The following is a 109,790-nucleotide window of genomic DNA, read 5'->3' as shown; positions in this document are numbered from 1 at the left end:
TGGAACGCCAACACCTTCCTGCCGACGGTGGGCAAGCGCGGCGCCGCCATCATCGAGGCGCGCGGCCTGTCCTCCGCGGCCTCCGCCGCGAACGCCGCCATCGACCACATGCGTGACTGGGCCCTGGGCACCAACGGCAAGTGGGTCACCATGGGCATTCCGTCCGACGGCTGGTACGGCATTCCCAAGGACACGATGTTCGGCTTCCCGGTCACCTGCGAAGGCGGCCGCTACAAGGTGGTCGAGGGCCTGGCCATCGACGAGTTCAGCCAGGGCTGCATCAACAAGACCCTGAAGGAACTGCAGGACGAGCAGGCGGGCGTCGCGCACCTGCTGTGATGAGCCATCCCCGCGACATCCTCCTCGGCGCGCAGGCGCGCACCGGCACGCTGACGGTGTGCGACCACTACAGCGGGGTGGAAGTCCGGATGCGCAAGAGCCTGCAGCTGCAGGCCGAGATGGCGGCCGAGTTCGGGGCCTGCGTCTTCGACGTCACCCTCGACTGCGAAGACGGTGCCCCGGTCGGCGGCGAGGCCGACCACGCGGCGCTGGTGGTGGCGCTGGCGCGCGGCGCCGCGCCCGGCGCCCGCGTCGCGGTGCGCGTGCATCCGGTGGACCATCCGGCCTTCGAGGCGGACATCGCCACCATCGCCGGCCAGGCGGGCGACCGCCTGTGCCACATCATGCTGCCGAAGTGCGAGAGCCCGGCCGACGTGGAGCGGGCCGCGCGCGCGCTCGACGCCGCCGGCGCGCCGCAGCTGCCGCTGCAGGCACTCATCGAGTCGCCGGCGGCGGTGCATCGCGCGTTCGACATCGCGGCCCATCCGCGTCTGCAGTCGCTCAGCTTCGGGCTGATGGACTTCGTCTCCGCGCACGGCGGCGCCATTCCGTCGGACGGCATGGGCGTGCAGGGCCAGTTCACGCACCCGCTGGTGGTGCGCGCCAAGCTGGAGATCGCCTCCGCCTGCCACGCGCATGGCAAGGTGCCGTCACACGGCGTGGTCACCGAGTTCAAGGACGCCCAGGCCTTCCTGGGTGCGGCCCGCCGCGCGGCGCGCGAGTTCGGCTTCACCCGCATGTGGAGCATCCACCCGGACCAGATCCGCCCCATCCTGGAGGCCTTCGCCCCGGGCGCGGACGAGATCGAGACCGCCACGCGCATCCTGCTGGCGGCACAGCAGGCCGGCTGGGCGCCGATCAGCTACGCCGGCAAGCTGGAGGACCGCGCCAGCTACCGCTACTACTGGCAGGTGCTGGAGCGTGCCCACCAGACCGGCCGGCACCTGCCGGCCGAAGCGCAGGCCTGGTTCACCGCCGCCTGACGACGACAACGATGCCCGGAGACAAGCCCATGAATCACCTGCTGGCCGGCCTGCTGCTGGCGGTTGCGATGGGGCCTGCGGGCGCCCAGTCCACGTCCAAGCCGCCGGCGAAGGCGGCGGCCAAGCCGGCCGCCAAGCCGGTGGCGAAGCCCGCGCCGGGCCGCAACCCGAACCTGGCGCCGTCAGCGCAGAAGGCGGTGGAAGAGATCACGCCGCTGGAGGAACCGGATCCGTCCATCCACCTGAGCGAGGCGGATCTCGCCGTCGCGCGCCAGGTGTACGTGGGCGACATCCCCTGCGAACTGGGCACCAAGGTGACCTTGCGCCCGCTGCGGCGCGAAGGCTTCTTCCTCGTCACCGCCGGCCGCAACCGCTTCCGCATGCACCCGGTGGAAAGCCGCACCGGCGCCATCCGCCTGGAAGACCCGGTGCGCGGCGCGATGTGGCTGCAGCTGGGCAACAAGTCGATGCTCATGAGCCAGAAGCTCGGGCAGCGCCTGGCCGATGAGTGCCAGAGCCCCGACCAGGCCACGCTGGCCGAGGCCATGAAGAAGTCCGCGCCCACCGGCCTGCTGAGTCCGCAGCAGCCAGGCACGGCCACGCCCACCGAAACCTATGGCGCCGCGCCGCGCGTCACGGCCAGCCCCGCGCCCGAGCAGGCGTCATCCGCGGCAGCCGCCGTGCCGCCGGCGGTGACCACGCCGGTCGCCGCTGGCGCCGTGGTGCAGCCTGGCACGGTCCCTGCTGCGGCCGAGGCGGCCGCGTTGCCTGCGCCGGCTGCCAGCGCCCCCCGATAACCTGATTGAACGAGAGCGAACGGAGAAACCCATGTTGCAAGCCTATCGTGAACACGTCGCCGAGCGCGCTGCCCTCGGCATCCCGCCGCTGCCGCTGTCGGCCAAGCAGACCGCCGAGGTGATCGAGCTGCTGAAGAACCCGCCGGCCGGCGAGCAGGCCTTCCTGCTGGATCTGCTCACCCACCGCGTGCCCCCGGGCGTGGATGACGCCGCCAAGGTGAAGGCCAGCTTCCTGGCCGCCGTGGCCCATGGCGACATCACGGTCGCCGCGAGCTCCAAAGCCAAGGCCACCGAGCTGCTGGGCACCATGGTGGGCGGCTACAACGTGCACCCGCTGATCGAGCTGCTCGACGACCAGGAGGTCGCCCCCGTGGCTGCGGCCGGCCTGAAGAAGACGCTGCTGATGTTCGACTTCTTCAACGACGTGGCCGAGAAGGCCCGCGCCGGCAACGCCTACGCGAAGGAAGTGATCCAGAGCTGGGCCGACGCCGAGTGGTTCACCAGCCGCCCCGAAGTGGCGAAGAAGATCACCGTGACCGTGTTCAAGGTGACGGGCGAGACCAACACCGACGACCTGTCGCCCGCGCCCGATGCCTGGAGCCGCCCGGACATCCCGCTGCACTACCTGGCCATGCTGAAGAACGCCCGTCCCGGCATCACGCCCGAGGAAGACGGCAAGCGCGGCCCGATGAAGTTCATCGAGGAGCTCAAGGCCAAGGGCAACCTGGTGGCCTACGTGGGTGACGTCGTGGGCACCGGCTCCAGCCGCAAGTCGGCCACCAACAGCATCATCTGGGGCTTCGGCGAAGACATCCCCTTCGTGCCCAACAAGCGCTTCGGCGGCGTCACGCTGGGCGGCAAGATCGCCCCGATCTTCTTCAACACGCAGGAAGACTCCGGCGCGCTGCCGATCGAGGTGGACGTGTCGAACCTGCACATGGGCGACGTCATCGACATCTTTCCCTACGACGGCAAGATCGAGAAGGCCGGCCAGACGGTCGCCACCTTCCAGCTGAAGAGCGACGTGCTGTTCGACGAGGTGCGCGCCGGCGGCCGCATCAACCTGATCATCGGCCGCTCGCTCACCGCCAAGGCGCGTGAGTTCCTGGGTCTGGCCGCTTCCACCGTGTTCCGCCTGCCCACGGCCCCGGCCGCCACGAAGGCCGGCTTCACGCTGGCGCAGAAGATGGTGGGCCGCGCCTGCGGCCTGCCGGAAGGCCAGGGCATCCGCCCCGGCACGTACTGCGAACCGAAGATGACGACCGTGGGTTCGCAGGACACCACCGGTCCCATGACGCGCGACGAACTGAAGGACCTGGCCTGCCTGGGCTTCAGCGCCGATCTGGTGATGCAGTCCTTCTGCCACACCGCCGCCTACCCGAAGCCGGTGGACGTGAAGACGCACCGCGAACTGCCCGCCTTCATCAGCAACCGCGGCGGCGTGTCCCTGCGCCCGGGCGACGGCGTGATCCACAGCTGGCTGAACCGCCTGCTGCTGCCCGACACCGTGGGCACCGGCGGTGACTCGCACACCCGCTTCCCGATCGGCATCAGCTTCCCGGCCGGCTCTGGCCTGGTCGCGTTCGGCGCCGCCACCGGCGTGATGCCGCTGGACATGCCCGAGAGCGTGCTGGTGCGCTTCAAGGGCACCATGCAGCCCGGCATCACGCTGCGCGACCTGGTGCACGCCATCCCCTACTACGCCATCAAGCAGGGCCTGCTGACGGTCGCCAAGGCCGGCAAGGTGAACGAGTTCTCCGGCCGCATCCTGGAGATCGAGGGCCTGCCCAACCTGAAGGTGGAACAGGCGTTCGAACTGTCCGACGCCTCCGCCGAGCGTTCCGCCGCCGGCTGCACGATCAAGCTCAACAAGGAGCCGATCATCGAGTACCTGAACTCGAACATCGTGCTCATGAAGAACATGATCGCCGACGGCTACCAGGACAAGCGCACGCTGGAGCGCCGCATCCGCGCGGTAGAGGCCTGGCTGGCCAACCCGCAGCTGCTGGAAGCCGACAAGGATGCCGAGTACGCGCACGTCATCGAGATCAACCTCGATGAGCTCAAGGAGCCGGTGCTGTGCTGCCCGAACGACCCGGACGACGCCAAGCTGCTGTCCGACGTGGCCGGCACCAAGATCGACGAAGCCTTCATCGGCTCGTGCATGACCAACATCGGCCACTTCCGCGCCGCGGCCAAGCTGCTGGGCGGCCAGCGCGACATCCCGGTCAAGCTGTGGGTGGCACCGCCCACCAAGATGGACCAGACCGAGCTGATCAAGGAAGGCCACTACGCCGCCTTCGGCACGGCCGGTGCGCGCACCGAGATGCCGGGTTGCTCGCTGTGCATGGGCAACCAGGCGCAGGTGCGTGAAGGCGCGACGGTGGTCTCCACCTCCACCCGCAACTTCCCCAACCGCCTGGGCAAGAACACCAACGTGTTCCTGGCCTCGGCGGAGCTGGCCGCCATTGCCTCCAAGCTGGGCCGCATCCCGACGCTGGCCGAGTACCACGCCGAGATGGGCGTCATCAACAAGGACGCCGCCAGCGTGTACCGCTACATGAACTTCGACCAGATCGAGGAGTACGCGGAGACGGCGAAGGAAGTGACGGTCTGAGCGGGTTCGCCCTCCTCGCAGGTGGAGGGCGCCCAGCCGCCCTGATGGGCGGTGACGCTAGTCGCGGTACGACCCGTCCGTCCGGTCCAGCCACCGCAGCAGGGCCGGCCAGTCGGTGTCGTACGCGCTGCGCCCGGGGCGGTCCAGCACCTGGGCCACTTTCTCCGCGATCGCTGGGTCGCACTCGATCACTTCCACGCCGCCGGCCAGCGCCTTGACCTGCGCTTCGCAGGCGCGCTCGAGGTAGTACAGCTGCTCGAAAGCGTCGCGGATCGTCGTGCCGGCTGCCAGCAGGCCGTGGTTGCGCAGGATCATCGCCTTGTGACCGCCCAGGTCGCGCACCAGGCGCGCCTGCTCCGCGGGCTCCAGCGCGACGCCTTCGTAGTCGTGGTAGCCGATGCGGTTGTGAAACCGCATGGCGTGCTGCGTCAGGTTCAGAAGGCCGTGCTTCTGCGCCGCCACGGCCAGACCCGATGCGGTGTGGGTGTGCAGCACGCACAGGAAGTCGGGCCGCGCGCGGTGCACGCAGCTGTGGATCAGGAAGCCGGCCGGGTTGATGCCCATGCCGGTGGGGTCCAGGATCACGGTGCCGTCCAGGTCCACCGTCACCAGGCACGAAGCCGTTACTTCCCCGAACAGCACGCCGTACGGGTTGATCAGGAAGTGTTCCGTCCCCGGGATCTTGGCCGTGAAGTGCGTGTAGATCTGATCGGTCCAGCGGTAGTGGTCGGCCAGCCGGAAGGCGGCCGCCAGGTTCACGCGCTGCGCCCATTCGGTGGCGCTGACTCGCGTGTGGACGTCGGGAAAGCAAAGCGGGGTCATGGGAGCGGTTCTTCCTGGTCGGGCGGATCGGCGGGTGGGTCGGAAGGGTCGAGCCGCGCCAGGAACCGGTCCAGCGTGTCGTAGATCTCGCCGGTGAGTTCAGCGCCCAGGTCGGCTTCCAGGCGCTGGTACACGACCTCGATGCGCGGCTTCATCTTGCGGAACATGGTGCGGGCAGCCGGCGTCAGCGACACCCTCACGCGCCGCTGGTCGTGCGCCAGCCGTTCCCGCGCGACCAGGCCCATGGCCTCCATGCGGGCCAGCATGCCGGTCAGGCTGGGGCTGGAGAGGTGGCAGATGGCGCCGATCTGCCGCGGCTCCAGCGGGCCGGAGGCCTCGATGGCACGCAGCACGCGGTACTGCTGTTCGGTGATGCCGGCGGCCTGGAGCACGGGCCGGAAGCGGGCCAGCAGGCGCTCCCGGGTCTGCAGCAGCAGCAGGGGCAGGTTGCGGCGCGCGGGCCGTGTCGCATCGGGCGGGGGCTTCATCGCGGGCACCGGCGAGCCTGCTGTTCAGAGGGGCGACACGCGCGCGTGCAGCACGGCGCTGCGCCCTTCGCGCACGGCTTGCATGCAGCGGGCGATGGCCCCGTCGGCCTGTCCGGGGTCGGACAGGCGCTCGCCGTGCGCACCCGCGGCCTCGGCCACGGCAGCGAAGTCCATGCCGCCGGGCAGGCGCGAGGCAAATTCGTCGGTCTCATGCGCCTTGCCGCGCGGGTACATGCGCAGCACCGACTCCTTCACGGCGGACCAGCCGCTGTTGTCCAGGATCACCGTGAAGACGGGCAGGCGGTACTCGCTGGCCACGGCGTAGAGGGCGCTCGGGTTGTTGAAGTAGAACGTGCCGTCGCCCACCACATGCACCACCTGGCGCTCGGGCCGGGCGAGCTTCATGCCCAGCGCCGTGCCGCCCGAGAAGCCCAGGCCCCCGCCGGGCAGGCCGATCAGCGTGCCGGGTTCGGTGCGCGGGATCTGGTCGAACACGGCCAGCGTGTTGCGGATGCCCTCGTTGATCAGGATGTCATGCGGCGCCATTGCGCGGCCGAGCGCCGCGCAGAGGTGGTGCGGGTTGATGGCGCCCACGGTGCCCGGCTCGGCGGCGGCTTGCGCCACGCGCTGGGTGCGTTGTGCATGCTCCTCGGCCAAGCGCTGCAGGCGCGCTGCCACGCGCTCGTGGAAGGCGGGCGTGGCCAGTGCCTGGACCGCCTCGATCAGCTGCGCCAGCATCAGCACACTGTCGCCTTCCAGCCGCAGGTCGGTGGCGAAGCCCCACATCGGCATCTCGCGCTTGAGGGCGTCGATGTCCATCTGCGCCCACCAGGCCCGCGGGTTCACGCGCGTGGTCTTCGGCACCCAGGGCACGTCCACGTCCAGCATCAGGCCGAAGTCGGCCTGTTCCGCGAACGGGCCGGGCAGGTAGCCGCCGAAGCAGGGTGAGTCGCGGCGGATGTTCAGGTGCACGGTGTTGAACTCGCACACCCGCATGCCGGTCAGCAGGGCCAGTTGTTCCACCAGGGCCGGCGCCGCCGGGTTGCGGCCGGCGTAGGCGGTGACCAGCAAGGGGTCAGCACTGTCGACCAGCTTCTGCGCCACATGGCGGATCTGCCCGGGGTCGGCCTGACCGGCACGCACCGGTGCGTGGCGCGCGGGCGGAAAGTCGGCCAGTTCCTCTGGCGGGCAAGGCGCCGCGAGCACTTCGCGCGGCAGCATCAGGTACACCGGGCCCGGTGGGTCGCTGTGCATCACCGAATGGGCGCGCGAGATCACCTCGCCGGCCGAGGAGGGCCAGGGCAGGGTGTATTCCCACTTCACGTAGGGGCGCACCACGCTGCCCTGGTCAAAGGGTTCCTGCACGAAGTGCACATAGGTGTCGCGTCCGCCCGCCACGCCGCTGAAAGTGGTGGCCGGCGCCCGACCGGCCATCAGCAGCACCGGGATGCGGGCGCGGAAGAGGTTGTGCAGCGCCATGGCCGCGTTGGCGGTACCGGCATCCACATGGACCAGCACCGCCTGGCCACGGCCGGTGGCGGCGGCATAGCCGCCTGCCATGTGGACGGCGACGTTCTCGTGCGGGCACAGCACGACCCGGGGCAGGGGGCGCCCTTCGGTGCGCCACCGCGCCATCTCCTCGATCAGCGGGGCATGGTCCGTGCCCAGGTTGCAGAACAGGACCTCGACCCCGTGGTCCACGAGCGCCTGAAGCAGGTGGTGCGAGGCGCTGCGCACCGCCTGCGGTGCACCGGACTCACTTGGCATTGCTCAGCCCGGCCGCGCGCACGGCGGGCGCAAACGCCTTCTGCTCATTGACGATGCGCTGGCGCACCGCGTCCGGCCCGCCCGTCCCGAGTTCATGGCCGAGCTTGGCGAAGGCTTCCCGTGTCGCCGGCAGCGCCAGGAAGCGGCCCAGCTCAGTGGCCAGGCGCGTCACGATCTCCGGCGGCGTCTTCGCCGGCGCGTACAGACCCAGCCAGACCTCGAATTCGGTGCCAGGGAAGCCGGCCTCCTCCAGCGTGGGCACGTCGGGCTGGAAGCGCGAGCGCTGGCTGGACGCCACGGCCAGCGGGCGCAGCGTGCGGGCCTGCAGCTGGCCGGCGACCGGAGCCAGATCCGCCATGACCATGACCACGCGGCCTGTCACCAGGTCGCTCAGGGCCGGGGCGAAGCCGTTGTAGGGGATGTGGGTCATCTTCGCGCCGGCGGACTGCAGCAGCATTTCGGTGCCCACATGGCCCATCGCGCCGACGCCATTGCTGGCATACGCCATGGCGCCCGGGTTGCCCTTGGCCGCATCCATCAGCTCCTTCACGGTCTTGTACGGCGTGCTGGCCGAGGAGAACAGGAAGAACGGGATGCGCGACACCACGCCCACCGGCGCGAAGTCGGCCAGCGGGTCGAAGGGCAGCTTGCCCGGGTGGGTGAGCGGCAGCAGGCTCATGGTCGATCCGCCGGTCAGCAGCAGCGTGTAGCCGTCGGGGGCCGAGCGGGCGACCATCTCGGTGCCGATGAGGGTGCCGCCGCCGGGCTTGGGTTCGACGATGACGTTCTGGCCCAGCGTGCCGGACAGGTGCTGGGCGACCAGGCGCGCCGCGGCATCGACGCCGCCGCCGGCCGCATACGGCACCACGATCTTCACGGGGCGCGACGGGTAGTCCTGCGCGTGCACGGTGAACGCCGCAGCGAAGAGCGCGGCAAGGGCGAGTCGAAGCAGCTTCATCGGTGTCTCCGGGTCATGGGGGGGAAGGAATTCACTTACATGTGAGCGAATCACCCATGGTAGGGGCGCACCGGGGCTCGGGGACACGCGGAAAACCCCAGTGCGGCGGCACCGGCAGCCTGCCGTGGGGGTGATGCCGGGGCACGCCAGAGCCGTGCTGGCGTTCATCGTAGAGTCGGCCTGCCAGGCGCCGCGGCGGATGCCCTTGCCGCGGCGTTGCCTGGCGCATAGGGTCTGACGCCATGTTCCGTTCCTTCTTCCTCGCCCGCCGCTACCTGCCCTGGTCCATCGCCGGCAGCCTGCTGATCCTCGGTGCCACCTGGTACAAGGTGCAGCTCGACGTGCAGGTCAACGAGTGGTTCGGCAGCTTCTACGACCTGGTGCAGAACGCGCTGGCCAAGCCCGGCTCGGTGAAGCTGGAGGCGTACTGGGGTCAGGTGGTGGCCTTCACCTCGATCGCGATGATCTACGTCACCGTGGCCGTGCTGCTGGAGTTCTTCGTCAAGCACTACATCTTCCGCTGGCGGCAGGCGATGAACGACTACTACATGGCCCACTGGGATCGGCTGCGCGACATCGAGGGGGCCGCCCAGCGCGTGCAGGAGGACACGATGCGCTTCGCCCGCATCATGGAAGGTCTGGGCGTGGAGCTGATGCGCAGCCTGATGACGCTGGCGGCCTTCCTGCCGCTGCTGTGGGTGCTGTCGGACAAGGTGGGCGAGCTGCCGGTGCTGGGCGCGATCCCGCACTCGCTGGTGTGGGTCGCGCTGGTCTGGGCCGTGTTCGGCACCTTGCTGCTGGCCGGCGTGGGCATCCTCCTGCCGGGGCTGGAGTACCAGAACCAGCGGGTGGAGGCGGCCTACCGCAAGGAGCTGGTGTATGGCGAGGACGACGCCTCGCGCGCCGCGCCGCCGGTGGCCACCAGCCTGTTCCAGGCGGTGCGGCGCAACTACTTCCGGCTGTACTTCCACTATCTCTACTTCGACGTCGTGAAGTTCTCGTACCTGCAGGTCAGCCTGCTGGTGCCGCTGATCGCGCTCGGCCCCTCGGTGGTGGGTGCGGCCTTCACGCTCGGCGTGATGCAGCAGATCACGCGCGCCTTCGACAAGGTGACCGAGTCGTTCCAGTACCTCGTCTACAGCTGGGCCACCATCGTGGAGCTGCTGTCGGTGTACAAGCGCCTGCGCGCGTTCGAGGCGCGCATCGACGATCCGGATGCGCCGGGGGTGCCGGTGGGCATCAGGTGACCCGCGTTCCGACGCCTGGCGTGTGTTTCTCGCAGGCTGGGATGGAGCGCAGCGCAATCCCGGCGTTCCCTGCCGCTTCGTGTGGGCGCGTGGAGACCGCTGGGGTTGCACCCCAGCCTACGGATGCCGGGAACCCGCGGCCCCATGCACCGCGGCAATGCCTCGCAGGATCTCGGCCGTCGCGGCATCCGCCGGAAAGAAGGTCTCCAGCGCCATCTCCTGCAGCGTGATGTCCGCTGGCGTGCCGAACACCGTGATGGTGCTCAGCAGCGCCAGCACGCCTGCCTCGGTGCGGAAGAGAAAGGGCATGGCCACGCCCAGCAGTTCGCCCGCGAGCTGCGTGTCCTCCGCGCCGGCGGGCAGCGGGTAGCCGCGCAGCTCCTCATGCAAGGCGGCCAGCGTGGCGTCCCCGGTGGCGTGCACCTGCTGACGCAGCCGCTCCAGCAGGTGGCGGCGCCACTGGCCCAGGTTGACGATGCGTCCGGCCAGGCCTTTGGGGTGGAGACTGATGCGCAGCACATTGACGGGCGGCTTCAGCAGTTCCGCCGCCACGCCCGCCAGCAGCAGCGGAATCATCGCGTTGCCCGCAATCAGGTTCCAGTGCCGGTCCACCGCCAGCGCCGGGTAGGGCTCATGCCCGGTCAGGATGCGCTGCACCGCCTCGCGCGCGGCGGCCAGCGCGGGGTCGTCCAGCGGGCGCTCACGGTACATCGGCGCATAGCCGGCTGCCACGAGCATCGCGTTGCGTTCGCGCAGCGGCACCTCCAGCCGCTCGGCGAGGCGCAGCACCATCTCGCGGCTGGGCGCCGAGCGGCCGGTCTCCACGTAGCTGAGGTGCCGGGTGGAGATGCCGGCCTCGCCAGCGAGATCGAGCTGGCTCATGCGGCGGTGCTGTCGCCAGTGGCGCAGGTGGTCGCCGAAGGCGCGCACGGCTTGGGCGGCGGCGGTGTTCATCGCCCGGATGGTAGGCCCGTCCGGTGTTCCGGACCATGACCTCGCACGTCATGGGGCTGCGCGGGCCGCCGCGGGCGGCTGGCGGCGATCTTGTATGCTGGCTGCCCTCACATCCAGGAGAGCCCAGCCCCATGACCCGCGTCTTCAACTTCAGCCCCGGTCCCGCCACGCTGCCCGAGGCCGTCCTGCGCCAGGCGGCCGACGAGATGCTGGACTGGCATGGCTCCGGCATGTCGGTGATGGAGATGAGCCACCGGGGCAAGGAGTTCATCGCCATCCATGCCGAGGCCGAGGCGCTGCTGCGCGAGCTGATGGGCATCCCCGCGAACTACAAGGTCCTGTTCATGCAGGGCGGTGCCATCGGCGAGAACGCCATCGTGCCCATGAACCTGATCGGACGCACGGGCAAGGCCGACTATGTGCTCACCGGCGACTGGTCCAAGAAGTCCGCCAAGGAGGCGAAGAACTTCGGCACCGTGCGCACGGCCGCCACGGGTGAGGCGAGCGGCTTCACCGCGATTCCGGCGCAGGCCGAGTGGAAGCTGGACGCCGAGGCGGCCTATGTGCACATCTGCTCGAACGAGACGATCGGCGGCGTGCAGTTCCACTGGACGCCCGACACCGGTGCCGTGCCGCTGGTGGCGGACATGTCCTCGGACATCCTCTCGCGGCCCATCGACGTCAGCCGCTACGGCCTCATCTACGCCGGTGCGCAGAAGAACATGGGCCCCTCGGGCCTGACCATCGTGATCGTGCGGGATGACCTGCTGGGTCACGCGCTGCCCGTCACGCCCTCGGCCTTCAACTACCAGCTGCAGGCTGAAGCCGACTCCATGTACAACACGCCGCCCACCTATGCGATCTACATCGCGGGCTTGGTGCTGAAGCACGTGAAGGCGCTGGGCGGTCTGGCCGCGATGGAGGCGCACAACAAGGCCAAGGCGAAGATCCTGTACGACTACCTGGATGCGAGCGCGTTCTATCGCAACCCGGTGAGCCCGGCCGACCGCTCGCTGATGAACGTGCCCTTCAAGCTGAAGGACGATGCGCTCGACGACGCCTTCCTGAAAGGCGCGCAGGCGCGCGGCATGATCCAGCTGAAGGGCCACCGCTCGGTGGGTGGCATGCGCGCCTCCATCTACAACGCGATGCCGGTCGAGGGCGTGCAGGCGCTGGTGGCCTACATGAAGGAATTCGAGGCCCAGCATGGCTGAGGCGGCCGGCCTGCCCCGGCCCGTTCGCGTGCAGGTGCTGAACGCGATCGCGGCGCGCGGGCTGGAGCGCCTGCCCGCCGAGCGCTACCAGGTGGGCGCGGACGCGGCCGAGCCGCACGCGGTGCTCGTGCGGTCCGCCGACATGCACAAGCTGGCGCTGCCGTCCACGCTGCTCGCCGTGGGCCGCGCCGGTGCGGGCACCAACAACATTCCCGTGGCCGCGCTGAGTGCACGTGGCGTGCCGGTGTTCAATGCGCCGGGCGCGAATGCCAACGCGGTGAAGGAGCTGGTGCTGGCCGGCATGCTGCTGGCCGCGCGCAATCTGGCCGGTGCGCAGCGCTTCGTGCAGGGCCTCGATGCCAACGCGGCCGATCTCGACGCCCAGGTGGAGGCCGGCAAGAAGCCCTTCGCGGGCTTCGAGCTGGCTGGCCAGTCGCTCGGTGTCATCGGCCTCGGCCGCGTCGGCTGCCTGGTGGCCGATGCCGCCATCAAGCTGGGCATGCAGGTCTGGGGCTACGACCCCGAGATCACGGTCGATGCCGCCTGGAGCCTGCCCGCCCAGGTGCGCCGCGCCGCCAGCGTGGCCGAGGTGCTGAAGGCCTCGCGCTTCGTCACGCTGCATGTGCCGCTGCTGCCGGCCACGCGGCACATGGTGAGCGCCGACAACATCGGCCTGCTGCGCCCTGGCAGCGTGCTGCTGAACTTCTCGCGCGAGGGTGTGGTCGACGACGCCGCGGCCGTGCGCGCGCTGGAAGCCGGCCGGCTGGCCGCCTACGTGAGCGACTTCCCCAACCCCACCATCCTGGGCCGCGCGGGCGTGATCGCGCTGCCGCACCTGGGCGCTTCCACTGGCGAGGCCGAGGAGAACTGCGCCGTGATGGTGGTGGACCAGCTGCGCGACTACCTGGAGAACGGCAACATCGTGCATGCGGTCAACTTCCCGGCCGTGAGCATGCCGCGGGAGTCCGCCTGGCGCATCGCGGTGGCCAATGCCAACGTGCCCAACATGCTGGGCCAGATGTCCACTGCCATGGCGCAGGCCGGCCTGAACATCCACAACATGGTCAACAAGTCGCGCGGCGAGATGGCCTACACACTGGTGGATGTGGACAGCGTGGTCGACGAATCGCTGCTGGACACGCTGCGGCGCATCGAGGGCGTGCTGGCGGTGCGCTACCTGCCCGCGGGCTGAAGCCCGGCAGCGCATCGGGATTCTTCTCGACCGCCCGTACCGTCGGGCTGATGATGACTGCAAGCAGATTCGCAGGCGGCGTTCTGCGCGTGAAAGCGCCCTCGGGGTCTGGATCCCTTTGTCGCCATGGAGGTCATCATGCAGCTTCGGTTCGTCGCGTCCCTCGTCGGCACCCTCGCCGTCGCCCTCTCGCCTCACGTCGCGCAGGCCCAGGCCGGCGACACGCTCGCCAAGGCCAAGTCCAGCGGGATCATCGTCCTCGGCGTGCGGGAGTCCTCGGGCGCGCTGTCGTATCACCTGGGTGGCGGGCAATATGCCGGCTTCCATGTCGAGATCTGCCAGCGCATCGCGGAAGACATCGAGAAGGCGGCCGGCCGCAAGGTCGAAGTCCGGTACGTCCCGGTCAGCTCGGAAAGCCGCATGGGCGATCTGACTTCCGGCAAGATCGACCTGAGCTGCGGCTCGGCCACGAACACCACGGCCCGCCAGCAGGAGGTGGGCTTCCTGAACACCACCTTCGTGGAAGAAGCCCGCATCGCCGTGAAGGCGAACTCCGGCATCCGCAGCATCACCCAGCTGCACGGCAAGACGCTCGTCACCACGCGCGGCACCACCACGGTGCAGCACCTGCGGCGCCACGAGCGCGGCGCCGGCATCAAGTTCAAGGAGCTGTATGGCAAGGACCATGCCGACAGCTTCAGGCAGCTCGCGTCCGGCAAGGCCGACGCCTTCCTGATGGACCGATCCATCCTGGCCGGCAACATCGCCACGGCGGCGAACCCCGCGGACTTCACCATCGTCGACGAGCCGCTGTCCCTGGAGCCCATCGCCATCATGATCCGCAAGGACGATGCCGGCCTCAGGAAGCTGGGCAACGAGACCATCGCCCGCCTGATCTCCAGCGGCGAGATGGCCAGGCTGTGGGACAAGTGGTTCATGCAGCCCATTCCGCCTGCCAACCGCAGTGTGGGCCTGCCCCTGTCCGAAGCGACCAAGGCGGTCTGGGCCGACCCGAACGACAAGCCGATGGAGCAGTACCGCCGCCGGTAGCCAACCGGCGGGGGAACGCGTGCCGTTCCTCTTGACCACAGCTCGGCTGCACGGGATGATGTTACCGATTGTGTGCAGTCCATCGATGCCAGCCGGTTCATCGACGCTGCGCCTGACGCTCTCACAAAGGCTTAGCGCTTCATGAAGAACCGGTTCCTGGTCGCTCTGCTGGGCCTGCTCACATCGGCCGTCGTGCCGTTTCAAGCGTCGGCCCAGGTGCCCGGCGCCCTCGCCAATGCCAAGGCGACTGGCATCATCACCCTGGGGGTGCGGTCGAACTCGGGCGCGCTCTCCTATGCCCAGGGCGGTGGCAAGTTCGGCGGCTTCCACGTCGACATCTGCCTTCGCATCGTGGAAGACGCCGAGAAGCTTCTCGGCCGCAAGCTGGAGGTCAAGTACCTGCCGGTCAACCTCCAGACCCGCATTCCCGAGCTGAACTCCGGCCGGGCCGACCTCATCTGCGGGTCCGCCACCAACTCGCTCACGCGCCAGAAGGAGGCCGCGTTCCTGAACACGGTGTTCGTCGAGGAGGGGCGCGTGGTGGTCAAGGTCAGCTCCGGCATCACCAACATCGTGCAGCTCAATGGCAAGACCGTGGCCTCGACGACCGGCACCACTGCCGTGGCCCACCTCAAGCGCCATGAGCGCGGCATGGGCGTGCGATTCAAGGAGCTGAACGGCGCTGACCACGACGAGAGCTTCGCGCTGCTGGCGTCTGGCAAGGCCGACGCCTTCCTGATGGACCGGGGGATCCTGGCCGCGCATGTCGCGTCGTCGCCCAACCCGGCGGAGTACCGCATGCTCGACGAGCAGTTGTCCATCGAGCCGATCGGCATCATGGTGCGACGCGACGACCCGTCCATCAAGAAGCTGGGCGACGAGACCATCGCCCGCCTGGTGGCCAGCGGCGAGATCGCCAAGCTCTACGACAAGTGGTTCCTGAAGCCCATCCCGCCGCGCGGGGTGGTCGTGGGCCTGCCGCTGTCCGCAGCGACCAAGGCGGCCTGGGCGAACCTCAACGACAAGCCGATGGAGCATTACAAGCGGTAGGTGACCCTGGGCCCTCCGCGGCTGCTTCGATCAAGCCGCGGCGGCTTCGAATTGGGCGACGGCCACGCTGCGCGACTTGGCCACCGACTTGCGCAAAGCCTTGATTCGCTCTATCTCATGCATGGTCTGGGCGGTGAAATACGACTCGCCGCAATCCGGACAAGACCACATGGGAATTCGCTCGATGACCAGGAGGTCAGGCCCCTTGCCAAAGCTGCGGGTCACATGCTTCAGCTGCACATGGGTGCCCCCGCAAAACGTACATGTCGTCTCAACTGACGTAGACGGTGATGACAATGAGCTTCCCACTGGAGCCGACTTTGGCGACCACTTCGCCTGCGCTCCCGTCGAGCGTGGCCCCCTGGATGACGTACTTGATTTCGCGGGTTGTCCTGTCGCGCTGGCGCTCGACAACTTGGCCCGTGAGGATGATGCTCTCAAGGTCGAGGATGGTGAGGTTGTCATCTTCCAGTTCGTCCGCGGCGTGGGTGGATACGACGTAGCTGAGCGTCCGAACCAGATGGCGAAGCTGGGCAATCGACACCTGGGACATGCGTGAGTGTAGCCATTCAGGGCAACGCACTATCGGCGCAGCATGATTCCAGGATGCAATTCGGCCAGGCACTGCGACTCGGACAAGTCCAGCCGCCAGTGGGTGTAGCCCGCCGGAAAGCGCTTGTTGCACCGCCCCAGCCGAGTGCTCGAAGCCAGCTCCCTTCGCTGATCAAAGCATTGCCCGACAGTGGAAGTCAACAGAACCCGATGGTTGAAACCAGTTACCCCGGGCTCCAAGATGCCGCATTCCACCGGCTGGCCATCGGTCCGGCGTGCGCCCCAGTCGTCATAGATGCGGGAGCAGGTCTCGCCGTCAGCGACGGGAACCGCCGCATTCCCTCGAAAGCACATGTTCCGGGCAAAGAATGCTGGCAATTCAAGGGTCTGGGAAGGTGGTCGCCTAGGCGCCGGGAGCCTCTCGGGCGGCTCCGGCAAGTCCGGCGCGGGGTTCGGTGGTCGACGCGTGGACGGTGTTGGCGCGCCTGGCGTGCACTCGCCGAAGTAGCAAGGCACTGGCGCTTGCGCGATGCTGCTGCCGGGGCCAGTCAGGAGAAGCAAAATGAGGGTCCATTGGCTAGCGGTGACTCGTTCAGCGAAAGTTGAGCAGAACATACTGCCTCCCTTCTGCCGCCGCCTTCCTGAAGGGCGCGCCTTCACGTGCCACCGACATCCCGCGCTCGGCAGCGCGCACGCGCTCCTGGGGCGTGCCATGAAAGTCAGGGTGCGCCGAGTCATAGCTGCCAGACCGGAACAGGAATTCCAGGAAGGTGCGCAGCTCGACGTGGCTTCTTTCCAGCTTCACAGCCGCCACGAAGTACCCGGCCAGGAAATCTGCCTGCAGTTCGACGAGCTTGACGGTCGGATGTGCAGAGCGGAGTGCGTGGAAGTCGCCGGAGAAGTACTGATGAATGTGGCCGAACTCATGGGCACACACCCCCAGCACCGCCATGTCTCCCCCTGTGCCGCGCGTCAACAGGTCGCGCAACAGGCGGATGCCGAACAGTACCGTGCCAGCCGTGCCCGGGACCCGCGTCGCGGAAGACGCCGCCGCATTCATGCCGTTCACGTCGTCCATGTACATGAAGCCAGGGCCGACCGTGAACGACATCGCCAGCTTGACGAGTTGCCTGCCCAGGGCGCGATCGAAGTTCGCGTTGCCGGAGAACGGGATCTCTCGCTCTCCGGCCCTGAACGCCATGACCATTCCATGCTGCCCCGAAGTCAACCGTTTCAGTTCGCCTTCGTCGATGTGGCAGCTTGCACCTTGCACGGGCGCCGACAGCGCCGGCTGCGCGAGCATGTGTGCGCCGCAGAGGCATGTGAAACTTCTGCGCGACAAGTTCGGGCTTGGTGTGAGCATCTTTGACCTCCGTTGATGTGCGGCTGAACGGTGGCTCCTACCAACGAAACCGGAAAGGGCGGTACTCCTCGGTTCCGGCGTAGGCAGTTCGCAGGGTGGCCACCTGCGATTCCAGGATGTCTGCAGCGGTCAACACGCTCCCCCGCCACTTCAGGGTTTGACGCCACTGCTTGTGAAAGGCGACGGCGAGCTTCTGCCTGCAGCCGGTACGCAAGCGCCCTTCTTGATCCAGGTTCAATTCGAGTCCGCGGCCCAGGAGACCCAGGACGACCCTGTCCGCAAAGGCGGCGCGGTATTCTTCGATCAGATCGAAGACCAGACTGCCTTGATCCCGATCTGTGCCATGGATGATCCCGAAGAAGGGGTCGAGCCCCGCTCGGACGACGGCGCGCCAGACCTCGCCGTAGAGAATCGAGTACACGTAGTTGATTGCGCTGTTGACCGGGTCGGTCGCGTTTTGTGTATGCCTTCCCGGGAAGGCTGCGATGGCTGGCACCAGGCTGGCGAAGGCGGCCCAGTACTTGGCCGCTGCGCGCCCTTCGTGGCCCATCCCGATCGCCCGGACGCCAGCGATCTCTGGATCCACTTCTTCCAGCACCTCGGCGATGGCCCGAACTTCGTCGGCGCTGTGTGTCAGCGCTTCGAAAGACGGCCCGTCCGTGCGCTTGCGGTAGCGCGCGAAATACTTGAGCACCGACGCCTGGTTGGCAACCTTGGCGGCCAGTATTCGCAGCCCGGTCTTTAGCATTGCAGGGTCATTTCGCCTCAAGACCTGTTGCTGTCTGAGCCCGCTACGCTGCCCCTGAATGGGCTGGGCGATCGCCATAGGCTTGCCGATGAGCGGCGTGAACACCACCGGCACGCCGCGGTCGCACAGTTGCATGGTCAGATCCGCAGAAAGTGCAAGGCCCTTGCCTTCCAGGTACAGCAGACTCAGCTCTGCCAGAGGTGTGCGCGTGATCTCGCGCTTTCCACGGCGAACCACCAGGTCGTCGCCGCTGACCGTGACGTAGCATCCGCTTTTCATGACATGCAGACGCCCCAGATGAAAATGGACTGCCGGCTCAAGTGAGGCCTGCGTGCCGACGGTAGAGACCTGCGACGCCTCCTGCGCTGGTGGCCCGCGGTTGACACCGTCGCTCCTGGGTTGTGTCTCGGTAACCATGTCCATTGGTGGCCCAACGCGCGTGGACTCATGGGCATACAACCCTGCCAGACCCGATGGACGCTGTTTTCGGGGGCTCTCCTCGGAGTCGGTTTCGATGGCACCTGGCATGAAACTCTCACGCGCGGCCAGCACCGTTCCGGCAAAGGAGTCCGGCGCCACCTTCTCTTTCACCATCTCATCGAGGGCCTTGTCCAGCTTCTTGAGCTGCGAGCGCACGCCGGCGGCGTCGTCAATCAGGAAGTAGTTCCGGAAGCCCCTGACAAACCCGTTCAGCCGTGTGGCTGCCCGCCACTTGTCGCCGTCCGGCATGTCGGGATCCGTCAACGATGTCAGTTGCGCCGCCAGCGCCGCCACTGCGCGGTCGACTCGTTCGGCAGGAATGCGAACGTCGTCCGGGCGGATGTCGAAGCCCAGAAAGGCAATACCCTGGGAAACGTGGGCATGCATGGTCTTGGCGGGCTTCAAGCTCAGCCGCAGCGCGCCAGGAAGAAACTCGCCCATCAGGCGTAGTTGGGCGAGTGCCAGCGCTTCTGTTTCGCAGAGCACCAGATAGTCGTCGGCATAGCGCACGAATCGCGTGCCCTCGCGTTCGAACTCCTTGTCCAGCGGGTCCAGATAGATGTTGGCCAGGAGGGGCGAGATGGATTCGCCTTGCGGCACACCCAGTTCCGACGGAAGCACGTCCATGAAGTCGATGACGTCCGCAGTGAGCCACTGACGCAGCAGGAGCAGGAGTTCTCGGTCTGCCACGACATCGCCGACCAGGCGCAGCAGGATGTCGTGATCAATCGTGTCGAAGCACTTGCGAATGTCCGCGGTGACGGCCCAGCAGTTGCCTAGTCGAATGGCAGACCGCGCGAGCGCCAAGGCATGGTGGGCGCTGCGGCCCGGGCGATAGGCGAAGCTGTGGCTGCTGAACCTGGGCTCGAAGACCGGCTCCAGCAGGTTCAGGCACGCAGCCTGTACAACGCGATCCCGAACGCACGCCACCTTGAGGATCCGCTCGTCCCCATCCGGCTTCGCGATGCGCACCGTGCGCAAAGCGCGGCTCCGATAGCTGCCTTGTGAGAGTTCTCTGGCCAGTTGCGCAAGTTCATGCTCAAGTCGATCCCCGAATGCGCGGATCGTGACGCCATCATTGCCGTGCGAGTCGGCCCTGTGCCCTTTCACCCGAAACCAGCCGGTCATCAGCGTCTCGGTGCGGCACAAGCGCTCATACAGGTCCTGATGCGCAGGCGCTGGTGGCTGGTCGCTCGTTGCGGCGGACGACATCTGCTTGACCGGCGTCAGTCGTCTTCCCTTGGCCGCCTGCAAACGCAGAGCGGGTGCCAAGGCGTCGTCAGTCTCCGGAACACGGGCCAGCACGGTCACCGCCTTGCGATCCAGTCCCGCCCGCACCCAGACTTGGCCGCGCTCCAGCGCCTGGAGGCGGCTGTGTTCGCCTTCGTCAAGCCACCCGCCCTGCTTGTGGCTTGGCAACGCGCCCAACTCTCCTGTCACCCAGCAGTCGGCACTCTGGTCCAGCCACGGCTGCGCGGCGTTCGGAAGCGGATGTCTGGCATCGAAGTCGAACAGACCGACGTGCTTGGCCGCCATGGCAGTGCTCGACACGGGCATGGGCGCCGTGGGCGGGTGCGCATACAGGACGAGGGGCGGAAGACGACGCTCGGATGAAGGGCGAAGCTTGGCGGCTTCCATGGCGGCGGACTGGGTCATGGCGCCGACCACTGCAGCCTCGACCATCCAGCCCATGATGAGCTGCTCGGTCCGTTCCAGGTGGGGCGCGGCGAGCTCCAGCCACAGAACGCTGTTTTCACGCAGCAGCAGGCGGACATCGATCGGATTGTTACCCTCCGACAGGGCCCAGACTCCGGGGAACCGCAGGATCCAGTCCAGCAAGTCAATCAGTTGATCGAGTCCGTCCGTGTCAGTCAGCCTCCGGCGCAGCGGCTGGACAAGTTCAGGGCGCCGCAGGCACTGCAGCATAGCGGCGAGGCCGAGGCTGCCACCATCCGAAACGCGTGCGCACAGGTTGATGGCTGATTCGATGGCTGGCGCGGTGACTTGCGGGGCGAGTTGCAGCGCGCATTGGGAAAGGAAGGCAGACAAGGCAGCGCGCTGGCCTTCACCTGGGCGAAATCGAAACAGTGCGATCGGCCTGGGCGATCCGTCAGATCGCACCAGTGCAATGACTGCCTGGTAAGCCTGCCACGGTCGCGCGTCTTGAGGTGCGCGCCCAGGTCGCCTTGGTAGTCCAGGACACACAGCGATTGATCTTTGTCTTTCGCCCGCAGCAGTCGGCGCACAGCCAGGCTGGACGCCACTGCCCGCTGCCCAGCGATCAGCAGGGGCCGTGGCCTGAGGGGTTCCACGGTGTGGGTCACGGCCTGCCGTCCGGTGTCGGTGCTTCTGCGTCCGCGTCGGCGATTTGCCGTTGCTGCGTCGCCTGCCTGACGCGGGCCCTGTAGTCCGTCCACTTGATGAACAGCTGTGTCTCCGGGTAGGCAGCTGCCAGCGCATCGGCCGCCACCGGGCAGGCGAGCCGGTGCTGCCGGTAAGGGCGAGCCGTTGCTTTGTTGTTGCGCCAGACTGGCCCCTGTCTGGCGGGAACTTCGTCAAGTGGCCCGAACTGGTCAATGATGCGCTGCAGCGCGCCGGCACGCGCCTGAAGCGCTTGGAGCAGGTCAGACGCAGCCCGGCGGTCCAGCACCAGGGCCTGGTCGATCTGTAACTGGACGCCAGTCAGGAAGCAGCGCACCATGACGTTCACTCCAATCGCTCCTGCTCGGACATAGACTTGCCGCTGCGACCTCTGCTTTCGTAAGATGAGGCGGGACACGGAGCAATTTCACCTTCTGAACCGGGTGCATTGCAAAGGCCGGGGCGTCGCGCCTCGGTGCCATGTCCGTCAGTTCGGGTGCCCTCGCACAGCCACTTGGGTGCCAGTTGCATGAAGAGAGGCCCATGGAGAGCGCGAACCCGTTCATCGTCGATGCGGCCGCTGCGTCAGAGCGGGAGATGTCGCAGTTGACCCTGCGGGGCGCGACTGATATTCGCGCTTTCTGCAATGCAGATGAAACCCGGCTGGACTGGAACGAGCGCGGTGCATGCGTGCTGAAGGCCCGTAGAGGGTTTGGCAAGAGCCATCTGCTCATGGCGCGGAGCGCCAATCACCGCGATGGTCCGGCGGCGGGCCGGACGCTGTTCTATCCGTCTGGCGGCCACCCGCGCCTCTTGTTCGACGCGCTGACCAACCTGCATGCCGCTGTTCCTGGCTGGATGAAGGGCAAAGACGCCGTACCGGCTTGGGTGGATGCCTGGCAACTCGCGATTCTGGGTCTGCTGGTCTGGCATTCGCAAGCGCGGTCTGAGGGCCTTCGTGGCTATGACGAGTGGTTTGGCAACCTCAAGCGGCTCGATCAAATTGCCGCAAGGCAGGCACAGCCGCATCAGTCGGACGTCCAAAGCGCTGCGATGCTGGGCTGGTTCATGGGGCGCGTGCTGGAGCAATTGCCCGTGGCCTACCAGGAAGGCCGGGACCAGCTGAAGCGCGGCCTGTACCACGCCGGAAGCGACTGGGCCCTCGCGATCAAGGAGGGCCTGGCGAGCCTTGGCAAGACACGCATCGCGATGTACCTGGACGCCCCGGACGAAATGGTGGACAAGGACCCCGTGAGCCTGTGGCGTGGCGTGCAGCAGGGGCTGCTGCTGGCCATCTGGAAGTTCGCCAAGGCCGCGATGTGGTCCGACACCCTGTTGATCTATGCCACCGTGCGTAGCGAAGCTTTTGGCACGGCGGACGAGCATCCGGACGTGTCGTTGGCCATGGGGTTGGTGCTCTCCCTCCGATACAGCGCGTCAGACCTGCGGGCGATGCTGTTCGACCGTATCCGGCGCGCGGACGCCTCACGTCTGGCGAAGCCGCTCGCCGAGGCGATGGACCCCCTGGAGGCGCTGTGCGGCTTCTCTCAAGTCGTTCACGACGATCGGCAAGCCGTTGAAGGCGGTCCCTATGTGGAGACTGTCTTTGACTCGATTCTTCGACACACACGTCGAGTTCCTCGCGAAGTCATCGGCCTTGCAGCTGCTATCTACGGGATCTCAGACAAGAGAACAGTTGACACTGTGCGAACGGCCGTCAACGCGGAGGCCGGCGTTCAGATCGGCCGGGCCATCGAGCATTCCTTCTTCGGCTGGTCGGACAGCTTGCATCGCCCCCTTGCGCAGGCACTTCGTAGTGAAATGCTGAGTACTGCCGCCATTAGTGAGATTGCCAGTCGTTTCGGGCCGGAAGGCCTGGGGGCCATCAAGTTCTTTGTACGGCACGGGATGCTTGGGACAGCAGAGCCGCAACCGAAAAGACATCAAAACTACTACGTCCAGCGGTTCGCCTACGACGAGGTGCATGGCGGCGAGGATGCCAGCTCGCTGGATCGCGACTACTTCTTCGTGCATCCGGCATTCAAGGAATGGATTCAATCGCCGGCGGGGCAGCTTGGGCGACCGATGACACGCATGGCCGTCGGCGCTGTCGGTGATCAGCTGGGCTTCGAGGCGCGCCCGCCATGGGTGCGGCTGGGGCTCGTGAATGGCGCTGTCTCACTCAATCTGGGCACGGGCTCCAGGCTCTCGGCGACCGCCAGGAACGTCAAGTCTGACCCCTTGAAGTTTCTCTTCGTGACTCTTTGGACTTGCCGGGAGCAGCGGCGCATGCGGGTGAACCTGGCCGAGATCAGGGATGCATGGTGCAGGCTGTTGGAAAGGGACGATCTGCGGCATAGCTTGGTTCCGGGGACGGGCCTGGCGCCCGACCCCGAGGACATGGCTGACCAGGTGCGCGACTGGATCAAGAAGATCAACAACCGGGACTCCCAGGTTCTGCAACTTCGGGCGACCCTGAGTAAATCGCATCGTAAGACTGGCCGGGGCCGAGCGGCCAGGGCAGCAAGATCGGAAAGTCAGTCGCCTTTCATCGCGATGACAGTACGCAGCAGCATCGGCGCCATACCGGAAGTGTACTTTCCGCTGCTCCCTCTGAATGAACTAGATGTGGAACCGCGCCTCTGGAGCATCGTGCAGCCCAATAGGGATTGAACGTGATGCTAGATAGTCAAATTAAACTGCAGCAGGTTGCAACGGGGTACCTTGTACCCGAGGAAGGAATGACATATGGGAATCGTCGAGGCACTGCGTGAAGAAAAGCAACGGTTGATCCAGGCCATGGAATTGTTGAGACAGGAACGCGTGGCGATTGACAAGCGAGTGGCTGAAATCAAAACTCAACTGGATGCCATTGAAGCATACGATCAGGCACGACTTGGAGTGCAAGCTCCAAAAAAGAGAGCTTCTGAGCCTCGTGAACGGATCAAGCTTTCAGACATCAATGAAGTCATATCTTCTTCACCCCAGGGACTGAGTAGGTCTGAAATATTGAAAACGATGGGGGCGAAGGGTGATGCGAGCAAAGAACGCTCAATTTCCAACTCGCTTTCATATATGAAGAAGTCTGGAGCTCTGACGCATGTAGATGGGATCTACAGAACTCAGAAGAAAGCATAAGTACGACTGATGCCTTGGTGCCCCCTTCCTTGTTGAGCCTCATCTTCATCTATCAACATTCACGTGTAAGGCAAGCGTTGAGATCGGCTTGCTTGTTGAAGTTGCCTTGTAAATCAGACTTCAGTCAACACGTCTTATGTAAATCCCTGACTATCAACAACTTTTCATTTCATTAAAATTGGCTGAAGTGAAAATTAATGATTGGAGTCATGAGGTTATATGAATCGCGGGTGGATGTCGAAACTTCGTTTTCGACACGACATCCCCTTCCGGGTTCGACGCGGCTGCATATCCTTGAATCCAAAGGCAAAATGCTGGCTTCAGCATCGGTCATCTGAGGTCGTTGTCGAAAATCCGAGGCCCGATCCGACCGATCTTGTCTTCTGAGGCAGCATCAAGGGACGAGAGTCGAAGGTCATGTCGAAGGCGACCCGGCTGCCAGGTGGGCGGCGAGGCCGTTCGACAACCCCCGACCGCCGCCCGCACCGCGCTGAAAGGCAGCCCCACGGCTTGCTATGGGTGCCGGCTGCGGGTTGTGCTGCACCAGATCCCGGCCAATGGACGGCGGGCGGTGGATCGCTTGACCTTCGATTGCCTCTGCGCATCGGCCGGCCGCACAATGGCCATTCGCCGCCCGCAGGAGCAGATCGCATGGCCCACCCCTTCGCTCACACCCTCCAGTCGTTCAAGGCCGGCACCGTCACCCGCCGGCTGCATTCGTTGCCTGAACTGACCAAGACCTGGCCGCAGGTCGCCCGTCTGCCCGTGTCCCTGCGCATCGTGCTCGAATCGGTGCTGCGCAACTGCGATGGGCAGCGGGTGACCGAAGAGCACGTGCGCCAGCTCGCGCACTGGCAGCCCAACGCCGAGCGCACGGCCGAGATCCCTTTCGTGGTGGCGCGCGTCGTTCTGCAGGACTTCACTGGCGTGCCGCTGCTGGCCGACCTGGCCGCCATGCGGAGTGCCGCGCAGCGTCTGGGCCGCGACCCGCGGCGCGTCGAGCCGCTGGTGCCGGTGGATCTGGTGGTGGACCACTCGGTGATGGTCGACCACTACGGCACGAAGGACGCGCTCGACCTCAACATGAAGCTGGAGTTCCAGCGCAACCGCGAGCGCTACCAGTTCATGAAGTGGGGCATGCAGGCCTTCCAGACCTTCGGCGTCGTGCCGCCCGGCTTCGGCATCGTGCACCAGGTGAACCTGGAGTACCTGGCGCGCGGCATCCACACCGGGGCCGATGGCGTGAGCTACTTCGACTCGCTGGTGGGCACGGACAGCCACACCACCATGATCAATGGCATTGGCGTCGTCGGCTGGGGCGTGGGCGGCATCGAGGGCGAGGCGGCCATGCTGGGTCAGCCGGTGTACTTCCTCACGCCCGATGTGGTGGGCTTCGAACTCACCGGCCGCCTGCGCGAGGGCTGCACCGCCACCGACCTGGTGCTCACGGTCACCGAGATCCTGCGGCGCCACAAGGTGGTCGGCAAGTTCGTGGAGTTCTTTGGCGAGGGCACGGCCAGCCTCTCGGTGCCGGATCGCGCGACCCTGGCGAACATGGCGCCCGAGTACGGTGCCACCATGGGCTTCTTCCCCGTGGACGAGAAGACGGTGGCCTACTTCCAGGGCACGGGCCGCAGCGCCGCCGAGATCGCCGCCTTCGAGGCGTATTTCCGCGCGCAAGGCCTGTTCGGCGTGCCGACCGCGGGCGAGATCGACTACTCGTCGGTGGTGAAGCTGGACCTGGGCACCGTGGCCCCCAGCCTGGCCGGGCCGAAGCGGCCGCAGGACCGCATCGAGATCGGGCACGTGGCCGGGCAGTTCCGCCGCCTGTACGCGGCACCGGTCGCCGACAACGGCTTCGGCCGGCCGGCCGCATCGCTCGCCACGCGCCATGCCCTGCCGGATGGGGTGACGGTGGGCAATGGCGACGTGCTCATCGCCGCCATCACGAGCTGCACCAACACCTCCAACCCCGGCGTGATGCTGGCGGCGGGGCTGCTCGCGAAGAAGGCGGTCGAGCGGGGCCTGAAGGTGAAGCCGCACATCAAGACCTCGCTGGCACCCGGCTCTCGCATCGTGACCGAGTACCTCACGCGCGCCGGCCTGCTGCCCTACCTGGAGCAGCTCGGCTTCGCGCTGGCGGGCTACGGCTGCACCACCTGCATTGGCAACGCGGGCGACCTGGCACCGGCGATCAACGAGGCCATCACCGGCAACGACCTGGTCTGTGCCGCGGTGCTCTCGGGCAACCGCAACTTCGAGGCGCGCATCCATCCGAACCTCAAGGCCAACTTCCTGGCCTCGCCGCCGCTGGTGGTGGCCTATGCGCTGGCGGGCACGGTGCTGCGCGATCTGATGACCGAGCCGGTCGGGCAGGACGCGCAGGGCCGCGACGTGTGGCTGGGCGACATCTGGCCCAGCAGCGACGAGATCCACGCGCTGATGAAGCACGCGATGAGCGGCCGCGCCTACCGGGCCAACTACGGCCAGGTGCGTCAGGCGCCAGGGGCGCTGTGGGAGGGCATCCAGGGCCGCGCGGGGCAGACGTACGACTGGCCGGCCAGCAGCTACATCGCCGAGCCGCCTTTCTTCGAGGGCTTCCGCCTGCAGCCGGACACCGACACCCCGGTCAACGTGCAGGGCGCGCGCATCATGGCGCTGTTCGGCGACTCGATCACCACGGATCACATCTCGCCCGCCGGCTCGATCCAGGCCAGCTCGCCCGCCGGCCGCTTCCTGCAGGCCCAGGGCATCACCAAGGCCGACTTCAACAGCTACGGTGCGCGGCGCGGCCACCATGAGGTGATGATGCGCGGCACCTTCGCCAACGTGCGCATCCGCAACCTGATGCTGCCTGCTGGCGCGGACGGCGCACGTGAGGAGGGCGGCCTCACCCTCTATCGCGACGCGAAGGGCCGCGCGGAGAAGCTGCCGATCTACGACGCCGCCATGAAGTACATCGCCGAAGGGCGGCCGACGGTCATCTTCGCCGGCGAGGAGTACGGCACCGGCTCCTCGCGCGACTGGGCGGCCAAGGGCACGCGGCTGCTGGGCATCCGTGCGGTGGTGGCGCGCAGCTTCGAGCGCATCCACCGCAGCAACCTGGTGGGCATGGGCGTGCTGCCGCTGCAGTTCCGCGAGGGCGACAGCTGGGCCTCGCTCGGCCTCACCGGGGACGAGTGGATCGACATCGAGCCCGATGCAGCCCTGCGTCCGCGCAGCGAGGCGCGCATGGTCATCACGCGCGCGGATGGCTCCCGCTCCGAGGTGAGCCTGACCCTGCGCATCGACACCCCGATCGAGGTGGACTACTACCGGCACGGCGGCATCCTGCCCTTCGTGCTGCGGCAGCTGCTGGCCTGATCCCGCGTCTGCACCAGGACGCTTGACGCGCGTCAAGGCCGAGCGCCGCCCTGCGGCAGCCTGGCGCAGGGCGCGCCTTACGATGCCGCATGGCATCGATGCAGGTACCCACCGAGCCGGACTGGCGCACCTGGGTGCGCATGACCCGCCCGGCCTTTCTCACGCTCACGGCCTGCGGGGTGCTGCTCGGGCTGGCCACCGCCTATGCCTGCGGCTGTGGCTTCCACCCCGCGCGGGCGGCGGCTACCCTGGTCCTGGCCGTCGCCGTGCACGCGGCCGCCAATGCCTGGAACGACTATCACGACGCCCGCAGCGGTGCCGATGCGGCCAACACGAGCGGGCTGTTCCCGTTCACCGGCGGCTCGCGGCTGATCCAGCGCGGTGAAGTCACCGAATCCCAGATGCGGGGCCTGGCGCTGGCCCTGGCGGCCCTGGTCGTGCCCGCCGGCATCTGGCTGGCGGCCGCCGCGGGCGGCGGCCTGCTGGTGATCGGCCTGGCGGGCCTGCTGCTCGCCTGGGCCTATTCCGCGCCGCCGCTGGCCCTGATGCGCCGGGGACTGGGCGAGCTGACCGTGGCGCTGGCCTGGGGCCTGGTGGTGGTGGGCGCCGACTACGTGCAGCGCAGCCGCTTCTTCGCCATCCCCGCCGTGTGTGCCGTGAGCTTCGCGCTGCTGGTCGCCAACATCCTGCTGATCAACGGCGTGCCCGACGCCGAAGCCGACGCACGCGTGGGCAAGCGCACGCTCGCGGTCATTGCCGGGCCCGAGGGCGCCGCGTTCGCCTACCTCGCGCTCACGCTGCTGGCCCACGCCTGGCTGCTGGTGGCCGTGCTGCTGCTCGTGCCGCCGCAGCGGGCGCTGCTCGGCCTGCTGTCCCTGCCGCTGTCGCTGGCCGCAGCCCTGCTGCTGTGGCGCCGCCGGCGCGAGCCCTCGGCCCTGCGGTCGGCCATCGGCCTCACCATCGCGGCGGCACAGGTGCATGCCCTCGCGATGGCGGTTGGCGTGGCGTCCATCCAATGGGTCTGACGCCTGCAGGTCCGGTTGCACCCGGGCCGGGTGCCGCGCGCGCCTAGGCCGGGCCGATGCCTCTGGCCAGCGCCTCGCGCGCCAGGTCGGCGGCATAGGCCGCCGCCGGCGACAGCGGCTTGCCGCGCCGGAACACCAGCGCGAGCTCGGCGTGCTGCTCCGGCGCGTCGCGCAGCACCAGCTCCACCAGGGCGCCGGCCGCCACCTCATCCTGCACCATGCCGGGGGTGGCGACCAGCACGCAGTCGGTGCTGCGCGTGATGGCCTTGAGCACCTGCAGATCATCGCAGTCCACCGCGACCGGCGAGGGGTCGCCGGGCGGCAGCTTCATGCGGTCCAGCATGCGCTGGTGGACCTCGGGCGGCAGGCGACCGGTGGCCAGGCCCCAGACGGCGATGTCGGCCATCACCGGGTCTTCCAGCGCCAGCAGCGGATGGCCGCCCCGCACATAAAGGCCGCCCCGGACGCGGCCGATGGGCTGCACATCGAGCAGCGCATCACCCGCGGCGAAGCGGCCGTCACCGATGAAGAAGTCCAGCTCGCCGCGGCGGGCCGGTTCCAGCATCACCTGCGGATGGCGGACCATGACCTGCACCTGCAGCCGCGGGTGGCGGCGGCGCAGCTGCTCCAGCAGCCCGGGCAGCAGCTGCGCGGCGATAAAGGGGCCGGCGCCGATGGCCAGTTGCCCCGCCGCCCCCTCGCGCAGCTGCCGCAGGTCCCGCTCAAGCGCCTGGCTGCGGCGCAACAGGCTGCGCAGCCTGTCCACGATGAACTCGCCCGCCGGCGTACACCGCACGCCCTCGCTGCCGCGGTCGCCGCGCTCGAAGAGCACCAGGCCCAGCTCCGCCTCCGCCGCCTGGATGCTGCGCGACAGCGCGGGCTGGCTCAGGTGCACCCGCTCGGCGGCACGGCGAAAGTGCCCTTCATCGGCCAGGGCGACGACATGGGCGCAGCGGCGAAGGTCCACGATGAATCTCCTGCATCGAAGGCGCTGTCAGTATGCATTGGACGGATTTGCTTCAGGGTTGAACAATCCGCCCCATGCTGGCTCCCCGCCCCCGACCCGCCCAGACGACCGCCGCTTCCCCTGCGGCCGGCGCCTGCACGCGGGTGGTCTGCGCCAGTGTCTGGATGCCCGCCGGTTCCGCGGTGGAGGCCTTGCTGGCCCTGCGCGCGCCCATCCTCGCGCGCAACCAGGCGAGCGGCCTGCGTTCGGCCTACCTGCATGCCGCCGGCTGGCTGGTGCAGTGGCATGAGGGGCCCGCCGAGGCGGTCCGTGCCGCCTGGGCCGAGACCGAGGCCGACCCGGCCCATCGCCAGGCCCGGGTGCTGCACGCCAGCCACGGCCCCGCCACGCTGGCTGAACCGGTGCAGGTGACCACGCTGCACGCCGGCGACCGGCCCTCGGACGTCGCGCTGCGCCTGCACCGGCTGCGGCGCGAAGGCGAGCAGGGCTGGACGGCCGAGCCGGGGGAGATCTGGCAGGCGCTGTGCGCGCCGTCGCTGCTGGCCGCGCCGGAAGGCGTGGGCCTGCTGGCACGGCGCAACCTGATGACGCTGGCTTCGGAGGACAACGAGTCGGTCGAGGTGCTGCGCGCCCTGGCCCAGCGCTGCGGCGTTCGCCTGGCCTATCAGCGCCACGCCGGTGCCGACCTGCGCCGCGCCGACGTGGGCGCGGCCTACGCCGACCTGCCGGTCAGCCTGTCGGTGGTGACGCGCGTGATGGCGCTGTCGCGGCGCTCGCTCGACCAGGGCCTGGCCTGCCTGGCGACCCTGCAGGTCCAGCAGCTCGTGGTGCTGGTCGGGTCGAGCCAGCGGCGGACGCAGGAACTGCTGCAGGAGCTGGCGGGGTTGCTGCGCCGCCTTCACACCCCGCCGCGCGTGCTGCTGGTCGCCGCCACCGAGGCCGAAGGCCAGGCTGCGCAGGCGGCCCTCACCGCGCTCACCGGCCTGCCGGCGCCGATGGAGGTGTGCCTGACCCGTCAGGCCCAGCGCGAGCTGGTGCTTCGCATGGCGCATGGCCAGGACGCGTCGCCGTTCTTCCAGGCCCTCGCCGACGGGTCCGCGCCTGGCGCGGTCGCGGCCGAGGCCGTGTCGGCCCGCCGCTGACCGCCGGCGGCGCATCAACGCGCCGCCTCCACCGCCGACGCCGCGATCTCCCGCACCAGGTCCGTGGCGACCTGCGCGATGGGCGAGAAGCTTCGCCCGCGCGTGGCCACGATGCCGATGTGCGAGGCCGCCGGCTCGAAGTCGACCGGCCGCAGCAGCCGGGCCTGGCCGCTCGCCAGTTCCGCCGCCAGCTGCGCGGCCGAGCCGTACAGCACGGTGTCCGTCGACAGCATGATCGCCTTCAGGGCCAGCGCGTCGTCGCACTCCACCGCGATGGGCACCGCCTGCGCGCTGCCCAGGCCCAGCGTCACCGCCATGGCCTGCTGCACGTGGCCGGGCAGGGGCCCCGTGGCCAGCCCGTGGGCCATCACCTCCGTCAGCGTCACACCGGTGCGGCCTTGCAGCGGGTGCCCATCGCGCACGTAGAAGTCCACCGCCAGGCGGCCGAGGGGCTCGACCACCACCTCGGCGTCGGGCTGGACGGACCTCGCGTCGGCCAGGTAGAAGTCGACCTCGCCCTGGCGCAGCAGGCCGGCCAGACGCGCCAGGTAAGTCACGTGCGCACGGATGCGGATGCCGGGATAGCGGGCCCGCATGCGCTGCAGCATCGGCGGCAGGAAGGTCGCGGCGGCGAAGCGGCCCATGCCGAACACCAGGTCGCCCATCTGCTTGTCGCGGTAGAGGGCGGCATCACGCTCGAAACGTCGGCTCTCCAGCACCAGCGCGCGGGCACGCGCCACCACGAACTCGCCCGCCGTGGTGCAGCGTACCTGCCCGCCCTGGCGCTCGAACAGGCGCACGCCCAGTTCCGCCTCGGCCGCCTGGATGCTGTGGCTGAGCGCGGACTGCGTCAGGCCCACGCGTGCTGCCGCGCGACCGTAGTGCAGGTCGTCGGCAAGGGCGACGATGTGGCTGTAGCGGCGCAGGTCCATGGGGGCCCGCGGGGCACGGCGCCGCGCGCTGGGCGCAGCCAGTTTACGACGCCATGCCGGGGCGCGGCTTGGGCACAATGGCTCCATGACGCAGCAGCTTCTGATCGTGGGCGGCGGCATCGGCGGCTTCGCGATGGCCGTAGCGGCGCAGCGGGCGGGTTGGCAGGCGCGGCTGTTCGAGCAGGCCCACGCGTTCTCCGAGGTGGGCGCGGGCATCCAGCTCGGCCCCAATGCCACGCGCATCCTGGATGCATGGGGCCTGCTGGAGGCGCCCACCCTGCGCGCGTCCCGGCCCGAGCGGCTGATCGTGCAGGACGGGCTCGATGGCCGGGAGCTGGGCAGCCTGCCACTCGGCGCGCAGGCCGTGGCGCGCTATGGCGCGCCGTACCTCACGGTGCACCGCGCCGACCTGCATGCCACGCTGCAGGCCGCGGCCGAGGCGGCCGGCGCGCGCATCCACCCCGCGCGGCGGGTCGAGGACGTGGTCGAGCGCGAGGCCTCGGTCTCGGTGCGGCTCGATGAAGCCCTGGAGTCCGAGGGCGATGCGCTCGTGGGCGCGGACGGCCTCTGGAGCGCCGTGCGCACGCGTGTCGTCGGCGATGCGTTGCCGGCGCGGTCCGGGCACCTGGCCTATCGCGGGCTGGCACCCATGTCGGCCGTGCCGGCGGCCCTGCGCGGCGCGACCGTGCGCGCCTGGCTGGCGCCCCGCATGCATCTGGCGGCCTACCCCGTGCGCGGTGGTGAATGGCTCAACGTCGTCTGCGTGGTCGAAGGCGAGGCCGGGGGCGACCCGCGCGAGTGGGACCATGCCGCTGCGGTGGCCGACCTGGAGCGGGCGCTGGGCCCTGTCTGCACCGCGGCGCGCGACTGCATCCATGCGGTCCCCACGTGGCGGCTGTGGATGCTGCATGACCGGCCGCCGGTCTCGGGCCCTGACGCCATGGTGCGTGGCCGCATCGCCCTGCTGGGGGATGCGGCTCACCCCATGCGGCCCTACCTGGCGCAAGGCGCGGGCATGGCCATCGAGGATGCCGCCGAGCTCGGCCGGCTGCTGGCCGTGGTGGATGGCAAGGTGCTGGACGTGCCGACCCTGCTGCGCCGCTACGCCCTCAACCGCTGGCGGCGCGTCGCGCAGGTGCAGCGCCGATCGGTGCGCAATGGCGTGGTGTTCCATGCCGACGGCGCACTGCGTGTGGCGCGCAATGCGGCCTTGCGGCTGGCTGCGCCGCGGCTGATGGACCAGCCCTGGCTGTACCAGCCGCGCTGAAGCGCACCCTCAGGCCGGCGGACGGCGCCCGGGTGCCGGGCCAGGCTCGCGCGACAGCGGCATCGGCAGCGTCGGCTTCTGCGACTGCGGCACCGGCGGATCGTGCATCAGGAAGCCCTGCAGCGTGCTCATGCCGCCGTGGTCGGTGGCCTGTGTGATCGCGGTGTCGCCGCTGCGCTCGCGCTGGCGCTGGCGCACCCGGTCGTACAGGTCTTCCAGCGCATGCATTTCCGGTGGTGCCTGGACCACCATCACGTCCAGCAGGATCACCGCGGTGTTGCCGCTTGCGGTGACCTTGACCTGCGGCGGGCGGCCCAGCCGCTGGTGCAGCAGCGCCTCGGCCCGGTCCATCGTCATGCCCGGCATCACCACCGCGAACTCCACCGTGTCGGTGCGCGCCGCGATGCCACCCGGCGGCGTGGCCGCGGCGATGCCCTTCACCGTCTGCTCGAACAGCTTGTTGGCGGTGCGGCGGCCCAGCAGCTCGTTGGCGTCGCGCAGGTCGGCGGCGCGCAGCAGGGCCATGGTGAAGGGCTCGCCCTTGCGTCGCGACGCCGCGAACAGCTCACCGCCGTTGGTGAAGAAGCCGGCCTCGTTGTACAGGTTGGAGCGTTCGTCGAGACGGCTCTGCTCGGCCCTTAGCTCCGAGGCGCGCAGGCTGCGCCCGATGGCCAGGAACAGGGCACCCAGGATGGCAAGCACGCCGAACCAGGCGCCCGCGGCTTGCCAGGCGGGTGGCCGCTCCGGCAGCAGGCAGGCCAGCAGGTAGCCGCCGACGGTGGCCAGCAGGACCGGCACGCCCCACACCAGGGGCAGCAGCAGCGAGTAGGCCAGGGTGGTGCCCAGGGCCCAGGCCACGGCCGGGCCGGTGGGGCCGCCGGAGCCGGGCAGGCCCATGAGCAGGGCGCCGGCTGCGGTGAGAATGAGCGCGCGCAAGGCCATCACCTGCGGCTGCCGGGCCGGGTAGGCCCGTGCCCACCCACCGAGTGCCACGCCCAGCAAGGCCACGAGCTGCGCCGTGAAGCCGGGCGGATTGAAGAAGATCGCGATCCACAGGGCCAGCCCGCCCTGGGCGAAGGCCACGTTGGATTCCAGCCGCTGCAAGCGGAACGACACCTGGATTTCGGGCGCCGAGTTCGCGCGGAGGGCCGGATCGGTGGCCGGCTTCTTGGTTCGGGGGCGTCTGGACATCGGGGACAGGGCGCCCGCTGTGCGGCGGGCTTCGGGCCATTATGCCCATCCGTACCGGCGGCACGGGGCGCCTCGGCGCCGGCGCCTGCCGTGGATCAAAGGTCGGTGCGCAGTTTCCAGATCTCCGGGAACAGCACCACGTCGAGCATCTTGCGCAGGTAGGGCACGCCGCCGGTGCCGCCGGTGCCGCGCTTGAAGCCGATCACCCGCTCCACCGTGGTCACGTGGCGGAAGCGCCAGAGCCGGAAGGCGTCTTCGAGGTCGGTCAGTTCCTCGCCCAGCTGGTACAGGTCCCAGTGGGCCTGCGGGTCGCGATAGACGACCAGCCAGGCCTGCTCCACCCCGTCGCTGGCGGTGTAGGGCTGCGTCCAGTCGCGCTGCAGGTGCGTCGCGGGGATGGGCAGGCCGCGCCGGGCCAGCAGGCGCAGGGCCTCGTCATAGAGCGAGGGCCGCTCGTAGGCCGCGCGCACCTGGGCCAGACGCTCCGCGCTGTGCTGGTGCGGCTTCAGCATGGCGGCGTTCTTGTTGCCCAGGCTGAACTCGATGCAGCGGTACTGCCAGCTCTGGAAGCCGCTGGAGCTGGCCAGGTAGGGGCGGATGGCGCTGTACTCCGCCGGTGTCATGGTGGCCAGCACGTCCCAGGCATGCACCAGCTGCTCCATGATGCGCGAGACGCGGGCCAGCATCTTGAAGGCGGGCGGCAGCTCGTCGCGCGCGATGTGGTCGATGGCCGCGCCCAGCTCGTGCAGCATGAGCTTCATCCACAGTTCGCTCGTCTGGTGCTGCACGATGAACAGCATCTCGTTGTGGTCGGGCGACAGCGGCTTCTGCGCCGACAGCACGGCGTCGAGCTGCAGGTAGTCGCCATAGCTCATGGACTGGCTGAAGTCGAGCTGCGCGCGCTCCTCGCGCACGATGTCCTCGGGCTTGTGATCGGTCGTCATCAGGTCACCGCATGGGTCTGGTTGAACTCGGGCCGGCGCCACTCGCCGGTGTCCATCACCTGGCGCAGGTGCTCCACCGCATCCCACACGTCCTCGAAGCGCAGGTAGAGCGGGGTGAAGCCGAAGCGCAGGATGTCCGGGCGGCCGGCGCGGTAGTCGCCGATCACGCCGCGGGCGATGAGCGCCTGCACGATGGCATACGCCCCCTCGTCGTGCGCCAGGCAGACCTGCGAGCCGCGCCGCGCGTGATCGCGCGGCGTGACGAGCGACAGGCCGTGGCCGGCGCAGCGCGCCTCCACCAGGGTGATGAACAGGTCGGTGAGCGCGAGCGACTTGCGGCGCAGCGCGGCCATGCCGCCAGCGGGCTGGGCCGCAAGCAGCGTGTCCAGCCCGCAGCCGAGCGCGGCCAGGCCCAGCACCGGCTGCGTGCCGCACAGGTAGCGGGCGATGCCGGGGGCCGGCTGGTAGCCGGGCGTGAAGGCGAAGGGCTGTGCATGGCCCCACCAGCCGGACAGCGGCTGCACGAAGCGGTCTGCATGGCGCGGATGCACCCACACGAAGGCCGGCGCGCCCGGGCCGCCGTTCAGGTACTTGTAGCCGCAGCCGATGGCGTAGTCGGCATCGGCGCCGTGCAGGTCCACCTCCACCGCGCCGGCGCTGTGCGCCAGGTCCCAGACCACGAGCGCGCCAGCTGCGTGGGCATGGGCCGTCACGGCGCGCATGTCGTGCATGGCGCCGGTGCGGTAGTTCACGTGCGTGAGCATCAGCACGGCGGTGTCGGCATCGACCGCGGTGGCGATCTCCTCCGGCTCCACCAGCCGCAGGTGCCGGCCGCGCTCGCGGCACAGCGTCTCGGCGATGTACAGGTCGGTGGGGAAGTTGCTGCGTTCGCTCACGACCGTGCGGCGCGCCGGCGCGTCGGCCGCTTGCATGGACAGCGCCGCGCTCAGCACCTTGAACAGGTTGACCGAGGTGGTGTCGGTGGCGACCACCTCGCCGGGTCGCGCGCCGATGAGTGCGCCGATGCGGTCGCCCAGGCGGCCGGGCAGCTCGAACCAGCCGGCCGTGTTCCAGGACCGGATCAGGCCCTGGCCCCATTCCTCGCGCACCACCTGCGCCACGCGCGCCGGCGTGGCGCGTGGCAGCGGGCCGAGCGAATTGCCATCCAGATAGATCACGCCGGGCGGCAGGTCGAACAGGTCGCGCAGCGGCGCGAGCGGGTCTTGCGCGTCGAGCGCGCGGCAGTCGTTCAGGGTGGTCATGGCAGCGGTCGCAGGATGGCGCGCACCGGCGAGGCGTCGGCTTGCACCAGCTTCAGGGGCAGGGCGATGAGTTCGTAGTCGCCCTCGGGCACTTCATCGAGCACCAGGTTCTCCAGCACGCGCAGGCCGCGCTGCCGGATGACCTGGTGGCTGTCGAGCGTCTTGCTCTCCGCCGGGTCGATGCTGGCGGTGTCGATGCCGATCAGCCGCACGCCGGCATCGGCCAGGCGCTCCACCGTGTCGGGGTGGAAGGCGGAGAGTGCGGCATCCCACTGGTCCACCGGCGCGCGGGCGTAGGTGCGTACCAGCACGCGCGGCGGCAGGTCATGGGTTGCATGCGCGATGTGGGCCCATTCCACCAGCGGCCGCACGCCGATCGCGTGAATCACGCGGCAGGGGCCCAGGTAGGGCTCGAGATCGAGCAGGCCGACGGCCGCGCCCTCGGTGTCGTAGTGCAGGGGCGCATCCGCATGCGCGCCCACGTGGGGCGACAGGTGGATGGCGCTCACGTTCACCGGGCAGCCGGGGCCCAGCGTGGCGGACCAGCTTTGGCGGTAGGGCGTGTCGCCGGGGAAGACCGGGGCGCCCGCATGCACCGGTGGCGAGATGTCCCAGAGGCGTGACATGCGGCGGAGTGTGCGGCGCCGCGCGCGGCCGTGGTGTCGCTTGATTCCAACAAGCCGCAAAAATAGTTCAGGCCTCAACTATCGAGGCGAGGGGTGATCGCGGCCGCGCTCAGTTCGCGTCCAGCGGCGGCAGGCCGTGTCGTGCCCGCGCCCGCTCGCAGCCGTCGCTGCCGGGCTCCAGCTCCCGGCAGGGGTTGGGCCGCCACTCGTAGATGCCGCAGGCGGCGCGCACGCCCACTTGCCCGGTCAGCGCGGCGCAGCGCACCGGTTGGTGATCCGTGCCGCGCATGCGCCAGGTGTTGCCGGTCACCTCCACCGCCAGGCCCATGGGCACCTGGCCGCCGTGGTCCTCCATCTCGTAGACGGCGAAGTCCACCCGGTAGGCGGCGCAGCAGGCGCCGCAGGCCAGGCAGGGGTGGGCCACCGGCTCAGGCACGGCCATCCCCCATCCGTGCGACGGACGGCTTGCCGGAACGGGAAAACTGTATATAAATACAGTTCATCGACTTCAACCCAGGAGGACTCATGGAAACGCAGACTGCTCAGCAGATTATCGACACGCTGGCCCAGGGCGTGCACCCCGTCACCGGTGAGGCCATGCCGGAAGACAGCCCCTACCACGCGCCGGCCGTCATCCGCGCGCTGCATGTGGCCAGCCGGGCGCTGCAGTCGCTGCCGCCCGTGGCGGATGCGGCGCGGCCCGGCCGCATCTCGCGTGCGGCGCCGGCCAATGCCGGCAAGCCCTGGACGGAGGAGGATGACGCGGTGCTGTGCGCCGGCTTCGACGCCGGGCAGGAACTGCGGGAACTGGCCGAGCGGCTGGCGCGCACGCGCTTCGGCATCGAACAGCGGCTGGTGAAGCTGGGGCGCCTGCCGGCGGCGCCGGGCGGCGGGCGCTTCGGCGGCGCGCCGATGGGCGGCTCACGCACGGTGCAGGCGGCCGCCCAGCCGGGGGCGTAGGCAGCGGGCCTAGGCAGCGGGCCTAGGCAGCGGGCCTAGGCAGCGGGCCTAGGCAGCGGGCCTAGGCAGCGGGCCGCGCACCGGCGCCGAGCCGCCGGGCGCGGCCGGTGCCGGCGGGCAGGCTGATGGGGGCCCGGCTCAGTCCGTCACGCGGCCGAGCAGCAGGTACTCCATCAGCGCCTTCTGCACGTGCATGCGGTTCTCGGCCTCGTCCCACACCACCGATTGCGGGCCGTCGATCACTTCGGCCTGCACTTCCTCGCCGCGGTGGGCGGGCAGGCAGTGCATGAACAGGGCGTCGGGCCTGGCCACGCGCATCATCTCGGCGTCCACGCACCAGTTGGCAAAGGCCTTGCGGCGCTCCTCGTTCTCGGCCTCGAAGCCCATGCTCGTCCAGACGTCGGTGGTCACCAGGTCGGCACCCTGGCAGGCCTCCATGGGGTCTGCGAATACCTTGTAGCTGTCCGCGCTGCGCAGGCCGGCCACATCCTGGTTCACCTCGTAGCCGCTGGGTGTGCTCAGGTGCACGGTGAAGCCCAGCAGCTCCGCGGCCTGCAGCCAGGTGTTGGCCATGTTGTTGCCGTCGCCCACCCAGGCCACCACGCGGCCTTCCAGTGCGCGCGGGTCGATGCGGCCCTGCGCATCCAGGCCGCGATGCTCCAGGAAGGTGAACAGGTCCGCGAGGATCTGGCAGGGGTGGAACTCGTTGGTGAGGCCATTGATCACCGGCACGCGCGAATGCTCGGCAAAGCGCTCGATCTTGTCCTGCCCGAAGGTGCGGATCATCACCAGATCCACCATGCGGCTGATCACCTTGGCGCTGTCCTCGATCGGCTCCGCCCGGCCGAGCTGGCTGTCGCCGGTGGTCAGGTGCACCACCGAGCCGCCCAGCTGGTACATGCCGGCCTCGAAGCTCACCCGCGTGCGGGTGGAGGCCTTCTCGAAGATCATGGCCAGGGTGCGGTCCGCCAGCGGGTGGTACTTCTCGTAGTTCTTGAACTTGCGCTTGATCTCCGCGGCGCGCTGGAACAGCCAGCGGTGCTCGTCGGCGGTGAAGTCGCTGAACTGCAGGAAGTGGCGGATCGTCATGGCGCTCATTCCGCGAGGAAGGCCTTCACCAGCGGCGCGAGGATCGCGACCACCTGGTCGGCCTCGGCGGCGGTCATGATCAGCGGCGGCAACAGGCGCACCACGTTGTCGGCCGTCACGCTGATCAGCAGGCCGGCCTCGGCCGCGCGCTCGGTGAGCACGCCGCAGGGCCGCGCGAGCTCCATGCCGATCATCAGGCCCTGGCCGCGGATCTCGGTCACGCCCTTCAGGCCGCCCAGTTCGCGCTGCAGGGCGCCGCGCAGGTGCGCGCCCACGCGCGCCGCGTTCTCCAGCAGGCCGTCTTCCTCCATGATGCGCAGCGTCTCCACGCCGGCCCGCATGGCCAGCGGGTTGCCGCCGAAGGTGGTGCCGTGGTTGCCCGGCTGGAAGATGCCCGCGGCCTTGGGGCCGGCCACCACCGCGCCGATGGGCACGCCCGAGCCCAGGCCCTTGGCGAGCGGCATCACGTCGGGCACGATGCCGGCCCACTGGTGGGCGAACCACTTGCCGGTGCGGCCCATGCCGCACTGCACCTCGTCGATCATCAGCAGCCAGTCCTTCTGGTCGCACAGGGCGCGCACCTGCTGCAGGTATTCGACGCGCATCGGGTTGATGCCGCCTTCACCCTGGATGGTCTCGAAGAACACCGCCACCACGTCCGGGTTGCCCTCGGTGGCGGCCTTCAGGGCCTCGATGTCGTTCAGCGGCACCCGGATGAAGCCTTCGACCAGCGGGCCGAAGCCCTTCTGCACCTTCTCGTTGCCGGTGGCCGACAGCGTGGCGATGCTGCGGCCATGGAAGGCCTTCTCGTACACCACGATCTGCGGCCGCTCGATGCCGCGATCATGCCCGTACTTGCGCGCCAGCTTGATCGCGGCCTCGTTGGCCTCCAGCCCGGTGGAGCCGAAGAACACGTTCGTCATGCCCGACAGTTCCACCAGCTTGGCGGCCAGCTTCTCCTGGTTGGGCACGTGGTAGTAGTTGCAGCTGTGGATGATCTTCGCCACCTGGTCCTGCAGGGCCGGCACCAGCTTGGGGTGGTTGTGGCCCAGGGTGTTGACGGCGATGCCGGCCAGCGCGTCGAGGTAGCGCTTGCCGTTCACGTCCCAGAGCCACACGCCCTGCCCGTGCGACAGGGCGATCGGCAGCCGGCCGTAGGTGTTCATGGTGTGGGGCGAAGCCGCCGCAATCGTCGTCATCTCGCTCTTCCTCGGGCTGAAAATGAAATCGGCTCCACAGGCGGGGTGCGCTGGTGAGCCGCTGGGAACCAATTGTAGGCACACGGTTTGCACGGCCTGGTTGAGAATTCCGCATCACAGCGATGACAGGCCGCTGAAAGCGGGGTGTGGTCTGATCGGCCTTCCCAGTCTTCTATAAGATAGAATTTTGTGCGCCGCAGCACGGAGGCGATCCCTCCCGCGTTGGCCCCTTTCCAAGACCTCGAACCGATGGTTTCCAGCACGGCCAAGCAAGTGTTCATCCAGGGTGTCACCCGGGACGGGCGCACGTTTCGGCCCAGCGACTGGGCCGAGCGCCTCGCGGGGGTGATGAGTCCCTTCCGACCGGGCGGCGCGCAGCCCGGTAGCCATCTGAGCTATTCCCCCTGGTGCGTGCCCACGGTGATCAACGGCATCAAGTGCGTGATCGTCGACCGCGAACTGCGCGACGCCGAGCCCATGGCCTGGGATTTCGTCATGAACTTCGCCCTCGACAACGACCTGCAGGTGGGTGAGGCCTGTCTGCTGCCCGAGCGGCCGGCCTCCTGAGGCGCGGGCCCCTTCGTCCCGGGCCCCATCGTCCCGCGCGCCCATGAAAAAACCGCCCGAAGGCGGTTCGTTCATCTGCTGGCAGCGCACCCGATTCAAACGGCGCAGGCTTTCGGCCTGCGGGCGGGCCCGATCCGGGTGGGGATCAGGCGGCGGTCGCCAGGGCCTTGACCTTGGCGGCGAGGCGGCTCTTGTCGCGAGCGGCCTTGTTCTTGTGGAAGATGCCCTTGTCGGCCACCGTGTCCAGCACCGATTGCGCACGGGCAAACAGTTCGGAGGCCTTCGTCTTGTCGCCGGCCACGACGGCCTTCTCGACGTTCTTGACGGCGGTGCGGTACTTGGAACGCAGCGAGGTGTTCGCGGCGTTGAGCTTCACGTCCTGGCGCGCGCGCTTGCGGCCGGAGGCGAGGCGGGGGTTCTTTTTCTTGGGTTTGGCAGAAGCCATGAGATGAGTCCTTCAGTGTCTGAGGATGTTGCCAGCCGAACCCAGGATTCTAACCCACCCCCACTGCCCGCGGGAGGCAGGCCCCTGACGGGCCCGCTTACACTCAAGTCGGTGAGCCTTTTCAAAGCCGCCTCCACCGTCTCCCTGCTGACCCTGCTGTCGCGCATCACCGGCCTGGCCCGTGACCTGCTCATGGCGGCGACCTTCGGCGCCACGGCCCTTACCGACGCCTTCAACGTCGCCTTCCGCATCCCCAACCTGTTCCGCCGGCTGTTCGCCGAAGGCGCGTTCAGCCAGGCCTTCGTGCCCGCGCTCGCCCACAGCAAGGAGCGCGATGGCGATGCCGCCACGCACCGGCTGATCGACAGCGTGGCCACCATCCTGGCCTGGGCGCTGCTGCTGACCTGCGCCGTCGGCGTGGCGGGCGCGCCGATCCTGGTGTGGTCCCTGGCCAGCGGCCTGCGGCAGGATCCGCAGGCCTTCGACGCCGCGGTGCTGATGACGCGCTGGATGTTCCCCTACATCGGCTGCATGTCGATGGTGGCGCTGGCGGCGGGCATCCTGAACACCTGGAAGCACTTCGCGGTGCCGGCGGCCACACCCGTGCTGCTGAACCTGTGCATGATCGCGGCCGCCTGGCTGGGTGCGCCGCGCTTCGCCGCCTGGGGCATCGAGCCCATCTATGCCATGGCGGCGGGCGTCATGGCCGGAGGCGTGCTGCAACTCGCGGTGCAGGTCCCTGCGCTGGCGCGCATGGGGCTCATGCCCCGCATCGCGCTGGGTTGGCAGGGCCTCAAGGCCGCCTGGCAGGACCCCGGCCTGCGGGGCGTGCTGCGCACCATGGCGCCAGCGCTGCTGGGCGTGGGCGTGGCGCAGATCTCCCTGCTCATCAACACGCAGATCGCGTCCTGGCTGCAGCCAGGCAGCGTCACCTGGCTGGGGTACGCGGATCGCCTGATGGAGTTCCCGACCGCGCTGCTGGGCGTTGCGCTGGGCGTGGTGCTGATGCCGCAGTTGGCCGCCGCGCGCGCCGCCGAGGATGCCGATCGCTATTCGGCCATGCTCGACTGGGGCCTGCGCCTCGTCGTGCTGCTCGCGGTGCCCAGCGCGGTGGCGCTGCTGGTGTTCGGCACGCCGCTGGTGGCCACGCTGTTCCACTACGGGGCCTTCCGCAACGACGACGTGCGCCAGGTCGCGCTGGCGCTGGGGGGCTATGGCGTCGGCTTGCTGGGGCTGGTGGCGATCAAGGTGCTGGCGCCCGGCTACTACGCCAGCCGCGACGTGCGCACGCCGGTGCGCATCGCGATCGTCGTGCTGGTGCTTACCCAGCTGATGAACATCGCGCTGGTGCCGTTGCTCAAGCATGCCGGCCTGGCCCTGTCGATCGGCATCGGCGCGCTGATCAATGCCGGCTGGCTGCTGGTCGGCCTGCTGCGACGCGGCAGCTATCGCCCGCGGGCGGGCTGGGGTCTCTTCACGCTGCAGGTGGTGGCCGCCACCGCGCTGCTGTCGGTGTTCCTCATGTGGGGTGCTTCCAGCTTTCCCTGGGTGGCCTGGCGCGCCGAGCCGCTCACGCGCGCGGCTGCCATGGCCGGGCTGCTGGCCGGCTCGGCCGTGATCTATTTCGGCGCGCTCTGGGCGGCGGGGCTGAAGTGGCGGCAGTTTCTGGCACGCTGAGCGCGGCCCGTCGCGGCGCGCCTTGACGCGCGTGTGCACAGCCATTACAAAGGTCACATGCCGCTGCAAATCGGTGCGCCCACCCCGCTGGACTACTTCCGGTCGCTGGTGCAGAGCGACGAGCACTTTCCCTTGCTGGAGGCGGCCGCCAGCCTGGCCCAGGACGAATACCCTGATCTCGACTTGCAGGCCGTCCTCGGTGACGTCGACCAGCTCCTGGCCCGCCTGAAGCGGCGCATCCCTGCCGATGCCGCCGCGCTGCAGCGTCTGCGCACGCTCAACCAGTTCTTCTTCCGCGATCTCAGCTTCGGCGGCAACGTCAACGACTACACCGATCCCGACAACAGCTACCTGCACGTGGTGCTTCGCACCCGGCGCGGCATCCAGATCTCGCTGGCCGTGCTGTGGATCGAGCTGGCGCAGGGCATCGGCCTGCATGCCCGCGGCGTCTGCTTCCCGGGGCACTTCATGGTGAAGGTCAACCTGCCCAAGGGCCAGGTGGTGATCGACCCGTTCAGCGGCCAGTCCCTCTCGCGCGAGGAGCTGTCGGAACGGCTGGAGCCCTACAAGCGCCGCAGCGGCCTGGTGGACGAGTTCGAGGTGCCCCTGGGCCTGTATCTGCAGGCGGCGCCGCCGCGCGACATCCTCGCGCGCATGCTGCGCAACCTGAAGGAGATCCACCGCGCGCAGGAGGACTGGCAGCGCCTCATTGCGGTGCAGAACCGTCTGCTCGTGCTGCTGCCCGATGCCTGGGCGGAATACCGCGACCGCGGGCTGGCCCATGCCGAGCAGGGCCATGCGGCGCTGGCCGTGGACGACCTGGAAACCTATCTCGTGCACGCGCAGGACGCGCTGGACATCGACGCCATCGCCGACCGGGTGGCGGATCTGCGCCGCGCCCGGCATTGAGCGGCGGCCCGGCGCGGGCCCTTCAGCGCTTGAGCAGCAGCCCGCGCTCCTCGAACAGCAGGCCGGAAGGCCGTGCCACAGGCTGCGAACGGACCACGGGCTGCAGCGTGCGCGGCCCCGACAGCACCGATGAGAGCCGCGCGCCCGGGGCGAGCGATTCCTGGGCTGGCTGCAGCCGGGGCGCCAGGGAAGGTGCCAGCCGGCTCGGCGTGGTGGCGCGCACCGGCGGCGCATCCGCCGCGGGCGGCGGTTGCAGCAGGGGCCGCAGCCAGTCGATGACGGGGCCCCACTGGGCGAGGTCGATGTCCGCCTGCGGCGCCGGCAGGTCAAACAGCGTCAGCCCGCGTTCGAGGCAGCGCACGTAGGCCTGCGTTTCGCGCAGCGTGCCCAGCCAGGGCAGGTTGCGCGCCTGCGCCCACTCGCGCAGGGCGTCACCGGCGCGCGTGCGGCTGTCGACGCGCATGCCGATGCCGGCGACCCGGCAGCGCCCGCCGGCCACGCGCGGCAGGGCGGCGAGCTCCTCGTGGGTGGCGGCGGCGGCCTCGCGGTCGAACAGGGAGGGGGAGACGGGGATGACGATGGCGTCGGCGAACATCACCACGCGGGCGAGATCGAAGCCCTGCAGGCCGCCCGGTGTGTCGAGCACCACGTGGGTGATGCCGGTGGGCACGCGCAGCACGTTGCGCTGGTCGATGGTCCACGGGGAGATGGCGGGCAGCTCGGGTGGGCGCTGGCGCAGCCAGGTGCGGCTGGACTGCTGGCGGTCCAGGTCGCCCAGCATGACGGCGTGCCCCTGACGGGCACACCAGGCCGCCACATGGGCGGCAAAGGTGCTCTTGCCGCTACCGCCCTTGCGGTTGACGACGGCGATGACCGGCATGACGTCTCCTCGCGCTTTGCCGCAGTGTGCGCGATGCGGGCCCGCCGCGTCCAGCGAAATCGCATTCTCCTGCTATCAGTTTTGCAGCAATGCAACGCGCGAGGGGGTTCCGGCCAGATGGTGCCGGTGCCAGGCCCGGCGCAGCTGGGTGTCGGAGCTGAAGCCGGCGAGCTCGGCCGCCTGCGTCACCGAGCGGCCGGCGCCCAGCGCGGCCTGGGCCACCGCCAGGCGGATGCGCTGCAGGTACTGCAGGGGCGCGATGCCCGCGTGCGTGATGAACAGCCGCGTCAGGTGCCGGGCCGAGGTGTGGCCGACCTCGGCCATGCGCGGCACCGTCCAGGGGGCCTGCGGCTCGGCACCCACCGCGTCCTGCACCCGGTGCAGCACCGGGTGGATGTGGTGGCGCCACGCGATGAAGGGCGAAAGCTCCGGGTCCTGCGGGCCGCGGCGCAGGGCCACCACCATGGTCTGCGCCACCTCGGCCGCCAGCGCCGGGCCGCAGTCCTGCGCGATCAGGTGCAGGGCGAGGTCGATGCCCGTGGTGATGCCGGCACTGGAGGCGAGCGGGCCATCGATCACGAACACGCGGTTGCCCACCACTTCGCAGCCGGCGCCGCAGGCCCGCAGCTCCTCCAGGTGCTGGTGGTGGGTGGTCGCGCGCCGGCCGCGCAGCAGGCCGGCCTGCCCGGCCAGCACGGCGCCGGCGCAGATGGTCACGATGCGCAGGGTGGCCGAGTCGGGGCGCAGGCGCGCCAGCCAGGCCAGGGCCGCGCGGGCCGCCGGGGTCTGCAGGTCCAGCCGGTCACCGGGCTGGCCGACCAGCACCAGCCAGCTCGGCGCGGGCAGGGCGGCCGGCAGCGGCTCAACCCCCGCGATGGGCACGCCGACCGAGCTGGCGGGCTGGGCCTGCGGGCCGATGAAGCGCAGCCGGTAGCGGGGCGGCTTGCCGCGCTGCGCGAGCTGGGCATTGGCGATGCGCAGCGCTTCGGCCGGGCCGGCCCAGTCCAGGATCAGCGAGCCCGGCAGCAGCAGGAACCAGACGTCGACGGGCGGCTGTGCGTCCATGGGGCGTGACTCAGCGGCCCGAGGCCAGATCGTCGGCGATCTGGCCGACGGTGCGGATGCGGGCGAAGCGGTCGCGCAGAACGGTCTCGGTGCGCTGGCGGATGTCGGCGGCGGCGAACACGCTGCCGTCGGCGTGGCGCATGTCGAAGGTCAGCGTCGCCTCGCTCGCGAAGTCGACCTGCCAGCCGAGATCGGAGGCATGCCGCGTCGTCGTCTCGCAGCACTGCTCGGTGCGGATGCCGCTCACGATCAGGCGGCGGATGCCCTGGCGCACCAGCCACACGTCGAGCCCGGTGCCTACCAGGGCGCTGTGGCGGTTCTTGTGAAAGGTGGCCGCGGGCGTGAAGTCGGCCAGGCCCTCCAGCGGGCGGACATGGCCCGACTCGAGCGCGAACGGGTTGTCGGCGCGGGCGGGCTCGTCCACGTGCAGGATGCGCACGATGGGTGTGCCGGTCGCCTGGCAGGCGGCGATCAGCGCGTTCTGCGCCGCCAGGTAGGCCGGCAGCGTGTCGGCGCGCCAGTAGGGGCGATGGCGAAACGATTCCTGCACATCGATCACAAGCAGACAGTGGGTCATGGGGTGGCTCCGGGTCGGTTGAAGGTTGCGAAGGCCTTGATTCTTCTGGCACCAGGCCATCCTCGCCATGCCCGTCACGGACGCATGCCGATCAGTTTAGGACATCATGCCGGCCACGTCGCCGGCTGCCGGTGGCGGGCCGCGATCCCGCCTTCATGCGCCGGACAGCCCGGCCACCTCCGCCGCACCGGTGATAATTTGCAGATGAATTCGCCAGCCGCGGGCCAGCCCGCGACGCTCAGCTATGACCAGGCGGGCGTCAACTACGACCTGATCGACCCGCTCAAGGTCGCCGCGCAACGCGCCGCCGCGGCCACGGCCGGCCATCTGGCGGGCCACGGCTTCCGCGAGGTGCAGGCCTCGCGTGGCGAGTCCGCCTACGTGGTGGACGTGGGGCCGTTCTACCTGGCTTCCATCGTCGAATGCCTGGGCTCCAAGGCGCTGGTGGCCGACGAGATGCAGCGCCTCACCGGCCGCAGCTGGTACGCCGGCATCGCGCAGGACACCATCGCCATGGCCATCAACGACCTCATCACCGTGGGCGCCACGCCGCTGGTGGTGCAGGCCTACTGGGCGGCGGGCGGGTCCGACTGGTTCGGCGACGCCGAGCGGGCCCAGGCCCTGGTGGCTGGCTGGAAGCAGGCCTGCGACACCTGCGGCGTGGCCTGGGGCGGCGGCGAGACGCCGGCGCTGGCCGGCATCGTGGAGGGCGGGCGCATCGACCTGGCCGCCTCGTGCACCGGCATCATCAACCCGCGCGAGCGCCTGTCGGTCGGTGACCGCCTCGCGGCCGGCGACGCCATCGTGCTGCTCGCCTCCAGCGGCATCCACGCCAACGGCCTGAGCCTGGCGCGCAAGCTGGTGGAGCGCCTGCCGCAGGGCTACCTGACGCCGCTGGAAGATGGCACCACGTATGGCGAGGCCCTGCTGGCCCCCACGGTGCTGTACTCGCCGGTGACCGAGGCGCTGTACAAGGCCGGCATCACGCCGCGCTACTGCGCCAACATCACCGGCCACGGCTGGCGCAAGCTGCTGCGCCACCCGGCCACGCTCACGTACCGCATCCACACGGTGCCGCCAGTGCCGCCCGTGCTGCGCTTCATCCAGCAGCAGGCGCATCAGGACGACCGCGAGGCCTACAGCACGCTCAACATGGGCGCCGGCTTCGCGCTCTTCGTGCGGGCCGAGGACGCCGAGCGCACCGTGGAAGTGGCACGCGCGCAAGGCGTGGCCGCCTGGGTGGCCGGCCGCGTGGAGGCCGGGCCCAAGCAACTGGTGATCGAGCCGCTGGGCATCCGCTTCGGCGACGAAGACCTGCAACTGCGCTGAGCCGCATGCAATTCACCACCACCCAGAAGCACGTTGCCGCCTGGACCGGCATCGCCGCGCTGGCCGTGCTGGTGCTGTGGCTGCTGGGGCCGGTGCTCACGCCGTTCGCGGTGGCGGGCGTGTTCGCCTACGCGCTCACGCCGCTGGTGGACCGGCTGGATGCCATGGGCAACGGCCGCATGCCGCGCGTGCTGGCGGTGCTGATCGTGGAGCTGGTGTTCCTGCTCGCGGTGCTCGCGCTGATGCTGCTGGTGGTGCCGGTGCTGGTCAAGGAGATCCCGCTGCTGCGCCAGCAACTGCCGGTGCTGCTGGACCACACCCAGAGCACCCTGGGCCCCTGGCTCGCGCAGTTCGGCATCCACGTCAACCTGGATCTCTCCACCGTGCGCGAGCAGCTGAAGACCTACCTGAACGAGAACTGGAGCGACAGCTTCGCCTCGCTGTGGTCCAGCTTCAAGATCGGCGGCAGCTTCGCCATGGCGCTCGTCGGCAATGCCATGCTGATCCCGGTGGCGCTGTTCTACCTGCTGATGGACTGGAAGAACGTGGTGGCCCGTGTGCTGGAGCTGGTGCCGCCGCGCGCGCGCCGTGCCGTGGACGCCTTCACGGGCGAGGCCGACGAGGTGCTGGGCCAGTACCTGCGCGGCCAGCTGCTCGTGATGGTGACGATGGCGGTGTTCTACAGCGTCGGCCTGGCCCTCTTCGGGCTGGATCTGGCGCTGCCCATCGGCGTGTTCACCGGTCTGGCGATGTTCGTGCCCTACGTGGGCTTCGGCATCGGCCTGGTGCTGGCGCTGCTGGCCGGCCTGCTGGAGTTCGCCTCCATCAAGGCCCTGGTGATGGTCGGCGTCGTCTATGGTGCGGGCCAGGTGTTCGAGAGCCTCTATCTCACGCCGCGCATGGTGGGCGAGCGCATCGGCCTGCATCCGCTGGCGGTGATCTTCGCGCTGCTGGCCTTCGGCCAGCTGCTGGGCTTCGTCGGCGTGCTGGTGGCGCTGCCGGCCAGCGCGGTGCTGCTGGTGGCGATCCGCCGCGTGCGCGCGGGCTACCTGGCCAGCGCGCTCTACAAGGGCTAGCCCGGTGAAGCAGCTGGCGCTGGACATTGGCCTGGCGCGGCCGCCGTCCCTGGCGGGGTTTCTCGCCGGCCCCAATGAAGCTGCATGGCGCCACCTGCGCCTGTGGACCGAAAGCCCCACCCGCTCCCCCGTGCCCACCTACCTGTGGGGCCCCAGCGGCTGCGGCAAGACGCACCTGCTGCGCGCCGTGCAGGAGGCGCTGCGCGAGCAGGGCGCCCGCTGCGGCTGGCTCGACCCTTCGCTTGCCGAGCCACCGCCCTTCGACGAGCGCTGGTCGGTGGTGCTGATGGATGACGTGCAGGCCTACAGCGCAGTACAGCAGCATGCGGCTTTCGCCTGGTTCGTGCAGGCGCAGACCCTGCAGCGCGGCGTGCTGGCCGCCGGCAGCCTGCCCCCTGCGGACCTGGCCCTGCGCGAAGATCTGCGCACCCGCCTCGGCTGGGGCCATGTCTTCCAGCTTCACGTGCCGAGCGAGCCCGAGCGCCGCGCCGTGCTGCGCCAGGCCGCCGACGACCGCGGCATCTTCCTCACCGACGAGGTGATGGACTTCATCCTCACCCGCTTCTCGCGCGATCTCGCCAGCCTGATGCAGCTGCTCGACGAACTGGACGCTTACGCCCTGCGGGCCCAGCGCGCCATCACCATCCCCCTGATCAAGTCCATGCTGGAGAGCGAGTGACCAAGCCGCAAGTCACGCTGTTCGACCTCGACCACACGCTGCTGCCCATCGACTCCGACCATTCCTGGGGCGAGTTCACCCAGCAGATCGGCTGGACGGATCCGGCGGCCTTCAAGGCCCGCAACGACGAGTTCTACGCCCACTACATCGCCGGCACGCTGGACGTGCACGACTACGTGCGCTTCGCGGTGGAGGCGATCCGCGTGCGCGACGCCGCGCAGTACCAGGCCGCGCACGAGCGCTTCATGCGCGACTGGATCCGCCCGGCGCTGCGCGAGCCCGCGCTGTCGCTGGTGCGCCGGCACCAGCAGGCCGGCGACCGCGTGGCCATCGTCACCGCCACCAACGAATTCGTCACGCGGCCGATCGCGCACGCCTTCGGCGTGGAGCACCTGATCGCGGTGGAGCTTGAGCGCGACGCCACCGGCTGGATCACGGGCGAGATCGCCGGCGTGCCCTCCATGCGCGAGGGCAAGGTAGTGCGCGTGGGCCAGTGGCTGGCCGCGCAGGGCCTGGACTGGCTGGACGTGGAGACCACGTTCTACTCCGACTCCACCAACGATCTGCCCCTGCTGGAGCAGGTGGATCACCCCGTGGCCACCAACCCTGACCCCCGCCTGCGCACCCTGGCGCTGGAGCGGGGTTGGCGCATACTCGACCTCTTCGAGCGGGCCTGAGCCGCCGGCCGCCCCCTCTGACACCGATTCCATGATCAAGAAATTCATCGACAAGCTCCTGGGCAACCACAAGCCGAAGTTCGGCAAGCGCCAGGAGGTCGGCCCGGAGGTGCATGGCATCGACCCGGCCCTGGTGGACGAGCGCGCGCTGTCCGTCGTGCACACCTTGAAGGACGCCGGCTACGAGGCCTACATCGTGGGCGGCGCCGTGCGGGACCTGCTGCTGGGCTTGCGCCCGAAAGATTTCGACGTGGCCACCAACGCCACGCCCGAGCAGGTGAAGGGCCTGTTCCGCCGCGCCTTCATCATCGGCCGGCGCTTCCGCATCGTTCACGTGGTGTACGGGCGGGGCCGCGAGCATGAGGTGATCGAGGTCTCCACCTTCCGTGCCTACCTCGACGCCGCCGCGGCCGAGGCGGTGCGCGGCAACGAGCGCACCAGCAAGGGTGAACTGGCGGGCATGAAGCACGCCGTGGATGCCTCGGGCCGCGTGCTGCGCGACAACGTGTGGGGCCCGCAGGAGGAAGACGCCGCGCGGCGCGACTTCACCATCAACGCCATGTACTACGACCCGGAGCGCCGGGTGGTGGTGGACTATCACGGCGGCATCGCGGATGCGAAGAAGCGGCTGCTGCGCATGATCGGCGACCCGGCCACGCGCTACCGCGAAGACCCGGTGCGCATCATCCGCGCGGTGCGCTTCGCGGCCAAGCTCGCGGCCCTGGGCTTCAAGCTGGAGGCCAAGACGCTGGCGCCGGTGAAGCCCAGCCTGGCGCTGCTGGCCGAGGTGCCGCAGAGTCGCCTGTTCGACGAGATGCTCAAGCTGCTGCAGACCGGCCACGCGGTGGCCACGGTGGAACAGCTCAAGGCACTGGGCCTGGCCAAGGGCATCTACCCGCTGCTGGATTTGATCGTGGAACGCGCGGAACAGCCCTTCGTGCGGGCCGCTTTGCAAGACACCGACCGCCGCGTGGGCGAGGGCAAGCCGGTGGCGCCCAGCTTCTTGCTGGCCTGCGTGTTGTGGGCCGACGTGCGCGACGGCTGGAACCAGCGCCTCGCGCAGCGGCAGCACCCCTTCCCCGCGCTGCAGGACGCCATCGACCAGGTGTTCGATTCACGCATCGGCGATGTGTCGGGCCGCGGCAAGCTGGGCGCCGACATGCGCGAGATCTGGATGATGCAGCCGCGCTTCGAGAAGCGCACCGGCAGCACGCCCTTCAGCCTGGTGGAGCAGCCGCGCTTTCGCGCCGCGTTCGACTTCATGCGCCTGCGGGCCGACGCGGGCGAGGTGGACGTGGTGCTCGCCGACTGGTGGCAGGAGTTCAGCCAGGCCAGCGACGCCGTGCGCGAGGACCTGGTGGCGCAGCTGCGCGAGGAGCTGCACAAGCCGCGGCGCGTGCGCACGGTGCGGCGCGAGGGGCCGGCGGATGGCGCCCCTTCTGCAGGTGGTTCCGAGCCTGGGCGTCCCCTGCCTGAGCGTCGCCCTGGCCCGGCCTCGCCCGTAGTCGACCGTGCGGGCACGCGAGCCGATGCGGACGCGGGTGACGATGCTGCGGGTGCGGAGCCGGCCGGAGAGGCCGATGCACCGCGCAAGCGCCGCCGGCGGCGTCGCCGCTCCGGCGGGGGGGGTGGCGGCGGCGGCGCGGCCGGTGAGTCAGCCGGCGGCGATGCGTGAACCCGTCATCGCCTGCATCGCCCTGGGTGCGAACCTGGGTGACGCGAAGCAGGCGGTGACCGACGCGATGGCGGCCATCCACCGCCTGCCCGCCACCCGCGTGCAGGCCCGATCCCGCCTGTGGCGCAGCGCCCCGGTGGAGGCACAGGGGCCGGACTTCATCAACGCCGTCGTCCGCGTGGAGACGCGCCTCGACGCCATGGCCCTGCTGGCGGCCCTGCAAGGCATCGAACAGGCGGCCGGCCGCGAGCGGCCCTACGTGAACGCGCCCCGCACGCTGGATCTGGATCTGCTGCTGTATGGCGATGGGTGCATCGCGAGCCCCAAGCTGACCGTGCCGCATCCGCGGATGATGGGGCGGGCGTTCGTGCTGCGGCCGCTGGCGGAGGTGGCGCCGGGAAGGGTGGGGACGGCGCAGTTGGAGGCGGTGGCGGGGCAGGTGATCGAGGCGATGTAGGGCACAGCTGCAGCAGCCGGATGGGCGAGTTCGGAACCCTGCTTCTGGATAGAAGTCATTCACTCCGTGTAGATCTTTCAGGCTAGCTTCGGCACAATCCCGCGCGAAGTAGGCCGGCGGTGGAGCGACAGCGAAACCCCAGCGTCGCTCTTTTGGCGACCACCACGCCCAGCATACAAATCGACGGCGTGGACACCCGCCACTACAGCGCCAATGAGCTGCGCGCCACCTTCGGCGTGGTGCCGCAGGAGACGAATCTCTTCAGCGGCACGATCCTGGCGAACCTGCAGGCGGGCAACCCGAACGCGCGGTTCGAGCAGGTGGTGGAGGCCTGCCGCATGGCGGGTATCCATGAGGTGGGGGAGGCGCTGCCGCAGGGGTATCAGACGGAGGTCGGTGAGCGCGGTGTCGGGCTCTCAGGCGGGCAGAAGCAGCGGCTGGCGATCGCGCGGGCGCTGTTGAAGAAGCCCAAGGTGCTGATCTTTGATGAGGCGACGAGTGCGCTGGATGCGGAGACGGCGGAGGGGTTTGCGGTGACGGTGAATCAGTTGAAGGGGAAGGTGACGATGTTGTTCATCACCCATGCAGCGCCGAAGGCGCTGGGGTTTGACCGAGTGGTGCGGTTAGGGGCGGCGCTTGTCATGCCGGCAAAGGAAGGTTCGCCTGCCGGAACCGTTCGACTCGGGCACCACCGTGAGCAGCCCCAAGACAAGCCTCAGGCGGGAGGCGTCGATGCGTGACTACTGGCTGACCCAGGACCTGCTACAGGCGGCGGGAATGGGCTATCTGCTGATTGTGCTGGGTGCGCTCGCCGCCGTCTTGTGGTTTGCACGCGGAAAGGCCATGAAGGCGCTGGGCGCGGCTGTCGTGCTTGGCCTTGGATCCATTCTGCCTTGGAAGTCCTATCAGGAGGGCGTGAAGGTTCAACAACAAGTCAGCGAGTTTCAACGACGGCAGGCCGCAGCAAGGGCCGTGTTTGATGAGAGGTGCAAGACGGCCGGGGAGAAGATCTACAAGACTGTCGAAGACGTCGAGGGAGTCTATCTTCCGCGTGTCCGCGAGCGCACTGGTCGGGCAGACGATCCCATGACACCTGAGGCGGCGGCATGGAATGAGCATTCAGGAAACGGGTACATCATTGGATTGTTGCTATTCGCAGAACCTGCAAACAACAACCCTTATAGGAAGTCGATCGTTGAGTCGCGCACCCGCTTCCCTGGATTCAAGTTCGTAGAGGTGTCGGATAAAGCCACAGGTGTTCGGCATAGGTACACCTGGACACCGGAGCAGCGTCTTCAAAAGATCGTCTCGCCAGCCGAGCGTCCACCGAGATATGCCATCGAGCATGAAGACATCGTCAATGCAGAAGACAGGCAGTCTTGGGTCGCTGGTGCCAAGCTGAAGATCGTCGATACGATCGACCAGTCTCTTCTGGCTGAACTCACCTACTTCAAGTTCGAGTCCGGACTAGGGAGTCGCTCGGGCCACCGTGACCCATGGGCGTTTGCGTTGGCATGTCCGAACGTACCGGTTATCAGACCCATGCATCGATACTTTGCAGATGCAGTTCTTCGAACCAATCAGAAAGTTCAGCCATGACTACTAACGCGGCGCAATTGCTAGCGTTCGCCAATCTGCAGATGGGAGCTGAGGCTCTGTTCAGCTTTGGCGCGACTGAACCGGACTTCGGGAAAAAATTGGGGTCGGATTACAGTTTTGCGGCGCGACGTAGGGCTTGAGCGGGTCAGCGCAGGGCAGTGCGGAAACCTTGTGCTCTTGCAGGCCAAATGTTGGTGCCCGTTAAAGCCTTGGCGTGTTGACGGGGGGCATCGCTGGGGTTTCGCTGTCGCTCCACCACCAGCCTACGAGGGGAGGTCTTGCCTCGTGCTTCGTGAGGAGGATGAGTCTGGCCGCCATAACCTCCCACGTCATCGACGCGCTCCCGCTGCCAGCGCACCATGCAGGCATCGCAACCCCAAGGAGCTTCACATGACCGACACCGGACTCATTGCCGTCGCCTGCGGCCTCATCATCGGGCTGGGAGCCATTGGCGCCTGCCTGGGCATCGGCACCATGGGCGGGCGCTTCATCGATGGCGCGGTGCGGCAGCCGGAGATGATGGAACCGCTGCAGACCAAGATGTTCCTCCTGGCCGGGCTCATCGATGCCAACTTCCTGATTGGGGTGGGTGTGGCGATGATGTTCGTGTTCGCCAACCCGTTCGCGCGCTGAGTGCTCCTGGGCCCCCGCCTGCGCGGGGGCGACGGGGAGATGCTCGCCGTCAGAACCAGCCGACCAGCCCGGACTGCTCGGCGTTCTGGGGATTGGATCCGGCGGCGCGCACGCGGGCCAGCGCTTCATCGGTGGGCAGGCCCAGTGACTTGAGCACGCAGGCCGCCGCGCTGCCGGTTCGGCCGATGCCGGCGGCGCAATGCAGCAGCACGGCGTCACCCGCGTGCAGGGCCGCGGTGACCTCGGCCATGTCCCGGCGAAAGGCGGCGCTGTCTTCCGGCAGGCCGAAGTTGCGCATGGGTGTGTGCAGCCAGCGGAAGCCCAGGCCCGGCCCCGCTACCGCGCGGTGGTAGGCCGGCGAGAGTTGCGCCAATTCATCGCGTGGCGTCAGGCACACCACCAGGCCGAGTCGCGCATGCTCTGCATCCGCCATGAAGGCGGACCAGGGCTCGAAGCGGCCCGGCATCGGGCCCAGCCACAGTTGGCCGGGCACTTCATCGGGCAGCCGCACGGATCGAAAAGGCATGGGTGGATTGTGCCGTCGCGCCCGGTGCATCGGTGGCAAACTGGGGCAGCAGGATCCGCGCCGTAGCCCGGACACGGCGCGTCAGCGCACGCTGCTGCGCTGCTGCGTCACCTCCAGCTCCGACACGGCCGACGCGCGATGGCCCCAGGCACTGCGGATGTAGGTCAGCAGCGCGGCCACTTCCGCATCTTTCAGCTCCATCGCGAAGGGCGGCATGCCGTGCGGACGGGGATGGCCGGCGGTAGCGGGCGCGAAGGCGCCGTGCAGCACCACCTGCACCAGGTTTGTGGTCACGGGCAGGGTGACGGCGCGGTTGCCGGCCAGCGCGGGCCAGACGCCGGCCACGCCTTCGCCCTTTGCGCCGTGGCAGTCGGCGCAGTGGCGTTCGTACAGGCGCGCACCCAGATCGCGCTGCGTGGAGGGTGCTGCGGGTGTGGAAGCATCCGTGGCGTTGGCGGTGGCTGGCGTCGCAGGCAGGGCCTGCAGGAACACCGCCATCGCCCGCAGGTCCGCCGGGCTCAGGTGCTGCGTGCTGTGCAGCACCACCTCCGCCATCGGCCCCAGGGTCGATGCACGTGGCGAGTGGCCGGTCGCCAGCAGTTGCACCACGTCTTGCAGCGGCCAGCCCGCCACGCCGGCCTCGGCCGGGTCGGCCAGTGAAGGGGCGTACCAGTTCTGCATCGGGATCAGGCCGCCGGAGAGATCCAGCACGTCGCGCTGCGCACCCAACGCGTTGCGCGTGCCATGGCAGGCACTGCAGTGGGCCAGGCCGCGCACGAGGTAGGCGCCGCGGTTCCACTCCGCCGTCTGCGCGGGCTCGTCGTGATGCGCCATCGGGCGGAAGTACAGCGCGCGCCACGCCGCCAGCGCGGTCTGGGTGCTGTAGGGCCATCGCAGTTCGTGCGGCCGGTTCGCCTGCTTCACGGGCGGCAGGCTGCGCAGGTAGGCGAACAGTGCGTCGGCATCGGCCGGCGTCACCAGCGTGGTGTGCGTGTAGGGGAACGCGGGGTAGAGCAGCCGGCCATCGCGTGAGCGGCCCTCGTGCAGCGCGCGGCGGAACTGCGCGGCCGACCAGCGGCCGATGCCCGTGGCCGCATCGGGCGTGAGGTTGCCGGCGTAGACGATGCCGAACGGCGTCTCGATGCCGCGGCCGCCCGCGTAGGGCGCGCCGCCGCGCGCGGTGTGGCAGGTCATGCAGTTGCCGGCGCGGGCGAGGTAGGCGCCGCGCGTCACTTGCTCCGCTGCCGGCGGGCCGGAGGCAGGCGCATCGCCGGCCAGCGGGTCCGGGCGCAGGCCGGGCACCTCCAGCGTGATGACGATGGCGGCCAGCACCACCCCGACAAGGGCGCTCCCCAGTGCGAACCAGCGGCGCGCCGTCATGGCCGCGCCTCGCCGGCCGGCATCACGGCGCTGCCGCAACGGGGCACGCTGCGGGTACCCTGCGCCCGCTCGGCAACGGCCTTCGCATTCGCTGGCACCGGCTGCGCCGCGAGGTAGGCGGTCACCGCGGACAGGTCTTCCGCCGACAAGGCACGCGCGATGTCGGCCATGCAATCCGGCGCATGGGATTGGCGCTGGCCGTTGCGCCAGGCGCCCAGTTGCGCGTTGAGGTAGTCGCGCGGCAGGCCCAGCAGGCCGGGCACCAGCGGCTCGACGCCGGTGAGCGCCGCGCCATGGCAGCTGGCGCAGGCCGGCAGCCGCTTGGCCGGGTCACCGTTGACCGTGAGCTGGCGCCCCCGCTCCAGTGTGGCGGCGGGTGCCGTGGCCGGTTGCGGCGGCGGGTAGGGCGCCTCCTGCGCGGCGAAGTGCCGGGCGATGTCGGCCAGGTACGCATCGGACAACGGGTCCAGCAGGCCGGCCATCAGCCCGTAGTGCCGGCGACCCTCGCGAAAGTGCAGGAGCTGGTTGTACAGGTAGCCCGCCGGCTTGCCGGCGATGCGCGGGTAGTAGCCGTCCGGGCCGGCGCGCCCTTGCGGCCCGTGGCACAGCGTGCACGCCTGGGTGCGGGCGGCCATGCTGTCAGGGGAGATGGGTGGGGCGGCCCAGGCCGCGGCGCCGGCCAGGGCGGCCAGCAGGGCGAACACGCGAAGCATGCACCGCACTATGCCACCGGCGCGGCCCCCAGCCTTGCGCTCAGATGACCACGTCCGACAGCGGATGCGCCACGCAGGGCAGCACCCAGCGGCCGTCACGCTCTTCGGGCAGCAGGCCGGGCCACGGCACGGCGTAGCGCACCGTGCCCGACTGCAGCGGGCGCAGGCAGGTGCGGCAGGTACCGTTGCGGCACGAACTCGGCAGCGCGATGCCGGCCTGCTCCGCCGATTGCAGCAGGGTCTGGGCCGCCGGTGCGTCGAAAGTCTCGCCCGTGGCCGCCATGTGTACCTGAAAGTTCGGCTCGGAGGGCATGGCCCATGATAATCAGCGCCTTTCCCCACCCGGAGCCCCGATGGCCACCAGCCTGCTCGCCCTGCTCGACGACATCGCCACCCTGCTCGACGACGTGTCGGTCATGACCAAGGTCGCCGCCAAGAAGACGGCCGGCGTGCTGGGGGATGACCTCGCGCTCAACGCCCAGCAGGTCACGGGCGTGCACTCGGACCGTGAATTGCCGGTGGTCTGGGCGGTGGCCAAGGGCTCGATGATCAACAAGGCCATCCTCGTGCCGGCGGCATTGGCCATCAGTGCCTTTGCCTCGTGGCTGGTCACGCCGCTGCTCATGCTGGGTGGCGCCTTCCTGTGCTTCGAGGGCTTCGAGAAGGTGGCACACAAGCTGCTGCACAAGCCCGAGGAAGACGAGGCGCATGCGCGCGAGCTGGCAGCCGCGCTCGACAAGCCGCCGCAGGACCTGATGGCGCTGGAGAAGGACAAGATCAAGGGCGCGGTGCGTACCGACTTCATCCTCTCGGCCGAGATCATCGTCATCTCGCTGGGGGCCGTGGCCACGGCGAGTTTCGCCACGCGGGTGGGTGTGCTGGTGGGTATCTCGATCCTGATGACGGTAGGCGTGTATGGCCTGGTGGCCGGCATCGTGAAGCTGGACGATCTGGGCCTGCACCTCAGCCAGCGCGCCAGCGCGGGTGCGCAGGCGCTGGGCCGCGGCATCCTGAAGGCGGCGCCGTGGCTGATGAAGTTCCTCTCGGTCGCCGGCACCGCGGCCATGTTCCTCGTCGGCGGCAGCATCCTCGCGCACGGCATCCCGCCGCTGCATCATGCGGTGGAGGGGTTTGCGCAGGGCCTGGGTGCGATGGGCAGCGTGGTCACCATGCTGGCCGATGCCATTGTCGGCATCGTGGCCGGTGGCCTGGTGCTGGCCGTGGTGACGGCGGTGCAGAAGGCGCGGGGGAAGTAGCGCGCGTCACTCCGGCAGCAGCGCCCGCAACCCACCCTCCGGCTCGAAGCGCCCATTGCGCCAGAAGAGCCGCGTAGGCCCGTGCCACGCGCGCTCGGCCACGCTGTGCGCCGGATCGCCGGGGTAGCACACGCCCCGCTCGGGCGAGTCGGGTAACTGCTCGGGCTGGATCAGCGGCGGTGGGCGCTCGCGCGCGGCGGCCAGGGCCGAGGCGGTGTCCTTGTGACGAGCCAGCTCCGTCAGGCCCATGATCTGCGGCGGCGCCAGCGTCATGCCGCCTTCCCAATAGCGTCGCAGGGCCTCCCGCGGGGACAGCCACACGCTGTCCACCGCCTCATGCTCGTCGTGGCTCGCCTCCTGGCCGGGGGGCGGCGCGCCGATGAAGAAGCGGGTGTCGAAGCGCTTGCGCACCACGCCGCCCACCAGCGGCGTGATCCAGCGTGACCACGGCTGCAGCGCGCTCGCGGCCAGGCGCAGGCCGCTGCCTTCGAAGAGTTCACCGAAGCGCGGGCCCTGGCGCAGCGCGGCCCAGGCCGAGCGCACCGCGTCAGGCGGCAGGCCGGCGAACAGCACGCCCGTTTCCTCGAACACCTCGCGCACGGCCGCCACATACAAGGCGGCGGCCTCGGCCTCCTGCAGCGTCGGCTCGCCCAGGCGGTGATGCAGCAGCGCCGGCTCCACATCCAGCCGGTCGATCCACTCGGCATCTTCCGTGTCCACCTTGCCGCCGGGGAACACGAACGCGCCGCCCAGCACGTCGGCGTTGCCATGCCGCTCCATCATCAGGACCTGCAGGCCCTGCGGGTCATCGCGGATCAGCGCCACCGAGGCCGAGGGGGCCGGCGGGCGATCCGAGCGGGCAGTGAGCCATTCCATGGCGCAAGGCTATCAGAGCGCAGGGCCTGGCGGGATCACCTGCGCGACGCGGCTGGACGATGCGGCTGCGCGGGCGACCCCGTCGCGCTATCCTGCTGCCCATGCCGAATGACACCCGCTTCGACGCCGCCATCGCCTTCGCCCAGGCGCATGAGGTGCCCTGGCCGCGCGACCCCGCCGCGGACCCGGCGCGCTGGGGCGTGCATCACGACGACCCGCCGCCGTGGAACCGCCTGCGCGGGCCGGTGCATCCGCGCGGCGGTGTGTCGGGCGTGATCCGGCAGGCGGGTCGCGAGGTGGCAGCCTGGGGCGAGCCGGATCGCGCGGATCAGACCTTCAGCGTCGCCAAGACGGCACTCGCGCTGCTCGCCGGGCTCGCGCACGGCCGCGGCCTGCTGCCCGACCCCGATGCGCCCGTGGTCGAACGCCTGCCCGGCATCGGCTTCGACAACGCGCACAACCGCCCGATCACCTGGATGCACCTGCTCACGCAGACCAGCGAGTGGCAGGGCGAATGCCTGGGCATGCCGGATCAGGTGGAGCACTACCGCCCGGTCGCGCATGACCCCAAGCCGCCGCAGGGCCGCAAGGGCGATGCGCGGCCGCTGCAGGCGCCGGGCACGTACTGGGAATACAACGACGTGCGCATCAACCAGCTCTCGCTGGCGCTGCTGCACCTGTGGGGCGAACCGCTGGCAGAAGTGTTCCGGCGCGAGATCCTGGCACCGCTTGGGGGTGGCGAGGGCTTCGCCTGGGAGCCGTATGACGACGGCTGGGTCGAGGTGCGTGGCCGTCGCCTGCCCACCGTGCCGGGCGGCACGCATTGGGGCGGCGGCATGCGCGTCAGCGCGCGGGATCTGGCGCGGCTGGGTCAGCTGGTGCTCGACGAGGGTCGGCATGCCGGTCAGGCCCTGCTGCCAGCGGGCTGGCTGCAGCGCATGCGCACGCCGGTGGCCGTGGCCCCGTTCTACGGGGGCCTGCTGTGGCTGAACACCGCAGGCGGCCTGTTCGCCGATGCCTCGACGGAAAGCGTGTTCATGATCGGCGCCGGCGGCCACTACGTCTGGGTGGATCCGGCGCATGCGGCCGTGGTGGTCGCGCGCTGGCTGGACCCGGCGCGCTCACCCGGCTTCGTGAGCCGTGTGTCGCGGGCGCTGGCGGCGTAGAACTTTCGACGAGGCGGGGCAGGGCCGCATTCGCCGTTGGCGAAGCCCCGCATGCCCACCGGTCATGGCGAGCCGATGCCGGCTTGCCTAGACTGTCGTCACCATGGAAAACCTGCAACTGTCTCCCGGCGCGCTGGCCGGCCTGCGCGTCATCGAGATGGGCCAGCTCATCGCGGGCCCCTTCGTCGGCAAGACGCTCGGCGACTTCGGCGCCGACGTGATCAAGATCGAGCCGCCCGGCGCCGGCGATCCGCTGCGCAACTGGCGGCTCATCCAGGACGGCACCTCGGTCTGGTGGCAGGTGCAGTCGCGCAACAAACGCTCCCTCGCGCTGGATCTGCGCAGCCCCGAGGGCCAGGACATCGCCCGCCGCCTGATCACCCAGGCCGACGTGCTGGTGGAGAACTTCCGCCCCGGCACGCTGGAGGGCTGGGGCCTGTCGTACGAGTCGCTCGCCAAGGACAACCCGGGCCTGGTGATGCTGCGCATCTCCGGCTACGGCCAGACCGGCCCGTACCGCGACCTGCCGGGCTTCGGCGCCATCGGTGAGGCCATGGGCGGCCTGCGGCACATCACGGGGGAGCCCGGCCGCGTGCCGGTGCGCTGCGGCATCTCCATCGGTGACACGCTCGCGGCGCTGCACGGCACCATCGGCGTGCTCACGGCGCTCTACCACCGCAAGGTCAACGGCGGGCAGGGCCAGGTGATCGACGTGGCGCTGAGCGAGGCCGTGCTGAACGTGACGGAGAGCCTGGTGCCCGAGTACAGCGCCTTCGGTGTCGTGCGCGAGCCCGCGGGTTCCGCGCTGCCGGGCATCGCGCCTTCCAACGCCTACCGCTGCACCGACGGCGTGGTGCTGATCGCGGGCAACGGCGACAGCATCTTCCGGCGCCTGATGCAGGCCATCGGCCGTGACGACCTGGCACGCGATCCCGCGCTGGCCGACAACACCGGCCGAGTGGCGCGCGTGGAAGAGATCGACCAGGCCATCGAGGCCTGGACGCAGACCCGCGATGTGGTCGAGGTGCTGCGCGTGCTGGGCGAGGCCAAGGTGCCGGCCGGCCGTGTGTACACCGCGCGCGACATCGTGGAGGACCCGCATTTCCGCGCTCGCGACATGATCCTCAAGCAGCGCACGCGAGATGGCCATGAGGTGGAAGTGCCCGGCGTGGTGCCCAAGCTGATGGGCACGCCGGGCAGCGTGCGCATCAGCGCGCCGAAGCTCGGCGACGACACCGACGCCGTGCTGGCCGAACTGAAGCTGTCGGCCGAAGAGATCGCGGCGCTGCGCGCGCGCAAGGTGGTGGCATGACCGCCCGCCCCTGGCACGGCGAGGGTCGCCGTGTGTACCTGCAGGAAGTGGGCACGCGAGACGGCCTGCAGGGCGAGGCGCAGTTCGTGCCGACGCCCGACAAGATCGCCCTCGTCGACGCGCTGACGGACGCCGGGTTGGCGAAGATCGAGGTCACCTCGTTCGTGTCGCCCAAGGCCATCCCGCAGATGCGCGATGCCGAGCAGGTGCTGCGCGAGATCCGCCGCGCGCCGGGGGTTGTCTACAGCGCGCTGGTGCCCAACGTGCGCGGCGCCGAGCGCGCCATCGACGCGCGGGCAGATGAACTCAACCTGGTGATGTCCGCCAGCGAAAGCCACAACCTCGCCAACCTGCGCATGACGCGCGAGCAGTCGTTCACGGCGCTGGCCGAGGTGGCCGCGCTGGCCCGGGGCGCCGGCGTGCCGGTCAACGTGTCACTGTCCTGCAGCTTCGGCTGCCCGATGGAAGGCGAGGTGCCGGCCGACGAGGTGATGGCCTGGTGCGAGCGGCTGCTGGAGACGATGGGCGCGCACGGCATCACGCTCTGCGACACCACGGGCATGGCCTGGCCAGGCCAGGTGCATGCGCTCACCACAGCCTTCCGCGAGCGCTGGCCGCAGACCGAGTTGACGCTGCACTTCCACAACACGCGCGGCATGGGGCTGGCCAACGTGCTGGCCGCGCTGGATGCCGGCGCGGACCGCTTCGATGCCTCCTTCGGCGGCATCGGCGGCTGCCCCTACGCACCGGGTGCCTCCGGCAACGTGAGCACCGAAGAGGTGGCCCATGCGCTGGAGCTGATGGGCTACGACACCGGCGTGGATGTGCCGCGGCTGCTGGCCGCGGTGGCGAAGCTGCCGGGGCTGATCGGCCACGACGTGCCGGGCCAGATCCTGAGGGCCGGGCGACGGCTGGACCTGCATCCGCTGCCCGCGGATTTCGAGGCGATCCGCGCGCGCGCCGAAGCGCGCACCTGAGTCGCGCGGCGCCGCTACTCGTCGTCGCCGCCGCCGAGCAACCCGCCCAGCAGGCCGCCCGCGGCCACGCCGGTGAGCACCGAGCCCTCTTCGCGCGAGCCGCCGCGCTGCGGCGCGGCCGCGAACACGCGCGAGGCCAGGCGCGAGAACGGCAGGCTCTGCAGCCAGACCGTGCCTGGGCCGGTCATCTTCGCGAAGAACAGGCCCTCGCCGCCGAACAGGGCGGTCTTGATCTTGCCCACGTACTGGATCTCGAAGTTCACCGTGGGCGTGTAGGCGACCACGCAGCCGGTGTCGATCATCAGCACCTGGCCGGCAGCCAGCTCGCGCTTGACGACCGTGCCGCCCGCATGCACGAAGGCCAGGCCATCGCCTTCGAGCTTCTGCATGATGAAGCCTTCGCCGCCGAAGAAGCCCACGCCCAGCTTCTGCTGCAGGGCGATGCCGAGCGAGACGCCACGCGCGGCGCACAGGAAGGCGTCCTTCTGGCAGATCAGCGTGCCGCCCAGCTGCCGCAAGTCCATGGGGAGGATCTTGCCGGGGTAGGGCGCGGCGAAAGCGACGCGCTGCTTGGCCTGCGCCTGGTTGGTGTAGATGGTGGTGAACAGCGACTCGCCCGTCACCAGGCGCTTGCCGGCGCCCAGCAGCTTGCCGAAGAAGCCGCCCTGCTGCGCGCTGCCGTCACCAAACACGGTGTCCATGGTGATGCCGCCGTCCATGAACATCAGGCTGCCCGCTTCGCCGATGGCGGCCTCGCCGGGGTCGAGCTCCACCTCCACGAACTGCATCTCCGCGCCGCGGATGTCATAGTCGATCACGTCCATTGCCATGGGGCCTCCTTCGGGAAACGGCTGCAAAGGGGCGAATGGTAGCCAATGCGCGTGAAGGGAAGGACAACCCGCTTCAGGCCGACCCCGCCGTTGGCGGCACCTCAGGGGCTGCGTCGTCGGCGGGCGGTGCGTGGTCCTCCCCCAGCAGCCGCTGGCTGTCTTCATCGGCCAGCGGCAGCGGCGTGGCGCGCGCCAGCGCCATCCACACGCCGAAGGGCAGGCCGGTCCGCGCACGCCGCTGCGCGGACCGTGCCACCTGCAGGCGCTCACCACTGAGGACGAGCACGCCGCATTCGGGCGGAATCTCCTCCGGCTCCGCAATCGCGCGGCCCCGCGCGTCCTGCCCCAGCACGTACCAGCACTCGCCCAGGTGCTGATAGGCGGCGCGCTTGCCGGGCTGGCGCAGGTCGCCCAGCAGGTCGGCTCGCCGCACCTTCACCTCGTGCACGATGGGTTCCACGTACGCCTCCACCGAGGTCTGGCGGATGGAGAACACGTCCGGCCGGGCGATGCACCAGCGCAGCGCCTGCGTGTCGTCTTCGGCTGGGATCTGCGCTCGCAGGCTCAGGCCGCGCCAGGCCAGGCGGCCGGCGCGCGTCATCTCGCGCGCCACGCGTTCCACCAGCGCCTCATGCGCGGACAGCGCCGCGCGGTTGCGGGCCAGCACCGTGGCCATCCAGCGCAGGCCCTCGTCGGTGACACGCAGGGTCTCGTGGCCCGTGGGCGCCTGCACGCGCTGCAGAAGGCCCGCGGCCAGCAGGTCGATCTCCAGCGGGTCCTGGCTGGGCCAGCCGGCGGAGCGGTAGATGTCGCGCAGCCGCCGCGCGTGTGCGCGTACTAGCGGGGCGAGGGGGGCCGGGGCGGGGTCAGCGGACATGGTCGCAGCGACGTTCGTCCGCCAGTGTGGCGCAAACCCGGCGTGCGTGGCATGCTGGCGGCACGCCGGCCCGCCGTGCGCGAGCCAGATGCTGCCCATGCCCCCTCTGCCGCCGCCCCAGTTCCTGTACGTGCACGTCAACAAGCGCTGCAACCTGCGCTGCGGCCATTGCGACTTCTGGCAGCAGGACGACGCGGACAGCGAGCGCTATGTCCAGGGCGAGCGCATGCGCGAGCTGCTGGCGGAGTTCGCGAGCCTCAACCCGCGCGGCCGCGTGGTGATCTGCGGCGGCGAGTCGATGCTCGACCTCGACCGCTACTTCCACATCACCACCACCTGCCGCGCGCTCGGCCTGCGTGCGCTGAGCGTCGTGAACGGCACACGCATCCGTGACGAGGCCATGGCCGAGCGCATGGTGCGTGAAGGGCCGCATGAAGTGTCGGTGTCGCTGAACAGCCACCGGGCCGAACTGCACGACCGCACACGGGGCGTCGAGGGCTCGTTCGACAAGGCGGTGGAGGCCTTGCGCCTGCTGCTGGCCGCGCGCCGGCGCCAGGGCGCCGACGACGTGCGCATCCATGTCATGGCCCTGGTCTTCGACGAGAACTATCGGGAGCTGGAGCCGTTCTACGACTTCGTGCTGAACGACGTGGGCGCCGACAAGATGAAGCTGAACATCCTGCAGCCGAGCTTCGGTCATGGCGGCGACATGGATGCCTTCTTCGTGCAGCACCACCGGGTGGATGCCGACCGGCTGGCCGAGGTGATCGATCGCTGCGACCAGCGCTTTGGCCTGGGCCTGAACCCGGCCTTCAAGGCCCAGGCGGCGATGTACTTCCGCTCGCTGCAGGGCGTGCCGGATCTCGCGCGTGGCTGGGGCGCCTCGGCCCGCACGACCGAGCACATCTGCAACACCTACGAGCGCAACATCATGGTGGACCACTACGGCGTGGCGCGGTTGTGCTTTGCGACGATCTTTCCTGGCATGCCGTTGCGACAGCCAGGTGACCTGACGCGCTTCTGGCAGCTGGCGCAGCCGGTGCGCGAGGCCATGCGCAGCTGCAATCGCCTGTGCGGCATCAGCCACAGCGTGCGGCGCGAGACGTCGACCGTCGCGTCATGGCGCCATGCTCAGGCGTTGCGCGCCACCGGCAGCCTGAGCAGTCCGGTCGAAAGCGCGGTGCCCAGCACGATGACGGCGCCGCACAGGATCATCCAGCTCGTCACGGCCTCCGACAGGAACAGCGCGCCATAGATCACCGCGAACACCGGCACCACGAAGGTGACCGCCAGCGAGCGCGAGGGCCCCAGCTTCTCGATCAGGCGGAAGTACAAGACATAGGCGACACCGGTGCACAGCACGCCGACCACGGTGACCGCCAGCCAGGCCTGCGTGCCGGGCATCTGCGCTGGCCACAGCCACAGCGCGGGCAGTGCCAGCCCCAGCGTGGCGCCGAGCTGGCTGCCGGCGGCCAGCACCAGCGGCGGCACGCCGGTGAGATAGCGCTTGGTGGCGCTGGCCGCAATGCCGTAGCAGGCCGTGGCCGCCAGGCAGGCGAGCACCGCCCACGCCGGTGCGATGCCGGACGGCCCGGGCGTGAAGCTCGCCTTCTCGCCGGCGAGCAGGGCGACCCCGGCGAACCCGATGACCAGGCCCAGCACGCGCGAGCCATTGGGCCGGTCCTCCAGCCACAGCCACGCGACCAGGGCGCCGAACAGCGGCACGGTGGCGTTCAGGATCGCCGACAGGCCGGTGCTGATGGACAGCAGCGCAAAGGCGAACAGCGCGAACGGGATGCCGGAATTGATGACGCCCACCAGGCACACCGCGCGGCCGTGCTGCCGGAACGCCGCGCCCAGCCCGCGCCACCACACCAGCGGCAGCAGGAACAGCGCGGCGATCGCCACCCGCACAAAGGCGGTGGGCAGCGCGCCGAAATCCCCCACCGCATAGCGCATGAAGAGGAAGGACGATCCCCAGATGGCGGCCAGCAGGATGAAGTCGATTCGGGACGAGACAGGCATGGGTTGCGAGTGTGGGGGCGCGGCCGCCGCGGGATGTCAGGGGCATTGATGAAAGATGGGGCGGGCATTGATCCCGCCGGCACATCAATGCAGCGCGCCCTCGAGCCGCAGCAGGGCCGTCTTGCGGTCCAGCCCGCCGGCGTAACCAGTGAGCGAGCCGTCCGAGCCCGTCACCCGGTGGCAGGGCACGACGATGCTCCAGGGGTTGCGGCCCACCGCCGCCCCCACGGCGCGCGCGGCTTCGGGGCGCCCGATGGCGCGGCCGAGCGCGGCATAGCTGAGGGTCTGGCCGCGCGGAATGGCACGCAGGGCCTGCCACACGCTGCGCTGGAAGTCCGTGCCGCGCCGGGTGTCCAGCGGCAGGTCGAAATCGCGGAGCCGGCTGGCGAAGTAGGCCGCGAGCTGCGAGGCTGCTTCATGCAGCACCGGATGCCGCGCGTCTTCCGGCCACGTGTGGCGCAGCGGCCCATGGCGCTGGCCGACGAACCACACGCCGGCCAGGCCGTCCTCGGTGGCTGCCAGCAGCATGGGGCCGAGCGGGCTGGTGGTGCGAAGGCTGGCCGTGGGGGCGTGGGGGTCGTGGGCGGGCATGGTGGCAGGGGCAAGGGCGTGCGGGTGGCGGGTTGGAGCGGGCTGCGTGAACAAGGTCGCCTCCGGGTCAGTGCGTGGGGGTTGTGGAACGAGCGCCTGGGGCAGGGCGCTGGGGCGCCGTGGCAGCGTTGGCAGCGGGCAGCGCCGGTGCGGGTGCGCCGAGCCCATGCCACGCACGGATCACGGCGTAGCTGCGCCAGGGCCGCCAGGCCTGCGAGGCCGCCTCGGCCGCACGGGCGGGCTGGCGCTCCTGCTGCACGCCCAGCGCCTTGTGCAGGGCCACGTCGCCCGCCGGAAAGGCATCCGGCCAGCGCAGCGCGCGCATCGCGATGTACTGCGCCGTCCAGTCGCCGATGCCGGGCAGGGCCTTCAGGGCCTCGATCGTGGCGGGCACGTCGGCACCGGCATGCAGCTGCAGCGTGCCATCCGCCGTGGCGCGGGCCAGGGCGACGATTGCGGCTTGCCGCTGGCGCACGATACCCAGCTCACCGAGCGCGTTGCCCTCTGCATCCGCCAGCACCTGCGGGGCGGGGAAGAGGCGATGCAGGCCGGGCACCGGCGTCTCCAGCGGGGCGCCGAACCGATCCACCAGCCGGCGGGCCAGCGTGCGTGCGGCCGCCACCGTGATCTGCTGGCCCAGCACGGCGCGCACGGCCAGCTCCCAGCCGTTCAGCGTGCCCGGCACGCGCAGGCCCGCCGTGCCGGGGAAGTGCGATTCCAGCCGGGCCTGGATGACGGCCGGGTCCGCGTCCAGGTCCAGCGTGGCACGCAGACGGCGGATCACCAGCGGCAGCACCTCCCGCAGGCCGTCGCCTACTTCCAGCGTCACCACCGGCTGGCTGTCGTCGAAGCGCGCCACCAGCCAGCCGGCGCAGGTGCGCCCGCCGTTCGTGATCGCCAGGGTCCTGGCCAGGCTGCGCCCTTCCACCTGTTCCATGCCTTCGATGGCCCGCGTGCCGAAGAAGCCGAGCATCGCGTCCACGTCGTAGGGCGGCCGATAGCCCAGCCGCACGGTCACCCGGCCCTGAGCCGGCCGCGCGCCCTCGCGCCGCACCTGCGTCGGGCTCAGCCCGTAGTGCTGGGCGAAGGCCGCGTTGAAGCGGCGCACGCTCGCGAATCCGCTGGCCAGCGCCACCTGCGTGACGGGCAGGTCGGAATCGGCCAGCAACTGCTTGGCGGTGAGCAGGCGGCGCGTCTGCAGGTACTGCAGCGGCGAGACGCCCAGCCGCGCCTCGAACAGGCGGCGCAGGTGGCGGTCGCTCACGCCGAGGCGGGCCGCGAGTTGCTCCACCGTCGGCAGGCCGTCGGGCCAGGCGTCGGGCTCGTCCAGCAGGCGCGCGGCCTGGCTCGCCAGCGTGTCGCTTGCGTCCTGGATGGACCAGGCCTGCGCCTGGGGCGCCAGCTCCGGCCGGCAGCGCAGGCAGGGGCGGAAGCCGGCGCCTTCGGCCTGTGCCGGCAGGGTGAAGAAGCGGCAGTTCTCGCGCCGTGGCGTGCGCACGCGGCACACCGGCCGGCAGTAGATGCCGGTGCTGGTGACACCGGTGAAGAACACGCCGTCGAAGCGCGCATCACGCGCCTGCAGCGCCTGGTAGCAGGCGTCCGGGTTCAGGGTCGGCGACGCGGTGGACATGCAGGCATGATACGGAGCGGGCGGGCGGCGGCTGGCCGTTTTCGGACATGTCGCTGGCGGTGCCTGATCGGATGTGGATCCTGTCTCCCAGCCCAGGGGCGGGGAAGGGACATAGAATGAGCCATGAACACTGCGCTTTCCCCCATCGAGTCAGAGTTCAGCACGGTGGATGAAGCCCAGGCGCATGACGTCTGGTTCCGTTCGCAGGTGCAGGCGAGTCTGGATGATCAGCGGCCCTGCATGGCGCACGATGCGGTCATGGCCGAGATGGACCGGATCATTGCCCAGGCAGAGCAGGACAAGTCCTTCAAGGCCGACTGAGGGATGCTGCCGATCGTCTGGCGAGCCCGGGCGCGCGAAAACCTCGCGGAGATCATTCGGTACATTGCGCGGCACGATCCCGCCGCGGCACGCCGCATCAAGACGTTGATCGAACAAGCGGTCGTCCCCCTCGCGGAGCACCCCTATCTTTTCCGGTCAGGTCGGGTGGCTGGCACGCGTGAGGTGGTGGCGCATCCCAACTACATCGTGGTCTATCAGGTTGCCACCGACCGGATCGAAGTGGTTCAGGGGCTCCACGCCAGGCAGCGCTATCCCTGACGCTACGCCCTTCCTCGTTGAGCGCAGCGCGCAGGGATCTGGTGCCACAGGACGACGCAGGTCCGGCGGCCTGTCCACGGGCCTGTCGCCTCCTAGAATGTGAGTCGGCTATTTTTCCCCTCACCGCAGCAGGACCCATGCAGCTCAGCCCCAGCATCTTCAAGGCCTACGACATCCGCGGCATCGTGCCGAGCACGCTCGACGAGCAGGTGGCCGAGGCGCTGGGACGCGCCTTCGGCACCGTGGCCCGCCGTGAGGGGGAGACCGCGGTCGCCGTCGGCAGGGATGGTCGCCTCTCCGGCCCGTCGCTCTCGGCCGCCCTGGTGCGCGGCCTGGTGGCCAGCGGCGTGGACGTGATCGATGTCGGGATGGTCACCACGCCCATGCTGTACTTCGCGGCCAGCACGCTGTGCACCAGCGGCATCCAGGTGACCGGCAGCCACAACCCCAGGGACTACAACGGCTTCAAGATGGTGATGGCCGGCCGCGCCATCCACGGCGAGGAGATCCAGGCCCTGCGCCGCATGATGGAGACAGCCGGCTGGGATCAGCCCGCGCGCCCGGGCGGCATCCGCAACGTGAATGTGCTGGGCCCCTACCGCGACCGCATCGCGAGCGACGTGAAGCTCGCCCGACCGCTGAAGATCGTGGTGGATTCGGGCAATGGCATCGCCGGTGCCTCGGCGCCCGACATCTTCCGCCGCCTCGGGTGCGAGGTGATCGAGCTGTACAGCGAGGTGGACGGCAACTTCCCCAACCACCACCCGGACCCGAGCAAGCCCGAGAACCTGCGCGACCTGATCGCGAAGCTGAAGGAGACGGGTGCCGAGCTGGGGCTGGCCTTCGACGGCGACGGTGACCGCCTGGGCATCATCACCCGCGACGGCAACAACATCTACCCCGACCGGCAGATGATGCTGTTCGCGCAGGACGTGCTCTCGCGCGTGCCCGGCGCGCCCATCCTGTTCGACGTGAAGTGCTCGCAGCGCCTGGCGCCGGCCATTGCCGCGGCGGGCGGCCAGCCGGTGATGTTCAAGACCGGCCACTCGCTGATCAAGGCCCGCATGAAGGAGCTGCAGGCGCCGCTGGGCGGCGAGATGAGCGGCCACATCTTCTTCAAGGAGCGCTGGTTCGGCTTCGACGACGGCACCTATGCCGGCGCGCGGCTGCTGGAGATTCTCTCGCGCTCGCCCGACCCGAGTGCGGTGCTCGACGCGCTGCCCACGAGCCACTCCACCCCCGAGCTGAACGTGAAGTGCGCCGAGGGCGAGCCGCACCGCGTGGTGGACGAACTGGTGAAGAAGGCGCACTTTCCCGCGGCGCAGGTGGCCACCATCGACGGCCTGCGGGTCGACTGGCCGGATGGCTTCGGCCTCGTGCGCGCCTCCAACACCACGCCGGTGCTGGTGTTGCGCTTCGAGGGCCACACGCCCGAGGCCCTGCACCGCATCGAGGGCGAGATGCTCGCGCTGCTGCGCAGCGTGAAGCCCGACGCCGCCATCGGCGAGGCGGCGCACTGAGCGCTGCCGCGAACGGCGACGCGGACAGCGCCGCTCCGCGCGCATGAAGATCCTGATCGTCAAGCTCTCTTCGCTCGGCGACGTGGTGCATGCCATGCCGGCGGTGCAGGACATCCTGGCGGCCGTTCCCGATGCGCAGGTGGATTGGGTGGTGGAGCGCGGCTTCGCGCCGCTGGTGGCGCGCTGCCGCGGCGTGCATCGCGTGGTGCCCTGCGAGCTGCGGCGCTGGCGGCGCGAGCCGCTCTCGGCCGATACGCGCGCGGCCTGGCGCGCCTTCCGCGCGGACCTGCGGCAAGAGGCCTACGACGCGGTGATCGATCTGCAGGGGCTGGCCAAGTCGGCGCTGGTGGCGCGCCTGGCGCGGCTGGCGCCGGGCGGGCGCCGCTTCGCGATGGCCAATCGCACCGAGGGCTCCAGCTACGAGGCGCCCACGCGTTGGGTGGCGGATGTGGCCATCCCGCTGGCACCGCGCGTGCATGCGGTGCAGCGCTCGCGGCTGCTGTGCGCGGCGGCGCTGGGGTACGAGGTGCCGGCGGTGTTGCGGCAGGGCCTGGCGGGTTCCGGTGATGGCGCGGTCGTCGATCCGCGACCCTGCGTGGCCTTCGTGCATGGCACCTCGCGCGACGACAAGTGCTGGCCCGAGCCGCACTGGATCGAGCTGGGTCGCCGCCTGTTGGCCGCCGGCTTCACCCTCGGCCTGCCGCAGGGCGGCCCGACGGAGCGCGAGCGGGCCGAGCGGCTCGCCGCCGCACTGGGGCCGCTGTGCGAGGTGTGGGCTTCGATGGCCCTCGATGCCTTGACCGAACGGCTGGCCCGCTGCGCCGGCGTGATCGGGGTGGACAGCGGCCTCAGCCATATCGCGGTGGCGCTCGACCTGCCGCACGTGCAGATCTACAACTTCGACACGGACTGGCGCACCGGGCCGCAGGGCGCGGCCCATCAGTGCAGCGTGCGGGGAGATCCGACTCCCACTGTTGATGCGGTGTGGTCGGCGTGGCAGGCCGTGCAGGCGGCGGCAGGCGACTCACCACGGACCGGCGCCTCGTCATGATGCGCGCCCTGTACTCGCTGGCCCTGCGCGCCGCGCAGCCCTTGCTGCGTCGCAAGCTGCGTCGGCGCGGGCGCGCCGAGCCGGGCTATCTGGTGGCCATCGAGGAGCGCTTCGGTCGCTACGAGGCCCCCACCGGGCCGGGCCGGCTCTGGATCCACGCGGTGTCGCTCGGCGAGACCCGCGCCGCTGCCATCCTGCTGCACGCCGTGCGTCAGCGCCAACCCAGCCTGCGCGTGCTGCTCACCCACGGCACGGCCACCGGCCGCGCCGAGGGCGCGAAGCTGCTGCGTGAAGGCGATGCGCAGGCCTGGCTGCCCTGGGACACGCCCGAAGCCGTGGCGGCGTTCCTGGATCACTTCTGCCCCTGCGGCGGCGTGCTGATGGAAACCGAGGTGTGGCCCAACCTCACCGCCGCCTGCCAGGCGCGCGGTATCCCGCTCATGCTGGCGAATGCGCGCCTGTCCGAGAAGTCGATGCGGCAAGCGCTGCGCCTGGCCAGCCTGGCGCGGCCGGCCTATGGCGCTCTGGCCGCCGTGTGGGCGCAGACCGAGGCCGACGCCGAGCGCCTGCGCACCTTGGGCGCCACCGTGCAGGGTGTGTTCGGCAACCTCAAGTTCGACGCCACGCCCGATGCGGTGCAGCTCGCCCGCGGCCAGGCCTGGCGCGCGGCCGCCGGCCGGCCGGTGGTGGCCTTCGCCAGTTCCCGCGAGGGCGAGGAGGCCGAGTTCCTGCGCGCGGTGCGTGCCCATGCGGATGTGCAGTGGCTGCTGGTGCCGCGTCATCCGCAGCGCTTCGACGAGGTGGCTCGGCTCGCAGCGGACGCAGGCTTCAGCGTCGCGCGCCGCAGCGCCTGGGGTGACGGGCCGCCGCCCGCGGCGCAGGTCTGGATCGGCGACTCACTGGGCGAGATGGCGCAGTACTACGGCCTGGCCCACGTCGCGCTGCTGGGCGGCAGCTTCGCGCCGCTGGGCGGGCAGAACCTGATCGAGGCGGCGGCCTGCGGCTGCCCGGTGGTGATGGGGCCGCACACGTTCAACTTTGCCGAGGCGGCGGCGCTGGCGCAGGCCGCGGGGGCGGCGCAGCGGGTCGGCAGCATGGAGGAGGGGGTGCGGGTGGCCGTTGCGCTCGCGGGCGATGCCGTGGGCCGTGAGCGCGCTGCAGAAGCGGGCCTGGCGTTCGCAGCTGCGCATCGGGGGGCAGCGATGCGCACGGCGGAGGCGGTGCGGGGGATGGTCGGGCGAGGGTGAGGCGTGGGAACGCTGGGGTTGCGCTGCGCTCCACCCCAGCCTACCCAAAGACCTGTCGCTGGCTGCGTTCCGTAGGCTGGGGTGGAGCGCCAGCGCAACCCCAGCGTTCCTGGGCGCTACTTCCCCACCAGCTTGTTCAACTGCGTCAGATCGTCGGCCTGCAGCGTGCCGTTCGCCTGGCGCAGGCGCAGGCCGCCCAGCAGCACGTTGTAGCGGGCCACGGCGAGATCGCGCTTGGTCTGGAACAGCTGGCTCTGGGCATTGAGCACGTCGATGTTGATGCGCACGCCCACCTGGTAGCCCAGCCGGTTGGCATCCAGCGCGCTCTGGCTCGACGCCTCGGCGGCCTCCAGCGCGCGCACCTGGCCCTGGCCGGACAGCACGCCGAAGTAGGCCGTGCGGACCGCCTGGCTGACGGTGCGGCGCGCGGCTTCCAGGTCCGCGCGGGCCTTCTCTTCCAGGGAGAGCGTCTCGCGGACCCGGTTCTGTACCGCGAAGCCGGCGAACAGCGGCAGGTTCAGCACCACGCCCAGGCTGGCGTTCTTCGGTCGCGACTCCGCCGCCGAGGTGGTGCTGCCGCTGCTGCGGGTGAGGCTGTAGCTGGCGTTCAAATCCACCGTGGGCTTGTGGCCGGCCTTGGCCTTCACCGTCTCCAGCTCGGCCACCTCGACCGCCGTGCGTGCGCTCAGGATCGCCGGGCTCGCGGCTTCCGCGGCCTGCACCCACGCCTCGGCGTCGGCCGGCTGCGGCGGCTGCACGTTCAGCGGCGTCACCAGCGGGTTGGGCTGTACGTCGCGCTTGCCCACCAGGTTGTCCAGCGCGAGCTTCTTCACCCGCAGGTCGTTCTCGGCCGCGATCTCCTGCGCCACGACGAGGTCGAAGCGGGCCTGCGCCTCGCGCGTGTCCGTGATGGTGGAGGTGCCGACCTCGAAGTTGCGCTTGGCCGCGGCCAGCTGCTCGGCGTTGGCGGCCTTCTGCGCGCGCACGAAGGTCAGCGTGTCCTGCGCGGCCAGCACGTCGAAGTAGGCCTGGCTCACGCGGAGGATGAGGTCCTGGCTGGCGGTGGTCAGCGTGTACTCGGCCAGGCGGAGCTGCCGGTCGCCCTGTTCCGCGGTGGCCGTGTTGGCCGGCCGGTACAGCGGCTGCGAGGCGCTGATCGCCGCGCTCTTGGTGGTGTAGCTGCGCTCCACCACCGGGTTGTCGTTCTCGAACCGGTTGCGCGTGGCGCTTGCCTGCAGGCCAGCGGTGGGCCAGAGGCCGGCCTTGGCCTGCTCGGCGCGGGCGAGGTTGGCCTCGTACTGCGCGCGCGCGCCCTGCCAGGTGGCGTCGTAGGCCTTCGCCATCTCATACAGCTCCAGCAGGCTTTGCGCCTGGGCGGGTGCGCCCCAGGCCAGCAACACGGCCACGGAGAGGGGGGCTAGCCTTGCCAGTTTCATGAGTTCGTCCTTCTGAAGTTCGATGGGGTGGGCGCCGGCGCTCAGGAGCGGTCAATAGCGCGGCACGGCCGGATCACGTTCGCGCGCCCAGGCCTCGATGCCGCCGGTGATGTTGGCCACGCGGCCGAAGCCTTGTCGGGCCAGGAACATCGCCACCTGCTGGCTGCGGCCGCCGTGGTGGCAGAGGCAGGCAATGGCCGCATCGGCGGGCAGCTCGGCGAGGCGCGCCGGGATGCTGGCCATGGGCATGGCGACCAGCTCGAAGCCGTCGGGCTTCACGCTGGCAGTCTGCAGTTCCCACGGCTCGCGCACGTCGAGCACCAGCGCGCGCGGCGCGGCCTGCGCGGCGAGCCACTCATTCACCTGGTTGGGTCGCACCTGGTCGATCATCGCGCGGCTGCCTGTCTGTCAGAAGTGGAAACGTGAAGGCTGTGCAAAGTTCGCCAGCCGCGGCGCCACCGTGTCCCAGGGCTGGGTCGTCGCGAAGGTGGCCTCACCCGTGCGGCGCACGAAGGTGGCGCGCATCACCGGCTCGTCACCGACGATGGCGGCCAGCCGGCCCCCCACCTTGAGCTGGTCCAGCAGCGCCTGCGGGACCTCATGCACCGAGCCGGAGAGCAGGATCACGTCGAACGGGCCATGGGCGGCCATGCCCTTGCTGCCATCGGCCTGCCGCACCTCCGCGTTGCGGATGCCGGCGCGCTGCAGGTTGTCGCGCGCGAGCTGCGCGAGCGCGGGGTCGATCTCCAGCGTGAACACGCGCTGCGCGCGGCTGGCCAGCAGCGCGGCCATGTAGCCGGAACCGGCGCCGATCTCCAGCACGGTCTCATGGGCCTGCGGGGCCAGATCCTGCAGCAGCCGGGCCTCGACCTTGGGCGCCAGCATGCACTGGCCGCGGCGCATCGCCTCCTCGGAGGGGCTCGCCAGCGGGATCTCCATGTCCACGAAGGCCAGCGCGCGGTGGGCAGCGGGCACGAAGTCCTCGCGCTTCACGCGCTCCAGCAGGGCCAGCACCTCCAGATCCAGCACCTCCCAGGGGCGGATCTGCTGTTCGATCATGTTGAAGCGGGCGCGTTGCAGGTCAAGCGGGGCGTTCATGGCGGTCTCGGGTTTCAGCGGTCAGGACAAACCATCCATTTTAGAAGCGGGCACAGCCTGCGCGCCGCCACCGCCCGCGGCGGGCCGGCGGCCGCGGCGCAGCCAGGCGGCGAAGTCGTCCAGATAACAGTAGACCACCGGCACCACCACCAGTGTCAGCAGCGACGAGGTGATCACCCCGCCGATCACCGCCTGGCCCATGGGCGCGCGCTGCTCCGAGCCCTCGGTCAGCGCGAAGGCGAGCGGCACCATGCCGAAGATCATGGCCAGCGTGGTCATCAGGATCGGGCGCAGCCGCACCTTGGCGGCCAGCAGCAGGGCGGCCGCGCGCTCCATGCCCTGCTCCCGCGCGCGGATGGCGAAGTCCACCAGCAGGATGGCGTTCTTGGTCACCAGGCCCATCAGCATGACGATGCCGATGACGGAGAACATCGACAGCGTGGAGCGGAACAGCATGAGCGCCAGCACCACGCCGATCAGCGTGAGCGGCAGCGAGGTCATCAGCGCCAGCGGCTGCAGGAAGCTCCTGAACTGGCTGGCCAGGATCATGTAGATGAAGATCACGGCCATCGCCAGCGCCGACACGGCATAGCCGAACGACTCGCGCATGTTCTTGGTGGAGCCCCCGAACTGGTAGCGGTAGCCGGGCGGGAAGGCGACCTCGTCCAGCGCGGTGCGGATGTCGGCCGACACATCGCCGGCGGCGCGGCCGTAGGCGTTGGCGTTGATGGCCACCTCGCGCGTGAGGTCGCGGCGGTTGATCTGGTTCGGGCCGGTCCCCTCGGTGAGCGTGGCCACCTGGTTCAGGCGCACCACGCGCGGCGAGCCGTCGGCGTTCAGCCCGGTGGCGAAGGGCAGGCGCTCCAGGTCGGCCGGGGCCGTGCGCGCATCGGGCGCGAGGCGCACGTTCACGTCATAGGTCTGGTCGTCGGGGGCGCGCCAGTTGCCCACCGTCTGGCCAGCCACCAGCGTGCGCATGGAGCCGGCGATCTGCGCCACCGACAGGCCCAGGTCCGAGGCGGCGTCGCGGCGGATCTCGATCTCCACCGTGGGCTTGTCGGGCTTGACGCTGGAATCCAGGTCCACCAGGCCGGGGATGGGGCGGATCTTCTCCATCACCAGGCGCGACAGGCGCTCCAGCTCGCGCAGGTCGGGCCCCTGCAGCGAGAACTCGATCTGCTTGTTGCCGCCCACGGCGTCCAGCAGGCCGGCATGGGTGACGGTGATGCCGGGCACCTGCCGCAAGCGCTCGCGCAGCACGCCCGCCATCTGGTCGGCGTTGACCTGGCGGTCCTTGCGGTCCACCAGGCGGATGTAGATGTTCGCGTAGATCTTGCCCGCGGCGTTGCCGGTGTTGATGGTGGCCACCGTGTAGCGCACCTCCTTGAACTCGCGGATGATCGCTTCCACCTGCCGCGCCTTGGATTCGGTCAGCTCCAGCGAGGAGCCCACCGGGGTGTGGAAGGTGACCGTGGTCTCCGAGAAGTCGGCCTTGGGCACGAACTCGGTGCCCAGCAGCGGCACCATCACCAGGCTCGTCACGAAGATGAGGAACGAGCCAATCACGGTGGTGAGGCGATGCGCGAGCGACCAGCGCAGCACGCCCTGGTACCACTCGGCCAGGCTGTCGGTGGCGCGGTCGAACCAGCCGGTCACGCGGCCGATGGACTTGTCGTACCAGTCCCACTGCTCGCGCGGCTTGGTGTGCCCGTGCGCCTCGGCCTCGGGGTCGTGCCACACCGAGGAGAGCATGGGGTCGAGCGTGAAGCTGACGAACATCGAGATCAGCACCGCCGCCACAATGGTGACGCCGAACTCGTGGAAGAACTTGCCGATGATGCCGCCCATGAAGCCGATGGGCAGGAACACCGCGACGATGGAGAAGGTGGTGGCCAGCACGGCCAGCCCGATCTCCTGCGTGCCGTCCAATGAGGCCTGGTAGGGGGGCTTGCCCATCTGCACGTGCCGCACGATGTTCTCGCGCACCACGATCGCGTCGTCGATCAGCAGGCCCACGCACAGCGACAGCGCCATCAGCGTGATCATGTTGATCGAGAAGCCGAAGGCGTACATGAACAGGAAGGTGCCGATCAGCGCGATCGGCAACGTGAGCCCGGTGATGACGGTGGAGCGCCAGGAGTTCAGGAACAGGAAGACGATTAACACGGTGAGCACCGCGCCCTCGATCAGCGTGCGCTGCACGTTGGCCACCGACACGCGGATCGGCCGCGACGAATCGGTCACCGGCTCCAGCCGCACGCCGGGCGGCAGCTGCGCCTTCATCTCGGCCAGCGTGGCCTGCAGGCCGTCGATGACGGCGATGGTGTTCTCGTCCTGCGACTTCTGCACCGTGAGCAGCAGCGTGCGCTGGCCGTTGTAGAGCGCCAGGCTGTCGATCTCCTGCGCGCCGTCGGCCACGCGCGCGACCTGTTCCACGCGCACCGGCACCCCGTTGCGGCGGGTGATGATGATCTTGCCGAAGTCCTCGGGCCGCTGCATGCGCGCGTCGATCTGCACCACGCGCTCCTGCGCGAGCGAGCGCACCGCGCCCACCGGCAGATCCTGGTTCTCGCTGCGCACGGCGGCGGCCACCTGGTCCGCGGTCACGCCCAGGGCTTCCAGGGCCGGCGGATCCAGGTAGATGTTGATCTCGCGCTTGGTGCCGCCGACCAGCGTGACGGAGCCCACGCCGCGCACGTTCTCCAGCCGCTTCTTCAGCACCTGGTCGGCCCAGTTGGTGAGTTCCACCGCGGTCGGCGCGCGGGCGCCCGCGGCGGCCTCGGGCAGCACCGCCAGCGACCAGATGGCGCGGCTGGAGGGGTCGAACCGCAGCACGCGCGGCTCCTTCACCTCGGTGCGGAAGGTGGGCCGTACCGAGGCGATCTTCTCCCGCACGTCCTCGGCCGCCTTGCGCCCGTCGATGTGGAGCTGGAACTCGATGATGACGACGGCCTGGTTCTCGTAGCTGCGCGAGGTGAGGGCGTTGATGCCGGCGATGGAGTTCACCGCCTCCTCGATCTTCTTGGTGACCTCGCTCTCCACGATCTCGGGCGAGGCGCCGGGGTATTCGGCCGTGACCACCACCACCGGGAAGTCGATGTTGGGGAACTGGTCGACCTTCAGGCGCTGGTAGGAGAACAGGCCCAGCACCACGATGGCGAGCATCACCATCGTGGCGAACACGGGATTCTTCAGGCTGACGCGGGTGAACCACATGGCCGCTGCGCGCTCAGGGCTTGGGGGTGCGGACGGCCGAGGCCGCCGGCGTGGCCGCCACGCCGCCCGTGAAGCGAACCAGCGTGCCCGGCCGCAGCGTGCCCACGTGGCCGCGGATCACCTGTGCGCCGGCCGGCACACCCTCCACCGCCACCCAGGTCTCGCGACCCGATTCGCCGCGCGCGCCAGGCTGCACCGTGCGGTGCGCCACGCGGCCGGCTTCCACCACCTGCACATAGGGGGAGGGCTTGTCGGTACGCACCGCGGCCAGCGGCACGGCCAGCGAAGAGACCTGCCCGGTCGCCAGCGTGCCCTGCGCGAACAGGCCCTGGCGCAGGCCCGTCGTCTCCGAGAGAGTCAGGTAGGTCGGCACGCTGCGGCTGGCCGCCTGTGCACTGGGGTTGATGCGCACCACGCGCGCCGTCACCGGGGCGGTGCGGCCTTCCACCGTGAGCAGGGCTTCCTGGCCGACCCGCACGTCGATGGAGTCGGCCGCGCCCAGCGTGGCTTCGAGTTCCAGCCGCGAGACATCCACGATCTCCAGCACCCGCACGTCGATCGCCACGCGCTCGCCGGGCTGCGCGAGCCGCTGCGAGATGACGCCGGCGATGGGGGCCTTCAGCACCGTGTCATCCAGCGACTTGCGCGCCACGTCCACCGCGGCCAGCGCCGCCTTGTGGTTGGCCTCGGCCGCGACGAAGTTGTTCCAGGAGGTGTCGAGCGCCGTGCGCGAGATGAAGCCCTGGTCCACCAGGGCCTTGTTGTTGTTCCACTGCCGCTGCGCGATGTCGATCTGCGCGCGCGCCGCGTCGGCCTGCTCCTGCGCCTGCTTCAGCCGCGCCTGTGCCTCGGTGGGGTCGATGCGGGCCACCACCTGGCCGGCCTGCACCGCGTCACCCTCGCGCAGCGTCAGGTCACGCAGCTCGCCGGCCACGCGCGCCTTGACGAAGGCGGAGTTCACCGCGCGCAGCGAGCCGGAGACGGGCAGGCCGCGGGTGAGGTTGCGCGTCTCGGCCAGCACCACGTCGGTCGCGGCCAGCTCCACTGCCGCCTCGGCCTTGGCCGAGGCCGTGGCCTGGGCGGCCGCCTGCTGGGCCTTGCGGGCATTCAGCGCGCGCAGGCCGCCGCCGATGACCAGCAGCAGCACCAGCGCGGCGACGATCCACTTCCAGGGCAGGCGCTTCATCGGGCGTTCTCCGCGCCAGGACGGATCAGGCCGTGCAGGAGGATGTCGGCGTGCAACTGCACGTAGCGCTCGGGGTCCAGCGCATAGTCCTGCGGCATGCAGGCGGCCAGGGAGTGTTTCATCATGATCAGGTGGATCATCGGCGAGACGATGGCGTAGACGGCGTAGTCCACGTCCATGGGACGGAACTCGCCGCGGTCGATGCCGCGCTGCAGGATGCGGCGGATCAGCTCGGTGCCGGGGCGCACGACCTCCTGCTGGTAGAAGGCCGCGATGTCGGGGAAGTTGCGGGCCTCGCTGATGATCAGCTTGGTCAGGCCCGAGGCCCGGGTGGCGCCCACGCGCTCCCACCAGGCCCGCATGCAGTAGTGCACCAGTTCGGCCGATGTGCCCTCGAACGCATCGAACTCCTGGTTCCATTCCTTGAAGCGGCCAGCCAGGTTCTCGCGCACGACGGCCTTGAACAGTTCTTCCTTGCTGGGGAAGTACAGGAACAGCGTGCCCTTGGAGACACCTGCGCGCGCGGCCACCTCCTCGGCGCGGGTGGCGGCGAAGCCCTTCTCGACGAACAGGTCGAGCGCGGCCTCCAGCAGCTCGCCGGGGCGGGCTTCCTTGCGGCGCTCGCGCCGGGCCGTGCCTTCATCCGGCCGGTCGCCGATCAACTTTCCAAGTACGGGAGACATGAGCGGGCGCAACCACCGGCGCAGGCGCACCAGAAGCAGCGATTTCTTAATGACTGACTGGTTAGTAATGTAGCGGTGCAGGCCGGCAGGCGTCAAGTCAAGGGGCGGTAAAGCCTGCACCACCCCGGTGCCTCAGCGGCCGGCTGTCGTCGTGAACCGCAGGCCCAGCCATTCGCGCAGCACCTGCCGCGAAAGCGTGAGGCCGTGCGTGGAGGGCAGCCACTCCAGCAGCTGGCGCTCAAGCGGCGCGGGGAACTGCGTGGGCGCCGGCACCACCTCCAGGCCCACGCCGCGGAAGTGCGCCTCGGCGCGCTGCAGGTGCCAGGCGTCGGACACCAGCGCGATGCGGCGCACGCCGTCGGGCCGCAGCAGCGCCGCGATCCGCTCCGCGTTCTCGCGGGTGTCGCGCGAACGGTCGTCCAGCCAGCGCAGGGGCAGGCCGTAATCCTCCTGCAGCACGCGGCGTGCCGCCGTGCCCTCCACGCTGTCGGTGCCGGTGGCTGCCCAGCCGATGCCGCCGGCAAAGGCCAGCGGCTTGCCGCTGCGACGCGCCAGCCAGGCGCCATAGCGCAGGCGGGCCAGGGTGTGCTCGGACGGCTGGGCCCAGCCGTACTCGGGCGCATGGGGCCGCATGCCCCCACCGAGGACCACGATGGCCTGCACGCGTGCGAGCGCCGCATCGCTCACCGGGGGCGGCAAGTCCACCAGGTGCCGGGTCAGGAACACGGCCACCCCATTCAGACTCAGAGCCAGGGTGACGACGACACCGGCCGCGGCGAGGACGATGCCCGTTCGCCGCCAGCGCCATGCGAGCGCCAGCCCCAGCAGCGCCAGCAGCAGCGGCCCGGCGGGCGGCAGCGCCAGCGCGGTGAGGATGGGCTTCAGGGCACCGGGTTCCATGGCCCGCGCATCGTAAGCGCCCCGGCCCCACGAAAGATCCGGCTCACGCGACCGACTACATTATTTGATCCTGGAGATGATCATGGCGGAAGAGCAAACCATCGTGCTGGGCGGCGGCTGCTTCTGGTGCACCGAGGCGGTGTTCAAGGAGGTGCGGGGCATCACCGACGTCGAGTCGGGCTACTGCAACGGGCAGGTCGAGCGCCCCAGCTACGAGGCCGTGTGCACCGGCCAGACCGGCCACGCGGAGGTGGTCCGGCTCCGATTCGACCCGGCGCAGATCAGCCTGCGCCAGATCCTGGAGATCTTCTTCGTCGTGCACGACCCCACCCAGCTCAATCGGCAGGGCAACGACGTCGGCACCCAGTACCGCAGCGGCATCTACTTCACCACGCCGGCCCAGGAGGCCGAGGCCCGCGCCTTCCTGGCGGAGCTGGCCGCGCAGAAGACCTTTCCCCGGCCGGTGGTGACCGAGCTGCAACCGCTCTCGAACTACTGGCCCGCCGAGGACTACCACCAGGATTTCTTCGAGAAGAACCCCTACCAGGGCTACTGCATGGCGGTGGCGGCCCCCAAGGTGGCCAAGTTCCGCAAGACCTTCGCCGAACTGCAGCGCCCCTGATTCGCAAGTGATTCGCTCCCGCGGCCTGCACTACCTCTATCCGCAAGGGCCCGACCTGGCGTTTCCCGACGTCGACGTGCCGCAGGGCGGCCTGCTGCTGGTGCAGGGGCGATCCGGCGCGGGCAAGTCCACCTGGCTGGCGCTGGCGGCGGGCCTGCTGGCACCCGCCGGTGAGCTCACCGTCGCCGGGCAGGACCTCGCCGCCCTGCCGCGGTCGGCGCGCGACACGTGGCGCGGCCGCTCGGTGGGCTTCCTGCCGCAGCGCCTGCACCTGAGCGATGCGCTCGACGTGGCGGGCAACCTGGCCCTCGCCTACTTCGCGGCCGGCCTGCCGCGGGACGATGGCGCCATCCGCGCCGCGCTGGCCGCGCTGCAGGTGGAGGCGCTGGCCCATCGGCGCCCCAGCCAGCTCTCGGGCGGGCAGGCGCAACGCGTCGCGCTGGCGCGCGCCGTGCTGCAGAAGCCGCGGGTCCTGCTCGCCGATGAGCCCACGGCCAGCCTGGACGATGAATCCGCCGCCGCTGCGCTGGATCTGCTGCGCCAGACGGCGTCGGCTTGCGGGGCGACGCTGGTGGTGGCCACACACGATGCCCGCGCCCGCACCGCGCTGGCGCAGGCGAGTGTGCTGCAACTGGCCTCGGCCGGAGGCGTGCCATGAGCATTCCGGCCCTGGCCTGGCGCTACCTGTGGTCGCGGCCGCTCGCCGCGCTGCTGAACCTGCTGCTGCTGACGCTGGGGCTGGGGTCCATCACCTTCGTGCTGCTCGTGGGGCATCAGGTCGAGCGCTCCTTCCAGCGTGACCTGGCGGGCATCGACCTGGTGGTGGGCGCCAAGGGCAGCCCGCTGCAGCTGATCCTGGCCGGCGTGTTCCATATCGACGTGCCCACCGGCAACATCCCGCTGGCGGAGGCGCGCAGCCTGGCGGCGCGCAGCGAGGTGGCGCAGATGATTCCGCTCAGCCTGGGCGACAGCTACCAGGGCTTCCGCATTGTCGGGACCACCACGGACTACCTGCGCCACTACGAGGCGCGGCTGGCCCAGGGCGCCGAGTGGCGCGCGCCGCTGCAGGCCGTGGCGGGCGCGCAGGCCGCGGCGCGGGCGGGCCTGGCCGTGGGCAGCCGCTTTGTCGGCAGCCACGGTCTGGGCGGCGGCGGGCATGCGCACGGCGACACGCCCTACGAGGTGAGCGGCGTGCTCGCGCCCTGCGGCTGCGTGCTGGACCGGCTGATCCTGACCAGCAGCGAATCGGTCTGGCGCGTGCACGACAAGGCGCTTGCCGTGGAGGAGGAGGACCGCCAGGCCGTCGAAGAGTCCCGCGAGATCACCGTCGCCCTGATCCGCTACCGCACGCCGCTGGCCGCGGTGAGCTTTCCGCGCTGGGTGAACACGCACACCGAGATGCAGGCCGCGGCGCCCGCCATCGAGGTCACGCGCCTGCTGCGCCTGCTGGGCGTGGGCAGCGAGGTGTTGCAGGGCGTGGGGGCGGTGCTGCTGCTCACCGCGGCGCTGTCGGTCTTCATCGCCCTGTGGACGGCGGTGCGGGAGCGCCGGGCCGATCTCGCCATGCTGCGCATGCTGGGGGCCCCGCCCATGCGGGTGGCGGCCCTGCTCAGCGCCGAGGCGCTTTGGCTGGGCGTGATCGCCTCGGTGCTGGGGCTGTTCGTGGGCCATGGCTTGACAGGTTTGATAGGCTCGATCCTGGAACAGCGGCAATCCCTGCCCTTGACCGGCTGGCTCTGGGTGCCAGCCGAGGCGCTGGTGCCGCTGGCCGCGCTGGCCACCGCCGTGGTGGCCGCGCTGGTGCCCGTGCTGGGCGCCTACCGCCTGGATGTGACCGAACTGCTGAACGCGAGGTGATGCGATGCAGAGACTGTGGATCGTGCTGCTGCTGGCTCCCCTGGCCGCCTGGGCGCAAGGCCAGCACACGGCCGCCGAGATCAGGAAGGACGCCGAGCGGCACCGCCAGATGGCGGCGGCCCATGCCGAGGCGGCGAAGTGCCTGGAGTCGGGCCAGAAGCCCGACCAGTGCATGAAGGCTTTGCAGGCCGCTTGCAAGGGCCTGGCCATCGGCAAATACTGCGGGATGAAGCACGAGCATTGAGCGTGGTCCGCGCGGACCCGATAGGAGTCGACATGAAGTTTTCTGCCCTCGTCCTGGCTGGCCTGCTGGCTGCCGCGCCCGCCTGGGCCCAGTTGTCGTCGCCCCTGCCGGCCGGGCAGGGTGCCGGCGTGCACAGCCCCGAAAGCCCCATCGCGCCGCTGCCCCAGCGCAAGGACGTGGTGCCGTGGTCCATGCTGACCACCATCGCGACCAAGGTCGAGAAGAACCGCGTGCTGCCCGTCTTCAACAAGGACCAGCTCGCGCTGAACCAGAAGCCGCAGCGCGTGCAGGGCTTCATGATGCCGCTGGAGCCGGGCGAGAAGCAGACCCACTTCCTCCTCAGCTCGGTGCCGCTCACCTGCTCGTTCTGCGTGCCCGGCGGGCCCGAGAGCATGATCGAGGTGAAGACGAAGCAGCCGGTGCGCTACACGATGGAGCCGGTGGTGGTGGAAGGCCGCTTCGCCACGCTGAGCGATGATCCGTACGGTCTGTACTACCGCGTGACGGACGCGGTGGCGGTGAAGTAGGCCGGCTGGCTTGCGCACCCCTTCGGTCAGGGCTCGATGGCGCGGGTGGCTGCTGCCGCTGGCGCTGGCCGTGCTGGCGGCCCAGTGGCTGGGTCTGGTGCACGGGGTCGTGCACGGCCCGGGCAGTGGCGTCGCGCAGGTGCAGGCGCCGTCCCGGGGGCCGGTGGCGCACGGCGATGCCCACGCCGAACTCGGTGATCTGTTCGCCGGCCACGACGAGGTGGCCTGCCGCCTGGCCGATGCCATCGGCCATGATGCCGCGCCGCTGATCGCGGCGCCGCTGCTCCCCCTGCTGCCACCGGCCGCCGCGCTCCCGCGGCTGGCCCACGGTGAAGCGTGCGCCCGCTGGGCCGCGCTGTTCGACGCCCGCGCGCCGCCCGCCGCGGTTTCCTGATCCGTCTCCCCTGCCTGTGCCCGCTGGCGCTGCCTGCGCCTGCGGGCCGGGCGCGTCCGTCTTTCCTTCAGGAACCGCAACCATCATGTTCTTCCGCATCGACCGCCGCGCGGCGGGTGCGGCGCTGGCGCTCGCCTCCGGGCTGGCCGGCGCGCAAACCGGCGCCACGCTCCCCGCCGTCACCATCACCGGCAATCCGCTGGGCCGTGACGACCTGCTCACGCCTGCCAGCCGCCTGTCTGGCGACGACCTGCGGCTGCGCAGGCAGCCCTCGCTGGGCGAGACCCTGGGCACGCAGCCCGGCATCGCCAGCACCTACTACGGCCCGCAGGCCAGCCGGCCCGTCATTCGCGGGCTGGATGGCGACCGCATCCGCATCCTCTCCAACGGCACCGCGCTGCTCGACGCTTCGGGGCTGAGCTACGACCACGCCGTCTCCGCCGATCCGCTGGCCGCCGAGGCGGTGGAGGTGCTGCGCGGGCCGGGCGCGCTGCTGCACGGCGGCACGGCCATCGGGGGCGTGGTCAACGTGCTGGACAACCGCATTCCGCGCGAACCGGTGCAGGGCGTGACCGGGCGCGCGGAGGCCAGCTACGCCACCGGGGCCCGCGAGCGGGCCGGCGCCGCGCTGCTGGAGGCGGGCGGTGCCCGCGCAGCTGTGCACGTGGATGTGTTCGACCGCGACTCGGGCGATGCCAGGGTGCCGCTCTCGCTGGCGTGCGGGCGCGGCGGCGTGACGGTGGTGCGGTCGCGGCTGTGCAACGCCGACTCGCGCAGCCGGGGCGGCGCCGCGGGTGGCACCCTGTTCTTCGACCGCGGCTACCTCGGCGCGTCGGTGCAGGAAACGCGCAATGCGTACGGCGCCGTGGCAGAGGACGACGTGCGCATCGACATGGTGTCGCGCCGCGCCGCGATCGACGGCGAGTGGCGGCCCGCGCAATCGGTGTGGCAGTCGGTTCGCCTGCAGGCCGCACACACCGACTACCGCCATGCGGAGATCGAAGGCGGCGCCACCGGCACGGTGTTCCAGCTGCGCGGCGACGAGTTCCGGCTGCAGGCGCGCCATGCGCGCGTGGGGCCGCTGGAGGGCGTGATCGGCCTGCAGGCCGACAGCAGCCGCCTCTCGGCCGACGGCGAAGAGGCTTTCGCGCCACCGAGCCGCACGCGCCAGCAGGCGCTCTTTGCCTACGAGGAGCTGGGACAGCCCTGGGGCCGCGTCAGCTTCGGCGTGCGGGCCGAGCAGGTTCGCGTCCGCACCGCGGGCGACGCCGCGCAGGCGCGCTTCGCACCGGGCGAGCGGCGCTTCACGCCCGGCAGCGTGGCCCTGGGGGCGCTGTGGAAGCTGCCCGCCGGCTGGCAGCTCACCGGCAACCTGGCCCGCAGCGAGCGCGCGCCGGCCCACTACGAGCTGTTCGCCGATGGGCCGCACGTGGCCACCGGCGCCTACGAAGTGGGCAACCGGCAACTGGGCACGGAGCGGGCCACGCAGGTGGACGCCGGCCTGCAGTGGCGCCAGCAGGATCATCAGGTCACGCTCACGGCGTTTGCCTCTCGCTTCGGCAACTACATCGCGCTGCTGCCCACGGGCGCCGAGCAGGACCTGGATGGCGAGGCGCTGCCGGTCTATGCCTACACCGCCGTGCCCGCGCGGCTGCAGGGCCTGGAGGCGACGGCCCGCCTGCGCCTGCGCGATGCGCCGGTGCGGATCAACCTGGAGACCCGTGCCGACACCGTGCGCGCCTGGCGCACCGACACCGGCGAGCCGCTGCCCCGCATGGCACCGATGCGCGTGGGCGCGACGCTGGTGGCATCGCAAGGCCCGTGGTCGGCACGCGTCGGCTTCGATCACTCGGCCCGTCAGGACCGGGTGCCCCAGGGGGAGCGCGCGACCGATGCCGCGACGCTGTGGCACGCGTCGCTTGACTGGCGCATGCAGGCCGGCACCGTGCAATGGCTCTGGTTCATACGCGGCGAGAACCTCGGCAACCGGCTGGCCTACAGCGCCACCTCCATCCTGACGCAGACGGCGCCCGGCCGTGTGCCCCTGCCAGGGCGCAGCGTCAAGGTGGGTCTTCAGGCGACGTACTGATCACGTGGCGGGGGCCCGCCTACACTGGCGGGCCTCATGAACCATCCCGTTCTCTCCGCGCTCGTGCCGGTGGCGCTGCTGATCGCCATCGGCGTGTTCGCCGGCCGGCGCCGCTGGATCGGGCCGGCCTCGGTGAAGGATCTCGCCAACCTGGTCTTCCTCGTGCTGTCGCCGGCGCTGCTGTTCCGCACCATGAGCACGGTGGATCCGCGCAACGTGGCGCTGCAGCCGCTGGCGGCGTACTTCGGCGCGGCCTTCATCCTGTTCTTCGGCATCCTGGCTGTGCGCGGCTTCCACCGCGAGGCGGCGGTGATCGGCCTGGCCGCCACCTTCAGCAACACCTTCATGATCGGCGTACCCCTGGTCAGCCTGGCCTGGGGCCAGGCCGGGCTGGTGCAGCTCTTTCCGTTGATTTCCGTGCATGCGCTGGTGCTGCTCACCATGGCCACGCTGGTGCTGGAGCTGGCGGTTCAGCGCGAGGCGCAGGCCGCCGGCGGTGCGCCGCCGCGCGCACTGGCCCGCACCGTGCTGCAGGCGGTGCGCAACGCCGTGCTGCATCCGGTGCCGCTGCCCATCCTGGCGGGCCTGGCCTTCGGCCAGACCGGGTGGACGCTGCCGGCCGTCATCGACAAGCCGCTGCAGCTGCTGGGCCAGGCCCTGGGCCCGGTGGCGCTGCTGATGGTGGGTGTGTCGCTGGCGCAGACGTCCATCGGCCAGCAATGGAAGCCCGCGCTGGGCGTGGCCGCGCTGAAGACGGCGCTGCATCCGCTGCTGGTGCTGGCCATCGGCTGGGCGCTGGGCCTGTCGGGCGTGCCCTTCGCGGTGATGGTGGTGGCCGCCGCGCTGCCCATCGGCGCCAACGTGTTCCTGTTCTCCCAGCGCTATGGCGTGGCGCAGGATCTGGTCACCGCCAGCGTGGGGCTGTCGACCCTGCTGGCCATGGCCACGCTGTCGATCGCGCTGGCTTTCTTCGGCACGGGCGGATGACGACCCTTCACGTCATGCAGACACACTCGGGAGTGCACAGATGGCTTGGCTGATTCTCTTCGTCGCCGGCTTGTTCGAGGTGGTGTGGGCCATCGGCCTGAAGTACACCGAGGGCTTCACCAGGCCGCTGGCCTCCACGATCACCATTGCCGCCATGGTCGCCAGCGTGGTGCTGCTCGGCTGGGCGATGAAGACGCTGCCAGTGGGCACGGCCTACGCGGTCTGGACGGGCATCGGCGCGGTGGGCACCGTGGCGTTGGGCATCGTGCTGTTCAACGAGCCAGCGACCGCCGCCCGCCTGCTGTGCGTGACGATGATCGTGGGCGGCATCGTGGGCTTGAAGATGACGCACGCGTGAGCGCCTCGTCATGCCCGCGCAGGTGGGCATCCAGGATCTTCACGGCGCCAGCCGTTCCCGCACCCATCCACCACCTTCCGCCGGCCGATAGCGCAGCCGGTCATGCAGGCGGCTCTTGCGGCCCTGCCAGAACTCCCAGCGGTCCGGCACCAGGCGGAATCCGCCCCAGTGCGGCGGCCGCGGCGGGCTCAGCATGAACTGCGCGCCGTACTTGGCGGCATTGGCCACCAGCACGCCGCGGTGGCTGATCACCTGGCTCTGCGGGCTGGCCCACGCGCCGATGCGTGAATCGAGCGGTCGGCTGGCGAAGTAGGCATCGCTCTCCTCGGCCGACGTGCGCTGCACCCGGCCTTCGATACGCACCACGCGCTCCAGCTCGACCCAGTGGAACTGCAGCGCCGCATACGGGTTGCCCGCCAGCTCCTGGCCCTTGCGGCTTTCGTAGTTGGTGTACCAGACGATGCCGCGCTCGTCGTAGCCCTTGATCAGCACCACGCGCGTGCTGGGCCGCATGTCGCTGGCAACGGTGGCCACCGTCATCGCGTTCGGCTCCGGCACCTCGGCGGCGATGGCCTCCTGCAGCCATTGCTCGAACTGGCGCAGCGGATCCGCGTGCGAGGCGTCCTCGTTCAGCTCGGCCTTCTCGTAGCTCTTGCGCAGGTTCGCGATGTCGGATGCGGGCGTGCTCATGAGGCGGATTCTGGCAGAGCGGCCCTTCCGTGCGGCCGGCACCTGCGGCGCTACAGTGGCGGCATGAACGATCCCACTGTGCTGGTGCTGGCCTCCGGCCGCGGCGAACGCTTCCGCGCCTCGGGCGGTGCCGGCTCCAAGCTGCAGGCGCTGCTGGCGGGCCGGCCCGTGCTGGCCCACACGCTGGAAGCGGTGCGGGCCAGCGGCCTGCCTTTCCATGTGGAGGACGCGGGGCATCCTGGCATGGGTGACTCCATCGCCGCGGCCGTGCGCGCCACGAGCGACGCCACCGGCTGGCTGGTGCTGCCGGGGGATCTGCCGCTGGTGCGGCCGGAAAGCCTGCGCGCCGTGGCAGCTGCACTTGCGACCCACTCGGTGGTGCTGCCCGTGCACGAGGGCGTGCGCGGCCATCCGGTGGGCTTCGGCGCCGTGTGCCGCGATGCGCTGCTGGCGCTGGCGGGCGCCGAGGGCGCCGCGTCGGTGGTGAAGGCGCAGCGCGCGGCCGGCGGCGTGATCGAGCTGCCGCTGGCGGACGAGGGCATCGTCACGGATGTGGACACGGTGGCGGATCTGGCGCGCATCGAGCAGCGGCTGGCGTCCGCCCCTGTGCCACGCCACTAGACGGGCCGAGCATGGTCCCCGGTGGGGGCGACCTCACTCCGTGTCGTGCTGCAGCTTCCTCAGCAGCCGCTCCAGATTCCGATCCCGGATGTCATGCCGTCGCAGCTCCTCCAGCGTCAGATGCGCGTACTCGTGCGTGGTGCCATAGCGCCCGCGCGCCTGCGCAAAGATGGCCCGGTACTCGTCCAGACTCAGCTCGCCGGTGTGATTCGGGCTGGCGCGCGACAGGGTGAAGGCCAGCGCGCGCACCGGGCCTTGCGGCGTGTGGGCGTTCAGCCAGCGGGCGTCATAGACGGCGGTGATCATCTCGCGCCGCCAGAGCTGGCGCAGCGCTTCCTCACTGGCCTCCCGCGGGATGCGGAACACCATGCCGCGGCAGCAGCCGCCGGAGAGCAGGGCGAACACCAGGCCGGGGCGCTCGGGCGTGCCGCGGTTGATGCGGCTCCACATCTTCAGCGCGCGGTGCCAGCCGTTCACGCGGGCCGGGCGTCGCTCGGCGTAATCGAAATCCGGTCGCCAGATCAGCGAGCCGTAGGCAAAGACCCACAGGTCCTCCCCGCCACCCCACTCGGCCAATGCCTGCTCCAGCAGCGCCTGCGGGTCGCGCAGCGGCTTCAACACCTCGGACATGCCGCCACTCTACCGAAAGCCCGGCGGGCGGGCAGCGCACCGCGCAGATTGGTAACCCGCCGGTAACCATCGGCGCGTCGGGGAGCCGGCCCGCGGGGTAGGATCCGGCCACCATGACGCTTCATCCCGCCCTGCAAGCGGTCACCGCGCGCATCCGCGAGCGCAGCGCGGCTTCGCGTGCCGACTACCTGGCGCGGCTCGACGCCGCGGCCGCGCGAGACCGCGGGGCAGACCGCCTGGGCTGCGCCAACGTGGCGCATGCCTTCGCGGCGATGCCGGCGGACGAGCGCCTGCGCGTCGTTGCCCAGCGCGCGCCCAACCTGGCCGTGGTCAGCGCCTACAACGACATGTTGTCCGCGCACGCGCCGTATGCCGGTTATCCCGCCATCCTCCGCGACGAGGCGCGGCGCCACGGTGCCACGGTGCAGGTGGCCGCCGGCGTGCCGGCCATGTGCGACGGCGTGACGCAGGGCACGGCCGGCATGGAGCTGAGCCTGTTCTCGCGCGACGTCATCGCCATGGCCACGGCGGTGGGCCTGAGCCACGACGTGTTCGATGGCGCGCTGCTGCTGGGCGTGTGCGACAAGATCGTGCCCGGCCTCCTGATCGGCGCGCTGCACTTCGGCCACCTGCCCATGGTGTTCGTGCCGGCCGGGCCCATGCCCAGCGGCCTGTCCAACAGCGCCAAGGCGCGCGTGCGCGAGCAGGCGGCGCAGGGCCTGGTGGGCCGCGACGCGCTGCTCGATGCCGAGTCGCGCGCCTATCACTCGCAGGGCACCTGCACCTTCTACGGCACCGCCAACAGCAACCAGATGCTGCTGGAGGCGATGGGCCTGCATGTGCCCGGCGCTGCCTTCGTGCAGCCGCAGGAAGGCCTGCGCGAGCCGCTGACGCGCGAGGCGGTGCGCATGTTGCTGGGCCTGCTGCCCGGCCGCCATCAGGCGCCCATCGGCCGGGTGGTGGATGAGCGCTGCATCGTCAATGCGATGGTGGCGCTGCTGGCCACGGGCGGCTCCACCAATCACCTGATCCACTGGGTGGCGGTGGCCCGCGCGGCGGGCCTCGTGATCGACTGGGACGACTTCAGCGTGCTGTCGGCGGCGGTGCCGCTGCTGGCACGCGTCTATCCGAACGGCGAGGCGGACGTGAACCAGTTCCAGGCGGCGGGCGGCCCCGGCTTCGTGCTGCGCGAGCTGCTCGATGCCGGCCTGCTGCATGGCGACGTGCTCACCGTGCACCCCGGCGGGCTGCGCGCGCACACGCGGCGGCCGGTGGCTGCCGTCGAGGCCGACATCACCTGGCAGGACACGGGCGCGAGCGGCGACACGACGGTGCTGCGACCGGCGACGGATCCGTTCAGCGCCACCGGTGGCCTGCGCCTGCTCACCGGCAACCTCGGCCGCGCGGTCATCAAGGTCTCGGCCGTGCCGGAGGACCGACATGTGATCGAGGCGCCGGCCCGCCTCTTCGACAGCCAGGAGGCGCTGCAGGCGGCCTTCCAGGCTGGCGAGCTGACGCAGGACGTGGTGTGCGTCGTGCGCTGGCAAGGCCCGCGCGCCAACGGCATGCCGGAGCTGCACAAGCTCACGCCGCCGCTCGCCGTGCTGCAGGGCCGCGGCCTGCGCGTGGCATTGGTCACCGACGGCCGCATGAGCGGCGCCTCGGGCAAGGTGCCGGCGGCCATCCACGTGTCGCCCGAGGCGGCGGCGGGCGGGCCGCTGGCGAAGCTGCGCGATGGCGATGTGGTGCGGCTCGACGCGGTGGCCGGCACCCTGCAGGCGCTGGTGCCCGAGCCGGAATGGAACGCGCGCCCCGTCGCGCAGCCGCCCCAGGCGCTGGTGCAGGCGGGTGCGCACGGCATGGGCCGCGAGCTGTTCGCGGGCCTGCGCCGGCTGGCGCTGCCGGCAGAAGAAGGAGCCTGCACATGGCTGTGAGCCTGTCCCCCCGCGAGGTGATGGAGGACGCGCCGGTGATCCCGGTGATCGTGCTGCACGAGGTCGCACACGCGGTGCCACTCGCCCGCGCACTGGTGGCCGGCGGCATCCGCATGCTGGAGGTGACCTTGCGCACGCCGGTGGCGCTGGCCTGCATCGAGGCCATCGCGCGGGACGTGCCCGACGCCGTGGTGGGCGCCGGCACCGTGCGCAGCGCCGCCGACGCGCAGGCCGCGGCCATGGCGGGTGCCTGCTTCGCCGTCAGTCCCGGCTACACCCACGCCGTGGGCAAGGCCTGCCATGACCTGGGCCTGCCCCTGCTGCCCGGCGTGGCCACCGGCAGCGAGATCATGGCGGCGCAGGAAGACGGCCACCTGGCGCTGAAGTTCTTCCCGGCGCTGCAAGCCGGCGGCGCGGCGATGCTGAAGGCCTGGCAGGGCCCGTTCGGCGACGTGGTGTTCTGCCCCACAGGCGGCGTGACCCCTGCGAACGCACCGGAGCTGCTGGCGCTGCCCAACGTCGCCTGCGTGGGGGGCTCCTGGCTCACGCCGGCGGATGCGGTGGCGCGCGGCGACTGGGCCCACATCACCGCGCTGGCGCAGCAGGCGGCGGCGCTGCCCCGATGATTGCCATGCACCTGATCCATCGCTTTTGTCCGCACGCGCCGTTGGCGGGCGCGCGGATGGGCAAGCTCTGGCGAGCCCGGCTCACGGCCTGGGTGGCCGCGGCCAGTTGCGCCAGCGCGCTGGCCGCCGGCCCCGCCACGACGGGCAGCCCGCCAGCCGCTGCTTCCGTGCCCGCCAGCGCCACCGCAGCGGCGCAGGGGCCCCGCGTGCTGCGCAACCTGGCCTACGGCACCGAGGCCCGCCAGCAGCTCGACGCCTACGTGCCCGCGCGGCCTGCGGGCCCGGTGCTGGTCATGGTGCATGGCGGCGCCTGGGTGCTGGGTGACAAGGCCGAGCCCGGGATGATCCAGCCCAAGGCCGCCTACTGGACGCAGCAGGGCTACGTGGTCGTCTCGGTCAACTACCGCCTGGTGCCGAAGGTGCGCCCGCACGAGCAGGCCGAAGACGTGGCGCGGGCCCTGGCCTTCGTGCAGCGCGAGGCCGCTTCATGGGGCGCCGACGGCCGCCGCGTGGTGCTGATGGGGCATTCGGCCGGCGGTCACCTGGTAGCGCTGCTGCATGCCAACCCGGCCGAGGCGCAGCGCGTGGGCGCACATCCCTGGAAGGGCACCGTCGTACTCGACAGCGCCGCGCTGGACCTGGTGAGCCTGATGCGCGCGCCGCACCCGCGCCTGTACGACCGCGCCTTCGGCACCGACCCCGCCTACTGGGAACGCGTCTCGCCCTTCCACGCGATGCAGCCCAAGGGGCCGCCGCCGGTGCTCTTCATCTGCTCGCAGCAGCGGCCGGATGCCTGTCCGCAGGCCGACGCCTATGAGCGCAAGGCCTCGGAGTTCAAGCACCGCGTGACGATCTGGATGCAGGACAAGGACCACATGCAGATCAACCGCCAGCTCGGCCAGCCCGGCATCTACACCGATTCGGTGGCGCGCTGGATCAGCTCGATCTTGTAGCCGTCGGGGTCGGTGACGAACGCGATGACGGTGCTGCCGCCCTTCACCGGCCCGGGTTCGCGCGTGATGTTGCCGCCGGCCGCGCGGATGCGGTCGCAGGCGGCGTACACGTCGGGCACGCCGATGGCCAGGTGGCCGAACGCCGTGCCCAGCTCATAGGAATCCACGCCGTGGTTGTACGTGAGCTCCAGCTCCGCGTGGTCCGGGTTCTTGCCGTAGCCGACAAAGGCGAGCGAGTACTTCTGCTCCGGCCGTTCGGTCGTGCGCAGCAGGGTCATGCCCAGCACCTGGGTGTAGAAGTCGATGGCGCGCTGCAGGTTGCCCACGCGCAGCATGGTGTGGAGGAGTCTCATGCGCGGAATTATGGCCACGGCCGCCGGCTGCGTGCGGCGCTGCGGGCGATGGCCGTGTCGGCGTTGCTGCTGTTCGCCGGCGCGGCGCGGGCCGAGGGGCCGGCCTTCGATCTGGTGGTGCAGGCGCCGCAGCCGCTGCGCGAGCTGCTCGACCGCCACCTGGAGCTGGGCCGCTTCCGCGCGGTGGCCGACCTGGACGAGGCCGAGCTCGCCCGTCTGATCACGCTGGCCGACCGTGATGCGCGCGAGCTGCTGGCCACGCAGGGCCACTTCGCGCCGAAGATCACCATCACGCGCGAGCCGGCTGGCGCGGCCACGCCCCGGCCGCGTCTGCTGGTGCGGGTGGAGCCGGGCGAGCCGGCCCGCGTGACCGACGTCCGCATCACGTTCGAGGGCGACCTTGCCCAGTCTGCCGAGGCCGATGCCATCGCGCAGCGTGAGGCGGTGGTGGCGGGCTGGGCCCTGCCGGCCGGCCGCGTGTTCACCCAGGCCGCATGGGACGATGCCAAGATGCAGGCGCTGCAGGCCGTTCTGGCCCGGCGCTACCCGGCCGCCCGCATCGCTGCGACCGAGGCCGATGTGGACGCCGCCGCCGGCACTGCGCGCCTGGCCGTGCGCATCGACTCCGGCCCGCTCTACCGGCTGGGTCCGGTGCGCGTGGCTGGCATGTCGCTGTACGACCCCCAGCTCGTGGAGCGGCTGTCGCGCCTGCCGCCCGGCAGCCCGTTCGACCGTGCGCGGCTGCTCGACGCGCAGGCGCGCCTGGCGGCCAGCGGCTGGTTCGACTCCGCCTTCCTGCACGTGGATCCGCAGACCGATCCCGAGGCCGCCGTGGTGCAGGCCACCGTGCGCGAGTCCCCATTGCGCAAGTGGGTGCTGGGCATCGGCTTCACCACCGACGGCGGGCCGCGCCTGTCGGCCGAGCACACGCACAACCGCGTGCCCTGGCTGGGCTGGCGAGCGATCACGCGCGCGCAGGCGGAGCGGCGCAATCCCTTCCTGCAGGCGGATCTGACCGCGCCGCCGGAGGCCAATGGCTGGCACTGGACGCTGCTCGGGCGCACCGAGAAGCTGGACGATGGCGAGCGCATCACCCAGGCCCAGCGCCTGCGCCTCGGCCGCGCGCGCGCCGAGGACCGCTTCGACCGCGGCTTCTTCGTCCAGCTGGATCGCGCCAGCAGCCGTGAGCCCGCCGCGCTGCGCTTGACCGACGTGGAGACGGGCGATGGATCAGCCGTGTTCGCCGGCGTCACCTGGACGGGCCGCTGGTTCGATGACCTGCAGGCGCCCACGCGCGGCTGGGGCCTGGGCGCGGAGGTCGGCGCCGGCCTCACCTTCGGATCGCGCCGCGAGCCTTTCCAGCGCACGCTGGTGCGCGGACTGGCCTATCAACCGCTGGCGGAGGGCCGCATCCAGTGGCGCGGCGAGGCGGCCGCGGTGTTCGCGCGCAGCGAGGCGCGCATCCCGGCCACGCAGCTCTTTCGCACCGGTGGCGCCACCTCGGTACGCGGCTACGCCTACCAGGACATCGGCGTGCCGCTGGCCGGTGGGCAGGTCGGTCCCGGCCGTCTGATGATGGTGGGCAGCGCCGAGTGGCAGCGCCCGCTGCGGCGCGAGGGCCTGCCCACGGCGCTGGAGAGCGCCCTGTTCGTGGACGTCGGTGCGGTGGGCGACGAGCCCGGTGACCTGCGGGCGAAGGTGGGCGTGGGGGGCGGCGTGCGCTGGAAAAGCCCGGTGGGCCTGCTGGAGGTGGCGCTGGCCTGGGGCGTGCAGCCGAGGCGCGTGCGCCTGCACTTCAATGCGGGGTTCGTGTTCTGATGATCGACGTGCCGCCTGTCGCCGAGCCCGCGCGCGGGCGCCCGATGCTGCGCCGTGTGCTGCGCGGCCTCGCGTGGGCCGCCGCCGGTGGGCTCTTGCTCGTGGCGCTCGCGCTGGGCGCGCTGTGGGTGTGGTCCGGCCAGGAAGGATCGCTCGCCTGGGCCCTGCAGCGTGCTGCGCAGGGGCAGCCCTTGCCGGTGCAGGGCGTGAGCGGCTCGCTGCGCGAAGGGGGGCGTGTGGAGCGGCTCGTGTGGTCGCGCGACGGACTGTCCGTCCAGGCCAGGGCTGTGCAATGGCGCTGGCAGCCGTTGGCGCTGCTGCAGGGCCAGCTGGTGGTGACGGATCTGCGCCTCGCCGATCTGCAGGTGCGCGATACGAGCCCGCCCACGCCCGGCCCACTGCGAGCGCCGGACACGCTGGCCTTGCCGGTGCAGGTGCGGGTGGACCGGCTGGCGATCGACGCCCTGCGCGTGCAAGGGCCGGCAGACGTGCAGGCCAGCGCCTTCGTGGCCCGCTATGCCTATGACGGCGTGGCTCATGCGCTGGACCTGCAGTCGCTCTCGATTGCCGCGGGCCGGTACCAGGGCGAGGCGCGCATCGAGGCCGCGGGCACGCAGACGCTCACGGCGCAGCTGCGTGGCGAGTGGCAGGCGCCGTTGCCGGGGGAGGGCGCGAGCGCGGCACGCCGGATGCCGATGGCCCTGCAGGTACAGGCGCGCGGTACGCTGCGCGCCATCGAGATCGACGCGTCGCTGACCAGCGTGGAGGCGTCCGGCCCACGCGCCACGCTCACCGCGCGTGTCACGCCCTTCGAGGCCCAGCCTCTGCCTGCCGCATCGGCGAGGCTGCGCGCGGTGAACCTCGCGCTACTCTGGCCCTCGGCGCCCACGACAGCACTGGAAGGCGAAGTCTCGGTGCAGCCTACTGCGGACGGTGCCTGGGCGCTGGATACGCAGCTGCGCAATACCGCGCCCGGCCCCTGGGACACGCGGCGGCTGCCGCTGGACAGCCTGCGCCTGCAGGCCGATTGGCGGGACGGCCGCGCCCTGGTGCGCACGCTGGATGCGCGGCTCGGCGCCGGCCAGGTCACCGGCACGGGCGACTGGCAGGCCCAAGGCGGCTGGTCCTTTGACGGCCGAGTGCAGACGATCGATCCGGCGGGTCTTCACGGCGCGCTGGCATCGAGCCCGGTGGATGGCCGCGTGGCCTTGCGAGGGCTGAAGGAGGGCATCGGTTTCGACATCGACCTGACCGCACCCGCGGCGCCGGATGCGCGCGGCCGGCTCGCGCTGCGCGCCGCGCAGGCCCGCGGCCAGTGGGCCGCCGATACCGCGACGCTGCAGTCGCTGCGGCTGCAGGCCACCGATGCGCTGCTGGAGGGCCAGTTGACGGTGCGGGTGGCGCAGGCGGCAGGCGAGGGCCGGCTGCGCATGACCGTGCCGGGCCTGCAGGCCCAGGCGGACGGCGCCCTGGCGCGTGAGCAGGGCGGTGGGCGCCTGACGTTGCAGGCGAGCGATCTGGCCCGGGCCCAGGCCTGGGCAGCGCGGCTGCCCGTGATCGACGCCGCGGTGTCGGCCTGGGCGGTGCAGGGGCGTGGCGAGGCGGCGTTCCACTGGCGCGGTGGCTGGCAGGACCCCCGCGTGGAGGGTGAGGCGCGGGTGAACGGCTTGACGGTCCGCGCGGCGAAGGCGGCCGGCGACCCATCCTCGCCGCCGTGGCGGCTGGAGACGGCGCAACTGAAGCTGGACGGCCGCCTGGCCGATGTGCAAGTGGCCTTGCAGGCCGGCGCATCGCGCGGGGCGGCCCAGGCGAGCGGTGCAGTCCGAGGCCAGGTCGGCATCCGCCTGGTGAACAACGCCTGGTCGGCGCAGGGCCGCATCGACGAACTGCGGCTGCAGACCCGCGAGAGTGAGGCGGCGGGCTGGTGGCGTCTCGCCATGGCCAGCGCGGTGGCGTGGCGCGCGGCGCCCGACGACTTCACCTTCGAGGCGGGAGAAGCCACGTTAGGCGCGCCGACCCGCGCCCGGGCGCCTGCGGGGGACTCGGATGCGCGCATCACGTGGGCACCCCTGCGTGTGGCTCGTGGCGAGGTGCAGACCCAGGGCCGCATCACCGGTCTGCCCCTCGCCTGGCTCGAAAGCCTGGGGGCGGCCGCCGGCAGTGGCCTTGGCGTGAGTGGCGACCTGGTGTTCGACGCGCGCTGGGACGCGCGCTTCGGCCGCGAGCTGCGCCTGCAGGCCGAGCTGGAACGCGCACGGGGTGACCTGAACTTGCAGGCCGATGCCGGGGAGGGTGCTGCCACGCGCGTGGCCGCCGGGCTGCGAACGGCGCGCCTGTCCCTCACCGCGCAGGCCCAGCAGGTGGAGCTGGCGGTGCTGTGGGACAGCGAGCGTGCCGGCCGCGTTGAAGGCCGCGTGCGCACGCAGCTGCAGCGTGACGAGCACGGCGAGTGGTCGTGGCCCGCGCAGGCCGCGCTGGACGGCCGCGCCCAGGCGCGGCTGCCACGCCTGGGTGTGTGGTCGGTGCTGGCGCCACCTGGCTGGCGGCTGCGCGGCAGCGCCGAAGCCGATCTCACCGTGAGTGGCACGCGAGCCGAGCCCCAGGTCGCCGGCACCTTGAATGCCGATGCCCTGTCACTGCGCTCGGTGGTGGATGGCGTGGAGCTGCGCCATGGCCTCCTGCGGGCGTCGTTCGCCGGGCGGCGGCTGGTGGTGAGCGAGTTCGTGCTGCGTGGCGCGGGCGAGGAAGGCGGCCTGGTGCGCGCGCAAGGCGAGGCCGGCTGGACGCCGCAAGGCCTGCGGCTCGCCGCCACGGCGAGCGCCCAGCGGCTGCGGGCCAGCCTGCGCGAGGACCGGCAGCTCACCGTGTCCGGCCCGCTGACGGCCGTGCTGGATCGCGAAGGCCTGCGTCTGGACGGCGCGCTGGTGGTGGACCGCGCACGCATCGCGCTGCCCGACGAGGCCGCGCCGCGCCTGGGCGAAGACGTGATCGTGCGCGGCGCGCCGGGCCTGCCGGCCACGCTGGCGCAACGGCGCGCGCGTCCACCGCCAGAAGAGGGCGGCCTGGCGACGCGCCTGGCGGTAACCGTGGACCTGGGGCCGGACTTCCGCGTGGCCGGGCATGGCCTGGACACACGGCTGGCCGGCCAGCTGAAGGTGGAGGGCCGCTCGCTCGCGCAGCCGCGCGTGACGGGCGAGGTGCGCACCGAGGGCGGCACCTACCTGGGCTATGGCCAGCGCATGACGATCCAGCGTGGCGAGCTGCGCTTCGAGGGGCAGGCCGACAACCCGGCGCTGGACGTGCTGGCGATCCGCCCGCACATCGACCAGCGCGTGGGCGTGCGTATCACCGGCTGGGCGCAGGCGCCGCGCGTGGCGCTGTACTCGGAAGGCGGCCTGTCGGATGCCGAGACGCTCTCGTGGCTGGTGCTGGGCCGCTCGTCCGCCGGCGGCGGCGCCGAGGCCGCGCTGCTGCAGCGGGCCGCCGCGGCGCTGCTGGCCGGGCGCGGTGGCGGCCGCGGCCTGGCCGGCGCGCTGGGCATCGACGATCTGTCGGTGGGCGGCGAAGGCGCGGGCGGCACGGTGGTGCGCGTGGGCAAGCGTTTCGCCGACAACTTCTATGCGGCGTACGAGAGCAGCCTCAATGGCGCCACCGGCACGCTGCGCGTGTTCTATGACCTCACGCGCCGCATCACGTTGCGCGGCGAGGCGGGCGAGCGATCCGGCGTGGACCTGATCTTTACCTTCACCGATTGAAGACTGCCCGCGCGGGGCGAGGCCTCAACCGCGCAGCTCGAACACCAGGCAGGTGGTGGTGGCGTGGGCGAACAGCGTGCCGTCGGGCCCGTACAGGCGCGCGTCGGCGGTGGCGAGCTGGCGGCCGCAGTGGATGACCTTGCCTTCGGCCCGCACGCGCGCCAGGTTCAGCGGGATGGCGCGCACGAGGTTCACGCTCAGTTCGGCCGTGGTGTAGGCACGGCCGACAGGCATGCAGGTGTGCACCGCGCAGCCGAGCGCGGAATCGAGCAGGGTGGCGTACCAGCCGCCATGCACCGTGCCCAGCGGGTTGAGGTGGCCCGGGCCGGGTGTGCCCTGGAACAGCGCGCGGCCCTTCTCGACCTCGATGAGCTGGAAGTCCAGCGTGCGCGCGATGGGGGCGTAGGGCAGCTCGCCCCGCAGCATGGCCTGCATCACCTCCAGGCCGCTCATGCCGGCCACCTGCTCGCGCCGGGCGACACCGGGGCCGGCGCCGCCCGTGAGCCTTGCGGTCACCTCGCGCTCGGCGGCCAGCCAGGCCTGCAGCGGGTCGGCGTCTGCCGGGTTGGCGGCTTTCGTTTCGATCATCGTGTTCATGACGGGTTCGTTCGACGGGGTCATTGAGGGTTGCATATGCAATGATTGCAGATACAATAATCGGAATGGACACCGCTGTCAAGCCGCAGGGCTGCACCAACCTCAAGCTGCGCCAGCTCATGCGCCGCGTGGCGCAGCTCTACGACGCCGAGGTCGGCAAGACCGGCCTGCGCGGCACGCAGTACTCGCTGCTCTCCTACGTGGCGAAGCTCGGGCCCATCCGGCCGGTGGACCTGGCGCGGGCGATGAAGGTGGAGCCCTCCACGCTCACCCGCAACCTGCGGCCGCTCATCGAGGCCGGCCTGCTGCAGCAGGATGCAGGCCCCGATGCGCGCAGCCGCCTCGTCACGGTCACCGAGGCCGGCCGCGAGAAGCGGCAGGAGGCGCAGCGCCGCTGGCGCGTGGCTCAGGAGGCCCTGAATGCCCGCCTGGGGCCGGCCCGCGTGGTCGCGCTGCATGCGCTGCTGGACGAATGCCAGGACTTGCTGGCGGACCTGCCCGATGGAGAACTGCATGACTGAACCCGCCCGCGTCGACGCACGCCCCCTCTTCTGGCTGGTCGTGCTGGCCGCGGGCGGGGCCTTTGCCCTCACCATGGGCAGCCGCCAGTCCATGGGCCTGTTCGTCTCGCCGCTGAACACCGCCACCGGCCTGGGCGTCTCGGCCATCAGTCTCGCCTTCGCCTTCGGGCAACTCTGGTGGGGGCTCACGCAGCCGTTTGCCGGCATGCTGGCCGACCGCGTGGGCGCCGGCCGCGTGCTGGTGACCGGTATCGTGCTGGTCGCCATCGGCACCTTCATCACGCCCTACATGACCACGACCTGGGGGCTGGTACTGGCCATCGGGGTGCTCGCCGCGGGCGGGGCCGGCATGGCGGGCCCCGCGGTGCTGATGGCGGCGGCGAACCGCATGGTCGCGCCCGAGCGCCGCGGCCTGGCGGCCGGCATCGTCAACGCGGGCGGATCCTTCGGCCAGTTCATCACTGCGCCCATCGCCGCAGCCCTGATCGTGGGCATAGGCTGGGCCTCCGCCTTGCAGGTGCTGGCGGTGCTCGTGCTGCTGGCCTTGCCGGCCGCCTGGGTGCTGCGCGGCAATTCGCTCGCGGCCGCCGCCGCCGCGGCACCGGCCGGACAGAAGCCCATGGGCACGCGCGCCGCCATCCGGCAGGCACTGGGTCACCGCAGCTACCTGCTGCTGGGCGCGGGCTTCTTCGTCTGCGGCTTCCACGTCGCATTCCTCGCCACGCACCTGCCCGGCGTGGTGGCGGCCTGCGGCCTGCCGACGCAATGGTCCGGCTGGGCCATCGCGGTGCTGGGCCTGTTCAACATCATCGGCAGCGTGGCGATGGGCTGGGCCGTGGGCCGCTGGCGCATGAAGTCGCTGCTGTCGCTGGTGTACGCGGCGCGCGCGGTGGCCGTGCTGCTGTTCCTGGCGGCGCCCAAGACCGGGCCGGTGGTGCTGGTGTTCGCCGCCTTCATGGGGCTGACCTTCCTCTCCACCGTGCCGCCGACGGCCGGCCTGGTGGCCCGCTTCTTCGGCCCCGCCCACATGGCCACGCTGTTCGGCCTGGTGATGCTCTCGCACCAGGTGGGCGGCTTCCTCGGCGCGTGGCTCGGTGGCCGCGTGTTCGAGGCCACCGGCAGCTTCGACTGGGTCTGGTACATCGACGTGGTGCTGGCCGTGGCCGCCGCCCTGATCCACCTGCCCATCCGCGAGCCGCTGCTGCGGCCGGCGACGGCCTGACGGGCGCGATACCGCCCCACGGTCGGGCTGCGTATACTGGCCGCAAACCGACGGGCGAGCCCGTCTGCGCGGCTGCCGGATCGGCTGGCGCCGCCTCAACGGGAGGGCACTGCATGCGATCGGCCTATCTGGTGCTGGGGGTGCCCGGCAATGCCAGTCCGGAAGACATCGAGATCGCGTTCGAGAGGGCCCAGCTGCTGTATCCCAAGGAGCGGCTGGTCAAGGATGAGAGCGCCCTGGCCCGGTTCACCGAGGTCCGCGAAGCCTACCGCGTGCTGCGCGATCCGGAGATGCGTGCCGCGCATGATCGCAAGCTGGCTTCCGCCACGGCGGTGACGCGCATCGACCCCGCCATCAGCGGCCGCACGGTCCCCGTGGTGGTGGTGGAGCGTGAACCGATGGAAGGACTGTCCCGCCACGCGAAGCCGATCGCCGCGGGCGCCATGGTCCTGGCGCTGGTGCTGGGCGCGGGCCTCTGGGTCAGCTCACGCAATGCCGAGGCCCGGCGCGAGATGGCCGCGCAGGAGGCGATGATGCGCCAGCAGGAGGCCGCTGAGGCCGAGCGGCGCCGGCAGGAGGAAGCGGCGCAGGCCAGCCGCGAAGACCGCGAACGCGCCCAGGCGGAGGCGGCGGAGCGGCGTGCCGCCTACGAGAGCCGGCAGGCCGCGGCGCGCGTCACCTACGAGACGCGGCAGATCGAGAGCCAGCGTGCCGCTGACGAGCGCCGCAAGCTGCTGGCCGAAGAGTCCGCGCAACGCCAGAAGCAGTATGCCGAGCAGCGCGCGCAGGCCCAGCGTGAGGCCGACGAGCGTCGCGCAGCGATGGAGGCGCGCATGCGCCTGGAGGCGGACAAGCGCCGCCTGCGCGAGATCTGCATGCAGCAGTACGGCCGGCCTGATTGCTGATGCCCGCGCCGCGCGGCTGAACTACACCGGCATGGTGTAGTTCAGCGTCATCCGTCCGCCGTCCACCACCACGATCTCACCGGTCACGTAGCTGGCGGCGTCACTGGCGAGCCAGGCCACGGCGTCGGCCACCTCGCCGGGCTCGCCCAGGCGCTTCATGGGCGTGCGGCTCATGATGCGCAGCTTGGCCTCTTCGCTGGTGAGCACCGCCTTGGCGGCCAGCTCGGTGGCGATGGTGCCGGGCGCCACGGCATTCACGCGGATGCCCTTCTCGGCCAGCGCCAGTGCCATCACCCGCGTGAGCTGGTTGATGCCGCCCTTGCTGACGTTGTAGCTGGCAATGGTGGGAATGGCGAGCGTGCCGTTGACCGAGCTCATGTTGACGATGGCACCACGGCCCGCGCGCGCCATCTCGCGGGCCACGGCCTGGCCCGTGAGGAAGGCGCCCTTGAGGTTGACGCGCAGCACGGCGTCGAAGTCAGCCTCGGTCACCTCCAGGAAGTCCGCCGCGCGGAAGATGCCGGCGTTGTTCACCAGCACGTCGATGCGGCCGTGGCGCTGCAGCGTGGCGGCCACCAGCGCCTCCACCTGGGCCCTGTCGCCCACGTCGCAGCGCACGAACAGGCCGCCCAGTTCCTGGGCCAGGGCCTGGCCGCGCGCTTCGTCGAGGTCGGCGATGACGACCTGCGCGTCGTCGCGCGCGAAGCGGCGGGCGCAGGCTTCGCCGATGCCTTGCGCGCCACCGGTGACGATGCAAACGCGGCCGGCGAGGCCGAAGGAGATGGGGGCGGATGCGGGGGTTCGTTGGGCAGGATGGCTCATGCACGGATCGTACCCGCCCACGCCTGGGCGAAGGCACGGGCCTGCACGGCCACTTCGGCCGCGGCGCGCCCCGGCTTGTACAGGGCGGAGCCGATGCCGAAGCCGCTGGCGCCGGCGGCGCGATAGGCGGCCATGTTGTCCGTGCCGATACCGCCTACGGGCAGCAGCGCCGCATCCCTGGGCAGCACCGCGCGCAGGGCCTTCACGGCAGCGGGCGGGATCATCTCGGCCGGGAACAGCTTGAGCGCAGTGGCGCCGGCGTCGAGCGCGGCAAAAGCCTCGGTCGGCGTGGCCACGCCCGGTACCGAGACCAGGCCGAGGCGAACCGTCTCGCGCACGATCACGAGGTCGGCATGCGGCGACACAATGAGCCGGCCGCCCGCAGCTTGCACCGCCCGCACCTCATCGACGGTGCGGACGGTGCCCGCGCCCACCAGGGCCTGCGGAAAGGCCCGGGCGAGCCGGGCGATGCTTTCCATCGGCTGCGGCGAGTTCAGCGGCACCTCGATCAGCGACCAGCCGGCTGCCACCAGCGCGGCGCCCACGGGCTCGGCCTCGTCCGGCGTCAGGCCGCGCAGGATGGCGACGAGCGGAAGTTGGCGCAGCGCGGCGCGCCAGGCATCGGCGGGGGCGGAGAGAAGGGGAGTCGTCATGTCATCAAGGGGGTTGCAGCGAGCGGGCCAGGGCCCACAGGCCGCGCCACGTGGCCTCGGCACCGAAGCAGCGTGTGGCGATGCCGCAGTCGGCCAGGGCCAGGGCGTAGCGTTCGGTGAGCGCGGCGCTGCCGACCAGCGTGACCGGCAAGCCGGCGTGGGCGTGCACCCGCAGTTCCTCACCGATCACCAGTCCGGAGAGATAGCTGGGTTGCGCCGCGGCGGGCACGGCATCGAACAGGGCCAGCGTGCGGACGCTGAAGGCGCTGGCGAGCAGGCTGCCGGCAGTGCGCGCGTGGCGCACGCCGCGCAGGAAGGCATCGGCATCGAGCGCGCCGTCGTCTGCGGGCAGGGTGCGAGAGAGGATGGAATGCGTGCGCAGCAGGGCGTAGAACTCTCCGGACATGCAGGTGGCGAAGGTGGTCACGCGGCCGCCTTGCACGCGCACCCACTTGCTGTGCGTGCCGGGCAGCACGAACAGGCCTTCGGACGCGCCTTGCAGCGCGAGGGCACCGAAGACCTGCACCTCTTCGCCGCGCATCACGTCGGGCACGCCGTCGTGCTCGCAGGAGAGGCCGGGCACGAGCGCCACGCGGCCCGGGTCCACCCAGGTCAAGGCGCGCGCGATCTCGTCGAAGCCGGCCGGGCAGGGCGCGTACGGCGCCTCCTGCCAGCCTTGCCGGCTGCCGGCCATGCCGCTCACCAGGCACAGGGCCTCCGGCGCCGCCAGCCAGTCTCCCGCGATCTGCGCCAGCACAGCGGGAAAGCCACCCGGCGGCACCGTGAGGATGCCGCGGTCGCTGGTGCGTTCCTCGATCACCGATCCATCCGCCGCGAGGCGTGCCGCGCGCAGCGAGGAGGTCCCCCAGTCGATGGCGATGAGGGGTTTCATGGAACACCCCCCGTCATGCCCGCGCAGGCGGGCATCCAGGAGATGGCGGCGAGCCTCATAGCAGCGCCCGCACGGCATCGGGCCGCGGCAGGGGCGCGACGGCGCCATAGCCTTGCACGGCCAGCGACGCGGCGGCATTGGCATAGCGCGCGGCGGCCAGCAGCTCATCGCCGGCCACGAGACGCGCCAGCAAGTTGCCGGCGAAGCAGTCGCCGGCGCCGGTGGCATCCACCACGGTGGCGGGCAGAGCATCGAGCCGATGCCGTTGGTTCCCGTCGCTCACGAGTGCGCCGCGGTCGCCCAGCTTCACCACCACCTGGCGGGCGCCGCGCGCGTGCGCCCAGTTGGCGACGGCCTCCGCGTCGGTGAGGCCGCACAGGGCCGTCATGTCGTCCAGGCTGGGCAGAAACAGGTCGGTGAATGGCAAGGCCTGGTCATACGCCGCTGCCGCCTCCTCGCGTGACCACAGCTTGAGCCGCAGGTTGGAGTCGAAGGCGACCTGCACGCCCGCCTCGCGCGCCGCGCGCATCGCGGCCAGCGTGGTCTGGCAGGCCGAGGGGGAGATGGCCATGGAGATGCCGGAGACATGCAGCCAGCGGCTGGCTCGCAGCATCGCCAGGGGCGCGCCGGCCAGCCACGCCGGCGTCATGCGTGCCGCGGCGGAGCCGGCGCGGCGGTAGCTGAAGGCGTGGCCGTCGGGGCCATGGCTCACGAAGTAGAGACCGGTCTCGCCGCCGGCCACCCCCTCCACGGCCGTGGTGTCCACGCTTTCGCGCGCCCACAGGTCCAGCAGCATGCGGCCGAACGAGTCGTCGCCGACGCGCGTGAGGTAGGCGGTGCGGGCGCCCGCACGCGCGGCGGCGATCACCGCGTTGCTGGTGTCGCCGCCGAAGCCCTGCAGCCAGGTGGCCTCTCCAGGGCGGACCTGGTTGAACTCCACCATGGCTTCACCCAGGGCGACGATGTCGATTCGTGGGGGCATGACACCCTCAATGATTGTCCTTCGGCACGAAGGCCCCGCGCTGCCCGACCAGGAAGTCGAGGTCCGCGCCCTCGTCGGCCTGCAGCACGTGGTCGATGTACAGCTTCCAGTAGCCGGACGACAGCGCGGGCGGCGGCGCCTTCCACTCGGCCATGCGGACCTTCAATTCCTCGTCGCTGATGAGCAGCTGCAGGCGGCGCGCCGGCACATCCAGTTCGATCATGTCGCCATTCTTCACGATGGCCAGCGGCCCGCCGGCCGCCGCCTCCGGCGCGGTGTGCAGCACCACCGTGCCATAGGCCGTGCCGCTCATGCGCGCATCGCTGATGCGCACCATGTCCGTGATGCCCTTGCGCAGCACCTTGGGCGGCAGCGGCATGTTGCCCACCTCCGCCATGCCCGGGTAGCCCTTGGGGCCGCAGTTCTTGAGCACCAGGATGCAGGTCTCGTCCACGTCCAGGTTCTCGTCGTCGATGCGGCGGTGGAAGTCGTTGCTGTCCTCGAACACCACGGCGCGGCCGGTGTGCACCATCAGTTCCGGCGTGGCCGCGCTCGGTTTGATCACCGCGCCGCGCGGCGCCAGGTTGCCGCGCAGGATGGCGATGCCCGCCTTCTCCTTGAAGGGCGCGTCGAACGACTTGATGACGCGCGGGTCGAAGTTCTGCGCGTCGGCGATGTTCTCCGCCACGGTCTTGCCGCTCACGGTGACGATGTCCCGGTGCAGCAGATGCTGGATCTCCTTCATGACCACCGGCAGGCCGCCGGCGTAGCAGAAGTCCTCCATCAGGTGCTGGCCCGAAGGCTGCAGGTTCACCAGGCAGGGCATCTCGCTGCCCAGGCGCTCGAAGTCGTCCACCGTGAGCTTCAGGCCCAGGCGGCCGGCGATGGCGATGAGGTGGATCACCGCGTTGGTGCTGCCGCCGATGGCGGCCAGCGTGCGGATCGCGTTCTCGAAGGCTTCACGCGTGAGCACCTTCGTGATGGTCTGGTCGGTGTGCACCATCTCCACGATGCGCCGGCCGGCGCTGCGCGCCAGCACGTTGCGGCGGCCATCGACGGCGGGGTAGGCGGCGTTGCCCGGCAGGCCGATACCCAGCGCTTCCACCATCGACGCCATCGTGGAGGCGGTTCCCATGGTCATGCAGTGGCCGTGGCTGCGGTGCATGCAGCTCTCGGCCTCGAAGAAATCCTGCAGCTTCAGCGTGCCGGCGCGCACCTGCTCGCTCATGCTCCACACGCCGGTGCCGCTGCCCAGCTCCTGGCCGCGCCACTTGCCATTGAGCATGGGCCCGCCCGAGACGCCGATGGTGGGCAGGCCCGCACTGGACGCGCCCATCAGCAGCGAGGGCGTGGTCTTGTCGCAGCCCATGAGCAGTACCACGCCGTCGATGGGGTTGCCGCGGATCGACTCCTCCACGTCCATCGACGCGAGGTTGCGGTACAGCATGGCGGTGGGGCGCAGCAGCGTCTCGCCCAGCGACATCACCGGGAACTCGAGCGGGAAGCCGCCGGCCTCGTACACGCCGATCTTCACCTGCTCGGCCAGGGTGCGGAAGTGCGAGTTGCAGGGCGTGAGCTCGCTGAAGGTGTTGCAGATGCCGATGACGGGGCGGCCGTCGAACTGATCGTGCGGCACGCCCTTGCCCTTGACCCAGCTGCGGTAGGCGAAGCCATCGCGGTCCTGGCGGCCGAACCACTGCTGAGATCGAAGGTCCTCGGGTTTCTTGCGGGGCGGGGTCATAGGGTTAATCCGGAAAGTTGCTTTCATATTATCGTCATACCATTGCCGCCGCCCCTTCGGTAGAAACCATGACCATCAAGAACGTCCACGGCAACACGCTCGACCTGCTCGGCGCGGCCATCGTGGGCGGCCGCTGGCCGGCTGGCAGCAGCATCCCGCCCGAGCCCGCGCTGTGCGACGAGCTGGGCGTGAGCCGCACCGTCGTGCGCGAGGCGGTGAAGTCGCTGGTCGCCAAGGGGCTGATCTCCACCGGCCCCAAGGTGGGCACTCGCGTGCTGCCCGCCGAGCAGTGGAACTGGTTCGACCCCGATGTGATCGTGTGGCAGTCCAAGGTCGGTCTCACGCGCGAGTTCCTGCGTGACCTGCAGGAACTGCGCCGCGTGGTCGAGCCCGCCGCCGTGCGCATGGCCGCGGAGCGCGCCACCGCGGCCGACATCGCCGGCATCGAGGAGGCCTTCGCCGGCATGAAGCAGGCAGTGGAGCACGGCGGTGACTACGTGAAGCACGACCTGCGCTTCCACCAGGGCCTGCTGGGCGCCAGCCACAACCGCATGGTGGTGCAGATGAGCAAGGCGCTCTCGGCGCTGCTGCGCACCAGCTTCGAGATCTCCACCACCCGCAAGGACGGCCCGAAGAACTCGCTGCCCCTGCACCGTGCGGTGCTCGACGCCGTGATCGCGAAGGAGCCCACCCGCGCCGAGCGTGCCATCCTGGTGCTGATCGACGGTGCCCGCGAAGACATCGAGACGGTGCTCGCCAGCCGCCGCCGCCTGCCCAACCTGGATACGCCCGCGCCGCTGCTGCGGGCTGCCTGAGAACCCTGCATGAGACCCACCGTGCCCATGCCGGCTCCCGTCGTCCCCGCGAAGGCGGGGACCCAGGAGGTTTTTGCTGGCGACCACCTCCTGGATTCCCGCCTGTGCGGGAATGACGGGGCGAGGAATTCCCGCCTGCGCGGGAATGACGGGGTGAGGGATTCCCGCCTGCGCGGGAATGACGGGGGGATGGCATGAACCGCGCCATCGACTGGTTCTTCAAGGGGCTGGAGTTCCTGGTGGTCGCCTGCCTGGTGGCCATGGTGTTCATGGTGTTCGGCAACGTGGTGCTGCGCTACGGGTTCAACAGCGGCATCCTGATTTCCGAGGAGATGTCGCGCTACTGCTTCATCTGGCTCACCTACATCGGCGCGATGATCGCCATGCGCGAGCGCGGGCACCTGGGCGTGGACACGCTGGTCAAGCACCTGCCGCGCGTGGGCAAGCAGGCCTGCCTGTTCCTGAGCGAGTCGCTCATGCTGTTCGTGAACGTGCTGTTCCTGGTCGGCACCTGGAAGATGCATGGCCTGCAGGTCACCAACGTCTCGCCGGTGGTGGGCATCTCCATGATCTGGGTCTACGGCATCGGCTACGTGGTGGCGGTGGTGATGGCGCTGTTCAACCTCTCGGTGCTGTGGCGCCTGTGCACCGGCCAGCTCTCGGAAGACGAACTGGTGCAGGTCGTCGAATCCGAGGATCTGCCGCATGAGGCCGCCGGCCAGGGAGCGCGCCCGTGACCGTGACCGTGTTCGTG

Annotated in this window: 106 protein-coding genes and 1 pseudogene (1 of these 107 running past the window's edge); 58 read left to right on the top strand and 49 right to left on the bottom strand. The window is 70.4% G+C overall.

Annotated elements, in window-relative coordinates:
- The 4 genes in view from ACE3T5_RS01765 to acnB are tightly spaced (at most 31 nt apart) and all read left to right on the top strand, a layout consistent with a single transcriptional unit that may run on beyond the window.
- Positions 1–339, top strand: partial view of a malate dehydrogenase gene (locus ACE3T5_RS01765; RefSeq protein WP_374663797.1) — the end only. Its footprint begins 648 nt before the window's first position; only the last 339 of its 987 coding nucleotides appear in the window; the start codon falls outside the window, past its left edge; the stop codon is at positions 337–339.
- On the top strand, positions 339–1,322 hold the full coding sequence (locus ACE3T5_RS01760) for a CoA ester lyase (RefSeq protein WP_374663795.1): 984 nt from the start codon (positions 339–341) through the stop codon (positions 1,320–1,322). The genes ACE3T5_RS01765 and ACE3T5_RS01760 overlap by 1 nt, the downstream gene beginning before the upstream one ends.
- 29 nt (positions 1,323–1,351) lie before the next feature.
- Complete coding sequence (locus ACE3T5_RS01755; protein ID WP_374663793.1) at positions 1,352–2,119, top strand: hypothetical protein; 768 nt, start codon at positions 1,352–1,354, stop codon at positions 2,117–2,119.
- Positions 2,120–2,150: 31 nt separating this feature from the next.
- The gene (acnB, locus tag ACE3T5_RS01750; protein WP_374663791.1) at positions 2,151–4,736 is read left to right on the top strand and encodes a bifunctional aconitate hydratase 2/2-methylisocitrate dehydratase; all 2,586 of its coding nucleotides are present in this window, start codon (positions 2,151–2,153) and stop codon (positions 4,734–4,736) included.
- Between the two features lie 57 nt (positions 4,737–4,793).
- On the opposite strand, the gene ACE3T5_RS01745 is transcribed toward acnB, so the two are convergent.
- From ACE3T5_RS01745 to ACE3T5_RS01730, 4 genes are read right to left on the bottom strand one after another with little or no spacing between them, the layout of a single operon-like run.
- Complete coding sequence (locus ACE3T5_RS01745) at positions 4,794–5,558, bottom strand: class II aldolase/adducin family protein (protein WP_374663789.1); 765 nt, start codon at positions 5,556–5,558, stop codon at positions 4,794–4,796.
- Complete coding sequence (gene hpaR / locus ACE3T5_RS01740; RefSeq protein ID WP_374663787.1) at positions 5,555–6,046, bottom strand: homoprotocatechuate degradation operon regulator HpaR; 492 nt, start codon at positions 6,044–6,046, stop codon at positions 5,555–5,557. The genes ACE3T5_RS01745 and hpaR overlap by 4 nt, the downstream gene beginning before the upstream one ends.
- Before the next feature lie 24 nt (positions 6,047–6,070).
- Positions 6,071–7,813, bottom strand: coding sequence for a thiamine pyrophosphate-requiring protein (locus tag ACE3T5_RS01735; protein ID WP_374663785.1), 1,743 nt, complete (start codon positions 7,811–7,813; stop codon positions 6,071–6,073).
- Entirely contained in the window at positions 7,803–8,771 is a 969-nt protein-coding gene (locus ACE3T5_RS01730; protein ID WP_374663783.1) for a Bug family tripartite tricarboxylate transporter substrate binding protein, read from the bottom strand. Before ACE3T5_RS01730 ends, ACE3T5_RS01735 begins: the two co-directional genes overlap by 11 nt.
- Positions 8,772–9,013: 242 nt before the next feature.
- Between ACE3T5_RS01730 and sbmA the strand changes: the two genes are divergently transcribed.
- Positions 9,014–10,018, top strand: a complete 1,005-nt coding sequence (gene sbmA, locus ACE3T5_RS01725; RefSeq protein ID WP_374663781.1) for a peptide antibiotic transporter SbmA — start codon at positions 9,014–9,016, stop codon at positions 10,016–10,018.
- A 117-nt stretch (positions 10,019–10,135) separates the two neighbouring features.
- Here the strand turns inward: sbmA and ACE3T5_RS01720 are convergent, their stop codons facing one another.
- Positions 10,136–10,972: a helix-turn-helix domain-containing protein gene (locus ACE3T5_RS01720; protein ID WP_374663779.1), complete on the bottom strand. Its 837-nt coding sequence runs from the start codon at positions 10,970–10,972 to the stop codon at positions 10,136–10,138.
- A gap of 131 nt (positions 10,973–11,103) precedes the next feature.
- Between ACE3T5_RS01720 and serC the strand changes: the two genes are divergently transcribed.
- The 4 genes from serC to ACE3T5_RS01700 all read left to right on the top strand — a co-directional run bounded on the left by serC (position 11,104) and on the right by ACE3T5_RS01700 (position 15,478).
- Complete coding sequence (gene serC / locus ACE3T5_RS01715) at positions 11,104–12,186, top strand: 3-phosphoserine/phosphohydroxythreonine transaminase (RefSeq protein ID WP_374663777.1); 1,083 nt, start codon at positions 11,104–11,106, stop codon at positions 12,184–12,186.
- Positions 12,179–13,378, top strand: a complete 1,200-nt coding sequence (locus ACE3T5_RS01710) for a phosphoglycerate dehydrogenase (RefSeq protein ID WP_374663775.1) — start codon at positions 12,179–12,181, stop codon at positions 13,376–13,378. The genes serC and ACE3T5_RS01710 overlap by 8 nt, the downstream gene beginning before the upstream one ends.
- 138 nt (positions 13,379–13,516) lie before the next feature.
- Positions 13,517–14,428, top strand: a complete 912-nt coding sequence (locus ACE3T5_RS01705; RefSeq protein WP_374663773.1) for a transporter substrate-binding domain-containing protein — start codon at positions 13,517–13,519, stop codon at positions 14,426–14,428.
- A 141-nt stretch (positions 14,429–14,569) separates the two neighbouring features.
- On the top strand, positions 14,570–15,478 hold the full coding sequence (locus ACE3T5_RS01700) for an amino acid ABC transporter substrate-binding protein (protein ID WP_374663771.1): 909 nt from the start codon (positions 14,570–14,572) through the stop codon (positions 15,476–15,478).
- A 30-nt stretch (positions 15,479–15,508) separates the two neighbouring features.
- Here ACE3T5_RS01700 and ACE3T5_RS01695 read toward each other — a convergent pair whose 3' ends face one another.
- The 5 genes from ACE3T5_RS01695 to ACE3T5_RS01675 form a co-directional block, all read right to left on the bottom strand.
- Positions 15,509–15,787 (bottom strand): type II toxin-antitoxin system MqsA family antitoxin, encoded by a 279-nt coding sequence (locus tag ACE3T5_RS01695; RefSeq protein WP_374663769.1) that lies wholly within the window; start codon positions 15,785–15,787, stop codon positions 15,509–15,511.
- The gene (locus tag ACE3T5_RS01690; protein WP_374663767.1) at positions 15,750–16,031 is read right to left on the bottom strand and encodes a DUF4258 domain-containing protein; all 282 of its coding nucleotides are present in this window, start codon (positions 16,029–16,031) and stop codon (positions 15,750–15,752) included. Before ACE3T5_RS01690 ends, ACE3T5_RS01695 begins: the two co-directional genes overlap by 38 nt.
- 591 nt (positions 16,032–16,622) lie before the next feature.
- Entirely contained in the window at positions 16,623–17,333 is a 711-nt protein-coding gene (locus ACE3T5_RS01685; RefSeq protein ID WP_374663765.1) for a hypothetical protein, read from the bottom strand.
- Positions 17,334–17,430: 97 nt separating this feature from the next.
- Positions 17,431–20,670: a CRISPR-associated endonuclease Cas1 gene (gene cas1, locus ACE3T5_RS01680; protein WP_374663763.1), complete on the bottom strand. Its 3,240-nt coding sequence runs from the start codon at positions 20,668–20,670 to the stop codon at positions 17,431–17,433.
- A gap of 271 nt (positions 20,671–20,941) precedes the next feature.
- Positions 20,942–21,331, bottom strand: coding sequence for a hypothetical protein (locus ACE3T5_RS01675; protein WP_374663761.1), 390 nt, complete (start codon positions 21,329–21,331; stop codon positions 20,942–20,944).
- Between the two features lie 194 nt (positions 21,332–21,525).
- Between ACE3T5_RS01675 and ACE3T5_RS01670 the strand changes: the two genes are divergently transcribed.
- The 4 genes from ACE3T5_RS01670 to ACE3T5_RS01655 all read left to right on the top strand — a co-directional run bounded on the left by ACE3T5_RS01670 (position 21,526) and on the right by ACE3T5_RS01655 (position 28,508).
- The gene (locus ACE3T5_RS01670) at positions 21,526–23,655 is read left to right on the top strand and encodes a hypothetical protein (RefSeq protein ID WP_374663759.1); all 2,130 of its coding nucleotides are present in this window, start codon (positions 21,526–21,528) and stop codon (positions 23,653–23,655) included.
- A gap of 75 nt (positions 23,656–23,730) precedes the next feature.
- Complete coding sequence (locus ACE3T5_RS01665) at positions 23,731–24,120, top strand: hypothetical protein (protein WP_374663757.1); 390 nt, start codon at positions 23,731–23,733, stop codon at positions 24,118–24,120.
- Positions 24,121–24,771: 651 nt separating this feature from the next.
- Entirely contained in the window at positions 24,772–27,483 is a 2,712-nt protein-coding gene (gene acnA, locus ACE3T5_RS01660) for an aconitate hydratase AcnA (RefSeq protein WP_374663755.1), read from the top strand.
- Positions 27,484–27,572: 89 nt separating this feature from the next.
- Positions 27,573–28,508, top strand: a complete 936-nt coding sequence (locus tag ACE3T5_RS01655) for a prenyltransferase (protein ID WP_374663753.1) — start codon at positions 27,573–27,575, stop codon at positions 28,506–28,508.
- 43 nt (positions 28,509–28,551) lie between these two features.
- Here the strand turns inward: ACE3T5_RS01655 and ACE3T5_RS01650 are convergent, their stop codons facing one another.
- On the bottom strand, positions 28,552–29,475 hold the full coding sequence (locus ACE3T5_RS01650; protein ID WP_374663751.1) for a LysR family transcriptional regulator: 924 nt from the start codon (positions 29,473–29,475) through the stop codon (positions 28,552–28,554).
- Positions 29,476–29,549: 74 nt separating this feature from the next.
- Here ACE3T5_RS01650 and ACE3T5_RS01645 point away from each other — a divergent pair, with 74 nt between their 5' ends.
- On the top strand, positions 29,550–30,617 hold the full coding sequence (locus ACE3T5_RS01645; RefSeq protein ID WP_374663749.1) for a hypothetical protein: 1,068 nt from the start codon (positions 29,550–29,552) through the stop codon (positions 30,615–30,617).
- A gap of 14 nt (positions 30,618–30,631) precedes the next feature.
- Here ACE3T5_RS01645 and ACE3T5_RS01640 read toward each other — a convergent pair whose 3' ends face one another.
- Positions 30,632–31,549, bottom strand: a complete 918-nt coding sequence (locus tag ACE3T5_RS01640; RefSeq protein WP_374663747.1) for a LysR family transcriptional regulator — start codon at positions 31,547–31,549, stop codon at positions 30,632–30,634.
- 85 nt (positions 31,550–31,634) lie between these two features.
- Here ACE3T5_RS01640 and ACE3T5_RS01635 point away from each other — a divergent pair, with 85 nt between their 5' ends.
- Positions 31,635–32,816: an FAD-dependent monooxygenase gene (locus tag ACE3T5_RS01635; RefSeq protein ID WP_374663745.1), complete on the top strand. Its 1,182-nt coding sequence runs from the start codon at positions 31,635–31,637 to the stop codon at positions 32,814–32,816.
- A gap of 9 nt (positions 32,817–32,825) precedes the next feature.
- Here the strand turns inward: ACE3T5_RS01635 and ACE3T5_RS01630 are convergent, their stop codons facing one another.
- From ACE3T5_RS01630 to ACE3T5_RS01610, 5 genes are all read right to left on the bottom strand, one after another.
- Positions 32,826–34,007 (bottom strand): GGDEF domain-containing protein, encoded by a 1,182-nt coding sequence (locus ACE3T5_RS01630; protein ID WP_374663743.1) that lies wholly within the window; start codon positions 34,005–34,007, stop codon positions 32,826–32,828.
- Positions 34,008–34,102: 95 nt separating this feature from the next.
- Positions 34,103–34,951 (bottom strand): tryptophan 2,3-dioxygenase, encoded by an 849-nt coding sequence (gene kynA / locus ACE3T5_RS01625; RefSeq protein WP_374663741.1) that lies wholly within the window; start codon positions 34,949–34,951, stop codon positions 34,103–34,105.
- Positions 34,951–36,213 (bottom strand): kynureninase, encoded by a 1,263-nt coding sequence (gene kynU / locus ACE3T5_RS01620; RefSeq protein ID WP_374663739.1) that lies wholly within the window; start codon positions 36,211–36,213, stop codon positions 34,951–34,953. The genes kynA and kynU overlap by 1 nt, the downstream gene beginning before the upstream one ends.
- Entirely contained in the window at positions 36,210–36,839 is a 630-nt protein-coding gene (gene kynB, locus ACE3T5_RS01615) for an arylformamidase (protein ID WP_374663737.1), read from the bottom strand. Before kynB ends, kynU begins: the two co-directional genes overlap by 4 nt.
- Positions 36,840–36,948: 109 nt before the next feature.
- Positions 36,949–37,281, bottom strand: coding sequence for a YkgJ family cysteine cluster protein (locus ACE3T5_RS01610; RefSeq protein ID WP_374663735.1), 333 nt, complete (start codon positions 37,279–37,281; stop codon positions 36,949–36,951).
- Between the two features lie 83 nt (positions 37,282–37,364).
- On the opposite strand from ACE3T5_RS01610, the gene ACE3T5_RS01605 reads away from it, so the two are divergent.
- The gene (locus tag ACE3T5_RS01605) at positions 37,365–37,799 is read left to right on the top strand and encodes a hypothetical protein (RefSeq protein ID WP_374663733.1); all 435 of its coding nucleotides are present in this window, start codon (positions 37,365–37,367) and stop codon (positions 37,797–37,799) included.
- A 138-nt stretch (positions 37,800–37,937) separates the two neighbouring features.
- On the opposite strand, the gene argF is transcribed toward ACE3T5_RS01605, so the two are convergent.
- The gene (gene argF / locus ACE3T5_RS01600) at positions 37,938–38,888 is read right to left on the bottom strand and encodes an ornithine carbamoyltransferase (RefSeq protein WP_374663731.1); all 951 of its coding nucleotides are present in this window, start codon (positions 38,886–38,888) and stop codon (positions 37,938–37,940) included.
- A 5-nt stretch (positions 38,889–38,893) separates the two neighbouring features.
- Positions 38,894–40,087 carry an aspartate aminotransferase family protein gene (locus ACE3T5_RS01595; RefSeq protein WP_374663729.1) on the bottom strand — a complete coding sequence of 398 codons (1,194 nt, stop codon included), beginning with the start codon at positions 40,085–40,087 and terminating at the stop codon, positions 38,894–38,896.
- A 249-nt stretch (positions 40,088–40,336) separates the two neighbouring features.
- Here ACE3T5_RS01595 and ACE3T5_RS01590 point away from each other — a divergent pair, with 249 nt between their 5' ends.
- Complete coding sequence (locus tag ACE3T5_RS01590) at positions 40,337–40,654, top strand: DUF3579 domain-containing protein (RefSeq protein ID WP_374663727.1); 318 nt, start codon at positions 40,337–40,339, stop codon at positions 40,652–40,654.
- Positions 40,655–40,799: 145 nt separating this feature from the next.
- Here ACE3T5_RS01590 and rpsT read toward each other — a convergent pair whose 3' ends face one another.
- Positions 40,800–41,099 (bottom strand): 30S ribosomal protein S20, encoded by a 300-nt coding sequence (gene rpsT / locus ACE3T5_RS01585; protein ID WP_374663725.1) that lies wholly within the window; start codon positions 41,097–41,099, stop codon positions 40,800–40,802.
- A 111-nt stretch (positions 41,100–41,210) separates the two neighbouring features.
- Between rpsT and murJ the strand changes: the two genes are divergently transcribed.
- Positions 41,211–42,776, top strand: a complete 1,566-nt coding sequence (gene murJ / locus ACE3T5_RS01580) for a murein biosynthesis integral membrane protein MurJ (protein WP_374663723.1) — start codon at positions 41,211–41,213, stop codon at positions 42,774–42,776.
- 57 nt (positions 42,777–42,833) lie between these two features.
- The gene (locus tag ACE3T5_RS01575) at positions 42,834–43,685 is read left to right on the top strand and encodes a SirB1 family protein (RefSeq protein WP_374663721.1); all 852 of its coding nucleotides are present in this window, start codon (positions 42,834–42,836) and stop codon (positions 43,683–43,685) included.
- A gap of 22 nt (positions 43,686–43,707) precedes the next feature.
- On the opposite strand, the gene ACE3T5_RS01570 is transcribed toward ACE3T5_RS01575, so the two are convergent.
- The 3 genes from ACE3T5_RS01570 to ACE3T5_RS01560 all read right to left on the bottom strand — a co-directional run bounded on the left by ACE3T5_RS01570 (position 43,708) and on the right by ACE3T5_RS01560 (position 46,207).
- Positions 43,708–44,565, bottom strand: coding sequence for a ParA family protein (locus tag ACE3T5_RS01570; protein ID WP_374663719.1), 858 nt, complete (start codon positions 44,563–44,565; stop codon positions 43,708–43,710).
- A gap of 75 nt (positions 44,566–44,640) precedes the next feature.
- Entirely contained in the window at positions 44,641–45,630 is a 990-nt protein-coding gene (locus tag ACE3T5_RS01565; protein ID WP_374663717.1) for a GlxA family transcriptional regulator, read from the bottom strand.
- A gap of 10 nt (positions 45,631–45,640) precedes the next feature.
- Positions 45,641–46,207 carry a cysteine hydrolase family protein gene (locus ACE3T5_RS01560; protein WP_374663715.1) on the bottom strand — a complete coding sequence of 189 codons (567 nt, stop codon included), beginning with the start codon at positions 46,205–46,207 and terminating at the stop codon, positions 45,641–45,643.
- 204 nt (positions 46,208–46,411) lie between these two features.
- Here ACE3T5_RS01560 and ACE3T5_RS01555 point away from each other — a divergent pair, with 204 nt between their 5' ends.
- From ACE3T5_RS01555 to atpE, 9 genes are all read left to right on the top strand, one after another.
- A complete protein-coding gene (locus ACE3T5_RS01555) occupies positions 46,412–47,536 on the top strand; it encodes an AIR synthase-related protein (RefSeq protein ID WP_374663713.1) in 1,125 nt (374 codons plus the stop codon).
- 5 nt (positions 47,537–47,541) lie between these two features.
- The gene (locus tag ACE3T5_RS01550) at positions 47,542–48,612 is read left to right on the top strand and encodes an AI-2E family transporter (RefSeq protein ID WP_374663711.1); all 1,071 of its coding nucleotides are present in this window, start codon (positions 47,542–47,544) and stop codon (positions 48,610–48,612) included.
- Between the two features lie 4 nt (positions 48,613–48,616).
- Complete coding sequence (gene hda / locus ACE3T5_RS01545) at positions 48,617–49,291, top strand: DnaA regulatory inactivator Hda (RefSeq protein ID WP_374663709.1); 675 nt, start codon at positions 48,617–48,619, stop codon at positions 49,289–49,291.
- Positions 49,288–49,968, top strand: coding sequence for an HAD family hydrolase (locus ACE3T5_RS01540; RefSeq protein ID WP_374663707.1), 681 nt, complete (start codon positions 49,288–49,290; stop codon positions 49,966–49,968). Before hda ends, ACE3T5_RS01540 begins: the two co-directional genes overlap by 4 nt.
- A 31-nt stretch (positions 49,969–49,999) precedes the next feature.
- Positions 50,000–51,643, top strand: a complete 1,644-nt coding sequence (gene pcnB, locus ACE3T5_RS01535) for a polynucleotide adenylyltransferase PcnB (protein WP_374663705.1) — start codon at positions 50,000–50,002, stop codon at positions 51,641–51,643.
- A complete protein-coding gene (folK, locus tag ACE3T5_RS01530; protein ID WP_374663703.1) occupies positions 51,636–52,100 on the top strand; it encodes a 2-amino-4-hydroxy-6-hydroxymethyldihydropteridine diphosphokinase in 465 nt (154 codons plus the stop codon). The genes pcnB and folK overlap by 8 nt, the downstream gene beginning before the upstream one ends.
- A gap of 188 nt (positions 52,101–52,288) precedes the next feature.
- Positions 52,289–52,840 carry an ATP-binding cassette domain-containing protein gene (locus ACE3T5_RS01525; RefSeq protein ID WP_374663701.1) on the top strand — a complete coding sequence of 184 codons (552 nt, stop codon included), beginning with the start codon at positions 52,289–52,291 and terminating at the stop codon, positions 52,838–52,840.
- A complete protein-coding gene (locus ACE3T5_RS01520; RefSeq protein WP_374663699.1) occupies positions 52,833–53,699 on the top strand; it encodes a hypothetical protein in 867 nt (288 codons plus the stop codon). The genes ACE3T5_RS01525 and ACE3T5_RS01520 overlap by 8 nt, the downstream gene beginning before the upstream one ends.
- Positions 53,700–54,089: 390 nt before the next feature.
- Positions 54,090–54,332, top strand: coding sequence for a F0F1 ATP synthase subunit C (gene atpE, locus ACE3T5_RS01515; protein ID WP_374663697.1), 243 nt, complete (start codon positions 54,090–54,092; stop codon positions 54,330–54,332).
- 49 nt (positions 54,333–54,381) lie between these two features.
- Here the strand turns inward: atpE and ACE3T5_RS01510 are convergent, their stop codons facing one another.
- The 4 genes from ACE3T5_RS01510 to ACE3T5_RS01495 all read right to left on the bottom strand — a co-directional run bounded on the left by ACE3T5_RS01510 (position 54,382) and on the right by ACE3T5_RS01495 (position 57,264).
- Entirely contained in the window at positions 54,382–54,858 is a 477-nt protein-coding gene (locus ACE3T5_RS01510) for a tyrosine-protein phosphatase (protein ID WP_374663695.1), read from the bottom strand.
- Between the two features lie 81 nt (positions 54,859–54,939).
- Complete coding sequence (locus tag ACE3T5_RS01505) at positions 54,940–56,238, bottom strand: c-type cytochrome (protein ID WP_374663693.1); 1,299 nt, start codon at positions 56,236–56,238, stop codon at positions 54,940–54,942.
- Positions 56,235–56,951 carry a cytochrome c gene (locus ACE3T5_RS01500; RefSeq protein ID WP_374663691.1) on the bottom strand — a complete coding sequence of 239 codons (717 nt, stop codon included), beginning with the start codon at positions 56,949–56,951 and terminating at the stop codon, positions 56,235–56,237. The genes ACE3T5_RS01505 and ACE3T5_RS01500 overlap by 4 nt, the downstream gene beginning before the upstream one ends.
- A gap of 40 nt (positions 56,952–56,991) precedes the next feature.
- On the bottom strand, positions 56,992–57,264 hold the full coding sequence (locus ACE3T5_RS01495) for a 2Fe-2S iron-sulfur cluster-binding protein (protein WP_374663689.1): 273 nt from the start codon (positions 57,262–57,264) through the stop codon (positions 56,992–56,994).
- A 40-nt stretch (positions 57,265–57,304) separates the two neighbouring features.
- Between ACE3T5_RS01495 and ACE3T5_RS01490 the strand changes: the two genes are divergently transcribed.
- Positions 57,305–58,207 (top strand): DUF808 domain-containing protein, encoded by a 903-nt coding sequence (locus tag ACE3T5_RS01490; RefSeq protein WP_374663687.1) that lies wholly within the window; start codon positions 57,305–57,307, stop codon positions 58,205–58,207.
- Positions 58,208–58,213: 6 nt separating this feature from the next.
- On the opposite strand, the gene ACE3T5_RS01485 is transcribed toward ACE3T5_RS01490, so the two are convergent.
- Complete coding sequence (locus ACE3T5_RS01485; RefSeq protein WP_374663685.1) at positions 58,214–59,083, bottom strand: NUDIX hydrolase; 870 nt, start codon at positions 59,081–59,083, stop codon at positions 58,214–58,216.
- A gap of 101 nt (positions 59,084–59,184) precedes the next feature.
- On the opposite strand from ACE3T5_RS01485, the gene ACE3T5_RS01480 reads away from it, so the two are divergent.
- The 3 genes from ACE3T5_RS01480 (at position 59,185) to ACE3T5_RS01470 (ending at position 62,538) form a co-directional block, all read left to right on the top strand.
- Entirely contained in the window at positions 59,185–60,249 is a 1,065-nt protein-coding gene (locus ACE3T5_RS01480) for a serine hydrolase domain-containing protein (RefSeq protein WP_374663683.1), read from the top strand.
- Between the two features lie 103 nt (positions 60,250–60,352).
- A complete protein-coding gene (locus ACE3T5_RS01475; protein ID WP_374663681.1) occupies positions 60,353–61,561 on the top strand; it encodes a CaiB/BaiF CoA transferase family protein in 1,209 nt (402 codons plus the stop codon).
- Positions 61,558–62,538, top strand: coding sequence for a hydroxymethylglutaryl-CoA lyase (locus tag ACE3T5_RS01470; RefSeq protein WP_374663679.1), 981 nt, complete (start codon positions 61,558–61,560; stop codon positions 62,536–62,538). Before ACE3T5_RS01475 ends, ACE3T5_RS01470 begins: the two co-directional genes overlap by 4 nt.
- 14 nt (positions 62,539–62,552) lie before the next feature.
- Here the strand turns inward: ACE3T5_RS01470 and ACE3T5_RS01465 are convergent, their stop codons facing one another.
- Positions 62,553–63,368: a TIGR00266 family protein gene (locus ACE3T5_RS01465; protein WP_374663677.1), complete on the bottom strand. Its 816-nt coding sequence runs from the start codon at positions 63,366–63,368 to the stop codon at positions 62,553–62,555.
- Between the two features lie 73 nt (positions 63,369–63,441).
- On the bottom strand, positions 63,442–64,245 hold the full coding sequence (locus ACE3T5_RS01460) for a hypothetical protein (RefSeq protein ID WP_374663675.1): 804 nt from the start codon (positions 64,243–64,245) through the stop codon (positions 63,442–63,444).
- Here ACE3T5_RS01460 and ACE3T5_RS01455 point away from each other — a divergent pair.
- Positions 64,175–64,873: pseudogene (locus ACE3T5_RS01455) on the top strand (radical SAM protein); the annotation flags it as partial. The gene ACE3T5_RS01460 and the pseudogene ACE3T5_RS01455 sit on opposite strands and share 71 nt — an antisense overlap.
- A gap of 503 nt (positions 64,874–65,376) precedes the next feature.
- Here ACE3T5_RS01455 and ACE3T5_RS01450 read toward each other — a convergent pair.
- The 3 genes from ACE3T5_RS01450 to ACE3T5_RS01440 all read right to left on the bottom strand — a co-directional run bounded on the left by ACE3T5_RS01450 (position 65,377) and on the right by ACE3T5_RS01440 (position 68,491).
- Complete coding sequence (locus ACE3T5_RS01450) at positions 65,377–66,270, bottom strand: DMT family transporter (protein WP_374663673.1); 894 nt, start codon at positions 66,268–66,270, stop codon at positions 65,377–65,379.
- A gap of 84 nt (positions 66,271–66,354) precedes the next feature.
- Positions 66,355–66,861, bottom strand: a complete 507-nt coding sequence (locus tag ACE3T5_RS01445) for a methylated-DNA--[protein]-cysteine S-methyltransferase (RefSeq protein ID WP_374663671.1) — start codon at positions 66,859–66,861, stop codon at positions 66,355–66,357.
- A 67-nt stretch (positions 66,862–66,928) separates the two neighbouring features.
- Positions 66,929–68,491, bottom strand: coding sequence for an Ada metal-binding domain-containing protein (locus ACE3T5_RS01440; RefSeq protein ID WP_374663669.1), 1,563 nt, complete (start codon positions 68,489–68,491; stop codon positions 66,929–66,931).
- Between the two features lie 123 nt (positions 68,492–68,614).
- Between ACE3T5_RS01440 and ACE3T5_RS01435 the strand changes: the two genes are divergently transcribed.
- The 5 genes from ACE3T5_RS01435 to ACE3T5_RS01415 all read left to right on the top strand — a co-directional run bounded on the left by ACE3T5_RS01435 (position 68,615) and on the right by ACE3T5_RS01415 (position 72,909).
- Positions 68,615–68,812, top strand: coding sequence for a stability determinant (locus ACE3T5_RS01435; RefSeq protein WP_374663667.1), 198 nt, complete (start codon positions 68,615–68,617; stop codon positions 68,810–68,812).
- A 3-nt stretch (positions 68,813–68,815) separates the two neighbouring features.
- Positions 68,816–69,091: a type II toxin-antitoxin system RelE/ParE family toxin gene (locus tag ACE3T5_RS01430; RefSeq protein WP_374663665.1), complete on the top strand. Its 276-nt coding sequence runs from the start codon at positions 68,816–68,818 to the stop codon at positions 69,089–69,091.
- A gap of 137 nt (positions 69,092–69,228) precedes the next feature.
- On the top strand, positions 69,229–70,611 hold the full coding sequence (locus tag ACE3T5_RS01425; RefSeq protein WP_374663663.1) for a phosphomannomutase/phosphoglucomutase: 1,383 nt from the start codon (positions 69,229–69,231) through the stop codon (positions 70,609–70,611).
- 43 nt (positions 70,612–70,654) lie between these two features.
- Entirely contained in the window at positions 70,655–71,662 is a 1,008-nt protein-coding gene (waaC, locus tag ACE3T5_RS01420) for a lipopolysaccharide heptosyltransferase I (protein WP_374663661.1), read from the top strand.
- Entirely contained in the window at positions 71,659–72,909 is a 1,251-nt protein-coding gene (locus tag ACE3T5_RS01415) for a 3-deoxy-D-manno-octulosonic acid transferase (RefSeq protein ID WP_374663659.1), read from the top strand. The genes waaC and ACE3T5_RS01415 overlap by 4 nt, the downstream gene beginning before the upstream one ends.
- Positions 72,910–73,025: 116 nt before the next feature.
- Here the strand turns inward: ACE3T5_RS01415 and ACE3T5_RS01410 are convergent, their stop codons facing one another.
- The 7 genes from ACE3T5_RS01410 to ACE3T5_RS01380 form a co-directional block, all read right to left on the bottom strand.
- Complete coding sequence (locus ACE3T5_RS01410; protein WP_374663657.1) at positions 73,026–74,345, bottom strand: TolC family outer membrane protein; 1,320 nt, start codon at positions 74,343–74,345, stop codon at positions 73,026–73,028.
- A 51-nt stretch (positions 74,346–74,396) separates the two neighbouring features.
- A complete protein-coding gene (locus ACE3T5_RS01405; RefSeq protein WP_374663655.1) occupies positions 74,397–74,735 on the bottom strand; it encodes a rhodanese-like domain-containing protein in 339 nt (112 codons plus the stop codon).
- 18 nt (positions 74,736–74,753) lie between these two features.
- Positions 74,754–75,443 (bottom strand): protein-L-isoaspartate O-methyltransferase, encoded by a 690-nt coding sequence (locus ACE3T5_RS01400; protein ID WP_374663653.1) that lies wholly within the window; start codon positions 75,441–75,443, stop codon positions 74,754–74,756.
- Between the two features lie 21 nt (positions 75,444–75,464).
- Complete coding sequence (locus tag ACE3T5_RS01395) at positions 75,465–78,659, bottom strand: efflux RND transporter permease subunit (RefSeq protein ID WP_374663651.1); 3,195 nt, start codon at positions 78,657–78,659, stop codon at positions 75,465–75,467.
- A 13-nt stretch (positions 78,660–78,672) separates the two neighbouring features.
- Complete coding sequence (locus tag ACE3T5_RS01390; protein ID WP_374663650.1) at positions 78,673–79,845, bottom strand: efflux RND transporter periplasmic adaptor subunit; 1,173 nt, start codon at positions 79,843–79,845, stop codon at positions 78,673–78,675.
- Positions 79,842–80,528: a TetR family transcriptional regulator gene (locus ACE3T5_RS01385; protein ID WP_374663648.1), complete on the bottom strand. Its 687-nt coding sequence runs from the start codon at positions 80,526–80,528 to the stop codon at positions 79,842–79,844. Before ACE3T5_RS01385 ends, ACE3T5_RS01390 begins: the two co-directional genes overlap by 4 nt.
- Before the next feature lie 132 nt (positions 80,529–80,660).
- On the bottom strand, positions 80,661–81,428 hold the full coding sequence (locus ACE3T5_RS01380; RefSeq protein WP_374663646.1) for a YdcF family protein: 768 nt from the start codon (positions 81,426–81,428) through the stop codon (positions 80,661–80,663).
- Positions 81,429–81,510: 82 nt separating this feature from the next.
- On the opposite strand from ACE3T5_RS01380, the gene msrA reads away from it, so the two are divergent.
- The 9 genes from msrA to sugE all read left to right on the top strand — a co-directional run bounded on the left by msrA (position 81,511) and on the right by sugE (position 88,506).
- Positions 81,511–82,050, top strand: coding sequence for a peptide-methionine (S)-S-oxide reductase MsrA (msrA, locus tag ACE3T5_RS01375; RefSeq protein WP_374663644.1), 540 nt, complete (start codon positions 81,511–81,513; stop codon positions 82,048–82,050).
- A 7-nt stretch (positions 82,051–82,057) separates the two neighbouring features.
- On the top strand, positions 82,058–82,708 hold the full coding sequence (locus ACE3T5_RS01370; protein WP_374663642.1) for an ABC transporter ATP-binding protein: 651 nt from the start codon (positions 82,058–82,060) through the stop codon (positions 82,706–82,708).
- Positions 82,705–83,907 (top strand): FtsX-like permease family protein, encoded by a 1,203-nt coding sequence (locus ACE3T5_RS01365; RefSeq protein WP_374663640.1) that lies wholly within the window; start codon positions 82,705–82,707, stop codon positions 83,905–83,907. Before ACE3T5_RS01370 ends, ACE3T5_RS01365 begins: the two co-directional genes overlap by 4 nt.
- A gap of 4 nt (positions 83,908–83,911) precedes the next feature.
- Complete coding sequence (locus ACE3T5_RS01360; protein WP_374663637.1) at positions 83,912–84,151, top strand: hypothetical protein; 240 nt, start codon at positions 83,912–83,914, stop codon at positions 84,149–84,151.
- A gap of 32 nt (positions 84,152–84,183) precedes the next feature.
- The gene (locus ACE3T5_RS01355) at positions 84,184–84,678 is read left to right on the top strand and encodes a DUF3299 domain-containing protein (protein ID WP_374663635.1); all 495 of its coding nucleotides are present in this window, start codon (positions 84,184–84,186) and stop codon (positions 84,676–84,678) included.
- A 10-nt stretch (positions 84,679–84,688) separates the two neighbouring features.
- On the top strand, positions 84,689–85,072 hold the full coding sequence (locus ACE3T5_RS01350; protein WP_374663633.1) for a hypothetical protein: 384 nt from the start codon (positions 84,689–84,691) through the stop codon (positions 85,070–85,072).
- 85 nt (positions 85,073–85,157) lie between these two features.
- Positions 85,158–87,161, top strand: a complete 2,004-nt coding sequence (locus tag ACE3T5_RS01345) for a TonB-dependent receptor (protein WP_374663631.1) — start codon at positions 85,158–85,160, stop codon at positions 87,159–87,161.
- A gap of 36 nt (positions 87,162–87,197) precedes the next feature.
- Positions 87,198–88,148, top strand: coding sequence for an AEC family transporter (locus ACE3T5_RS01340; protein WP_374663629.1), 951 nt, complete (start codon positions 87,198–87,200; stop codon positions 88,146–88,148).
- 40 nt (positions 88,149–88,188) lie between these two features.
- On the top strand, positions 88,189–88,506 hold the full coding sequence (gene sugE / locus ACE3T5_RS01335) for a quaternary ammonium compound efflux SMR transporter SugE (protein WP_374663627.1): 318 nt from the start codon (positions 88,189–88,191) through the stop codon (positions 88,504–88,506).
- A 39-nt stretch (positions 88,507–88,545) separates the two neighbouring features.
- On the opposite strand, the gene pdxH is transcribed toward sugE, so the two are convergent.
- Positions 88,546–89,196: a pyridoxamine 5'-phosphate oxidase gene (gene pdxH / locus ACE3T5_RS01330; protein ID WP_374663625.1), complete on the bottom strand. Its 651-nt coding sequence runs from the start codon at positions 89,194–89,196 to the stop codon at positions 88,546–88,548.
- 63 nt (positions 89,197–89,259) lie between these two features.
- Here pdxH and ACE3T5_RS01325 point away from each other — a divergent pair, with 63 nt between their 5' ends.
- The gene (locus ACE3T5_RS01325) at positions 89,260–89,817 is read left to right on the top strand and encodes an NTP transferase domain-containing protein (RefSeq protein WP_374663623.1); all 558 of its coding nucleotides are present in this window, start codon (positions 89,260–89,262) and stop codon (positions 89,815–89,817) included.
- A gap of 33 nt (positions 89,818–89,850) precedes the next feature.
- On the opposite strand, the gene ACE3T5_RS01320 is transcribed toward ACE3T5_RS01325, so the two are convergent.
- Positions 89,851–90,447 (bottom strand): gamma-glutamylcyclotransferase, encoded by a 597-nt coding sequence (locus tag ACE3T5_RS01320; RefSeq protein ID WP_374663621.1) that lies wholly within the window; start codon positions 90,445–90,447, stop codon positions 89,851–89,853.
- 113 nt (positions 90,448–90,560) lie between these two features.
- Between ACE3T5_RS01320 and edd the strand changes: the two genes are divergently transcribed.
- From edd to ACE3T5_RS01305, 3 genes are read left to right on the top strand one after another with little or no spacing between them, the layout of a single operon-like run.
- Positions 90,561–92,381, top strand: coding sequence for a phosphogluconate dehydratase (gene edd / locus ACE3T5_RS01315; protein WP_374663619.1), 1,821 nt, complete (start codon positions 90,561–90,563; stop codon positions 92,379–92,381).
- Positions 92,372–93,007 (top strand): bifunctional 4-hydroxy-2-oxoglutarate aldolase/2-dehydro-3-deoxy-phosphogluconate aldolase, encoded by a 636-nt coding sequence (gene eda, locus ACE3T5_RS01310; protein WP_374663616.1) that lies wholly within the window; start codon positions 92,372–92,374, stop codon positions 93,005–93,007. Before edd ends, eda begins: the two co-directional genes overlap by 10 nt.
- A 5-nt stretch (positions 93,008–93,012) precedes the next feature.
- Positions 93,013–93,960: an alpha/beta hydrolase gene (locus tag ACE3T5_RS01305; RefSeq protein WP_374663614.1), complete on the top strand. Its 948-nt coding sequence runs from the start codon at positions 93,013–93,015 to the stop codon at positions 93,958–93,960.
- Here ACE3T5_RS01305 and gloA read toward each other — a convergent pair.
- Positions 93,918–94,313 (bottom strand): lactoylglutathione lyase, encoded by a 396-nt coding sequence (gloA, locus tag ACE3T5_RS01300; protein ID WP_374663612.1) that lies wholly within the window; start codon positions 94,311–94,313, stop codon positions 93,918–93,920. The genes ACE3T5_RS01305 and gloA overlap by 43 nt on opposite strands.
- Before the next feature lie 48 nt (positions 94,314–94,361).
- Between gloA and ACE3T5_RS01295 the strand changes: the two genes are divergently transcribed.
- Positions 94,362–96,131: an autotransporter assembly complex family protein gene (locus tag ACE3T5_RS01295; protein ID WP_374663610.1), complete on the top strand. Its 1,770-nt coding sequence runs from the start codon at positions 94,362–94,364 to the stop codon at positions 96,129–96,131.
- On the top strand, positions 96,131–99,886 hold the full coding sequence (locus ACE3T5_RS01290) for a translocation/assembly module TamB domain-containing protein (protein WP_374663607.1): 3,756 nt from the start codon (positions 96,131–96,133) through the stop codon (positions 99,884–99,886). Before ACE3T5_RS01295 ends, ACE3T5_RS01290 begins: the two co-directional genes overlap by 1 nt.
- A gap of 24 nt (positions 99,887–99,910) precedes the next feature.
- Here the strand turns inward: ACE3T5_RS01290 and ACE3T5_RS01285 are convergent, their stop codons facing one another.
- On the bottom strand, positions 99,911–100,474 hold the full coding sequence (locus tag ACE3T5_RS01285) for a PaaI family thioesterase (RefSeq protein WP_374663605.1): 564 nt from the start codon (positions 100,472–100,474) through the stop codon (positions 99,911–99,913).
- 74 nt (positions 100,475–100,548) lie between these two features.
- Here ACE3T5_RS01285 and ACE3T5_RS01280 point away from each other — a divergent pair, with 74 nt between their 5' ends.
- From ACE3T5_RS01280 to ACE3T5_RS01270, 3 genes are all read left to right on the top strand, one after another.
- Positions 100,549–101,004, top strand: a complete 456-nt coding sequence (locus tag ACE3T5_RS01280) for a MarR family winged helix-turn-helix transcriptional regulator (protein ID WP_374663602.1) — start codon at positions 100,549–100,551, stop codon at positions 101,002–101,004.
- On the top strand, positions 100,997–102,226 hold the full coding sequence (locus tag ACE3T5_RS01275) for an MFS transporter (RefSeq protein WP_374663600.1): 1,230 nt from the start codon (positions 100,997–100,999) through the stop codon (positions 102,224–102,226). Before ACE3T5_RS01280 ends, ACE3T5_RS01275 begins: the two co-directional genes overlap by 8 nt.
- A 113-nt stretch (positions 102,227–102,339) precedes the next feature.
- Positions 102,340–103,131, top strand: a complete 792-nt coding sequence (locus ACE3T5_RS01270; RefSeq protein WP_374663598.1) for a DnaJ domain-containing protein — start codon at positions 102,340–102,342, stop codon at positions 103,129–103,131.
- Between the two features lie 21 nt (positions 103,132–103,152).
- Here the strand turns inward: ACE3T5_RS01270 and ACE3T5_RS01265 are convergent, their stop codons facing one another.
- The 5 genes from ACE3T5_RS01265 to ACE3T5_RS01245 are packed head-to-tail and all read right to left on the bottom strand — an operon-like array spanning position 103,153 to position 108,221.
- A complete protein-coding gene (locus tag ACE3T5_RS01265; RefSeq protein WP_374663596.1) occupies positions 103,153–103,953 on the bottom strand; it encodes an SDR family NAD(P)-dependent oxidoreductase in 801 nt (266 codons plus the stop codon).
- Positions 103,950–104,606 (bottom strand): 2-dehydro-3-deoxy-6-phosphogalactonate aldolase, encoded by a 657-nt coding sequence (locus tag ACE3T5_RS01260; protein ID WP_374663594.1) that lies wholly within the window; start codon positions 104,604–104,606, stop codon positions 103,950–103,952. The genes ACE3T5_RS01265 and ACE3T5_RS01260 overlap by 4 nt, the downstream gene beginning before the upstream one ends.
- 4 nt (positions 104,607–104,610) lie before the next feature.
- Positions 104,611–105,498 carry a 2-dehydro-3-deoxygalactonokinase gene (locus ACE3T5_RS01255; RefSeq protein ID WP_374663592.1) on the bottom strand — a complete coding sequence of 296 codons (888 nt, stop codon included), beginning with the start codon at positions 105,496–105,498 and terminating at the stop codon, positions 104,611–104,613.
- A 55-nt stretch (positions 105,499–105,553) separates the two neighbouring features.
- Positions 105,554–106,480 (bottom strand): sugar kinase, encoded by a 927-nt coding sequence (locus ACE3T5_RS01250; protein WP_374663590.1) that lies wholly within the window; start codon positions 106,478–106,480, stop codon positions 105,554–105,556.
- Positions 106,481–106,487: 7 nt separating this feature from the next.
- Entirely contained in the window at positions 106,488–108,221 is a 1,734-nt protein-coding gene (locus ACE3T5_RS01245) for an IlvD/Edd family dehydratase (protein WP_374663588.1), read from the bottom strand.
- Between the two features lie 68 nt (positions 108,222–108,289).
- Between ACE3T5_RS01245 and ACE3T5_RS01240 the strand changes: the two genes are divergently transcribed.
- Complete coding sequence (locus tag ACE3T5_RS01240; RefSeq protein WP_374663586.1) at positions 108,290–109,036, top strand: FadR/GntR family transcriptional regulator; 747 nt, start codon at positions 108,290–108,292, stop codon at positions 109,034–109,036.
- 194 nt (positions 109,037–109,230) lie between these two features.
- Positions 109,231–109,773 carry a TRAP transporter small permease gene (locus ACE3T5_RS01235; protein ID WP_374663584.1) on the top strand — a complete coding sequence of 181 codons (543 nt, stop codon included), beginning with the start codon at positions 109,231–109,233 and terminating at the stop codon, positions 109,771–109,773.
- The last annotated feature ends 17 nt before the right edge of the window (positions 109,774–109,790 follow it).

Source organism: Ramlibacter sp. (assembly GCF_041916345.1).
Classification (GTDB): Bacteria; Pseudomonadota; Gammaproteobacteria; order Burkholderiales; family Burkholderiaceae_C; genus Ramlibacter.
This window is presented reverse-complemented; position numbering and strand designations above follow the sequence as displayed.

Excerpts from the sequence above, each read along its gene's own strand:
- ACE3T5_RS01385 (WP_374663648.1), bottom strand. The coding sequence starts at position 80,528 with ATGTCTCCCGTACTTGGAAAGTTGATCGGCGACCGGCCGGATGAAGGC.
- ACE3T5_RS01365 (WP_374663640.1), top strand. The coding sequence starts at position 82,705 with ATGAGCATTCCGGCCCTGGCCTGGCGCTACCTGTGGTCGCGGCCGCTC.
- ACE3T5_RS01670 (WP_374663759.1), top strand. The coding sequence starts at position 21,526 with ATGGAGAGCGCGAACCCGTTCATCGTCGATGCGGCCGCTGCGTCAGAG.
- ACE3T5_RS01505 (WP_374663693.1), bottom strand. The coding sequence starts at position 56,238 with ATGACGGCGCGCCGCTGGTTCGCACTGGGGAGCGCCCTTGTCGGGGTG.
- ACE3T5_RS01340 (WP_374663629.1), top strand. The coding sequence starts at position 87,198 with ATGAACCATCCCGTTCTCTCCGCGCTCGTGCCGGTGGCGCTGCTGATC.
- ACE3T5_RS01645 (WP_374663749.1), top strand. The coding sequence starts at position 29,550 with ATGCTGGCTCCCCGCCCCCGACCCGCCCAGACGACCGCCGCTTCCCCT.
- ACE3T5_RS01565 (WP_374663717.1), bottom strand. The coding sequence starts at position 45,630 with ATGGACGCACAGCCGCCCGTCGACGTCTGGTTCCTGCTGCTGCCGGGC.
- ACE3T5_RS01635 (WP_374663745.1), top strand. The coding sequence starts at position 31,635 with ATGACGCAGCAGCTTCTGATCGTGGGCGGCGGCATCGGCGGCTTCGCG.
- ACE3T5_RS01560 (WP_374663715.1), bottom strand. The coding sequence starts at position 46,207 with ATGACCCACTGTCTGCTTGTGATCGATGTGCAGGAATCGTTTCGCCAT.
- ACE3T5_RS01610 (WP_374663735.1), bottom strand. The coding sequence starts at position 37,281 with ATGGCCGTGCCTGAGCCGGTGGCCCACCCCTGCCTGGCCTGCGGCGCC.
- ACE3T5_RS01550 (WP_374663711.1), top strand. The coding sequence starts at position 47,542 with ATGCAATTCACCACCACCCAGAAGCACGTTGCCGCCTGGACCGGCATC.
- ACE3T5_RS01295 (WP_374663610.1), top strand. The coding sequence starts at position 94,362 with ATGGCCGTGTCGGCGTTGCTGCTGTTCGCCGGCGCGGCGCGGGCCGAG.
- ACE3T5_RS01415 (WP_374663659.1), top strand. The coding sequence starts at position 71,659 with ATGATGCGCGCCCTGTACTCGCTGGCCCTGCGCGCCGCGCAGCCCTTG.
- ACE3T5_RS01235 (WP_374663584.1), top strand. The coding sequence starts at position 109,231 with ATGAACCGCGCCATCGACTGGTTCTTCAAGGGGCTGGAGTTCCTGGTG.
- waaC (WP_374663661.1), top strand. The coding sequence starts at position 70,655 with ATGAAGATCCTGATCGTCAAGCTCTCTTCGCTCGGCGACGTGGTGCAT.
- sugE (WP_374663627.1), top strand. The coding sequence starts at position 88,189 with ATGGCTTGGCTGATTCTCTTCGTCGCCGGCTTGTTCGAGGTGGTGTGG.
- gloA (WP_374663612.1), bottom strand. The coding sequence starts at position 94,313 with ATGAGACTCCTCCACACCATGCTGCGCGTGGGCAACCTGCAGCGCGCC.
- ACE3T5_RS01735 (WP_374663785.1), bottom strand. The coding sequence starts at position 7,813 with ATGCCAAGTGAGTCCGGTGCACCGCAGGCGGTGCGCAGCGCCTCGCAC.
- ACE3T5_RS01575 (WP_374663721.1), top strand. The coding sequence starts at position 42,834 with ATGCCGCTGCAAATCGGTGCGCCCACCCCGCTGGACTACTTCCGGTCG.
- ACE3T5_RS01485 (WP_374663685.1), bottom strand. The coding sequence starts at position 59,083 with ATGGAATGGCTCACTGCCCGCTCGGATCGCCCGCCGGCCCCCTCGGCC.
- ACE3T5_RS01630 (WP_374663743.1), bottom strand. The coding sequence starts at position 34,007 with ATGTCCAGACGCCCCCGAACCAAGAAGCCGGCCACCGATCCGGCCCTC.
- rpsT (WP_374663725.1), bottom strand. The coding sequence starts at position 41,099 with ATGGCTTCTGCCAAACCCAAGAAAAAGAACCCCCGCCTCGCCTCCGGC.
- ACE3T5_RS01480 (WP_374663683.1), top strand. The coding sequence starts at position 59,185 with ATGCCGAATGACACCCGCTTCGACGCCGCCATCGCCTTCGCCCAGGCG.
- ACE3T5_RS01250 (WP_374663590.1), bottom strand. The coding sequence starts at position 106,480 with ATGCCCCCACGAATCGACATCGTCGCCCTGGGTGAAGCCATGGTGGAG.
- ACE3T5_RS01570 (WP_374663719.1), bottom strand. The coding sequence starts at position 44,565 with ATGCCGGTCATCGCCGTCGTCAACCGCAAGGGCGGTAGCGGCAAGAGC.
- ACE3T5_RS01700 (WP_374663771.1), top strand. The coding sequence starts at position 14,570 with ATGAAGAACCGGTTCCTGGTCGCTCTGCTGGGCCTGCTCACATCGGCC.
- ACE3T5_RS01510 (WP_374663695.1), bottom strand. The coding sequence starts at position 54,858 with ATGCCTTTTCGATCCGTGCGGCTGCCCGATGAAGTGCCCGGCCAACTG.
- pcnB (WP_374663705.1), top strand. The coding sequence starts at position 50,000 with ATGATCAAGAAATTCATCGACAAGCTCCTGGGCAACCACAAGCCGAAG.
- ACE3T5_RS01360 (WP_374663637.1), top strand. The coding sequence starts at position 83,912 with ATGCAGAGACTGTGGATCGTGCTGCTGCTGGCTCCCCTGGCCGCCTGG.
- ACE3T5_RS01440 (WP_374663669.1), bottom strand. The coding sequence starts at position 68,491 with ATGTCCACCGCGTCGCCGACCCTGAACCCGGACGCCTGCTACCAGGCG.
- ACE3T5_RS01400 (WP_374663653.1), bottom strand. The coding sequence starts at position 75,443 with ATGAACGCCCCGCTTGACCTGCAACGCGCCCGCTTCAACATGATCGAA.
- ACE3T5_RS01245 (WP_374663588.1), bottom strand. The coding sequence starts at position 108,221 with ATGACCCCGCCCCGCAAGAAACCCGAGGACCTTCGATCTCAGCAGTGG.
- ACE3T5_RS01430 (WP_374663665.1), top strand. The coding sequence starts at position 68,816 with ATGCTGCCGATCGTCTGGCGAGCCCGGGCGCGCGAAAACCTCGCGGAG.
- ACE3T5_RS01495 (WP_374663689.1), bottom strand. The coding sequence starts at position 57,264 with ATGCCCTCCGAGCCGAACTTTCAGGTACACATGGCGGCCACGGGCGAG.
- ACE3T5_RS01685 (WP_374663765.1), bottom strand. The coding sequence starts at position 17,333 with ATGCTCGCGCAGCCGGCGCTGTCGGCGCCCGTGCAAGGTGCAAGCTGC.
- ACE3T5_RS01290 (WP_374663607.1), top strand. The coding sequence starts at position 96,131 with ATGATCGACGTGCCGCCTGTCGCCGAGCCCGCGCGCGGGCGCCCGATG.
- ACE3T5_RS01260 (WP_374663594.1), bottom strand. The coding sequence starts at position 104,606 with ATGACGACTCCCCTTCTCTCCGCCCCCGCCGATGCCTGGCGCGCCGCG.
- ACE3T5_RS01605 (WP_374663733.1), top strand. The coding sequence starts at position 37,365 with ATGGAAACGCAGACTGCTCAGCAGATTATCGACACGCTGGCCCAGGGC.
- ACE3T5_RS01390 (WP_374663650.1), bottom strand. The coding sequence starts at position 79,845 with ATGAAGCGCCTGCCCTGGAAGTGGATCGTCGCCGCGCTGGTGCTGCTG.
- ACE3T5_RS01665 (WP_374663757.1), top strand. The coding sequence starts at position 23,731 with ATGGGAATCGTCGAGGCACTGCGTGAAGAAAAGCAACGGTTGATCCAG.
- ACE3T5_RS01745 (WP_374663789.1), bottom strand. The coding sequence starts at position 5,558 with ATGACCCCGCTTTGCTTTCCCGACGTCCACACGCGAGTCAGCGCCACC.
- atpE (WP_374663697.1), top strand. The coding sequence starts at position 54,090 with ATGACCGACACCGGACTCATTGCCGTCGCCTGCGGCCTCATCATCGGG.
- ACE3T5_RS01690 (WP_374663767.1), bottom strand. The coding sequence starts at position 16,031 with ATGTCCCAGGTGTCGATTGCCCAGCTTCGCCATCTGGTTCGGACGCTC.
- ACE3T5_RS01730 (WP_374663783.1), bottom strand. The coding sequence starts at position 8,771 with ATGAAGCTGCTTCGACTCGCCCTTGCCGCGCTCTTCGCTGCGGCGTTC.
- ACE3T5_RS01460 (WP_374663675.1), bottom strand. The coding sequence starts at position 64,245 with ATGTCCGCTGACCCCGCCCCGGCCCCCCTCGCCCCGCTAGTACGCGCA.
- eda (WP_374663616.1), top strand. The coding sequence starts at position 92,372 with ATGGCTGTGAGCCTGTCCCCCCGCGAGGTGATGGAGGACGCGCCGGTG.
- sbmA (WP_374663781.1), top strand. The coding sequence starts at position 9,014 with ATGTTCCGTTCCTTCTTCCTCGCCCGCCGCTACCTGCCCTGGTCCATC.
- ACE3T5_RS01285 (WP_374663605.1), bottom strand. The coding sequence starts at position 100,474 with ATGATCGAAACGAAAGCCGCCAACCCGGCAGACGCCGACCCGCTGCAG.
- acnA (WP_374663755.1), top strand. The coding sequence starts at position 24,772 with ATGGCCCACCCCTTCGCTCACACCCTCCAGTCGTTCAAGGCCGGCACC.
- ACE3T5_RS01520 (WP_374663699.1), top strand. The coding sequence starts at position 52,833 with ATGCGTGACTACTGGCTGACCCAGGACCTGCTACAGGCGGCGGGAATG.
- ACE3T5_RS01425 (WP_374663663.1), top strand. The coding sequence starts at position 69,229 with ATGCAGCTCAGCCCCAGCATCTTCAAGGCCTACGACATCCGCGGCATC.
- ACE3T5_RS01705 (WP_374663773.1), top strand. The coding sequence starts at position 13,517 with ATGCAGCTTCGGTTCGTCGCGTCCCTCGTCGGCACCCTCGCCGTCGCC.
- pdxH (WP_374663625.1), bottom strand. The coding sequence starts at position 89,196 with ATGAGCACGCCCGCATCCGACATCGCGAACCTGCGCAAGAGCTACGAG.
- ACE3T5_RS01755 (WP_374663793.1), top strand. The coding sequence starts at position 1,352 with ATGAATCACCTGCTGGCCGGCCTGCTGCTGGCGGTTGCGATGGGGCCT.
- ACE3T5_RS01265 (WP_374663596.1), bottom strand. The coding sequence starts at position 103,953 with ATGAGCCATCCTGCCCAACGAACCCCCGCATCCGCCCCCATCTCCTTC.
- ACE3T5_RS01445 (WP_374663671.1), bottom strand. The coding sequence starts at position 66,861 with ATGCCCGCCCACGACCCCCACGCCCCCACGGCCAGCCTTCGCACCACC.
- kynU (WP_374663739.1), bottom strand. The coding sequence starts at position 36,213 with ATGACCACCCTGAACGACTGCCGCGCGCTCGACGCGCAAGACCCGCTC.
- folK (WP_374663703.1), top strand. The coding sequence starts at position 51,636 with ATGCGTGAACCCGTCATCGCCTGCATCGCCCTGGGTGCGAACCTGGGT.
- ACE3T5_RS01240 (WP_374663586.1), top strand. The coding sequence starts at position 108,290 with ATGACCATCAAGAACGTCCACGGCAACACGCTCGACCTGCTCGGCGCG.
- msrA (WP_374663644.1), top strand. The coding sequence starts at position 81,511 with ATGGCGGAAGAGCAAACCATCGTGCTGGGCGGCGGCTGCTTCTGGTGC.
- ACE3T5_RS01450 (WP_374663673.1), bottom strand. The coding sequence starts at position 66,270 with ATGCCTGTCTCGTCCCGAATCGACTTCATCCTGCTGGCCGCCATCTGG.
- ACE3T5_RS01720 (WP_374663779.1), bottom strand. The coding sequence starts at position 10,972 with ATGAACACCGCCGCCGCCCAAGCCGTGCGCGCCTTCGGCGACCACCTG.
- ACE3T5_RS01435 (WP_374663667.1), top strand. The coding sequence starts at position 68,615 with ATGAACACTGCGCTTTCCCCCATCGAGTCAGAGTTCAGCACGGTGGAT.
- ACE3T5_RS01405 (WP_374663655.1), bottom strand. The coding sequence starts at position 74,735 with ATGATCGACCAGGTGCGACCCAACCAGGTGAATGAGTGGCTCGCCGCG.
- ACE3T5_RS01410 (WP_374663657.1), bottom strand. The coding sequence starts at position 74,345 with ATGAAACTGGCAAGGCTAGCCCCCCTCTCCGTGGCCGTGTTGCTGGCC.
- ACE3T5_RS01475 (WP_374663681.1), top strand. The coding sequence starts at position 60,353 with ATGGAAAACCTGCAACTGTCTCCCGGCGCGCTGGCCGGCCTGCGCGTC.
- ACE3T5_RS01380 (WP_374663646.1), bottom strand. The coding sequence starts at position 81,428 with ATGGAACCCGGTGCCCTGAAGCCCATCCTCACCGCGCTGGCGCTGCCG.
- ACE3T5_RS01555 (WP_374663713.1), top strand. The coding sequence starts at position 46,412 with ATGAATTCGCCAGCCGCGGGCCAGCCCGCGACGCTCAGCTATGACCAG.
- ACE3T5_RS01355 (WP_374663635.1), top strand. The coding sequence starts at position 84,184 with ATGAAGTTTTCTGCCCTCGTCCTGGCTGGCCTGCTGGCTGCCGCGCCC.
- ACE3T5_RS01760 (WP_374663795.1), top strand. The coding sequence starts at position 339 with ATGAGCCATCCCCGCGACATCCTCCTCGGCGCGCAGGCGCGCACCGGC.
- acnB (WP_374663791.1), top strand. The coding sequence starts at position 2,151 with ATGTTGCAAGCCTATCGTGAACACGTCGCCGAGCGCGCTGCCCTCGGC.
- ACE3T5_RS01345 (WP_374663631.1), top strand. The coding sequence starts at position 85,158 with ATGTTCTTCCGCATCGACCGCCGCGCGGCGGGTGCGGCGCTGGCGCTC.
- kynB (WP_374663737.1), bottom strand. The coding sequence starts at position 36,839 with ATGTCACGCCTCTGGGACATCTCGCCACCGGTGCATGCGGGCGCCCCG.
- ACE3T5_RS01470 (WP_374663679.1), top strand. The coding sequence starts at position 61,558 with ATGACCGCCCGCCCCTGGCACGGCGAGGGTCGCCGTGTGTACCTGCAG.
- kynA (WP_374663741.1), bottom strand. The coding sequence starts at position 34,951 with ATGACGACCGATCACAAGCCCGAGGACATCGTGCGCGAGGAGCGCGCG.
- ACE3T5_RS01710 (WP_374663775.1), top strand. The coding sequence starts at position 12,179 with ATGGCTGAGGCGGCCGGCCTGCCCCGGCCCGTTCGCGTGCAGGTGCTG.
- ACE3T5_RS01395 (WP_374663651.1), bottom strand. The coding sequence starts at position 78,659 with ATGTGGTTCACCCGCGTCAGCCTGAAGAATCCCGTGTTCGCCACGATG.
- ACE3T5_RS01270 (WP_374663598.1), top strand. The coding sequence starts at position 102,340 with ATGCGATCGGCCTATCTGGTGCTGGGGGTGCCCGGCAATGCCAGTCCG.
- ACE3T5_RS01500 (WP_374663691.1), bottom strand. The coding sequence starts at position 56,951 with ATGCTTCGCGTGTTCGCCCTGCTGGCCGCCCTGGCCGGCGCCGCGGCC.
- ACE3T5_RS01595 (WP_374663729.1), bottom strand. The coding sequence starts at position 40,087 with ATGACGACGATTGCGGCGGCTTCGCCCCACACCATGAACACCTACGGC.
- ACE3T5_RS01590 (WP_374663727.1), top strand. The coding sequence starts at position 40,337 with ATGGTTTCCAGCACGGCCAAGCAAGTGTTCATCCAGGGTGTCACCCGG.
- hpaR (WP_374663787.1), bottom strand. The coding sequence starts at position 6,046 with ATGAAGCCCCCGCCCGATGCGACACGGCCCGCGCGCCGCAACCTGCCC.
- ACE3T5_RS01490 (WP_374663687.1), top strand. The coding sequence starts at position 57,305 with ATGGCCACCAGCCTGCTCGCCCTGCTCGACGACATCGCCACCCTGCTC.
- ACE3T5_RS01640 (WP_374663747.1), bottom strand. The coding sequence starts at position 31,549 with ATGGACCTGCGCCGCTACAGCCACATCGTCGCCCTTGCCGACGACCTG.
- ACE3T5_RS01325 (WP_374663623.1), top strand. The coding sequence starts at position 89,260 with ATGAACGATCCCACTGTGCTGGTGCTGGCCTCCGGCCGCGGCGAACGC.
- ACE3T5_RS01655 (WP_374663753.1), top strand. The coding sequence starts at position 27,573 with ATGGCATCGATGCAGGTACCCACCGAGCCGGACTGGCGCACCTGGGTG.
- serC (WP_374663777.1), top strand. The coding sequence starts at position 11,104 with ATGACCCGCGTCTTCAACTTCAGCCCCGGTCCCGCCACGCTGCCCGAG.
- ACE3T5_RS01465 (WP_374663677.1), bottom strand. The coding sequence starts at position 63,368 with ATGGCAATGGACGTGATCGACTATGACATCCGCGGCGCGGAGATGCAG.
- ACE3T5_RS01305 (WP_374663614.1), top strand. The coding sequence starts at position 93,013 with ATGCACCTGATCCATCGCTTTTGTCCGCACGCGCCGTTGGCGGGCGCG.
- edd (WP_374663619.1), top strand. The coding sequence starts at position 90,561 with ATGACGCTTCATCCCGCCCTGCAAGCGGTCACCGCGCGCATCCGCGAG.
- ACE3T5_RS01280 (WP_374663602.1), top strand. The coding sequence starts at position 100,549 with ATGGACACCGCTGTCAAGCCGCAGGGCTGCACCAACCTCAAGCTGCGC.
- ACE3T5_RS01320 (WP_374663621.1), bottom strand. The coding sequence starts at position 90,447 with ATGTCCGAGGTGTTGAAGCCGCTGCGCGACCCGCAGGCGCTGCTGGAG.
- ACE3T5_RS01255 (WP_374663592.1), bottom strand. The coding sequence starts at position 105,498 with ATGAAACCCCTCATCGCCATCGACTGGGGGACCTCCTCGCTGCGCGCG.
- argF (WP_374663731.1), bottom strand. The coding sequence starts at position 38,888 with ATGACGATCCGCCACTTCCTGCAGTTCAGCGACTTCACCGCCGACGAG.
- ACE3T5_RS01275 (WP_374663600.1), top strand. The coding sequence starts at position 100,997 with ATGACTGAACCCGCCCGCGTCGACGCACGCCCCCTCTTCTGGCTGGTC.